The sequence below is a fragment of the Halalkalibacter sp. AB-rgal2 genome, assembly GCF_041821005.1.
Taxonomy (GTDB): domain Bacteria; phylum Bacillota; class Bacilli; order Bacillales; family Bacillaceae_D; genus Halalkalibacter.
Map to the genome: position 1 here is coordinate 1 of NZ_JBGUAV010000007.1, position 115,343 is coordinate 115,343.

Genomic DNA, 115,343 nt, shown 5'->3' on the forward strand with positions numbered 1-115,343 from the left:
ATAGAAAAAAGACGCTCCCTTGTGTTTTTTACAGTATCAGCATGTATAAAAGCCTTTGAAGTTTAATCAAGGAGCACATAGCGGATTCGCGAGTGGCATCGGCTGCACACGTTACACGCATTTTTGAAAAAACTTTCAGAGAAGCTGTAGCCCTTGTAACGGCTACATACGACGCTGTAATAAGAAAATCACTGCGTGTTTTTCTTATTAGATGGTTAGTTTAAGGAGATATCGGGAAAATTGATAGGGAAGGCTATTTTGGAATGAGGGTATGATCATGAGAACTGTTGCACCGCAACCGTTTACGTTTACGGGAGGCGGAGAGCGTGCTGTGTTGTTATTACACGGATTTACGGGAACGACTGCTGATGTGCGAATGCTCGGTCGCTTTTTACAAAAGAAGGGCTACACCTCTCATGCACCATTGTATAGAGGGCATGGTAAGGAGCCGCAGCTGCTTTTACAAGCGAGACCCAGTGAGTGGTGGGAGGATGTCAAAGCGGGGTATCACTATTTACATGAGTTAGGGTATGAGAAAATAGCCGTAGCAGGGTTATCTCTTGGAGGTCTGTTTAGTTTGAAGCTGGCCTATTCCTATCCGGTTGTCGGAGTTATACCGATGTGTACACCGATGAAGCTAAGAGCAGAGCGTGCGATTTATGAAGGACTACGAGATTATGTCAGCCACTATAAAAGAAAAGAGCAAGTCGCAATAGATATCGAACGATTCCGCCGAGAGTCAATGGATATACTAGTCGCATTACAGGAGGAAATGATTCAAGTCAAACAGTCACTTGAAGAGATTCATGCGCCAGCGATGATCATCCAAGCACGGCATGATGAAATGATTGATATCAATAGCGCAACGATCATTCATCAACGTATAGCATCAGAAGAGAAAGAAGTAAAGTGGTATGAAGATTCAACTCATGTCATTACTTTAGGAAAAGAACGAGATCAGCTTCATGAAGATATTGGTCATTTTTTAGATCAGTTACATTGGAGTTGATGGAGAAAAGGAGTGAAGTGTAAATGAATGAACAAAAAATACAACAGCTAACCTCATTGTTTCAAGAAGCGGAAAAGCCGTTATTAATAAACGAGATTGAAGAGTCGTTAGCAGTTAGTGGAAGTGAGCAATTTAAAGACTTAGTAAAAGTGCTAAATGAAATGGAGGAGCGCGGCCTAGTCGTTCGTACGAGAACAAACCGTTACGGCGTTCCAGAGAAAATGAATCTTATGCGCGGAAGAGTTCAAGGCCATGCGAAGGGGTTTGCTTTTATTATCCCTGAGCAAGCCGGTGTAGATGATGTATACGTATCCCATGCCGACTTAAAAAGTGCGATGAATGGTGATACGGTGTTAGTTCGCCTTCATCAACAAACATCTGGTGAACGTCCTGAAGGTCAGATCGTTCGAATATTGGAAAGAGGGGTAAAGACGACAGTAGGAACGTTTGTCGATCAGAAATCATATGGCTTTGTTGTGGCTGATGATAAGCGGATTGCCAATGATATCTTTATTCCGAAAGAAGAAAAAAATGGCGCGATTGATGGTCATAAAGTCGTTGTCGAAATAACGAAATATCCTGAAGGTAGAATGAGTGCAGAAGGGAGCGTTATGAATGTATTGGGTCATAAAAATGACCCAGGGATGGACATCATCTCAATCATCTATAAATATGGTATCCCTATTGACTTTCCGGATGAGGTGCTTGAACAAGCGAATGCCGTTCCTGACGAAATTGATCCAAATGACTTACAAGGGCGACGTGATTTGCGTGATGAAACGATTGTTACGATTGATGGAGCAGACGCAAAGGATTTAGATGATGCGGTTCATGTGAAGCAGCTTGATAATGGTCACTATTTGCTCGGTGTCCATATTGCCGATGTGTCTCACTATGTGAAGGAAGGCTCGCCGATTGATGTTGAAGCGAGTGACCGAGCAACAAGTGTCTACCTAGTAGATCGTGTGATTCCAATGATTCCACATCGCTTATCAAATGGGATTTGTAGTTTAAACCCACAAGTCGATCGTTTAACGTTATCGTGTGAAATGGAAATCAACTCACAAGGACATGTCGTTAAGCATGATATTTTCCAAAGTGTGATTAAGACGACGGAACGAATGACGTATACTGATGTGAATAAAATTTTAGTTGATAAGGATGAGGAAACAAAGTCGCGTTATGAAGAGCTTGTGCCATTCTTTGAATTAATGGAGGAGCTGGCTGCGACTTTACGGAAAAAGCGCTTTGATCGTGGGGCAATCGACTTTGATTTTAATGAAGCGAAGGTGCTCGTTAATGAGGAAGGTGAACCAACAGACGTTGTGCTGCGAACACGTTCTGTTGCAGAAAAATTAATTGAGGAATTCATGCTAGCGGCGAATGAAACTGTTGCGGAGCATTTCCATTGGCTGAAGGTGCCATTTGTGTATCGAATTCACGAAGATCCAGATGCGGAAAAGCTATCAAAGTTTCTCGAATTTATAACGAATTTCGGTTATGTCGTTCGTGGAAATGCGAATACCGTTCATCCACGTGCGTTGCAAATGCTTCTTGAAGAAGTAAGGGGAGAGCCAGAGGAAACGGTCATAAGTACGGTCATGCTACGTTCGATGAAGCAGGCGAAGTATGATGTAAATAGTCTAGGGCACTTTGGCTTATCGACGGAATTTTATACACATTTCACGTCTCCTATTCGCCGTTACCCTGACTTGCTCGTCCACCGTTTAATCCGTGAATATGCGATCAAAGGGAATGTTGATGAACAAACACAGGAGAAAATGCGTGAAATCTTACCGGAGTTGACTAAGCATTCTTCTGAAATGGAGCGTCGTGCTGTTGAGGCAGAGCGTGATACAGATAACGTGAAGAAAGCACAATTTATGAGTAATAAAGTTGGTGAGACATTCACAGGGATTATTAGTGGCGTGACGAATTTCGGTTTATTTGTGGAGCTGGAAAATACAATTGAAGGTCTAGTTCATGTTAGCTACTTAACAGATGACTATTATCGTTTCGATGACCGTCATTATGCGATGATTGGTGAACGCACTGGACAAATATTTCGAATCGGTGATGAAATCGAGGTTCGTGTCGCAAGTGTCAATGTTGATGAGTCATCGATTGATTTTGAAATTGTTGGTATGAAGCCTCGTGCTCGTCGAGAAGGACGAGACCGACCGAAAGTCATTGTCGGTGGAAAGCGTGAAAAGAAGCAAGAATTAAAGCTGAATGGAAAAAGCAATCAAACAAATGGAGATGGCAAAAAAAAGAAGAAAAAATTCTATGAGAATGCCCCTAGCATCAAGCGGAAGAAAGGGAAGAAGCGTCGAAAATAGAACGTTCATCGTGCTTGATTAGGAATAGTATGAGGGCGGAAATCTAAAATCAACGGGTATGCTCTAAGCCTCTTAGAGCATACCCGAACGTAATGAGTGATAGTGCAGTGTTCCTTTAAAGGCATTGAGAGAATGGTGCGCACTCTATGAATGCCGTATGAAACGATTACAGCTTCAAATCAATCGTTCCTCCTAAATGTGGCTGAGCCGCTTGCTGAAGCTTCGCCACATCACCAGAAGACATTAGCTTTTGTAGCGCTTCTCCTTGCTGTTCAGCAGTTCCGAGCGATTTTTTCATCAGCGCTAATGAGACATTTTGATTCACTTGGTTTTGGCTCATTCCCATTGATAATAAGGCAATATCCATCAAATCCCACCTTTCTATTACTTACTGTACACTAGTTTGCAAGTGCATTTCTAGTTATTTAAGTAATAAATAATAATCACCTTGTTGAAGAGGATATGTGATTTAGAATAAAAGAGTTTTTCCAGTATTAATCTACGTTGTCATCTAATAAATTTTTCAAATTCGAGAGTTTACAATTCATTGAAAAGGTAAATGATTTCCTTTTTGGTGAACTTGAAATTGACGTCTATTCATGTGCTTTGCTATCATATAAGCATGTCGCAAGAAAAAGGGTGTTTAATATATGTCAAAGAACGACAGGGACTCAAATCTAATTGCTCAAAATAAACGGGCAAGACATGATTATTTTATAGAAGAAACGTTTGAAGCTGGTGTTGTGTTAAAAGGGACGGAAATCAAGTCGATTCGTGCAGGTCGCATGAATTTGAAGGATTCCTTTGCACGTGTTGCAAACGGAGAAGCGTATTTGCATAATGCTCATATTAGTGAATATGAGCAAGGGAATCGCTACAACCATGATCCTGTAAGAGCACGTAAGCTATTGCTTCATAAAAAGGAGATTAATCAGCTTATCGGTCAAACACAGCAAAAAGGGTATTCCCTAGTGCCGTTAAAGGTTTATTTGAAAAACGGATTCGCGAAAGTACTAATTGGACTTGCCAAAGGGAAAAAGAATTATGATAAGCGAGAGACGCTTAAGCGAAAGGATGCGAAGCGCGAAGTTGACCGTGCGTTAAAGGAACGAATGAATGGATAATAATTACCAGTTGAAACGTAAGCTAGCTATGCTATAATAAGAAGTCCAGGGCGAAATGATGTTCTGGATTCTTCTCATAAAAGGTGCAAGAAGCTTTTATGATATCAAGGGGACGTTTTGGATTCGACAGGGATAGGTCGTGCTTACGTGGCGAGCCGAGGGGGTCGGCCTCGTTAAAACGCCAAAGCCAATTAACTGGCAAAGAAAACAATAATTTCGCAGTAGCTGCCTAATAGCACTCTGCGGTTCCGCCCTCCATCGCCCATGTGGTAGGATACGGGACTCACTCTAAGTGGGCTACGCCGGTTACCCTCCGTCTGAGGGTGAAGGAAGAGAACAATCAGACTAGTCACAAGGAAGCCTGTCATTGGGCTGAATTGTTGGCGAACTGCTAATACAGTGACTACGCTCGTAGAAGCGTAAGTGTCGTTATTTCTGGACGTGGGTTCGATTCCCACCGTCTCCACCAAAATAAATGTAAATTACTTAATTGCTGTTGTGACTTAAAGTATATGCTTTTATATGTTGTAAGAGTTTTTAATCAATATAAAAGACCCATTTTAACTTATTTGTGGAAAAGTTAAAATGGGTCTTTATTTTGGTTCTATTATAAATATTGGGGTATGGAGAAAATTTTGTGCAAAAACACACGCCTAATGTCTTATACTTGAATTTGCTGAAACAAGAAAAAGGATAGGAGCTGTGGCAGGCATCATAACATGATTATCCCAGAATTAGAAGATGTTATTATTACAAATTCAGAAGTTCTCAAAAGCCTTTGAGTGTGCGCTGATATACACGAAAAGACCCGCGCTTCAAAATATCCAAACCATTTTTAAAAATGAACAGGATATATTCCCTGTCGTACTTGAACTATTGCAGTCAAAACATAGAATTTGCCATGTTAATCAACTGTATTTTGATGGGTTTTCATTGATATAAAAACTCTATAACATTAAAGTACCATATTTAACTATATTATTTGAGGTAATAATAAAGGATATTTTGAAAATAAACATTTATGAGAGAAACGAGTATATAAAATGATACAGTTAAAAAGTATATTAAGTAAAAGTAAAAGGCTCATTTCTGATTTTAATTATATTAACTATGGTGCAGACTGGGGTATCCTTTGGCATTCCTTGGCTGAATAAAATACTGATTGACGAAATTTTAATAGAAAATCAGTTTCAGCTAATATTCTTTGTATTGCTGTCTCTCATTAGTATGCCCCTCTATCTAATCATGCCGATGTTTTTAAAGAAAAAGATATAAAACAAGCTGTCAAGAAAGTATCGACAGCTTGAGCCAATACTAAGAATTTGCTGTTTGCACGCAAGTTACTTTTCCGTTTTCCCACCCAGCAACTTTGATGCCAGTTGAGTGCGATTCTTAAGACCAAACTTCGATAGCATTGCATTCACATGCTTCTTAACCGCAGCCTCACTGATGTAAAGGGATGAGGCAATCTCACCATTTGTATATCCTGCTGTAAGTAGCTTAGCCACGTCCTTTTCCCGCTTAGTCAGATCGCTTAGATGCACTTTTTCAGATAGAGGTAGAGCCCTTAATTCATCCTCCACTTCACCGACCATTTTCTTCACATAAGATCTTAGTCTACTGTTTCGGGTATCCAGCCAGTAGGTGTAAGTCGGTTTGGACATCCCGTAGTCATCATGCTCTGCATCCTGTATCTGTTCGAAACCGAGCCCTAACATTGCTTGTTCATAGTAATCCAGTGGAGGAGGGGAAGAGACGATCAGATTGCCCGCTAAAATGTATTCGAATAGATGGGTGACGATATCCGAGCGCAATTGTTCGTTTTCTAGATCCTCTACGTCAGCGCTTAACAAAAACCAAGCCTTTCCCTGATCTGCAGCAACAGACAATTGCTGTCGTCGATCCGGTGTCATTGACTTAAACAATGACCGAGAGATTGGGGCAGAGGCGAGGTATTCCCAAGTCTCTGCGTTTATGGCCAAAACTGTAAATGCTCCGATTACGCGTCCCTCGACGTTCCGCAACAATTGAATGGACCGATTACAGTCTGGAATTTTTAGAACATCTGGCCAGTTCACCGCTGACAATCGAAGGAGGCTTTGTTCCGGTGTGAAAGAGAATCGGAAAATCGCTTGTGATTCCGGGTCTGAACAGAGGACATTCCATGGACAGGGTTGATTTTTTCGTGCTTCAATATAAGCTTCCAGTTCCTGCAAGTTCTCATCGTTCAGCGGTTCGCGATAATTCGGTGAGGAACGCGAATGCCGATAATGGGCCTTAAGAACCGGGCTACCAGCAAAATGTAGTAGTTCAGCAAGCTCCCGCGAAATATCTTTTCTCACTGCATAGCCATTTTCAACTTTTTTCAATGAGTAGAGAACGCCAATACGGCCGTACCGTTCAAACTGTTCCGGCATGCGTTCGCGGAAGGTTTGGCGCATATTTTCCCAAACAATCTTGTGAAGCTGCCACCCGCCTGTCACACGGTTCACAAAGGAGAGCTTGATTAACTGATCAAACGAGGTGGGACTGATCGGGTTTCCGATTAGCTCCTCAAGCATCTCTTGCTGGAAGGTTCGTACGGAAGAAGCGGCAAATAATAGACGGCGTAACTCATCATCCGTCACTTCCTGAAGCCATTTCTCCAACATTGCTTCAATCGATTCTTTCTCGGCAAGAGAAAAGAAATCCTCTTCCTCTTTTATCTCACCGGGGGAAGGAGCAAGCAGGGAAACGGCAAGTGGATGGCCTAGTGTTCGCAACCAAACTGTATCGATTGCTTCCTCGCTTGTAACTCCCCAATGAAGAAGATATTGCCGAATCTCTTCGTAGGTTAATGAGGAGAGAGGCAATTCTACGATTAGTTTCTTCCACAAGGAAAATCTCCAAGGCCCTTCAAGCGGATAACGACCTGACACAACGATTAGGATGTTCGGAGGCAATTGTGGGAAGTAATAGGTGCGCAGCCAGTAGTCCAAGGAGCCAGCTTCCTCATACCCGTCAATTAGGAGGACGACCTTCTTTTCCTTAGGCAAATCGCTCATCTGTTGGAGGCTTCGACTACCTGGTGCTGTTGCGCTGTCATCCTCAACCACTTTGATTCCATTCAGAACGATCTGATCGAATGCTTCGGTATCCCCATTTATTTCCTGCAGGTTGACTTGGATAGGAATGGCTCCCATAGCTTCTGCCATCGAGGCAAAATGGGTTAGCAAATACGTTTTGCCTATCCCAGCTGTTCCGTACACGTTAAGAATTCGTTCCGTCCGTTCGGAAAGATTGTTCATATACTGCTGAAAAAGTCCTGTTTCAAATGACCTTCCAACGAAATGATCGAGCATGAGTTTGCTTAATTTCTGACCGATCGTTTGTCCCATGGTAATCCCTCCCTTTGCCAAATTTTTATCCAAAAGTATACCATAAACGTAATCGAAAGGGTAGCCTCAAATCGTTCATTCTGTAGTACTGTAAAAAAACATTATGACAAGGAGGTTATCACTAATGAGTTTTAAATCAGAACAGAGGTCCACTCCTCTAACACAAAAAGGAGAAATTCTCTCAGGATCTGAGATTCTACTACGTACTTTACTTGCGGAAGGAGTTGAATGTGTGTTCGGATATCCCGGGGGTGCGGTTTTGTACATTTATGATGCGATGCATGACAACCCAGAATTCCGTCATTTGCTTACACGCCACGAGCAGGGGGCAATACACGCGGCGGACGGGTATGCTCGCTCTACAGGCAAGACGGGAGTCGTAATGGCAACGTCCGGACCGGGTGCTGCCAATTTGGTAACCGGTCTTGCAACAGCCTATATGGACTCGGTACCTCTTGTCGCAATAACCGGCAATGTAGCATCCAACCTGATCGGAACTGATTCATTCCAGGAAGTCGATATTGTCAGCATCACCCAACCGATTACGAAGCACAGCTATTTAGTTCGTGAAGTGTCCGATCTAGCCCGAATTGTCAAAGAGGCTTTCCATATTGCCGGAACAGGACGCAAAGGTCCAGTTCTGATTGATATTCCAAAGGACATTAGCGCAGCCGAGACAGAATTCGTTGTGTCTGAACAAGTTTGGATTCCAGGCTATACGGAGGAGATTGAGTCACAAACAAGCGATAAAGAAGCGGTTGAGAGACTATTGTCCGCATTAAAGGAGAGCAAGAGGCCGTTACTTCTAGCGGGAAGAGGTGTCATTCTAGCCGGCGGGAGTGAGGCACTACTAGATTTCGTCAAACGCACGGGAACACCGGTGACGACGACTCTACTTGGCTTGGGAGCGATATCGGCAGATCATGAGCTATGGTTAGGTATGCCTGGCATGCACGGTACTTACGCCGCAAATCAGGCACTGTTACAATGCGACCTCCTGATTGCTGTTGGGGCCCGTTTTGATGATCGTGTCACGATGGAGTTGGACAGTTTTGCACCCCATGCAAAAATTGCTCATATTGACATAGACGCAGCTGAAATTGGCAAATTGGTGTCAGCCTCCATCCCAATTGTAGGGGATGCCAGGGGAATATTGGAAAAACTGAATCGAGGTATTCCAGCCGATTATAAAGAGAAGAAAGAATGGACTGATAAGCTACGAAAGTTGAAATCAGATTATAGGCTCCAGTACAAGTCGTCCGATAAGGAGCTAAAGCCCCAATACGTGATTGAATTAATTTCACGAACAACTGGCGGGGAGGCGATCGTTACAACTGATGTAGGACAGCATCAGATGTGGACGGCACAATATTACCAGTTTCGAAAGCCACGTTCTCTGATTACCTCAGGGGGATTGGGGACCATGGGCTTCGGTTTTCCTTCAGCAATTGGGGCGCAGGTTGGCAATCCGGGTACCACTGTCATATCTGTGAATGGGGACGGGGGAATGCAGATGTGCTCCCAAGAATTGGCGATTTGTGCGATACACAATATTCCCGTGAAAATCGTCGTTCTCAACAATCGTACCCTTGGCATGATTCGGCAATGGCAGGAACTAATTTATGAGGGGCGCTATAGCCATATCGATTTGGCTGACAGTCCAGATTTTGTCAAACTTGCCGAATCTTACGGAGTCAAAGGTCTTAGGGCAGAAACACCAGCTGAAGCTGAAAGGGTGTGGCAGGAGGCGTTGTCAACTCCGGGGCCTGTACTAATCGACTTTGTCGTCTCCAAAAATGAGCTTGTATATCCGATGGTCCCGCAAGGTAAAGGATTAAAAGATATAATCCTAGGTCCGGATATTGGAGGTGGAACAGATGACGAATAGAAGACTAATTTCGGTTACGGTAAATGATACGTCAGGTGTACTTCAGAGAGTGGCGGGCTTATTTTCAAGGAGAAGCTATAACATCGAAAGCATTACCGTTGGGCCATGCGAACAGGAAGGTCTCTCACGCATGATTGTTGTTGCTAGAGGGAACGATGCCCAACTTCAACAGATGTGCAAACAATTAACCAAGTTAATCGACGTCTTACATGTCGTCCAGTTGCAAGATAGACCTTTAGTGAGCCGTGAACTAATGCTAGTAAAACTTAAAATGGAACCTTCCAAACGTTCGGAGATTCAAAGCCTGACAGAAACCTTTCGCTGCTCTGTTATAGATGTGAGTCCAGGTACGATGATTGTACAAATCATCGGAGATCCAGAAAAAAACGATGCATTTCTTCAACTGCTCCGACCGTATGGAATATTGGAGATGACTCGTACGGGCGATATTGCAATGAACAGGGGGTAAACATCGAAACAAGGAATGAATACGCAGTATCACATTATTAGCAATAGATAAAACATATAGGACGATCAACTTTCGGGTGATCGTCTTTCTTAGTTGACACATACTGTGCAGTAAAGGTCTTTATTTTTAAAAGCTCTGTGAAAGAATTGATTAAAGTTAATAAAAAGGGTGAATAGGTCTTCAAAAGGAGTCCAAATTAGGACCGCGATTGCAATTCGTTTATTCAAATAACGCTTCTTTAGTTGAAGGAGGAAATAAATAATTTGTCATTAGCTACCCAAAATAAAAGGATAGCTTTTTGAATGAAAGTATTAATTCACTTCTTGATCTTGAGAAATAAATCCCCACAAAATTGTAGGGAAGTGCTAAATTGATATAAATACTTTGTGTTCAAAATTAACCATGTTATTAGTTTTTTTCGGTGAATCGTCCCATAATAGAGGCAAAGTTCTTTTTTCTTTTCTTTTGTTCTAAATCGCTCTTCGACTTATCTAACTTCTGCAACCTAATTAATTACCACCTTAAAATCCTTTTGGTCAATAAATAAACGAACCTAACCCCCCTGTAGTATTCAGATGCATTTTTACCTACTAACTGATTATTTTCATAACCTTTAAAATTTTATAGTTTGCGTGTTCATTCCTACATATATAAGTGATTTCGGTTAAAGATATTAAAGAAGTAGAATGCTTTGGAGGGAGAGCATAACTTGGATTTACATTTTATATGGAAAGCTATTGTTATTGTTTTTGGTGGGGTTCTTATTTTACGGCTGGTAGAAAGCCATTTCACAGTAGCCTGTTGTCAAGACGGTCATGAGGATTGCCGTTGGTTCATTAATTATTAAGCCGCTAGGGAATCGAAATAGAACCTTTTTACAGAAGTATTACATAAGGAGCATGACAACACCCTCAAAATCATCTGAAATGAGAAAGTAGAAGTGACTTAAATGTATAAAAACCTTTTTTTAACTCTTTTCAAATGGATATTTTTTGGAGTAATTATTGGTTTGATTATTGGCTCTACAACAGCCTTGCTCTTACATACCAATGATTTTCTTGGAGAGACACGGAAAGACAATTCTTGGTTAATTCTTTGTCTACCTATAGCAGGGTTGGTTCTAGGTTACATATATATGAATTTAGGAACGAGCGCTGGAACTGAATTATACAAAGGGAATAATCTTGTAATTGAGGGGGTTCATGGTAAGACTAAGATACTACGGAGGTTGGGACCTATAGTCTATTTAGGAACATTTATGACAGTTTTATTTGGCGGATCGACAGGCAGAGAAGGTGCGGCCATTCAAATGGGAGGAAGTGTAGCCGAAGCTGTAAACAGGTTCTTTAAAGTAAACGTTATGGATACCAAGATTTTATTGATGAGTGGAATTAGCGCTGGGTTCGGCACAGCTTTTGGTACACCAATTACGGGTGCTATTTTTGGAATGGAAATGGTCACTTTAGGAAAGATGAAATACGAAGCACTTGTTCCTTGTCTAGTATCAAGCTTTGTAGGACACTATACGGCCGAGAAAGTTTGGGGTACCCAACATGAAACATTTATTATCCAATCTGTTCCAGAATTATCACTTATGTCATTTGCAAAAGTCATTTTATTAGCCATTCTTTTTAGTCTGGTAAGTGTGTTATATAGCCAATTAAGACACGGAATACAAAAAGTTTCAGAAATATATACCAAGAAAAACCATGCATTACGAGCCTTCATTGGAGGAATGATTATTGTTGCTTTAACATTTATTGTCGGTTCCTATGATTACAATGGGCGTAGTTTAGATATGCTAGAAGAGTCATTTAAACAAGATGTTCCTCCCTATGCCTTTCTGACTAAGCTCGTCTTTACCGCGGTAACTCTAGGGACTGGTTTTGTAGGCGGGGAAGCAATACCGTTATTTTTTATTGGGGCAACGTTAGGTAATACTTTATATCATTTAATTGACTTCCCTATGTCTTTCCTGGCTGCCTTAGGGATGATTGCAACGTTTTGTGGGGGGACCAATACACCGATAGCCGCTTTCCTTTTGGGGATTGAGATGTTTGATGGACAAGGAATTGAATTTTTTTTCGTTGCGTGCTTAACGAGTTATTTATTTTCAGGTCACCATGGACTGTGGCCTTCTCAAATGATATATGAACCGAAGAGTCGTCTTTATAAAATTGCTAATGGAAAAACGATTAAAGATGTTGAACAAAAGAAAAGGAATGGGTGCTAGTGAAGAACAAATTGGAGAGTATGTAAATCGCATATTATCGTAGTGTTGCGCTTATTTAATTAAAGGAACCTTCAGCATAACATGCCAAATAAAAAAAGTCGTTTCTTGAGCGTACAATAATTCGCCTTTTTTTAGGTTGTAATTTGTTTAATGTATTCATCGACTGATGTAATGAAAGTAATATTTCTCCACATCGTGAAGATAACTATCATGAAACTCATATATACTCCCAAAAGGAATAGGTGAAAACCATATGGAGGTTTTAAAAGAATCAGCTATTATATTAGCGAGAATTATAACGATCTTCCCGCTATTTTTATTAATAACACATTATATGGGCAAACGTTCCATTGGAGAAATGCCTATTTTCGATTTTCTCATTATTATGACCTTAGCCAATGTTGTAGGAGCTGACATTGCTGATCCAAAAGTAGATCATGTTTATACTTATTTAGCTATTATATTCATTCCACTGCTTCAAAGATTAACTGCTTATTTATCAATTACGCATCGAAAAATAGGGGGGAAAATAACGTTCGAATCTACGCTAGTCATTCAAGATGGCAAAATCTTAGTGGGAAACTTAAAAAGGATTAGGTATACGATCGATAACGTGTTGCGAATGTTACGACAAAAAAATATTTTTGATATAAGTGATGTTAAGATTGCAATTATCGAATCAGATGGAAAAATAAGTGTGTTAAAAAAAGAAAATAAATTGGAAGTAACGATTGAGGATATAAATGTAAAAAAGAAAAGTAAAAGTTTGTCTTATCCATTAATCGTAGAAGGAAAAATTTACGAAGATATACTAAACTATTTAGGCTTAAATCGTCAATGGTTAGTTGCTGAATTACAAAAAAGACAGATTGCACAAGTAAATCGCGTCTTCTTCGCTTCAATTAATGATGACCGCGAACTTCACGTTTCCCTTAAAAATGAACACCAACAAATGCCACCTATTTACAACTAGCTTTAGGGTTCTTTACATAATCATCATTTATATATAAAAAGATTCTGTTGAGGAAGGCACTGAAAAGTACCACTTAACCTTTTCAGTGCCCTCCTGTTGCGTTTTTCTTGTATAATTCTTTCTTAGCCTATTCACAAACGTTAATCGATCGTTTCGTTATTCTTGTTAGTTTTCACTAAGAAAAAGGCAGTAATCCAAGAGGTAATTGGAATAACTAGTGTTACGCCAATACCAGCACAAAGAATGGTGATCATCTCAGCACTAAATATTTTAGAATTGACAATCTCGCCTAGTGAATAAGATAAATCTTTAAACCAAATAAGCAATGCCAAGTAGCCTCCAAAGAAGGCAAAAAATAACGTATTCGTGCTTGTTCCGAGAATATCTCTCCCAATACTTAATCCGGATGAGAATAAGTCTGTTCGACTAATGGATGGATGATGGTAATGGATCTCACGCATCGGAGAGGAAATAGAGATCGCTGTATCAATGATTGCCCCAATTGTGCTCATAATAATAACAGCAGCTCCAACTTTAACAAAATCGATTCCAATATAAAGGGAAAACATACTTAGTTCTTCAATCTCTTCTCCTCCAAACCCTTGGATCATGGCTTTATTTGTTACAATGATAATGAAAAACAGTAATAGAACGGTAGTGAAAACACTTGAAATGAAAGCTGTTTTGGTTTTAGTGTTCCATCCATTAATATAAAATAGATTTATACAACTTATTACTGTACATGCAACTATTGTTAAGATAATGAGATTCACATTTGGGTCATTCATAATAATGATAAACACGATAAGGACGCCAAAATTGAAGAATATAGCTAAAAAAGATCTTACCCCTTTTCCACCACCAATGATGGCCATTAATAGAAAGAGAATCGCTGATAGTACAAACAAAGTATTCATGCTCTTGCCCTCTTTCTCTGAATGAAAAATATCGTCGTATAAATAGCTATAGGGATGGTTAATACGATACCAATACCACCAGCTAAAGCGCGAGCCAATTCTAAGGAAAGGTTCATGGAAAGGGTAAACCCTAGTGGAGAATGATTTTTAAAATACAAAATAAGCATTGGAATGGAACCACTTATATAGACAAAAAATAAAATATTTGTCATCGTTCCCATAATGTCTTTTCCAATTTCCATTCCTGAAGCTTTTAGTACTTTTGCTGAAATGTTTTTATTTTTTTCATATATCCCGAATATAGAAGAGGACATTGTTATCGCTACGTCCATAACTGCTCCAAGAGAACCGAGGAATAATCCTGCCATAAACACCATTTGATAAGGGCGAGTTATAAACTGCATCCCCTCATACCTAAGTCCGTTTTCTGCCGTTAATTTAATAACAACATACGTAATGAACAGCGAGATGAAAGTAGCAAAAAGGGTAGCAACAATCGCTGAGAATGTTTTTTCATTAAACCCGTTAACGAGTAAGAGAGAAATAACAGTAAATAAAATAATACTGAAACCGCATATAAGGATAAGACTTATATCTGAATGATTTATGTATACATCTAAGGCGAAAGATAACAAGATCGCATTTACGGCCAAACTTAAAATAGAAAAGAGTCCTTGTTTTTTTCCAATAATGATTAAAGTGAAGATGAAAATCCAGGAAACCACTACTAAATATGTATCACGTTTAACATCTTTTATCATCCCTGTTAATGCGGTGTTTTCTTCTTCCATTGTAGTAATCGATACAAAAACGTTTTGCCCTATTTTATATTCGTGATCAAAAGCTTTAGATAAGGAATATTCATTAGTTAGAGTGATTAGCTTTCCTTTGTCTTCACCATTTTTTAATATTGCGTTTATTTCCTGTGTGTAAATACGATCTTCATTTCCGTACATATCCATCGTTTCAGTTGTCTCTTGTAACTCTGTTTCGATAACTTCGGCAATTGGTTGGTCATATAAAGAATAATTGTTGTTAACAAAGACGATGGAAGCCAGAAAAGATAAGGATAATATGATAACTAGAAAGAAATGTTTGGTCGTGATTTTTTTTAATTTTCGTATGACATTCAAAACAAAACCTCCAATTATTCGATGGAATGATCAATTAAGAACAAGCCTTTTTATAATACCATCAAATGTATTTTAGTTAAAAGAGAACAAAAAATTCGAAGCCACTGAAAAAGTTGATTTTTACTTTTTCAGTGGCTTTGATTTGACTAGCAATGGCTTCACTTGTTGCTCGCCTGATACGAGAAACCCACTCGTATCAAGCTTTTCAAAACAGGTAACGGTTACGCACATTGCTTTAAGGACACCGAAAAGTTAAAAACCAAACTTTTTCAGTGCCCTTCAAAAATTCTTCTATATAGATATATCGTTCAAATTTTTTTGTGGTCATTTTTTAGAGCAAGGTTTCAATGAAGGTAGATATCTTTTTTAGGGGAGAATGAATCATGTATAATGCGGTTACTGACACATTACGTAAAGTAGGGCTTTCAAATAAACCTATTTGTCTTCATTCATCATTACGATCATTTGGTTGGGTCGAAGGGAGAGCAGAAACGATCATTAAAGGTTTTTTAGATCTGGGCTGTACAATGCTAGTTCCCGAATTTTCATATGACTTTTCCAATAGAAAGAAAGAAATGGATGATCAGGCTGTAAAAATTATTATTGAGCTTTTGGAAGAGAACTATGGTGATCCTGACCTATGTTTGTATCGGATCTCTGAAGAAGTAGGTTTACCCGAAAAATTTGTTTCTCAACTTTTCAAGCAAAAGTTAGGTCAATATCTTTCAGATTATATTGAAACGTTACGTATGAACAAAGCGTCTGAGCTGCTTAGTACAACGAACAAAACCATTGAAGAGATATCGATAGAGGTTGGTTATAAATTCGTCCCATTCTTTTAGAAGAGCGTTTAAAAGGGTTATACATGTAACACCGAAAGCTTATAGACAAGCTTATAAGGTAGGTTCTTGGGATAATAACACATTAGAACTAGAGGAACGTTCATAAAACAGCTAAATGAAAAGCATAGGAAGATGATATTTGAGCTCTAATGGTGGAGGGGATGTGTCCTCACTGTTAGAGCTTGTTGTATGGACTTGTTTATTACTTAAATGATGAGATTGAAGCTTGTTGTACCTTTACAAATCAATTGTACCTTATGATCTATTCCTTGCTGTATCAAGCTGTACAAAGAAATTTCCTTAACTGTCCCTTTTGATTTTAATTGTACCTATTTAAAAGGTTGAAGGTCGTGGTACATTCAACTCAACATTTTTTGTTAGCGTTTACAAAAAAGTTAGGGGTGGTTCATTTGAAAGTGGGGGTAGACAATCCTTCTACATTTTCGGTAAAGGAACTTGGAGACAAGCAAACGACGTGGAGAAAAGCTAAAAAATCCTTTAACAGGCATTGGCAATTTTATTTATTAATTATTCCTCCGGTTTTATATTTTATCATCTTTAAATATATACCGATGGTTAATTCAATTATTGCTTTTAAAGACTATAATGTTGTCCAAGGGATATGGGGGAGTGACTGGGTAGGATTGAAGCACTTCCAATTGTTTTTTCATAACCCTCAATTTTGGGATCTGATAAGGAATACGTTTGTGCTAAGTGTGTATTCACTTGCAGTCGGTTTTCCTATTCCGATTATTCTAGCATTAGCATTAAATGAAATTAAAAATGGCTTCTTTAAAAAGACGATTCAAATGGTCACGTATGCACCTTATTTTATTTCAACCGTTATTATTGTTTCAATGCTAACATTAATGTTTTCTCCCAGACTTGGAATAGTCAATAAAATTTTAGAATACTTTGGGCTCGAATCAATTAACTTTCTAGGTAGGCCAGATCTTTTTAGAGATATTTATGTATGGTCTGATGTATGGCAGCTAGCTGGTTACTCAGCCATCATTTATTTAGCTGCACTCTCAAGTGTTGACCCGTCTCATTATGAAGCTGCAAAAGTTGATGGAGCAACACGGCTTCAAAAAATTATCTATATTGATTTGCCTAGTATTGTACCTGTTGCGACGATCATTCTTATTTTAAGTGTCGGAAATATAATGGCAATCGGTTTTGAAAAAGTCTTTTTATTACAAAATCCTCTTAACCTACAAACATCTGAGGTTATTGCAACCTATGTTTATAAAGTAGGTTTGTTAAATGCAAATTTTAGCTTTGCAACAGCCGTTGGTTTGTTTAATTCAGTCATTAATCTCATTTTACTTGTAAGTGTCAATGCTTTCGCACGGAAATTTTCAAATAGTAGTTTATGGTAATAGGGGGTTTGAGCAATGGTTGAAGCAAAAAGCAAAATCAAAGAATCTTTTGTTGATCGGATTTTTCTTACGTTTGTGTACGTTTTTCTCATATTGGTCTTGATCACGGTTTTATATCCACTCATTTATATTGTTAGTGCATCTTTAAGTAGTCCAGACGCTGTTTCATCTGGAAGAGTATGGTTATATCCAGTTGAATTATCATTTAAGGGTTATGAAGTTATTTTTAATAATCCTCAAGTTGTAACAGGCTATTTGAATTCACTGTTTTATACATTTTTTGGGACGATTATTAGTGTGACATTGACTGTTTTGATTGCGTATCCATTATCTCGAAAAACATTTTTTGGAAGAAGCTTTCTGATGATTTTTATCGTATTCACCATGCTTTTTTATGGAGGATTAATTCCTACATACCTTGTTGTGCAGTCATTAGGAATGATAGATACGAGGTGGGCTCTGTTAATTCCAAATGCTATTGCTGTTTGGCAAGTGATTATTGCGCGGACATTTTTCCAAACGTCTATACCAGATGAATTGGTGGAGGCTAGTGAAATAGATGGATGTAGTGATATCCGTTTCTTATGGTCAGTCGTCTTGCCGTTAGCTAAGCCTATTATAGCTGTTCTCGTTCTGATGTATGCAGTAGGGCAGTGGAATGCTTACTTCGATGCTTTAATTTACTTGAAAAGTCCAGATCTTCATCCACTTCAATTAGTGCTTCGAAATATTATTATTTTGAATACAGGATCTGCTGAAATGGATGCTTCTGAAATGTTAGAAAGACAGCAGTTAGCTAATTTGATGAAATATTCTTTAATTGTTGCTGCAAGCTTGCCTGTTATGCTCATTTATCCATTTGTTCAGCGTCATTTTGTCAAAGGGATGATGATTGGTTCAGTAAAAGGCTAATAGCTGCTTGGGCTAAATGAGATCATGGAAGGAGTGATGCTAAAACGTATATGAGATATACACGTAGGAGATTTTTAATGGTTCACCATTTAAATGAAAAGGGGATGAATTCAATGAAAAGGACAATGGTGCTTATTTTATCGCTCATAATGGTTATGTGTATCGTTCTAGTTGGCTGTAGTTCAAATGAGACAGATGGGACACAAGAGGAATATGGAGATGAACCGGTTCATATTAACGTTTTTGCCCCACAAAATGCGGAAACCGATTTAGCAACTAATTCTTTTTCAAATTTAGTAGAAGAGAAATTTAATATTGAGTTTGATTGGCAAGTAACGACTTATGATGGGACTTCAGCAAGTGAGGTAAGGAATATAGCACTTTCGAGTGGTGACTATCCCGAGCTTTTTCTTCTTATTCCTTGGGTAGATCAATTTTCTCAGACCGACTTACTTCGTTACGGTAGGCAAGGGGTCGTGCTTCCGTTAAATGAATTAATTGAACAACATGCCCCCAATATTAAACAAGTCATCGACGATCATCCATATTATGAGTCGATGATAACAGCACCAGACGGGAATATTTATGGATTGCCTCATTTGAACGAGTGTTTCCATTGCTCATATGGAAATAAATTTTGGATTAATACAGAATGGCTTGAAACGTTAGATCTCGAAGTGCCGACAACACCAGAAGAACTTAGAGATGTATTAACAGCGTTTAAAACTCAAGACCCTAATGGAAATGGTATTGCAGATGAGGTCCCGTTAAGTGGGTCACCTAGCCTAATTGAATCCTCGATCATTCCGTATTTGATGAATGGATTTATTTATGATGACTCAAGAACGCGGTTGCTATTAAATGGAGGCAGCGTGGAATTTGCAGCCAATAAAGAAGAGTGGAGGGAAGGGTTGGCTTATATCCATTCTTTATATGAAGATGGGTTAATAGACCAAGGGGCGTTCTCTCAAAATATTGAAGCTCATCAACAGTTAGGTAATAATTCGGAAGCTCAAATATTAGGAGCGTCTACAGCGATGCATCCAGGTATGTTTGTGACAAATGAGGAATATTCTAAGCATTATGATGCCATTGCTCCACTAAAAGGCCCAAATTCTGAATATGCTACGTATAATTTCCCAAGTACGCCGGGTGGGGCATTTGTGTTAACAAATAATGCAAGTGAGGAAGTTCAGGTTGCGGCTATCAAGTTAGTTGATTATATGTTTTCAGAGGAAGGGAGAATTCGTAGCTTTTATGGTGAAAAAGAGTTAAGTTGGAGAGAACCTATTGAAGGGGAAGTAGCGATTGAGGAAAATGTTGAACCTATTGTAGCACAAATTCCACTCGAAGATGATGAAAATCCACGAAATGATCGCTGGGAGTCGTTATCACAGTATTATCATTCAAGGGAATTTAGGGACGGACTTGTCCAAGCAACAGATATTTATACAGGAGAAGGATATGAGCGAAGATTACAGGAGGCCACACATTTATATGAAGGAAAAGAACCTGCTGAGGTGTTTCCTCATTGGGCTGTATGGATTGACCCTGATGTTGCTGATGAACTTGCGATGATTCAAACGAATATTCAGGATTATGTCGAACAGAATTCCATACAATTTATTACCGGATCGAAGGATTTAGAGAAAGAATGGGAATCATATGTTCAAGGCTTTGAACAGCTCAATTTAAACCGGTATCTTGAAGTCATGCAGGAAGCTTATGATAACTCTCAATTATAAAAGGTTTAACGCCGGTTCTACCGGCGATTTTTGTCATTGAGTTGTAATTAATAGAGAGGAGGGCATGAATTCAAATAAGTAAAGGCTAATGTTTGTTTGTTAATTTGAATTTTCACTTTGCTTGTTGAACATTATAAAGGTCAAGCTGGAAGCTTTCTTTTATATGAAGATGAAGGTGATGGCTATAATTATGAAAAGGGAGAGTTTGCAACAATACATATTCGTTGGGAAGATGAAACGGGTCAACTTGTCATCACAGAACGTAAAGTTTCGTATTCTAATATGAAAAATGACAAAGTTAGTAGTTTCATTTATCGATGATAATCATAACCGTGTATCTGTGCAGAAAAGGATAGTATACAATGAAAATGAAAGATCTGTTAAACTTTAAATGGAAACTAGTAGTCTAATCTAAAAAATGAGGTGTTTAAATGAGAGAGCAAGGATTTAATCCTTATCTTCCATCATGGGAGTACATTCCTGATGGTGAACCTTATGTATTTGATGACAGAGTGTATGTATATGGGTCGCATGATCAGTTTAATGGACATGCCTATTGTTTAAATGATTACGTATGCTGGTCTGCACCAATTGAGGATTTAGCTGATTGGCGCTATGAAGGGGTCATATATAAAAAAACAGATGATCCCCTAAATCCTGACGGGAGCATGTGTCTTTATGCCCCGGATGTTACTGTAGGAACAGACGGAAGGTATTATTTATACTATGTACTTGATAAAGTGCCGGTTGTATCTGTCGCGGTTTGTGATACACCTGCAGGGAAGTACGAATTTTATGGATATGTACATGATTCAGATGGAGTGCGTCTAGGGGAAAGAGATGGGGATGAGCCGCAATTTGACCCCGGTGTATTGACTGAAGGAGATAAAACATACCTATACACTGGATTTTGTGCAGTAGGTGATAAGTCGAGAGGTGGGGCTATGGCAACGGTTCTTGGTCCAGATATGCTTACGATTTTGGAAGAGCCAGTATTTGTTATACCAAGTGAGCCTTATAGCTCTGGAAGTAGCTTTGAGCAGCATGAATTTTTTGAAGCGCCTTCTATACGAAAGAAGGGAGATACGTATTATCTCATCTATTCCTCTATTGTTATGCATGAATTATGTTACGCCACTAGTAAGCATCCGACGAAAGGCTTTGAGTATCAAGGAGTGATCGTGAGTAATAATGATCTACATATTGATACGTATAAGCCAGCAAATCAACCGATGTTTTATGGAGGAAATAATCACGGTAGTATTATTCCTATTAATGATAAGTGGTTTATTTTCTATCATAGACATACGAATGGATCCAATTTCAGTCGTCAAGGATGTATCGAGCCCATTGAGATTTTAAGTGATGGTACGATTCCTCAAGTAGAAATGACATCCTGTGGTTCTAATTCTGGTCCATTGATCGGTAGAGGAGAATATCCAGCATACATTGCATGTAATCTTTTCTGTCGTGATGAAGAAAAGTATACAGGTGATCTATGGATGGATAGCCAATTTCCAAAAATAACCCAGGATGGAAAAGACGGCGATGAAGAAATTGGGTATATCGCTAATATGACAGATTCTGCAACAGCAGGATTTAAATATTTTGATTGCCAAGGAGTAAATAAAGTCAAGCTCAAGGTAAGAGGCTATTGTAATGGCACATTTGAAGTGAAAACATCATGGAATGGTGAAGTGCTTGGTCGTATACCTGTTCAATTTACAAATGTATGGACTGAATACTCATCTGATATAGCTGTTCCAGACGGGATACAAGCGATATATATTACTTACAGAGGAAGCGGAAGAGCTAGTCTTGCTTCTTTTACACTTGAATGTGAGTGAAGTTGGAGGCGGTTTCATACTTTGGTATGAATGTTGCAGTGATTAGTAAGAAAATAGGTAGTGCACAGATCCAATTTGTTATCGACAATCATAGGGGTACAGTATTTAACAGGGAAGTCCTATTAGACAAGGGCTTTCCTGTTTTGAGTTTTTTTATGTTTCTTTTATTTTAATCGTTTCGTTTTATTATATAGAGGGTAAGAGAAAGTATTGAATGTTATTTCAAATATAAGGAAAAGTCGATATAAATGGTTGCCAGTGATAATAATAAAGAAAGGAAAGGAACAAAAATGAAAAAACATTTTGTTATACCTATGTTCAGTATCCTTTTCATATTAGGGTGTTCTGCAAATGATCAACCAAACATGGAATCGGAAGAGAGTCAGCCAGTCAATGGAGGGGAAACGACAGTAGATGATGTAGAAGAAAGACAAACAGCTAATGGCTATGAAATGATTACAGAGGATTTAGACATACCTTGGGCAATTGAAAAGTATGAAGATACCATTTACTTGTCGGAGAGACCTGGAAATATTGTCAAGGTAGAGGATGGAGAAACAGAAGCACAATCTGTTCAGCTGGAAAAGGAGCTTGCAACGGCTGCCGAAGCTGGGTTGTTAGGAGTTGTATTAGATCCGCAATTCCTGGAAACGCAATTAGCCTACGCTTATTACACATATGAAGATGGGAATGGCCAGTTTAATCGTGTTGTTAGCCTTCGTTTAGAAGAGAATGTATGGCGAGAAGAGAATGTCCTTCTCGATCATATTCCGAGCGGGAATGTTCATCATGGTGGCAGAATTAAAATCGGACCTGATGAAAAGCTCTACGTGGCAACAGGTGATGCAGCCGAGCCTCATATCGCTCAAGATCGTGATTCCTTAGGTGGGAAAATATTAAGAATGAACCTGGATGGCTCAATTCCAGGCGATAATCCTTTCCCAAACTCCTATGTTTATAGCTACGGACATCGCAACCCACAAGGACTAACATGGTCTTCAGATGGATCACTGTATTCGAGTGAGCACGGACAAACAGCAAATGATGAAATCAATGAAATTGAGGCAGGGCAAAATTATGGCTGGCCAATAATTGAAGGACATGAAGAAGAGGAGGGGATGATTTCTCCTCTTTTCACATCAGGAAGTGAAGAAACATGGGCTCCTTCAGGTATGGACTATTATGATGGGAAGCTATATGTTGCGACATTACGAGGGACAGCTTTATTAGAATTTGACCTTGAAACAGGTGAACAGAGAGAAGTGATTAGTAATATTGGTAGGATAAGGGATGTGCTAGTAGACGGTACTTCGCTCTATTTTATAAGCAATAATACGGATGGAAGAGGAGAGCCTGACGAGAATGATGACCGCTTGTATCGTGTTTGGCTGAAGTAGTGTTAGTAAAAATAATCATGTTACATGCTAAAGGGATTGCGTTTTTCATTGAAAAACCATTGATAATACACTCTAGATAAATAAAATGTGCAGGTTAATGAAATGAAAGTATAGTACCAGTTCCAATGTTTGTACTCAATAAGTAATGTGAATTTTTCAAATACTAGTTCGATTACTGTCATTGAAGCTGAGTATAGAACATGATAAATAAACTTTATAGACAAGCTTTTTGTTGTTGGATAGTACAAATTGAAAATGACACAAATACTAGGAAAAATAAAATACTCAAACGTAAAGCTACTAGCGTTTCCCTTTTTAAAAAACCTTTTCGGATATCGTATGAGATTCAGTTCTACAACAATTAATCCTAATAACCACGTTACTAGTTGCTTAAAAAGGAATATAATATTTGCTTGTCTCACTTTATCGCTAGGTACAAATTTAAGTAAACTTATAATGGTTATTAGCCAAACGATCACTAAAAGGGTGTAATTTATGGAATTGGATTGAATTTTTTTCATAGGGACTCCTTTGTTAAATAAAAATCATTTCACTTAAGTATAAGTTGTCCAAAATGAAAAGGAGTATTCTCATTTGTCTGCTAATATAGAGGAATTTAATAAGGAAAACGTTAAACACTTTACTTAAGTGTTAAAATCCCAATCTTGTTTAACGATCTAAATAATGATAACGTTTTAATAGAGTTAAGCAACCAAATACATTGGAGGGATTTTAGCATGACACATGGAGCGAAGTCTGCGCAATTTGATGCTTATTTATTTGTCCATTTTATCCATCAAGATGTAGGAAGCCCAGATTCAGAGCAGGTTTATTTTTCTGTGAGTAAGGATGGTATCACGTGGCAAACGCTGAATGATAGAAAGCCTGTTCTCAGATCTACGTTAGGGGATAAGGGAGTAAGAGATCCGTTTATTATTCGTTCTCCTAAGGAAGGGAAATTCTATTTAATTGGCACTGATTTATCAATGCATGACCAGAAAGATTGGGACGAGGTACAGAGGTCAGGTAGTCAGCATATCGTCGTTTGGGAATCGAGTAATTTAGTAGAGTGGTCGGAGCAACGATTGGTGAACGTCGGGTTAGAGACGGCAGGTTGTGTTTGGGCACCAGAAGCGATTTATGATAAGGAAAATGATGATTTTCTCGTATTTTGGGCATCGAGAGAAGGGTTTGGGGCAGAGAAGCAAAGAATCTATTATGCGAAAACGACCGATTTTAAAAAGTTTACAAAACCTGAAATTTATATTGAACGACAGAACCATGTGATTGATACGACGATTATTGAAGAAAATGGCGTGTATTATCGCTTTTCTAAAGATGAAACGGTTAAGAGTATTACGATGGAAGTTTCTAATTCATTGCTTGGAGAATTTCAAGAAATTGAAACGAACTTAAATCAAGTCGTTGGTGTCGAAGGGCCGGCGTGCTTTAAATTAAAGAACGAGGATAAATGGTGTCTCTTATTAGATCATTACGCAGTTGAGAAAAAGTATTTCCCGTACTACACAAATGATTTGAAAACGGGACAATTCGCAAAAAAGGAAGAAGGACTAGACATCCCTGTGCATTCGAAGCATGGTGGGGTGATGACGGTTACACGTGATGAATATAATGCATTAGTTAAAAAGTATGGTTTGTAAGCAAGGGTCTTAGCTTTTATATTGTTGTTTTTCAATAGTTTTTAGAGCTTTCTTCATTAGACACGATGTATACCGTATGATACCATTTTAATGAATATTACTTTATTAAGCAATGAGATAAAAACGTTGTTATTCTAGTAATCTAAGCTTTGGAATGTTGAAATACGTAGAAAAAAGTAAGCGGATTCATAGTAGTCGGTAGGACATGTCGAGAATGTGTACTCATTCGTTAAGTGAAAAGAGACAAGAACGGAGTGGTGAATATGGCAAATAAGCTCTATCATGGTGCAGCTTATTATCCTGAGCTTTGGGATGAGAAGGTGATAGAAGAGGATATTAAGCTCATGAAGGAAGCAGGCATTAACGTAGCGCGAATGGGAGAGTTCGCTTGGCATACGATGGAGCCTGAGGAAGGGAAGATCGACATTAGTTTTTTCGTTGATATCATTAACAAGCTATATGAGAATGGGATCGAGACAGTGATGTGTACACCTACGCCTACTCCACCGATTTGGTTTACACATAATCATCCAGAGAGAATGTATGTGAACGGTGAGGGGAAAGTGATGGGGCATGGTTCACGTCAGCATGCGTGTACGAATCATCCGTACTTTCGGAAAAAAGCCAATGAGATCACTGAGCATATGGCTAAAGCGATTGGTTCGTTACCGGGAGTTATCGGTTGGCAAATTGATAATGAATTTAAATGCCATGTAAGTGAGTGTATGTGCGAAACGTGCCGGGCGTTATGGCATCAATGGTTAGAGGAGCGCTACGAGACGATTGAACAGCTAAATGAAGCCTGGGGAACGAAAATTTGGAGTGAATATTATCATTCGTTCGATCAAGTGCCTCAGCCCGGGCCAGCTCCATTTCTTCATAACTCTTCGCTAAGTACGATGTACCGTCAGTTTTCTATGGAGAAGATTGCGGAATTCTCAGATAGTCAGGCTGATATCATTCGTCAACATTCAAATGCTCCGATTACGCATAATAGTAATATTCCTTTTTCAGTTGATAATGAAAGGTTATTTGAACATCTTGACTTCGCTTCTTTTGATACATATGCTACACAGGAGAATAGGGCATCGTATTTAATGAATTGTGATTTGTGGAGAAATTTTAAAAAGGGTCGAGACTTTTGGATTATGGAAACGAGCACATCTTATGCCGCGTCACTTGAAAGCTATGCGAGTCCTCATGCGAACGGCTATTTACGTGCAGAGGCTGTGGCGGCCTATGCACTAGGTGGTGGTGCATTTTGTTATTGGTTATGGAGACAGCAGCGTGCGGGCTGTGAGCAGCCACACGGCTCGGTCATTAGTGCTTGGGGGAAACCAACGGTCGGTTTTCAAGGTGTTCAAGAAGTGGAAGAAATGAGAAAGCAAATGGAGCCTTTTATCGTTGCAACCAAACCACAGCAGGCCGACGTTGCTATCACGTATTCAGATCAGGCGAAGGCGTTTTTCCAAACGGAGCCGTTGCAACAAATGGATTTCAGGGCATTGGTGACGAATTTTTACAATCATTTTGTGTCTTTGGGTGTGCATCGTGATGTCATTCCAGAGAAGGCTAGCTTAGAAGGGTATAAACTTCTGTTCACCCCATTTTTGCCACACATTTCAGATGAGTATCGTAAGCAGGCTGTTGAATTCGTGAAAAATGGTGGAACATGGATTATTGGACCGTTAAGTGGAGGACGTACGAAGGAGCATACAATTCATACAGATGACGCACTAGGTAAGCTTGAAAAAATCGCTGATGTGGAAGCGTTGTACACATATCCTATCGATGGAACGGGTTCAATCGGGCACGCCTTTGGTTATCAAGCGCCGTTAGGATTGTGGAGTACGGTGTTTGAGTATGATGAACAAACAGCTGTCGGTACAATAAAAGGTGGAAACTCGAGTGGAAAAGCATTTATCACTGAGTCGAAGGTTGGTAAAGGGAAAATCGTACACCTTGGGTCTTTACCTGTTGGAGAAGAAGGGGACTCTTTATTAAAGACGATCATTGATCATTATGCAACAGATGCGGGAGTCAATGTGCGAACAGATGTGACACACGGAACGGTTGTCGCCCCACGAATTGATGACGAAGGCAAGCACTCGTGGGTGATTGTCAATATGGATGGTCAAGGCGGACATGTCACGCTGCCGAAAGATGCGATTGATGCATTAACGAAAGAGAAGGTGTCAGAAGGCCAGTTAGAAATCGGTGCTTATGAATACCGCGTTCTATCATTCTAAAATGTAAGCAGAAAGGATGAAGAGAGATGACTCGAGATCAGGTCGTTCAACAAATTGATTTACTAATGACGAATTTAACGACCATTCAAGATGATACAGGAGAATTTCTGTTAAACTTTGATGGGTTAGTCGTTGATGATAAGAGCTGGAAGGTGTGGAATTGGCCACAAGGGGTCGGGCTTTACGGGATTTATAAATATTGGCGTTTAACAAAGGATGAAAAGGCATTACGGATTGTAACTGATTGGTTTCATGATCGCTTTGAAGAAGGGGTACCACCGAAAAATGTCAATACAATGGCGCCCCTACTTACATTAGCCTTTCTATATGAAGATACGAATGATAAGGAACTTATTCCTCATCTAGAAGAATGGGCTGAATGGGTGATGAACGATATGCCACGGACAAAGGAAGACGGCTTGCAGCATATGACGTACGGGCCAGAGAACAAAAATCAGCTTTGGGACGATACGTTAATGATGACCGTACTACCATTAGCGAAAATCGGCATGCTTTTTAACCGTCAAGATTATATTGAAGAAGCCAAGAAGCAATTCCTCATTCATATCAAATATTTGAGTGATCGTAAAACAGGTCTTTGGTTTCACGGGTGGACATTTGAAGAGAACCATCACTATGCCGAAGCGTTATGGGCAAGAGGAAACTGCTGGATAACGATTGCAATCCCTGAAATCATTGAAATATTAGAGCTGGAAGAAGGTGACGGCTTCAGAGCATTCCTCATCGATACGTTAAACAGACAAGTCGAAGCGTTAGCGGAGCATCAGCATGAAAGCGGCTTATGGCATACGCTTATTAACGATAACACGTCTTATTTAGAAGCATCAGCAACTGCAGGCTTTGCTTACGGTATTTTGAAATCAGTTCATAAAGGCTACATTGATGCTAAATACAAAGAAGTCGGGTTAAAATCGATTGATGGACTTGTTCATGAAATCAATGAAGAAGGAGCTGTCCAAAAGGTTTCAGTCGGTACAGGAATGGGCGATACACTTGATTTTTACAAAGAAATTAAGATTACTCCAATGCCGTACGGACAATCGCTATCGGTGCTAGCTCTTGCGGAGTATTTGCAGGAGTTTGAATAGAATGATTGATCTGCTCACAAAAAAATGTTTTTTTGTGAGCTTTTTAAAACGGTAAAAGTCTTTTTTGTTTTCCTAAGCCACTTGTGGTGGATGAGAGATTTTACACTATGATTCTTATCTCGCTACACCTTGACAACCATCTAACATCTATGTTAAAAATAAAATAAGATCAATAAAGAAAACGATTACATTTATACAAATGTCATAAGGATTGTTACTGTTCGCCAGGCAAAACCTAAATTTGTATAGAGATCCTAGGGGATTTCTGTATACAAATTTAGGTTTTTTTAATACCCTAACGTCAACTCGAGTGAATAAACGACGGTCGTGCGTTTATAATGAAATGGAGTGGTTGCGATTAAGTAGAGGATATGATGATTGTAATGCGTACAGAATGATAAAGGGCAAGGGGGGGAACATCGTTGGAAATTAAAAAGGTACTTAATAATAATGTTGTTGTCGCGAATAATGAACACAATCAAGAGCTTGTTATTATGGGGAAAGGTCTTGCGTTTCAGAAGAAAGTGGGACAACCAGTTGAGACAGAAAAAATAGAAAAGACCTTTATATTGGAAAGTCAAGGAATATCAGAGAAGCTCGCGACGTTGCTTCGTGATACATCTGAAGTATATTTAAATATTTCTTCCAAAATTTTAGACTATGCGAAATCACAGCTCCCGTACAAATTAGATGACTATTTGTATGTTGCCTTAACCGATCATATTAGCTTCGCCATTAGTCGTCATGAACAAGGAATTGAACTAAAAAACGCCCTCTTATGGGAAATTCGTAAATATTATAAGCTTGAATATGAGGTAGCGCAGCATGCCCTTCATATTATTGAGGAAGAAGTGGGTGTAAAGCTGACCGCTGATGAGGCCGCATCCATTGCGTTGCATTTAGTAAATAGCCAAATTTCTGGTGAAAACATGGACATGGCTGTTCAAGTGACAGAAATGGTCAATAATGTCTTAAATATTGTTAAATATCATTTCAAAATGGAGCTGGATGAATCGACGATTAACTTTGAACGTTTTCTCACTCACCTTCGTTTCTTCGCGATGAGGTTTATTCGGAAGGAGCGAGTAGAGGATACTGGAGATCATTTCTTATATGATCAATTAAATCGGAAATATCCTGAAGCTTTTCAATGTAGTAAAAAGATTAAAACGTATTTAGAGAAAAGCTATAGCTGGTCGATTTCTAAAGATGAACAAACGTATTTGACGGTGCATATTCATCGCGTGACGAAGCGGCATGAATACCAGCAGTCAGAATAAAATCGAAAAACATAAATTTTTGTCGAAGAAAGCGTTGACAAACTATCTCTCTTGAATTATAATAAAATGACAAAGTTAACAAATAATACCTAAGGAATGTTACCTTAAGTGGGCATAACCTGGTCTAGTTTAAGCACATCGTATAAATGTGTTTAAGTTGGCCAGGTTTTTTCTTTGCTCTAATTTACAAATAATAGGAGGTATAAAAATGAAGTATGAACAATTAGCTAAAGACATTATAGAAAAAGTCGGTGGCAAAGAAAATGTGAAAAGTGTTGTCCATTGTATTACACGTCTTCGCTTTAAGCTGAAAGATGAAAGCAAAGCTGATACCGAAGCTTTAAAAAATATGGATGGTGTTGTCACCGTTATGAAGAGTGGAGGACAGTACCAAGTCGTTATCGGCAACCACGTGCCTGATGTTTACAAAGCGGTTACCGAAGTGGGTGGATTCGCAAGTCAAACACAACAGGAAGAGGATGCTGAGGACGAAAAGGCTGGAAGTTTATTTAATCGTTTTATAGATATTATCGCTAGTATATTCACACCTGTGCTCGGTGTTTTAGCAGCAACAGGTATGATAAAAGGTTTTAATGCGCTTTTCTTAGCGACAGGCCTATTAACGGAAGAACAAGGCACGTACATTATTTTAGATATTATTGGTGACTCACTGTTTTATTTTTTCCCAGTGTTCTTAGGTTATACAGCCATTAAGAAGTTTGGAGGGTCTCCATTCATCGGGATTGCGATAGGAGCATCACTCGTTTATCCAGCGATTGAAGGTATTTTAGCAAGTGAACCACAATATGTATTATTTGCTGGTACAGTGTTCGAATCGCCTGTACACATTACATTCTTAGGTATTCCTGTTATTCTAATGAGCTATGCGACATCGGTTATACCGATTATTTTAGCCGCTTACTTTGCATCAAAAGTTGAGAAGTTTTTGAGAAAGATCATTCCTGATGTAGTGAAGATGTTCTTAGTACCATTTTTTACATTGCTTATTGTCGTTCCATTGACATTTATCATCATTGGACCGATTGCAACATGGGCAAGTCAGCTTTTAGGACAAGCAACGATTTTCATCTATGATTTAAGTCCTGTTATTGCTGGAATATTCATCGGGGGTTTATGGCAAATTGTCGTTATATTTGGGTTACACTGGGGGCTTGTGCCGATTGCTATTAATAACTTAACGACAACAGGATCAGATCCAGTATTTGCGATGATGTTCGCAACGACGTTCGCTCAAATTGGAGCAGTGTTAGGGGTTTATTTAAAGACGACGAACCAAAATTTAAAAACATTAAGTATTCCAGCCTTTATTTCAGGAATCTTTGGCGTAACAGAGCCAGCGATTTACGGGGTAACGTTACCGAAGAAAAAGCCGTTTATCTTTAGCTGTATAGCTGCTGGTATTGGTGGCGCGATGATCGGTTTCTTTGGCGCTAGAGGATATATGATTGGTGGGTTAGGTATTTTCCAAATTCCTACTTTCATCGGTCCAAATGGCTTAGATATGACCGTTTGGGGACCTGTTCTTGCGGCTATTCTCGCATTTGTCTTATCACTTGTCGCAACGTACTTATTCGGTGGTGTGAACAAAGGCGAATCACCTATAGAAGAAGGTGATTCAGCTGATCAATCGCCTGAAGAAGTAACGATTGAAGCGGGTACAGTTCTTAGTCCGTTTACTGGGAAAGTGATTTCTTTAGCGGAAGTCGAGGATGAGGCATTTGCTACAGAGGCACTTGGAAAAGGTGTTGCAGTCGTACCGACGGAAGGGAAGCTTATTTCTCCAGTTTCAGGTACGGTATCGGCCTTATTCCCAACGAAGCATGCATTAGGCATCAAGGCTGATAATGGTGCTGAAATTCTGATTCATGTTGGAATGGATACGGTTCAATTGCAGGGTGAGCACTTTACAGCTCATGTGAAGCAAGGAGAGCGTGTTGAAGCAGGACAACTGTTAACGGAATTTGATATTGAAAAAATTAAAGCAGCAGGCTTCTCTATAGCCACACCTATTGTTATTACAAATCCGGACCAATTTGAATTGCTTACGACAGAGGAGGAAGAAGTGAAGCAAGGAGATCGTCTAATTGAATTGAAGAAATAATGATGGATGCTGTTCAAAAAGAGATATAATATATCTTTTTGAACAGTCCACCTATATTAGTTGTGTACGGAAAATAATAGCTCAATTAAATAAAGGAGTGGGGTATGTTGTCAACATTTCAATTTCCAGAAAATTTCTTATGGGGCGGTGCGATTGCTGCCAATCAAACTGAAGGTGCTTATTTAGAAGATGGAAAAGGGTTAACGTCCGTCGACCTGTTACCAACTGGTCAGAAGCGTTGGGACGTGATGCTAGGGAAGCTTGATCAACTAACACCGATAGAAGGTGAGTTCTACCCTTCGCATGAAGCAATTGATTTTTACCATCTCTACAAAGAAGATATCGCTCTCTTTGCGGAAATGGGATTTAAGTCATTACGTGTATCAATTGCGTGGTCGCGAATTTTTCCAAATGGAGATGATGAAACACCAAACGAGGCTGGTTTAGCTTTTTATGATGCGCTTTTTGATGAGCTGTTGAAGCATGGCATTGAACCAGTTGTAACGATTGCTCACTTTGATGTTCCTGTCCATTTAATTAAAAAATACGGAAGCTGGAGAAGTCGTCAGCTCGTTTCCTTTTTTGAAACGTATGCGAAAACAATATTTAAGCGTTATAAGGATAAAGTAACCTATTGGATGACCTTCAATGAGATTAACATGCTGCTTCATTTACCTTATGTTGGTGCGGGTCTTGTGTTTGAAGAAGGGGAGGATCAACAGCAGGTCAAATATCAAGCTGCACATCATCAATTAATAGCGAGTGCATTAGCGGTGAAGGCAGCATGGGAGATTAATCCGAAGTTTAAAGTCGGGTGTATGCTAGCAGCAGGAATGACTTATCCGTATACATGTAATCCAGATGATATCGCTGAAGCGATGAATGTCGATCGAGAATCGTTTTTCTTTATTGATGTACAAGCAAGAGGAGAATACCCAGGATATGCAAAGCGCTTCTTTAAAGAGAAGGGTTTGTCGATTGTGATGGAGCAAGGTGATGAAGAGCTGTTAAGGGAGTATACCGTTGATTATATCGGCTTTAGCTATTATGCAAGTCGGGCAACGAGTACAGACCCGAAAGTGTTGGAAAATCAAACGAGTGGAAATGTCTTTGGTTCCGTATCTAACCCGTATTTAGAGAAATCTGAATGGGGCTGGACGATTGACCCGAAAGGATTTCGTATTACGGCCAATCAATTGTATGACCGTTATCAGAAACCGCTATTTGTCGTTGAAAATGGACTTGGTGCGATTGATAAAATAACGGAAACAGGTGAGATTCAAGACGATTATCGAATCGACTATTTACGTCAGCATATCGAGCAAATGGGTGAAGCGATTGAAGATGGGGTCGATATTATCGGTTATACGAGCTGGGGACCAATCGATATTGTGAGTGCATCAACGGGTGAGATGAAAAAGCGTTATGGCTATATTTATGTTGATAAGGATAATGAAGGGCAAGGAACGTTAAATCGTACACGAAAGAAAAGCTTCTATTGGTATAAGAAAGTCATTGAATCGAATGGACAGGATTTAGAACTATAAAAAAGGAGTGCTATTAATGAGTCAATTAGCTAAGTTTCCAGAGGGATTTTTATGGGGAGGAGCCGTTGCGGCTAATCAGTTAGAAGGAGCCTATCAAGAGGGTGGAAAAGGTCTCTCAACTGCAGATGTATCACCAAATGGGATTATGAGCCCTCCTGATTTTTCGATGAAGGATTTCAATTTGTATCATGAAGGTATTGACTTTTACCATACGTATAAGGAGGATATTGCTCTTTTCGCTGAATTAGGCTTTAAAGCATTCCGATTTTCGATTGCGTGGACGCGTATTTTTCCGAATGGGGATGAGCAAACACCTAATGAACAAGGATTGCAATTTTATGATAACGTCATAGAGGAATTATTAAAGTATAATATTGAACCGGTCATTACGATTTCACATTATGAAATGCCTGTCCACCTTGTGAAGGGATATGGTGGTTGGAAAAATAGAAAAGTTGTAGCGCTTTTTGAGCGATTTGCAAAGGTGCTATTGAAACGTTATCATACGAAGGTCAAGTATTGGATGACTTTTAATGAAATTAATGTGTTGCTACATGCGCCCTTTACAGGTGGAGGGTTACTGTTTGAAGACGGAAAGAAGGATGAACAAGCGATCTACCAAGCCGCACACCATCAATTTGTTGCAAGTGCGCTTGCGGTAAAGGCTGGTCATGAATTAAATGAAGAATTACAGATTGGTTGTATGATCGCTTCAATGGTAACGTACCCGTATTCATCAAAGCCTGAGGATATGTTTGCTGCGTTGTCACAGGATCGCAAGACGTTGTTCTTCTCCGATGTTCAAGCACGTGGTCATTATCCAGCTTATATGAAGAACTACTTCGAGGAAAATGGAATTGCGATTCAAATGGAGGATGGCGACCTAGATGTTTTGCAGCAGCATACTGTTGATTATATTGGCTTTAGCTATTATATGTCGTTTGTTGCGAGTACAGATCCTGAGCATGTGAAGGAACAAACGTCAGGAAATTTGCTTACTGGAATAAAAAATCCTTATTTGGAAGCATCTGAATGGGGCTGGCAAATTGACCCCGTCGGTTTACGTACCGTCTGTAATATGCTCTATGATCGTTATGAAAAGCCACTCTTTATTGTTGAAAATGGCTTAGGGGCAGTTGATACGATTGAAGCGGATGGCTCAATTCAGGATGATTACCGAATCGATTATTTACAAGCTCATATTCGTGAGATGAAAAAGGCAATTGGTGATGGTGTCGATCTCATTGGCTATACGTCATGGGGGCCGATTGACTTAGTAAGTGCGTCAACAGCTGAGCTGAAGAAGCGTTACGGCTATATTTACGTTGATCGTGATAGTGAAGGAAAGGGATCGAATAAACGTATTAAGAAGAAGAGCTTTGATTGGTACAAGCATGTCATTGCGACAAATGGTGAAGAGCTATAGAAGATTGTTAGCTAGCTTAAGGAGTTTCCTTGAGCTGGTTTTTTTGTGTGGCTCCTAATGAGTAACGGTGGCTTCAAATATTGAGCGCTTGACAATGGCAGGCTTTTTAATTTTGCAACGGTTACAGAGCAAGCTGAAGTCCACTGGTGTACATACTGGAGGATGAGTGTTTCTATACTACAAGGTTTATCTTATAGGTCATATTCTCTACATATCCTCATGTCCATACAGTTATTTAGTTCTGTTTTTTACTGTATTATACATTTAATAACTCGTTAAATGTTAATATTAGTAAGTTGATTTAATAGAGATAAGGAGTGAGGAGAAATGGGAAAAGTAATGTGGTTTTTGTTTAGTGTTTCAGTCTTACTACTGGCAGCATGTTCAGATAATGCGAGTGTTGAGGACGTATTTGAATGGGGAATAGAGGCTCATGAGGCGGTTGAGTCCATGCAACTTGAAACGGAAGGGACAACAGAGTCGATTGATATTCAGTGGGTTGCTCAAATGGATTTGAATGAAGGTGTGTATTCGATAGTATATGACGAGTATTTAGAAGTTTATAAAGGTAATGAATTAGTTATCGGGATGATCGATGAGGATGAGCTTGATGAAAATAGTATTGGCTTTCTAATTGAGAAGGTCATTAATGAGTATGAGTATGTGTTAAAACGATTTGATCATTATGTGGAAGATGTGAATGAAGCTTTTGAGCTTGAAGTAGAAGAAGAGCACTATGTGTTGACTTATATCGGTGACGATGAACAACAACAACACTTAGCTGATCAAATGACGAATGATAGTATGGAGAATATTTTTGATGATATTGAGATAGTAGCAGTTGGCATTGAGCAGTTAGAGTTTACTCTTACGATTGATAAAGAAACAAATCTTGTGGATACGTTTGAACAACAAGTAAGTCTCGAAATTCAATTTGATAGCGAATGGCTTTTAGATGACCATTTGGTATTCGATGAGCATTTGACGACAACGTATACACAGTATAATGCAATCGATGAGATTGAAAGACCTGTGCAAGCAGAGTCGGCATCAGCTGGATTAGATGATGATGCTATGTCTGTGTCTGTTGATCTTTCGGAAGAAGAGGTTGAAGTAATTGAAGAAGAAGCAGCTACTTATGTTGATGCTTTAATTCAAGCTACGGTCTTTCAGAACGTTGATGGATTTGGAGAAACGGTTGCTGGCTCAAGGTCAGATGACAAAAAGCAGGCAGATGGTGAATTTCAGAGGGATTCCTTTGTTGAATTTTACCGTCAAAATACTAGAAGAAATATGGGAGATCTTGTACGTGATGAATTGATTGATGAGTTAGCTGATTCTTATATGAATGCACTGTCTCAGACGACTTATGAGGTGGTAGATTCGCAGTTGATGGATGAAGAGCAAATTATCGTTACATTATCGATTACAGGGTTATTCGATTCTCTTATTATGTATGAAATAGAACAAGATCTGACAGAGGCCATTGAACTGGGAGAAGAAGATGTTGATAACTGGTTGGAATACCAAGTGGAATTAATGATTGATGCTTACAATGGACCGTTTGTAGAAGCTGAAACAACAGAAGCAACTGTGCACGTTCTTCGTGAATCGGATGGAGCTTATCATGTGTTAATGCAAGATGAGTATTTGCTTGGTGGATTTGTACAGTGAGTTTACCAGTACCATGTATAGCTCACACTGGTCTGGGAAATCTTGATATCTATCAAAAGCTAGAACGATTGAACGCCTACATGCCCTAGTCTCAAATGATCCAAACTACAAGTAAAGGATAAATGAAAATCACCATCCATCTGAAAGAATTTTATGATGGATGGTGATTTGAACTTTCTTACGATTTAGACGTAGGAAAAAGGTGCTATCTCGGCAAAAATGAAACTAATGCGGTCGGATGGGGTGGTCGACTAGAGTAGGGATAGGGAAAGCTGAAATCAACTGGCGTAGCCAGTTAGTTCAGCGCCCGACTGTATAGCGTGCCCCTCATCCCGGTTACATCGTTTTTTTGGAAGTATTTCAGGATTACAGTGATTGAGCAATATAAAAGTAATGACTTAGTGAAACAATTGTTATACTTAGATGAAGAAAAGAAAGGAGATGTGAAGAAAAATGAAGACACAACTTCAAGCATTTATTGAAACGTTTAATCAAGCTTTTGCGAATGTGGATTTAGACGTTATTGCAAGTAGTGTAACAGATGATGTCGTTTGGAAGATGGTTGGAGATCGAACCGTTACGGGGAAAGAAGAGATGATTCGTTTGTTGAAGGAAATGGATGACGGACAGTCCTATAAACTTACAATTGAACATGTCATTACACATGGGAAAACAGCTGCTGCTAATGGAAAAATGAAAACAATTAGTCCATCTGGAGAAGAGAGAATATATGAATTTTGCGATGTCTATCAGTTAAATAAACATAAAGATGGCAAGATTAAGACATTGACGTCTTACGTGATGGAAGCAGTAGGAAAGTAACATGATTAAGCGTAAAGTTATTTATTCTCAAATGGTCTCGCTTGATGGCTATATCGAAGGACCCCATCATGAAATCGATTGGGGAAAACCAGGCGAAGAATTGTTTCAACATTTCAATGAACAAGAAAAGGACTTTGATACACATCTTTACGGGCGAAAAACATATGAGAATATGAGAGATTATTGGTCAGAACGTGCCGAGGCTCGTGAAGCATCAAAAGACGAAGTGGAATTTGCACGTATGTGGAACAAGATAGAAAAAGTTGTTTTTTCAAACACGCTTGAGAAGGTAGAAGGAAATAGCATACTCGTAAACAATGATATTGAAGCTGTCATCAATCATCGAAAGGAACAATCTGGGAAGCATATGTCACTTGGTGGAGCAACCCTTGCTGAAACGTTTATTAAATTAGGGTTGATTGATGAATACCATCTTTATATCCACCCTATCTTACTAGGGGGAGGACGTCGCTTATTTCCTAGTTTGCAAACGAAAACAAACCTAGAGCTGATTGAATCAAAGGTGTTCGATCAGACGGTGGCGATGCTTCGGTATACTCCAATAATGAAGCATAAAAAAGAGGAAGGTTGAGTTAGAGGTCACTGAAAAAGTACAAATGAATTTTTTCAGCAGCCTCTTTGAGGTTCACCTTCCTCTTTTGAGGGAGTGCCAATCATGAATGTTGCTTAAATGTGTATATTGTTTCGGTAAGAACGTCCATTACATCTTTCAGCTTCGTTCTGTAATCAGACTGCTGAGCTAGCCAAAGGGCAGATTCATTCATCGCCCCAGATAGAATATGAGTAAGAGCTTCTATGGAGGTCGGTTTAAGGTGTCCGTTTTTTTGCATAGTGTGAAGCTGCTCATTTAGTAGCTTCATCGAATATGATGCATCCATTTGTCGCCATGCTTCCCAGCCAAGAACGGCTGGACCATCAATTAGGATGATCTGCCTATTTTCTTCATTTATGGCTGAAAGGATAAACGCTTGACATCCATTTAATAATTGCGCCCACACATCCGTGCTTCCTACGGCCTCAAGCTCAACATTTTTAGCCATTTCGCTTTGTATCCTTTCAAAAACGGTGAGAAACAGACTCTTTTTATTTGTAAAATGGTGATAGAGTGCTCCTCTTGTGACTCCTGCTTCCTTTACAAGCTCCTCAAGAGACGTTTTGTAAAATCCTTGCACTGCAAATTGTTTACGAGCCGTCTCGATTAGTGTTTCAATCGTTGCTTCTGCTTCGGCTTTTGTTTTCTTCATTGTATGGAGACTCCTTTTACATAATATACGCTCTTCTATGGTTTACTCGAGATCATTTAATATGTCAAGTGCTCTTGCGTCTCCTTGTTTCTTTAATGTTCGTAAGCCTTGTTGGATAACACGGCTGTTATAGTCGATGGAGCTTGTGATTTCATTTCGAAGCCAGCTTAACGTTTGTTCGGGGTGGGTTTTCGTTAGATCATTAATATGATTGGCGACTGATTTTCTGACATAAGGCGATGGATCGTTTACTAATGGTTGAAGAAGCTGGAAGTGGTACGTAATATCGCCCTTCAGCACATCAATCTTCTTCGCCCATGGTAGGCGAGGACGTGTTCCTTCACTGACAAGGCGGCGGACGTGAGAGTTTGTATCATTTAGCCAGCTTGTTAAAATTTCTAAGGTTTGCTCTGGATCATGAGCTAAGTATGGACGTAAGGCATATTCAGCAGTATGTCGTTTTGTAATCTGATAAAGAGCCTGCATAGATAAATGATAATGATTAAGACCATATGTTTCAACAAAGTGAGCAATTGGCATGAGAAAGTATCCGTTTGTAAACATCCCTTCCTCTGTTTTGTTTTCCGGACCAAGGATGTTTAACAAAATGGCTAGAGAGTCCGGATAATTATCTGGTAACTGTTCCTTCAGAGCTTGACTAATGACGGCTACCCTAGCTTTTAACTGTAGTGGCAAGACTTGATGTTTAACAGAATCAATAAAGGCTTCGGACTGAAACGAAGGGTAATGTGGAACGATCAGTGTCGAAAGATGATGAGCAAGTTCTTCGCTGAAATAGTCTTTTAAAGCTACTGACTCTGTCATGATTGTTTGTCCCAAATGTTTTCTTTGTAATGCTGATTATAGGTTTCATCTGGTGGTATGATTTTAATAATATCGAGTAATATACCGTTCGGATCACTCGTAATAAAGTGGCGTTGACCAAACGCTTCATCACGAATATCTAAGTGTAATGGTAAATTTTGTTTGCGGATTAATTCCTCGTAAAGCGTGTCAACATCATCAACTTCAATATTGAGAATAAGTCCTTCAGTTTTTTCTCGGAATCCTTCTGGAATTGTCGCGTGAGAATCGTTTAGAAGGGCAAGTTCAAAAGAATTTTTTTGCAGGCTAACGTACCAAACGTCTTCAAATATCGCTTTAAAGCCAAAATGCGTTTGATAAAATTGGCTACTTTCGGTCAATTTGTTTGTTAATAGAACAGGATAAAAGCTTTTCATTATTTTGTACCTCCTAGGAATATGAATATAATAAGATTTTAACATACATTCAGTATGTATGTAAATAGAGCAATTAAAAAGAAATAGGGGAAGCTGTTTCTTGTTATGATGGAGACATCGATGAAAACATAATTCTAAGGAAGGGATGAATGTGGTTGAGGAAGGTTATTTTATCAATGGTTACGTCTTTAGATGGCTTTGTTGAAAAGAAGAATAGAGATATTTCATGGCATGTTTGGGATGAAGAGATGCAAGCTTATATGGATGATTTTTTAGATGGAGTTGATACGTTACTCTATGGTCGTCGATCTTATGAAATGATGATTGAATATTGGCCTGAAGCGGAGAAGAATGAGCGAAACAGCGAAGAACACCGTGCTTTTGCTCGTAAAATGAATACACTCCGTAAAGTTGTTTTTTCTCATACGCTGAATGCTGTAACGTGGAATGCACGCATTGTTAAGGAAAACATTGAAGATGAGATTCTAGCTATGAAGCAGCAAGAAGGGAAGGACATCGTTTTGCTAGCTGGTCCTACTCTTGCTTCGACGTTGATCAGGCATAACGTCATTGACGAGTATCGCGTCATTGTGAATCCAGTTGTATTAGGTGAGGGTCAACCACTGTTTCAAGCAAGACCACGAGCGATTGAGCTAGTAAGTACGAGGACTTTTCACTGTGGAAATGTGTTGCTTGTGTATCAGACAAGCAAAGTCTAGATCTTTTACCGCAAATAGAAGGGGTGTTTTACATGAACTTGCAAAAAACATTTATCGAAGAATATAAAAGGGAAATGGATATGACACGAGAAACATTGAAAAGAATACCGGAGGACAAGTTATCTTGGAAACCTCATGAGAAATCGATGACGTTAGGTCAATTAGGTTTACACATCGCGTTGATACCTGGCCGATTATCAGAGCTGTTCAGTAAGCTAAAACGGGAGGTTCCAACTGTTCCTCTAGGTGAACCTGAATCAATTACACAACTACTAAATGCTTTAGAAGAAAGTGAAATAATCGCGATGAAGCACTTAACGATTTGGAATGAGGAACAGCTTGAAGCAGACTGGTCAATGGTTGATGGCGAACAAATATTAATGACAGAACCACGATGGGTGATGATTCGCTCGTTAATGTTTAATCACCTGTATCATCATCGTGGTCAGTTGACGGTTTATTTGCGACTATTAAATATTTCAGTACCGGCTATTTATGGGGCAAGTGCTGATGAAAATGGATAACGCTAAAAAGTACTTCTTATGGTCATAAAAACTGTAAGAAGTATTTACTTTTGGACAGACATAAATTTTGAAAATGTGCGATATGTTTGGGGTGAGAAGTGAAAGGAGGAATCGTCTAATGAGTTCATTTGAACAAATAGCAGCATTTGAAAATGGGTTTTGGTTACAGGTGCTTGGTGATCATGCACGATTCATTCATGATGCGTTAGCCCCTAGTGAAGAAGAGAAGATTACTGAAGCGTTGTATTATATTGATGCATTTGATCAATTGTTGGAAAATGTTAATAGAGAAGATCCGATTATACTTAGCCAAGTAACAGCGGAAGAGGTAGAGAAGCTGAGGCGCTTCAAGCTTAGTATAATTGAACAGCATTTAGTAGGTGAAATAAAAATTGATTTAGGACCAACGTTTCTTAATCATATGGTTAATGAGCTAGATGAATATTTAATGATTTTGGACTATTTGAAAAAAGGGGAGTCTCCTCCAATGTTCCATGAGCTCCATCATCATTTAGTTTGGCTGTTAGATGCAGCAGGTCATGCTGGGGCCATTACAGATAACATGGATCGGATTGAAAAGAATATTCGCGATAAAAGTGGAGCGTTTACGAAGGAATTTGAAGAGTTTTACTTAAAGGCAGTTGAATTAAAAGGATTTCTCCGAACGAACCTGTCGACTTTTCCTGCGTTAGATCGTTTTAACCATGATGTAGCATTAGAAATGCACCTATTTCAAAGCTTTGTTGATGAAATTGAGGAGCTTGAATTAAGTAAACAAGCGTTAGGAACATTTGCACCATTAATGGCAGATCATATGATGAGAGAGCAATGCTATTATTTAATCAAGCTAGCAGAGTCAACGGATATAGAGGATCCTAATTGTGATCCGACAAAGCCTCGGTTAGAAACGTAATTTATGAGCATTCATCTAGTACGTAAGCTTAATACAAGTTTATTCTTGTATTAGGCTTTTTCAATGTTGTTATCAGGAGAGCTTGTATCATTCATTAAGTAGTCACATTTATTTGGTTTAAGGTTGTCTGATTATGTGAATATAAGGGAGGAAGTGAAATTTAAGATGCGGATGGAGGAAAAGGCCGATGAATGGGCTGTTAGAGCGCTCTAAGCTGTTTTTAATTTTGTTTTTATTATTTATTATTGTTGGTGTTTATACTTTTTTAACTGTGCCACAGCGTGAAATTCCGGAAACAACATTAAATATTGGCACCATTACTACGGTCTATCCGGGTGCGACGGTTGATGCAGTAGAGCGACATGTAACAAACCCCATTGAAGCAAATCTACTAGCGATTGATGGAATTGAAGAAATAAGCTCTGTCTCAGTTGCTGGTGCATCTTCAATCGTTATAACAATAGAAGAAAGAGCAGATAAGTCAGAAGTAATGGGAGAAGTGCGACAATTGGTTGCAAATGCTTCAGTCACATTTCCAGATGAGGTTCAATCACCTACTGTATCAGATGTGCAATCGAATATGCCAATTTCCTCTTATTTGATTACAGCAGATGATCCTGAACAGATGCAAACACTGTATTCAGAAATAAAGAGATGGGAAGATGAGGTTAGTCGAGTTGCTGGTGTTGCGGATGTGATCGTAAAAGGGGTTGAAGAAGAGCAGATTACTCTTACGTTAGATTCGGAAGAACTTGGGGCTAAAGGTTTTGCTTTCCTAGATGTTATCCATGCATTGGAGAATGAGTTTGACTTGCCGCCGCTTGGGAAGCAAGAAGTGGATGGCTCTTTGTATCAATTGAAAATGGAAGAAACAAGAGAAGTTGCTGCGCTAGAGCGTGTGCTAATTGGGCAAAATCTTGCTGGGGATGCTGTTTTTATAGGAGATGTTGGCTCAGTGTCGATTGAGGCAAAACAGCCTAATGATCGAATATCGATTGATGGAACCGCAGCTATTTCATTCACGGTTGTTGTCCAACCAGGTGAGGACATTCCAACTGTACATAATCGAGTAGATGATAAGGTGCAGCAGCTGTCGACTTCGTTATCAGATGAGTTTGAGTTAGTCTCTTATTATTCACAAGCTGATCTTGTGAATGAGATATTTAGAGGGCTCTTTATGTCGCTCGTGATTGCGGTTGTCGCTGTAATTGTTACAAGCTCCTTAGGTTTAACGTTACCTGGTGCGGTTGTTGTTGCACTAGCTGTACCATTATCAGTATTAATGGGGATCATTCCACTTCCGTTTGTAGGAGTAGATCTTAATCAGATTTCAGTCATTGGACTCATTATTGCGTTAGGGATATTAGTGGATGATTCTATTGTCGTTAATGATAACATTCAACGTCGATATGAGTTAGGTGACTCCGCGAAATTAGGAATTATTAACGGAGTGAAGGAAATATGGGTGTCGATCGTGACATCAACATTAGCTATCGTCTTTACTTTTTCACCACTCGTTTTTCTGAGTGGAGCAAACGGTGATTTTATTCGTGCAATGCCGACGATCTTAATTACGACGACCCTTGCTTCGACTGTTGTTGCTTTAGTATTTGTTCCAATCCTGCGCTTTTTGTTTTTTCGAGAAGGGAAAAGAAATAGGAAGAACAGTTCAGCGGGCTTACTTGGAAAATTATTTAAATGGGTACAAGATTTCTATGCAGATAAGCTACTGAAGAATATCGGAGAAAAGCCTGTGACTGTATCAGTGGTGGGCTTACTTGCGACAGCGGCTATTTTTAGTCTCGTTATGCTAACACCATTTGAGTTTTTTCCTGTAGCTGATCGTGAAGAAGTGACAGTTGATGTGACTTTACCTGCGGGGACAACACTTGATGAGACCTACGATAGGTTAGCAGAAATGGCTCTTTATTTTGAAGAAGATGAAGGAGTTTATGAAACGAGTATTTTTGCTGGAAGCGGTCTACCGAATTTATTTAATAGCTCCCTCGATCAAAGCGGTGAATATACTGGTCAGCTTGTTGTAAGAGTAGACCGTCAGAATCAAACTGCACAAGGATTGATCGAACAATGGACAGAGCCTGTTCGCGATCAATTTCCAGAGGCAACGATCTTTTTAGAGACAATCGAACAAGGACCACCAAGTGGAGCCCCAGTTACAGTTACTTTGATAGGAACAAGCATGGAACAGCTAATCGATATCCGTAATGACCTGACACAAGAAATTCAAGCGTTGGGAGCAGAATTGGTCATGGATGATGTCGGGGAATCAGAGCCGACCATTATTTACAGTGTCGATCGTGACCAAATGGAGGATGAAAATATTCGCCTTCGAGATATAAATCAACGGATTGGACTTGCGACTGAAGGTGTACCTGTGCAAGCTTTTGATGATGGGAATGAAACGATGGGAATTGTCATGTTCATGGACCGCATTGAAAGAGGAAGTGAGCTTCAGCTTGATGAGCTTGAGCTAGCTGTTACATCACAAGGAGAGCAAGGGCTACCAAAATTGATTCCATTGTCTGATTTAGTTACAGTTGATTATACGGAGGAACTAAGAGCGATCCCTCATATAAATGGTGAAAGGTCGATTACGATAAGGGCATTCCCTGGAACGGTTGAAGATTTCAAAGCGAAAGTTTCAGTTATCGTTGAGACGTTTCAAATGCAATTAGAGAGTGATCAATATGAAATTGTGTTAGGTGGAGAAAATGAGAATCAAGATAATTTCTTTGCGGAAATTATCGTCTTATTTATCATTGTTCTTGTTCTTGTCTATTTATTAGTGGCTTTTCAATTTAATTCTTTAACGCGACCGTTCTTAATCTTAGTCGCTGTCTATTTAGCGATTGCCGGGGCTATACTTGGATTGTTTGTGACGCAAACACCGATTAGCTTTTTAGCCGTGATGGGAATGGTTTCATTGACAGGAATCGTTGTACGCAATGCGATTGTATTAATTGAATTTATCGAGCAGCGGTTACGTACAGAAATGAAACTGTTAGATGCCGTAAGAGAAGCAGGTCGAGCACGAATTCGACCGATTCTCTTAACAGCGATTACGTCTATTGTTGCCTTGATACCGATTGCATTAAGTGGTGATGCACTTTTTACACCATTAGCGATTACAATTATTTCAGGAATTTTATTTTCAACCTTGTTAACGCTGCTCATTGTACCAGCTTTGTATGTGGTGATGGTTAGGAGAAGATATAATTAGTTTATGAAAACAGCCTCAAAGTCAAAAAGACTTTGAGGCTGTTTTTTTTCAAAGATATGAAAGTTTAAAGTTTATTGGGAGATGAACACAGTGGGGTTATTCGTGATTTTCATGAAAACCGAAAGATGATTCATGTCCTTTCTTAATTTTAGGAAATTTTGAAAACTTAAACAAAACTTAAACTACGATCAGTAGGATAAATGATATGAGTGGTTACATACATGAATTACGATGAAAGGCCTATGTTTTTCAGATGAAACGAGGAGATTGCTATAAAGCCACAGAAATAAGGTTACTTCGTCAAATGGAGAGGAGAAAAGGGAAAAATGAGTAAGCGAAATTATTTCAAGAAGAAAATCGGTTTGGTTAGTCTAGTATTACTGTTAGTATACTCAAGTGTTCTGCCAATCGAAATCGTCATCGCTGAAGATGAAGCGAGTGATGTATTGATTACTGAGGAAGAAGAGGGCTTGTTAGGTGGTGAAGGAAACGTTAAAGAAGAAGATGAAGAATTAGACTTCACTTCTGATATAGATAAAGAGGAAGATATTGAAGAGAATGATGATAAGGATGTAGTAAAGGACCTTGAAATTAAACAAGATGATCATTCATGGCAAACGTCTCAAGTAGGAGAAGCCGAGGATGGGTCTGTCATGGAATTAGCAAGTATAAGTTCAACGATGTATTCTGGTGGTGATGGATCTGCGGGAAATCCGTATGTTATTGAAACGGCTGAGCAGTTGAATGAAGTTAGAAATAATTTAAACGCTCATTATCAGTTAGAGAATGATATTGACTTGGCAGCATACAGCTCTGGACAAGGGTGGGTACCGATTGGGGTCAGCTCTAATCAATTTAATGGAACGCTTGACGGAAATGGTCATGTAATTACAAATTTGACAATTGATCGAAGTAACACCAGACAAGACGATCAAGGACTATTTGGTGTGATTGGTGAGAATGGTGTAGTAAAAAATGTTTCCTTAGAAAATATTGAAATAGGTAGTAATCAAGGTTTTTCTATTGGTGGATTAGTCGGCCTTAATTATGGCGAGATTAGTGGAGTGAGCATCAATAGTACGGTTGAGGGAAGATATTACGTTGGTGGACTAGTTGGTAGAAACTATGGTGATGTTAGCCAAGCATATGCTGAGGGTCTTATTTTTGGTTTTAGTAGAGTTGGTGGATTGATTGGGGAAAACGATGGTAATGTTATTCAATCGTCCGCTGAAGCCTATGTAAACGGTGATGATTTCATTGGTGGTTTAGTTGGATTGAATCTTAGTAATGGAAATGGTATAAGTCAATCTTTCGCAAAATCTACCGTAAAAGGAAATCTAGATGTCGGGGGCTTAGTGGGACAAAATCAAAATACTATAGTTCAATCATATGCTGAGAGTACTGTAGAAGGATATCGAAATATCGGTGGCTTGATAGGAAATCAATCATGGAGCAACAAAAAAGTAAGTGAGTCCTATTCCAATAGTTTAGTAACAGGAAATGAGAGCATTGGTGGTTTAGTAGGGTTAAAGCATGATGTAGCGACTATTGAAGCTTCTTATTGGAATAGGAGTGTCGAGAATGGAGGTTCTTTAGATAATGGATTCGGGGCAGCTTTGACGGAAGAAGAATTAAAACAATTTAGCAAATATGATGATTGGGACACTACGAATACGTGGTATGTCTATCATAGTCAGACGTTTCCCCTTTTACAGTGGGAAAATCCATTGGAAGAAGTTGAAGTAGACATTGATTTTTCTGAGTTGAAGGTTGGGGAGATTGCTCAGCTGACAGTTACAGCAAACCATCAAGAAGGTTCCTTTGATGGAACGATTCATGCTAACTATAAAGTAACAGAAGGGGATCACGTTGTTGAGGTAGATAAAGCTGGTGTTGTAACAGCAAATGAAAGTGGTGAGGCTGTTATTACCGTTACACTTTACGATGAAGTGGCTACAATGAAAGTAACAGTTGAAGAGGCCATGTTTGCAGATGGAGATGGTTCTGCTGGAAATCCTTATATTATTATGAATGCGGAGCAACTAGATGCAGTTAGAGAAGATGTAGTAGCTCATTACAGATTAGGCAATGATATTGATTTAGCAGCCTACCTATCAGGAGAGAGCTGGGAGCCAATCGATCACTTTAATGGTACGTTTGATGGTGCGGGCTATCAAATAAAAGGGTTAAAAATTGATGGAAATAATATTCATAGTATTCACCTAGGGATGTTTGCAAGGTTATATGATTCTGGAGTGATTAAGAATGTCACTTTGGTTGATTTGGATATAAATGGAAGTCGGAATATCGGTGGGTTAGTTGGGGTGGCTTTTACGTTTGCTCGAATTGAAAACTCATCGGTTACAGGATCTTTGTCGGGAAGTAATGAAGTCGGTGGGTTGGTTGGAGTAAATTTTGGGATGATTAGTGGATCAGTTGCTTCGACTACCATTTCAGTGAGCGATTCCAGTGGTGGTGGCCTTGTTGGTCAAAATGGAGGAGAAATTAAAAATTCGTATGCTAGTGGGGAAATATCAGGTGATAGCGGTATTGGTGGCTTGGTTGGAGGACATCCAAGGGATTTTAACAATAGGAAAATAATTAATTCCTATTCAAACAGTATCGTAACTGGGAATAATGATATTGGTGGCTTAGTTGGGTATGTTCATGATCCAACCTTTATAGTGAATTCTTATTGGAATACGAGTGTATATGATGGGGATTATCCAGACAATGGGATCGGTACACCTTTGACGGAAGAACAGTTAAAACAATTCAACACGTACACTAACTGGGATTTTACAAATACGTGGTACGTTTATAATGGTCAAACGTTTCCTTTTTTACAGTGGGAAAACCCATTGGAAGAAGTTGAAGTAGACATTGATTTATCTAAGCTGAAGGTTGGAGAGACTTCTCAACTAACAGTTACAGCAAACCATCAAGATGGTTCATTTGATGGAACGATTCATGCTAACTATGAAGTTACAGAAGGAGATCAATTCGTTGACGTAGATCAAAATGGGATTGTAACTGCAAAAGAAAGTGGTGAGGCTGTTATTACCGTTACACTTTATGGTGAAGTGAACACAATTGATGTAACAGTTGTAGAACCACTATTTACGGAAGGTGACGGAACAGCTGATAATCCTTATATTATTACGACACCAGAGCAATTAGATGGTGTAAGAGAGAATTTGGAGGCTTATTATCAACTAGGAGCTGATATTGACTTAGTAGAGTATCTTTCAGGAGAGAGCTGGGAGCCAATAGGTCGGGCTGGTACTCCATTTATAGGTACATTTGATGGTGACGGTTATGAAATTACAGGATTACAATTCGACAACGAATTTAGGGAAAATTCAGGGTTGTTTAGTGCACTTAAAAACCCTGGAGTGATTAAAAACGTTACATTAGTAGATGTAGATATTAAGGCTACTAGGCACACTGTTGGTGGTTTAGTTGGTATTAATTTAGGAACAGGTAGAATTGAAAACTCTTCTGTAACAGGAACTGTATCAGGGGGTATGAATGTTGGCGGCTTAGTTGGAATAAATAATGGATTGATTAGCGAATCAGTCGCAACTACTACAACTTCAGCACGAAGTTTCAGAAGTGGTGGCCTTGTAGGCTTGAACTCTGGAGAAATTATAAATTCATATGCTAATGGACGAGTTTCTGGTGATGAACGTGTCGGAGGTTTGGTGGGAGAACATGTAAAGAACAATAATATTAGCAAAATTAGTGAGTCCTATTCAAGCAGTATCGTAACAGGTAATAATAATGTTGGCGGTTTAGTCGGATCCAAGGATGATTCAGCATATGTTGAACATTCTTATTGGAATAAAAGTGTATACAATGGAGATTATCCAGACAATGAGATAGGTACTCCATTGACAGAAGCGGAGTTAAAGCAACTGAGCACGTTTAGTAATTGGGATTTTACAAATACATGGTACATCTATAACGATCAAACATTTCCAATTTTACAGTGGGAAAATCCGATTAAAAATATCGAAAGTGAAATAGACTCATCAGAAATCAAAGTCGGTAAAATGGGTCGCATTTCAGTTACGGCGATTCATCTACAGGGTACTTATGATGGAACACAAAATGCAGAGTATAAAGTGACAGAAGGAGACGAGATCGTTGACGTAGATCATAATGGGATTGTAACACCAAAAGAAAGCGGCCATGCGGTTATTACCGTTACACTTTATGGTGAAGTGAGCAATATTGATGTAACTGTTGTAGAACTATTTACTGAAGGTGATGGAACAGTTGATCATCCTTATATCATTACGACAGCAGAACAACTAAATGCTGTAAGAGAAGATTTAGGGGCTCATTATAAGTTAGGACATGATATTGATTTAGCAGCGTATCTTTCAGGAGAGAGCTGGGAGCCGCTAGGTGACGATCAGCTCGCATTTGAAGGTACGTTTAATGGCGAAGGTTATGAAATTAAAGGTTTGAACATTGATGGGAGGTTAGATGTTCAAGGGCTGTTTGGCGGATTAGGTAATACGGGTGTGATTAAAAATGTTAATTTAGTAGATGTAAATATAGAGGGGAATAGCATTATAGGTGGCTTAGTTGCATATAGTTATCCTTCGGCCCATATTGAAAACTCAACTGTAACAGGAACCTTGTCGGGAAGCAGTAATGTGGGCGGTTTGGTTGGAATGAATTATGGGATGATTCATGAGTCAGCTGCTCATACGACCATTCAATTGAGTAATATCAATGGTGGTGGTCTTGTTGGTATAAATTATGGGAGCATTATAAAATCATATGCTATAGGTGAAATTTCTGGTAGAAATAGTATTGGCGGTTTAGTTGGAAGCTATTTTGTGGGAAGAGACAATAGTAAGGTTAGTGAATCCTATTCTAGCAGTATCGTAACTGGTGATGATCATGTTGGTGGTTTAGTCGGTTTATTGACTAATGATTCTGCCATAATTGAACATTCTTATTGGAATAAAAGTGTGTATGGTGGGGATTATCCAGACAATGGATACGGTATTCCTATAACGGAAGCAGAGTTAAAACAACTGAGTACATTTACTAATTGGGATTTTACGAATACGTGGTACGTCTATAATGATCAGGTGTTCCCATTTTTACAATGGGAAAATTCATTGGAGTCAGTAGAAGTGAAACTCGATTCTTCAACGTTACAGATTGGTAACAGCACGCAAATAACCGTCACCGCCCATCACGAAGAAGGGTCATTTGATGGAACAAGTAATGCTGAATATGAAGTTACTATAGGAGATGATCTAATCTCCATAGATGAAGATGGTCAGGTCACAGCCACCGCACCAGGAAATGCAGAAATAACTGTCCAATTATTCGGTGAAGTGAGTACGCATGAAATTGAGGTTCTTTCGTATCAGATTTCAAGGATAGAAGAGTTTCAACCTATTACTGTGGACAATGGAACTGAAATCGATCATGTTGGCTTGCCAACGACGATACAAGTGACGGTAAGTCCAGGAGATGTGTTGCGGGATATTAAGGTGCAATGGACTGATGCAGATGAAGACAATCCGTATGATGCAAATAAAGCGGGAACGTATACATTTATCGGTACATTAGTTGATATTCCAGGTGATGTTAGAAATCCTAATCATTTAACTGCATTGATAGATGTGATTGTCGATGTGCCATTTATAACTGATGTTGAAGCAATAGATAGTATTTCAGTTGAAAACGGAACGAAGCGTGCTGATCTTACATTACCTGACGAAGTTCACGTTACATTAAATAATGGTGAGACCGCGCAAATTGGTGTGAGCTGGGATAACGGAGAACCTTTATACGACGAGTTGAAGGCTGGAACTTATATGTTTACAGGAACCTTTGAATTGTCAGAGGGAGTGATAGAACAAGTAACAACCTTTGTTGCTTCGCTTATAAACAGTGAATTTGACCAGCCTTTAAAGGTGGGAAATCCTGATAACATTACGGCAACAGTTGAAGTTGTAGTTCAAAAACCATTTATAACAGAGGTAGAACAATTAGCAGCGATTCATGTCGCAAATGGGACGGAACTTAGCGAAGTTGGCTTACCAGATCAGGTTAATGTAACGTTAAATAACGGTCATGATCTTGATGTATATGTAGATTGGAATGAAGGCGTTCCAGAATATGCGAAGATGACATCTGGAGTGTATCAATTCAAAGGAGTGTTGAAGCAGCCTGAAGAGATTGAAAATCCTGATCAAAAAGCAGCAGTCGTTGATGTAGTTGTCGGTGAGCCAATCATTACAGAAGTAGGTACAATAAAGGCCATTCATGTGGCAAATGGGACAGAGCATTCAGAATTGAATTTGCCAGAGCAAGTAGAGGTTACAGTTAATAATGGAAGCACGATTCACGTAGGTGTGACATGGGATAAAGGCGAACCAACGTATAATGGAATGCGGGCAGGCACTTATTTATTTGCGGGTAAGCTGGAATTACCAACCGGTGTACTGAATCCGGATAACAAGCAGGCCGAAGTCGAAGTCGAAGTAGATAAACCGTTTATAACAGAGGTAGAATCATTAAGAGTTATTCAGGTTGAAAATGGCACGAAGTTATCTGAAATCGGCTTTGCAGAACAAGTTATGGTGACGTTAAATAATGGCGAGAAAAAGACGATTAATGTGACATGGGATGAAGGAGGCCCGGACTATAACGGATTAAAGGCTGGTACTTATCGTATCACGGGAAGCTTGGAGGCGTTAAGTAGAATCGAAAATCCGAATAATATAAGGGCAGTAGCAGAGGTAAAAGTAGGACGACCGTATATTACGGAAGTGGAGACTTTAGAAATCATTTCAGTAGCAAACGGTACAAATTCTGAGGAAATTGGCTTACCAAAACAAGTCGAGGTGACGTTAAATAATGGTGGTCAAGCAACCGTTGATGTGAAATGGGACGAGGGTGTCCCTAAATATGATGGAAAGAAAGCAGGAGTGTACCAATTTACGGGTACGTTTAATCAGCTAAATGAGATTGAAAATCCCAATTTTAAACAAGCAGCAGTTGAGGTGAAGGTCGATCAACCTACGATTGTAGAAGTAGGTGATTTAGGAGATATAGCTATCATTAGTGTTGCTAACGGAACGAAACGTTCTGATCTTGAATTGCCGGAGAAAGTCGAAGTCATTTTGAATAATGGTGAAACAACAGAAATTGATGTAATGTGGGATGATGGTCAGCCTCCATATGACGAGAAGAAGGCTGGAACGTACACGTTTACAGGGACCTTCGTGTTAACAGAAGGAATGTTTAGCAGTCTTACAACATCAATTGCAACGATTTTTACTAGTGAATGGAATCTGTCAAACGAAATACAGAATCCGGAACAACTAATGGTAACCATTGATGTACAAGTTCATGAACCGTTTATTTCTGAAATCGAACGATTTGAGCGGATTCATGTCGAAAATGGTATTAAACGGAAAGATCTTGATTTACCTCCGTATGTTGAGGTTGTGTTAAACAATGGCGAGAAAATGAATGTTCACGTAAATTGGGATGAAGGTGTGCCAAAGTATAACGAGAAACAGTCTGGAACTTATCTATTCAATGGAACACTTGAACAATTAAGTGGTATCGAGAACCGAAGTGATGAGCAGGTGACTATTGAAGTGATTGTAGGTGATCCGATCGTTATGTCAGTAGAACGCTTTGAGGATATTACTGTCGTGAACGGAACGAAACGGATAGATCTAAATCTACCGAGTTCTATAGAGGTCTTACTAAACAATGGAGAGACAATAGAGGTGAATGTGACGTGGAATGATGGGAAGCCTCAGTATGATGGAATGAGAGCTGGCTCCTATGTGTTCATAGGAACGTTGGATCAGTTGACTGATGTACTGAATCCTTCTAGTATTCATGCAAGCCTAACGGTTTACGTTTCTGAAAAGGATGATCCAGTTACTTATGACCCCCATCCAGAAGATCCTGAAGAGCATCATAATAAAAATGATCATTCTCCAATAGACCAAGGGATGTTAAGAAGAGAACATGAAGAATATAAATCTATGAGTGATGATGAAGAAGAACTATTACCTAAAACAGCAACACCACATTTCAAAATATTACTAATCGGGTTTTTCCTTGTAGTACTAAGCAGAGTTTTGCTATTTTTGAAAAGAAAGCAGCTGAAGTGATAGCCTTTTGCAAGACGAAAGGTACTATTACTGATAAACCTACATTTCATTGAGAAATGCAGGTTTCAGCCTGTCGACAAAGACTCGCAAAAGCGTGACAGTCGACAGGCTTTTTTTGAGTAGTTGCCACAATAAGGCGCTTCGACCTCGCTCCCGGGATGGGAGGTACGCTTTGAATATAGGAAAAATAGAAATTCCCTGGTCTGAAACCTACATTTCATTGAGAAATATAGGTTTTTTATTTTAAAGGTTGTAACTTCTTCATCGTTCATCTTTGAAAAATATATTGACAAAAATACTATTTGTTATTAGAGTATTATCTGTATTACATTATATAATACAGATGATACGATACGATTTAAGAAAAAGGAGTGCTACGATGATCGAGATAAATAATCTATCTTTTTCCTACAAAGTAGGAAAAGGAACTAAAAAACAGGATATTCATGTATTGGAAAGAAACACCTTTACTATTAATGATGGAGAGATGGTTTCAATTGTTGGACGAAGTGGTTCTGGTAAATCAACGTTGTTAAGCTTGTTGGCAGGATTTATGCCTTTAAGTGAAGGAAGTATTCGTTTTGATGGACGTGAAGTAATGACGTTTTCTGAGAAAGAATGGGCTCTATTCCGATTGGAGCATATTGGGTTTGTCTTTCAAAATTTTCAACTGATTTCGAGTGCAACGGTTTTTGATAATGTCGAGTTACCATTGATTTTAAAAGGTGTCAGTATGAAGGAAAGAAAGAAGCGAGTAATTGACATATTACAAGAGGTTGGCTTAAAAGATCATCAAAAACATTTCCCAAACGAGCTTTCAGGTGGTCAGCAGCAGCGAGTAGGGATTGCACGTGCCATTATTACGAACCCAAAATATGTGTTTGCTGATGAACCAACAGGAAGTTTAGATACAAATACAGAGCGGGAAGTTTTAGCTATATTAAAGAAGCTCAATCAAGAACGAAAGATGACGTTTGTGATGATTACTCATGATGAGGAAGTGGCGGCAATTGCAGATCGCACCCTTGTTTTAGAAGATGGTGAGCTTCAATCAGGGGGGGAACAGCATGCAATTTAATGATCAGTTTCAGTATGTAAAACGGAATATGGGGAAAAACCGATTGCGTTTATTTATGACGGTACTAGCTACAACGATGGGATGTGCGTTCTTAATTGTTCTTGCTTCAGTCGGTTTTGGGCTGCAAAATTCGATTGTTGATGAGTTTATGCAGCATCAATTAATGAATGAAATTTCGATTTATGGTAGAGAGGAAGATGAAGATTGGAAGGCAGTAGAGGAGAGTGATATAGAGGAAATTCATCAGCTTGAACATATTAAGGCGATAGTGACTCGAAGTAACGTTCAATATCCGGTGGATGTCTCGATTGATTCTTATTCGGGAGAAATGACTACAAGGTTGACGAATTTCGAAGAAGAAGAGAAATCGGGTTTTTCTTTGGCAGATGGACGCTTTCCTGAACAGGAAAATGAAATCATTGTTGGTTACCATACCCATGAAATGTTATACGATTCAGATGAAAACGAAGAACCTACTTCTTATCAGAGTAGCGTATTAAATGAGACCGTTACAATAACCGTTTACGATTGGGAAGAGGATATTAGATATGAAGAGAAGTTCGTTATTGTAGGTATAGGAGCGGAGCCTGAGCAGGAATGGAGACATGATTCATCAGTATATATATCTGATTCCATATCAGAAAAGGAAATCCTTCTTTCTGAAGAAATAGACGGTGAAGTGTATTCATATGGATTGGACCAGGTAAGTGTATACGCAACTGATGCTCAACAAGTTGAAGGCCTATCTAATTCGTTAAAGGATAAAGGGTTTATAATTGATTCAGTCAGTGAACGTATTAATGGAATGTCGTTATTTTTTACAGCTTTGAAAACGGGATTAATCATTGTAGGGACAGTAGCGGTCGTTATAGCTTCGATTGGAATCTTTAATACGATGACAATGGCGGTAACAGAGCGAACGCAAGAAATTGGGATAATGAAAGCGATTGGAGCTGACCCGACTGTAATTAGGAGATTATTTTTAATGGAAAGTGCGATTATAGGCATATTAGGTGTAGTCATTGGTGTGATTATTTCTTACGCAATTAGCTTTGCTGTTAATTGGATCATTCCAAGAGTACTCGTGGAAGTAACAGAAACCCCTGAATTTATGGATGTGACGTTTTCTGCGATTCCGATTCAGCTTGTTGCCATTGCAGCATTTATTAGTTTGTCGGTAGCCATTGTGTCAGGAATACGTCCAGCTAAGAAAGCAACAAAAATCCATGTGCTATCGGCATTAAGAAGAGAAGCATAGATTAATTTGAGGTGAACTAAAGTAAAGTACTCCTCTAACATGTATGAGTGCACTGAAAAAGTTTGTGCTTTAACTTTTTCAGTGCACTTTTGTGTATGTTCTTTTGCTTAAATTTTTAATTGTGGATACTCACTCATCTAGCAGAAATGGCTTTTAAAGCGCATTTTCGTTGGCGAGGCCCATCAAACTCACAAAAATAGACTCCTTGCCATGTTCCGAGCAGTAATTGCCCATTTGAGACAATAATCGTTTGAGAGTGACCGACCGTACTTGTCTTTAGGTGAGAAGCAGTGTTTCCTTCCATATGACGATCCTTTGGGTGGTTCCATGGGTATACTTCATCTAGTCTCATAAGCATGTCTGTCTTTACATCAGGATCGGCATTTTCATTAACAGTAATTCCTGCTGTTGTATGTAAAGAGTTAACGATAATGATACCATCCTGAAAGTTAATGGACCTGATCCAGTCTTGTATTCTGTGCGTGATTTCAACCATTTGGTCACGAGCTTCTGTTTGAATATGTAGCGTGGTTTCCATTTTCTTCTCTCCTTTCGGTTATACTTAAGTCATATCAAAAGAAAAGCTTGCTTTCAAGTGGGGAATGATATTTCTCGGGAAATATCGACAACGCCAATGTGTGATTATAAAGGGCACTAAAAAAATGTGGCTTATAACCATGTCCTCTGACGTTACCTTCTTATTATTTAGAAAAAGGTCTGTCCAAAGGATCGAATCCTAGGACAGACCTTTCACTTTTTATTGATAAGGGAATTGTGATTGGTATCCCGAAAATTGCTGGTATGCTTCTGAAAGCTTTTGTTGCTCAGCTGGTTCTAACGCATAAAATCCTTTTTTGAACATGATAGTATAAATATCACGTTGACAATTTTGGGTTTCGTTATAAATGGTAGAAATGTCTTGATAAAGCTGATCGTGACTTAATTCATTTAATGCAACCGTATAGGCGTTAGACATATATTTTTCCGTTGCTAATTGATCATTTATAAAGTCGCGTTCAGACATTTGTGGTGTTTTTGGTACTTGCAGTTCAGGATTTTTAATTTTTTGTTGATTCATTTATTGGCCCTCCCTATTATTGAACCGGTATAGATTGCTGTTGATTTTGATTCGCATTCAAGTGAGTTAGTATTTTTTCGTAATGGCGTTGATGCATGGATCCGGCGTTTTCAAGGGCTTGAATAATGTCTTGGTCTTGACATTGCTGAGCGAAGAAATGAGCCTTTTTCATCGCAATTAAATTCCATGAAAGCATGTCTGTTAAATACAATTGATCCTTTGTTGAAATAATCGCTGGTGGTTGCTGCATAATAGCTTGATTTTGCTGGTTTTGTTGGTTTGAGATTTGTGTTTGCTGCATGTTGATCCTCCTTTGGGAATGCTGCATATCATGAAGCGTATCCAGTGGATACACACTTAGTTTTAAGAAAATGGCAATAGTCTATTCTAGTGAGAAGTTGTTAATAATGAAACATATTGGTTGTGGTTTTACATAAATTAAGCAATACTAAGGATGAATAAATGAGAAAGGAATGTTTGTGATGGCAATAACTTTTTATCATTATCCAAAGTGTGGAACTTGTCGAAAAGCTAAAAAATGGTTAGAGGAAAAAGGGATAGAAGTGAATGATGTACATATTGTCGAAAATCCACCGACTAAAGAAGAACTAAAAATCATGGTGGAAAATAGTGGACTAGAAATAAAGAAATTTTTTAATACAAGTGGAAAGAAATATCGTGAACTAAATGTAAAAGAGAAATTACCAACAATGACAGAAGATGAAGCGTTAGAATTGCTTGCTTCTGATGGAATGTTAATTAAGCGCCCGTTAACGACTGATCAAAAGAAAGTGACGGTTGGTTTTAAGGAAGACTTATTTGAACAAAATTGGAAATAAGTTGTTTTTCTTTTCAACAGCATCACGTTATACTAAAGAGCATAGATGAAAAGTAGGAGGTTAACCATGAGTCAATTACCAAAAGAGCTAACGTATTCGAAAGAGCACGTATGGGTGAAGAAAGAGAATGGTCAAGTTCGAATTGGGGTCACTCATTTTGCGCAGGAAGAGTTAGGGGATATTGTATTTGCTGAATTGCCTGAAGTGGGTGATGAACTGACAGCTAATGAGCCATTTGGGAATGTAGAGTCAGTGAAAACGGTTTCGGAGTTGTATGCTCCAATTAGTGGACAAGTCGTTGAAGTAAATGCAAATTTAGATGATTCACCAGAGCTTGTCAATGAATCTCCATACGAAAAAGCATGGATGCTTATTATCAAGCCAAGTAAAGAAGCGGAGCTAGATGAGCTTATGCAAGCGGAACAATATGAGGAAATGATTAGTCAAGAGTAGAAATGAACAATACAGAGGTTTCAAAGGATCTAGGTTAAATCTTTTGGAACCTCTTTTTTATATGAATTCGGAAGCACAGCCGACGTTTTTTAAATGATTTGCTTTTCGTTATGATAAGTTAGCTTACTCTGGGGAAGCTATACGTAACTTTTGTATATATAAGGAGGTGCTTACGTGGAATTGGAATTTGTGAAGATTGATGTGACCAGTCAAGTGAAAGGTAAGTATGAAGATGGGAAGCTTAGCTTATACATGGGGGAAGCCAAGATTGGTCAAGTAATGGAAACAAACCAAGGCCTGCAGCATGAAATGGCTGAAGGTTTTGAATTTGACGCAGATAAAATATACAGATATGAAAATAAAAAGCCTAACGATGTTCAATCCTATGTAGAAAATTGTGATGAGGGCTGGTGCTAATTGTTCGCTTGATACAAGAAACTCACTTCATATCAGGTTTTTTAAAGGAGACAACGGTTTCTCTCATTGTATTTAATAGGCACTGATAAGGTTAAAAACCTTTATTAGTGCCTTCGTAATCCCTTATGGGTCATTAACATGTAAGGCTATTCACAAAATTGGCAAGAAATACTGATCAGCATTCATTGACAGCTGATTTTTTCCTATGCTATTATTCATAGGAGCTAAAAGATTAGTATTTTCATATAGTAAAACTCTTATTGCGAGAGGCGGAGGGACTGGCCCTACGATGCCCAGCAACCGATAAGGTGATAAATCATCTTATTAGGTGCTAAATCCTGCAAAGTGTTTACCACTTTGAAAGATGAGAGGAAGGACGAATGTATCATCCTTTCTGTCACGCACAGGAAGGATTTTTTTATTTTTAATAAATACGGTCTTTATATAAAGTATTATAAGAGGTTGTTCAAAAAGGGTGGCTATACCTTTTGATTGACCTCGAAGGGAAGTGGTTTTCGATGATTTCATTAAAAGGGATCAAGAAACGTTTTAATACGAAAAATGGACCCGTTCAAGCAGTGGACGGTGTCGATTTAACGATAGAGGAAGGTGAAATATTTGGTGTGATTGGCTATAGTGGAGCAGGTAAGAGCACACTGATCCGCATGCTAAATATGTTGGAAAGACCGACAGAAGGTAATGTCATTGTTGGAGAGCGTGATTTGTCCACTCTATCAGCAAAAGAATTGCGAAAGGCGCGTCAAGAAATTGGCATGATCTTTCAGCACTTTAACCTTCTATGGTCACGTACCGTACGAGGAAATATCGCTTTTCCTCTGGAAATTGCAGGTGTCGATAGAGCGCGAAGGAAAGAGCGAGTCGATAAATTAATCGAGCTTGTTGGACTTGAAGGTCGTGGAGATAGTTATCCTTCCCAATTGAGCGGTGGTCAAAAGCAACGTGTCGGCATCGCACGAGCATTAGCCAACAATCCAAGTGTGCTTTTGTGCGATGAAGCCACATCTGCTCTTGATCCGAAAACGACAGACTCGATTTTAGAGCTATTAGTTGATATTAATCAGAAGCTTGGTTTAACCATTATTTTAATTACTCATGAGATGCATGTGATTCGAAAAATTTGTCATCGGGTTGCCGTCATGGAAGAAGGACAAATTGTTGAAATGGGTCCTGTTCTAGACGTTTTTCGAAGACCACAGCAGAAAATGACAAAAGAATTTGTTAAACAAATTACCGAGCCAGAAGAGACCGTTGAGGCTTTAGCTTCCTTGGCGAGTGAACCAAATAGCCGAATGGTTCAATTAACGTTTGTTGGTGATGAAACAGAAAGCCCGCTTATTACGGAATTAATTCGAGCTTTTGATATTGAAGTAAACATTGTACAAGGTAAGATTACAAAGATTCAAAATGGTTCATATGGGACGTTGTTTGTTTCACTTAAAGGGGAAGAGCACATAATCAATGATGCGATTGCCTTCATCAAAGAGAAGAAGGTTGATGTGGAGGTGATCAAGAATGATGAATGATCTTCTTGAGGAAATTAAAGTCGATCAATTATGGGAAGCAACTGTTGAAACAATTTACATGACAACGATCTCCGTTGCCGTTACATTTGTATTGGGAATCATACTTGGTCTTATATTATATGTGACGAGTAAGGGTGGCTTATGGGAGAATGCCATTATCCATTTTGTTTTTAGTACGATTGTCAATGTATTTCGATCAATTCCATTCATAATTTTACTTGTGCTTCTCATTCCATTTACAAGGGCAATGGTTGGGACGATGTTAGGTGCAAATGCAGCTTTGCCTGCGTTAATTATTGGTGCTGCACCTTTTTACGCTCGAATGGTAGAAATTGCTCTTAGGGAAATTGATAAAGGGGTTATTGAGGCTTCACAAGCAATGGGCGCGTCCTCTTTCACGATCGTTCGCAAAGTATTAATTCCAGAGGCGATGCCAGCTTTGATCTCAGGCATAACGGTTACAGCGATTGCTCTCGTTAGTTATACGGCAATGGCAGGTGTTATTGCTGCTGGAGGACTTGGTCACTTGGCTTATTTAGAAGGGTTTCAACGTAATAATAGTATGATTACATTGGTGGCAACAGTAGCCATCCTGATTATTGTCTTTATCATTCAATGGATCGGGGACTACTTTACACATAAAACAGACAAAAGATAAGAGTGGGGGAAAGAAAGATGAAAAAAGTAGCGGGTTTAATTGCAGCATTAGGATTATCAGTTACATTAGCAGCATGTGGAAATGGAGCAGATGAGGATTCGTTAGAAACGTTACGTGTCGGTGCGTCAGCTGTGCCACATACGGAAATATTAGAGGCTGCGGCTCCTATATTGGAGGAGAAAGGGATTGAGCTAGATATTACAACCTTTTCTGATTATATTCTGCCTAATGAAGCGTTACTGGAAAATGAAATTGATGTAAATTATTTTCAAACACCTGGGTATTTAGCTTCGCAAATGGATGAAAATGAGGCATATGATTTTGTTAGTATTGGTGAAATACATTATGAGCCAATTGGTGTGTATTCAAAAGAATATAGTAGTTTAGATGAACTTCCAGATGGTGCAACGATTATTATAAGTGATTCGATTAGTGACCATGGACGTATTTTACCGATTTTTGAGCGCGCTGGTTTAATTGAGCTTAATATTGAAGATGGCGAGCTTGCACGTGTGGAAAACATCGTATCGAATCCGAAAGACTTAAAATTTGATGAATATCAAGTCGAAGCAAGAATGTTAGCACCTTCATTTGAAAATGACGAAGGTGATGCGGTCGTTATCAATACGAACTATGCCCTTGAAGGTGGAGTTGATATTGATGCTTATGGAATTGCTTTCGAGGGTGAGGATGTTCTCCAGCCAAACCTATTAGTTGTTCGTGAAGGTAATGAAGAGGGTGAATTAGTTCAAGCCTTGTATGAAGTGTTAACTTCAGAGGAAATTCGCGAATTTATTTATGAACAATACGATGGAGCGGTTATTCCTGTTCAAAACTAAATCAATAGACACTAGAAATGAAGCCACTGAAAAAGCTAATTTGTACTTTTTCAGTGGCTTTGTAATTCCCACATTTTTTTGAGAAGATCGGACTTTTTCAATGGCCTAGCGGTAGCGGTCTTTTCTTCATTAAGTTGTGCTGCGACTTGATGGAACGTCATTCCGTTATTTCCTTTATACTGACTTTATTCCGGTTATTACGGATCCTCGTTCCGCTATTTGGCCATTTACGCTTCGTTTTGCTCTTCTTTTGGCATATTAGCGGAATGACGTTCCGTTTCTAATGCAAAAGTAGAATATTTGTCTATTTAACGGAATGAGGTTCCGCATGGCACAAGGAAAAGATCGTTTTCTTTTCGAGGGTCCTTTTTCAGAGGCCTTCCACATTCATTTTCTGGTACTTCTTTCGTATATCATACAACCTCCCTGTAAATAATACAGATGTTTAAAAGACTAGGAGGGATGATAAAATGGATCAGCAACAACAGCAGGACCAACAGGATCAAAGTCCAATTCAAATGGCGTTACAAGATTATAAAGAAGGAATAGGTGTATTTACGAAAAAAATGCCTACGATAGCGAAGAAATATAATGCATTTACAGAAGCATGCTTTGAAAAAGGCACGCTCTCGAAGAAGGAAAAACAGTTAATCGCCTTAGGGATTAGTATTTTTTCTCAAGATGAATATTGTATTATTTATCATACAAAAGGATGTTTAGATGAAGGATGCAAAGAGGATGAAATATTAGAAACGGTTGGTGTTTCAGCAGCATTTGGTGGTGGTGCAGCTATGAGCCAAGCAGTCACACTTGTTCAAGAAGCAATGAAAGAGCTAGGAGATAGCCAGCCTGTACAGTAAGAAATAGAAAAATAAGAGGATTCGATTTCGCTTGTGTTTACATTTTATGATAAAATAAAACAGAGTAGTGCCATCGGTGCTACTCTCTTTTCAATGTTTATAATAATAAAAAGATAAGGTGACAAGTTAAGATCAGTTGAGGGTGAATTCTTGAATTTTATCTAGATTTGTTATAAGATTGTAATGAGAATAAATTGAGAATCAATGAACAACAATCAATTACTTTTACTCGCTAACAATAACGAATTAGCGAAATACATTGGAGGTATGAGAATTATGTCAGCACCATTTTTGAAGATTGAAAATTTGCAAGTGTCTATTGAGGGAAAAGAAATCTTAAAAGATTTCAACCTTGAAATTAAAGGTGGCGAAATTCACGCTATCATGGGTCCAAACGGTACAGGTAAATCTACTCTTGCATCGGCTATTATGGGACATCCTAAGTATGAAATTACAAGTGGATCTGTTCATATGAACGGAGAAGATGTGCTAGAGATGGAAGTGGACGAGCGTGCTCAAGCAGGTTTGTTTTTAGCGATGCAATATCCAAGTGAAATTAGTGGGATTACGAATTCTGATTTCTTACGTTCCGCGATTAATTCGAAGCGTGAAGAAGGTGACGAAATTTCTTTAATGAAATTCATTCGTAAACTAGATGAAAAGATGGGTTTACTTGAAATGGATGAATCTTTCTCACACCGTTATTTAAATGAAGGATTTTCTGGTGGGGAGAAGAAGCGTAATGAAATTCTCCAACTGTTAATGCTAGAGCCACAAATTGCGATCCTTGATGAAATTGACTCAGGTTTAGATATTGACGCTTTAAAAGTCGTTTCAAAAGGTGTTAATGATATGCGTGGAGAAGAATTCGGCTGTTTAATTATTACACACTATCAACGTCTACTGAATTACATTAAGCCTGATAAGGTTCACGTGATGATGCAAGGTCGAATTGTCAAGTCTGGTGGATATGAATTAGCTGAACGTTTAGAGGCTGAAGGTTATGACTGGATTAAGACTGAGCTTGGCATTGAAGACGAGCGTGTGAATCAAGAAGCGTAAGAGATTGAAGAAATATACGTAAAAGGTGGGTATATGTATGTCAGTAGAGACGAAAATATTGATCGGAAAAGATCAAGTTCAGGCATTCTCTAAGAAGAGAAAGGAACCTCAATGGCTTGAGGAACTTCGTTTGAAAGGGTTAGAGCTTTCAGAAAAAACAGCTCTACCAAAGCCAGAAAAAACAAATATTAAAAATTGGAGCTTTCAAAAGGCTATATTTGATTTAGCTGAAAAAGAGGTTGTTTCAACCGTTAATGAGCTGCCAGTTACTATAAAAGAACTTATAGATGAGGAAGCGAAGGAGCAAAATCTTCTCGTTCAACAAGATACGACAGCAGTATTTAAAAAGGTTTCGGATGAATTAGCTAATAAGGGTGTCATCTTCACAGACCTTCAAACAGCGGCCCAAGAGCATGCAGATAAATTGAAGCCATATTTCTTCGGTGAAGCTGTGAAGGCGGAAGAGAACCTACTTCTTGCACAACATGTATCGACCGTAAACGGTGGTGTGTTTATTTATGTTCCTCGCAATGTACATGTAGAAGTACCGTTACAAGCGATTTTTTCATTTGAGACAGCTGAGGCTTCATATAACAACCATGTAGTCGTAGTCGCTGAAGAGAACAGTACGGTGACATATGTTGAAAACTATGCTACACAGACAAACAGGGAAATGGTTGCGAATATTGTTGCAGAGGTATATGCAAAGCAAGGAGCGAAGGTAGCATTCGGTGCAGTTGATCATTTAAGCAGCAACGTGACAACCTATGTTGTTCGTAGAGGCCATGTTGAAAAGGATGCACGTATTGATTGGGCGCTAGGTCAAATGAATGATGGTGATACGATTTCTGAAAATACAACTCACCTTGTAGGAGACGGATCATGGACAGATACAAAGACTGTTTCCATTGGTCGTGGAGATCAAAAGCAGAATTTCACCACACAAATTTTCCATCATGGTAAGCATTCTGAAGGGCATATCCTAAAGCATGGTGTTATGCGTGAAGCTGCAACTTCGATCTTTAATGGTATTACGAAGATTGAACACGGTGCAACAAAATCAAATGGTGTTCAAACAGAGCGTGTTTTAATGTTAAGTGAAAAAGCACGTGGAGATGCCAACCCGATTTTATTAATTGATGAGGATGATGTAACAGCAGGCCACGCTGCTTCAGTTGGGCAGGTAGATCCACTCCAAATGTTCTACTTAATGAGTCGTGGTATTTCTCGTCAAGAAGCAGAGCGTCTTGTCATTCATGGCTTCTTAGCACCAGTTGTAGAACAGCTTCCGATTGAATCAGTAAAGCTACGCTTAAGAGAAGCAATTGAAGGGAAAGTTAAATAATGAATGCAAAAGAGATTAAGCAGCTGTTCCCGATACTGAACCAGGAAGTAAACGGCCACCCACTTGTTTACTTAGACAGCGCAGCAACATCTCAGAAGCCTGTTCAAGTCATCGAAGCGCTCGATCGCTATTACCGTGAGTATAACTCAAATGTTCACCGTGGCGTGCACACGCTCGGTACTCATGCAACGGATGGCTATGAAGGTGCACGTGAAAAAGTGCGTTCATTTATTAACGCTTCTTCAACTGCTGAGGTTATATTTACAAGAGGCACGACGACGGCGATTAACATGGTCGCTTCAAGCTATGGCAGGAGTCAATTAACGGAAGGCGATGAAATTGTCATTACCCCGATGGAGCACCATAGCAATATTATTCCATGGCAGCAGGTTGCTAAAGCAACTGGAGCGACGTTGAAATACGTGAAGCTCCATGCTGATGGCACAATTGATTTAAATGATCTTGAGGAAGTTATCACGACGAATACGAAGATCGTTTCTGTTATGCACGTATCGAATGTGTTAGGTGTTGTAAATCCTGTAAAAGAAATAGCTGAAATGGCCCACCGAAAAGATGCTATAATGATTGTAGATGGCGCACAAAGTGCACCACATTTAAATGTCGACGTACAAGATTTAAACTGTGACTTTTTCGCCTTCTCTGCGCATAAAATGTGTGGGCCGACTGGCATAGGAGTTCTTTATGGAAAGAAAGAGCTGCTAGAGAAGATGGAGCCAATTGAATTCGGTGGAGAAATGATTGATTTCGTTGGCCTACAGGATTCGACTTGGAAGGAGCTACCTTGGAAATTTGAAGGAGGCACACCAATAATTGCGGGAGCGATTGGATTAGGTGCAGCCATTGACTTTCTAGAGGAAATTGGTCTTGATGAGATTGCGCGACATGATCATGAGCTAGCTCAATATGCAGCAGAGCGTTTAACAGATATTGAAGGAATGGCCATTTACGGTCCGAAGCAACGTACAGGGCTTGTTACATTTAATATCGATGATGTGCATCCGCATGATGTTGCGACAGTACTAGATACGGAAGGGATTGCGGTTCGTGCAGGTCACCATTGTGCTCAACCATTAATGAAATGGTTAGATGTCACAGCAACAGCACGTGCGAGCTTCTATTTGTATAATACAAAAGAGGACATTGATGCACTTGTAGCAGGCTTAGTGAAAGCAAAGGAGTATTTTGGAGATGTCTTCTAATCTTGATACACTTTATAGACAGGTCATCATGGATCACTATAAAAACCCACGCAACCGTGGTGAATTTGATGGTGAGGCTGTAACAGTTAATATGAATAACCCAACATGTGGAGATCGTATTCAACTTCAGTTATTAATTGAAGACGGTAAGGTGAAAGATGCGAAATTCGAAGGTGAGGGTTGTTCGATTAGTCTCGCTTCTGCTTCGATGATGACACAGGCTGTAAAAGGCTTGGAGACAGAAGAGGCAGTAGCCATGGCTGATCTATTCTCTAACATGATGCTTGGCAATGAATATGATGAAGAGCGTTTTGACCTTGGTGACATTGAGGCACTGCAAGGAGTTACAAAATTCCCAGCACGTATTAAATGTGCAACTCTTGCTTGGAAAGCAATGGAAAAGGGAATAGAAGATAATAAGTAGTGTTTGATTATAAAATAAGGAGGGTTCAACATGGCGAAAAAAATGCCAGAAATCGGGGAATATAAATATGGATTTTCGGATCGTGACGTATCGATTTTTCGTTCAAAACGTGGTTTGACAAAAGAAATTGTTGAAGAAATTTCCCGAATGAAAGACGAACCACAATGGATGTTAGATTTCCGTTTGAAATCGTTAGAAACGTTCTACAGTATGCCAATGCCACAATGGGGCGGCGACTTAGGTGAGCTAAATTTTGATGATATTACGTACTATGTTAAGCCTTCAGAGAAGTCTGAGAAATCATGGGATGAAGTACCAGAGGAAATTAAGAATACTTTTGACAAACTTGGGATTCCAGAAGCGGAGCAAAAGTATTTAGCTGGGGTTTCAGCTCAATACGAATCAGAGGTTGTTTACCATAATATGAAGGAAGATCTTACAGAGCAAGGTATTCTTTTCACAGATACGGATACGGCCCTTAAAGAGCATGAGGACATTTTCAGAGAGCACTTTGGAAAAACAATTCCTCCTTCTGATAATAAGTTTGCGGCTTTAAACTCTGCAGTTTGGTCAGGTGGATCGTTCATTTACGTACCAAAAGGTGTGAAAACAGATACACCATTACAAGCTTACTTCCGAATTAACTCAGAAAACATGGGGCAATTTGAGCGTACGTTAATCATTGCTGATGAAGACAGCTCCGTTCACTATGTAGAAGGGTGTACAGCTCCTGTTTATTCAACAAACTCCCTTCATAGTGCGGTTGTCGAGATTATCGTTAAGAAGGATGCGTATTGCCGCTATACAACGATTCAAAACTGGGCACCAAATATTTACAATCTTGTAACGAAGCGCGCGGTTGCTGATGCAGGTGCAACAATGGAATGGGTTGACGGTAATATCGGTTCGAAGCTAACGATGAAATATCCAGCTGTTATTATGCGCGGTGAGGGAGCAAAAGGTACGATCCTTTCGATTGCGATTGCTGGTAAAGGCCAACATCAAGATGCTGGCGCGAAGGTCCATCATTTAGCACCGAATTGTTCATCGACGATTGTATCGAAGTCGATTTCCAAGCATGGTGGTAAAGTAACATACCGTGGAATTTGTCACTTTGGTCGTAAGTCAGAAGGTTCGAAGGCGAAGATCGAGTGTGACACGCTTATTATGGATAATGAATCAACTTCAGATACCATTCCATATAATGAAATTTTAAATAACAACATCACACTTGAGCATGAAGCGACGGTTTCAAAAGTATCAGAGGATCAATTATTCTATTTAATGAGCCGTGGTATTCCTGAGCAAGAAGCAGTTGAGATGATTGTAATGGGCTTCATTGAGCCATTTACGAAAGAACTTCCGATGGAATATGCGGTTGAGATGAATCGCCTGATTTCATTTGAGATGGAAGGTTCTATTGGATAACTTGTGATCGGTTCGTCACTATTAAAGAAATGCTTGATTAAGGATAATCCCTTATCAAGCATTTTTTTTGATAAAATACATAATGGAGAATGTAATGACAACTTTTTTCAAATAGTGTTATAAAAGATGAAAGGGAAAACCTTATCAAATGCTACAGCATATGCTAATCGTATCAATATGAGATACGGAGCGAAGTCTATGCTTTCAAAAAAACGTTCAAAAAGATATAGGTTTAGAGAGCCCATTCTCGATCATAATGGAGATGTGACAAAGGAAAGTATAAATGAACTTCAAACAAAATTAAATAAGGTTAATAATGGTGAGAAACTTGCACTAAGCTCTGCTGAATCAAAAGTTCTTACGGGGGTTTGGGTGCAATTTGTCGGAACCTTTATTGAAGCAATGGGCACAACGGAAGAACTCCAAGAGTTGAAAGAGGAAGAGGATCAAGAAGCTATTTTGCTTGAGCGTCAAGCGGTAGTAGCTATATGGTTACAAACAATTGGTTCAGGTTTATCGGCTTTTGGCTATAGTCTTGAAGTTTCTAGAGACGAAGAGAAAGAAATTCAAGGGAGAAAACTAGGTATCATTGGTTCGTGGTTTGAAGCGTATGGTTTAGCGGTAGAAGCTATTGTCGAGACAGCCTTATTGAAAGCTGATATTGAAGAGCAAGTCCCGTTTTAATTTGAAGATGTCTAAAGAAAAATATAGGTTTTGTAAAGGTTGAATGTTTAGGTTGTGTAGTCATCATGATGCTGTTATGTTTAATTCTATAGGCATGGCTCTACCTTAGATATGGTTATTGCCTCATATTATGTTAAAAACAAAAAGCAATCAAATAGATATGAGATGAGGCGAATGATGATGAACAATCTTTATAGAATTTGCGTGTTCCTTTTTCTAGTTGTGTTAAGCTATGTTCCATTTGTATTGAATGAAGTTTTGTTTGTAATTGTTGTCATTCTCTTCTTTCCACTTACCCATTATTTAGTTCGCTTAGTAGGTTATGGTGGACTAAATCAGTTAGGACTGCGATTTCACAAGAGGTGGGGTAGGAATCTTGCTTTAGGATTTATAGTAGGTTTATCCTTCAATTTAGTTTTATTTGTAGTGATTTATCTATTCATGGGTAATCGAATTCAGGGAGTAATCTCTGTTAATGAGATGTTGGTCGTGATCGTTTTTGCCCTTGTTACAACTAGTTATACTGCTTTTGCTGAAGAATTATTAATGAGAGGATTTATATATCGGAGCTTACAAGGTCTATTCACAATCAAGTTCATATTGCTATTTTCAATAGTATTGTTTGTTGCGTATCATTTGCCAAACTGGGGCTTACCGCTCCCTTATTGGATTAGGTATGCGTTAATGGGAGCGGTTTTTTTTATCGTCATGTGGAAATCAGGTTCATTATGGATGAGTATAGGTCTTCATTGGGGTGGTAATTTTATGTTTTATCTTCTGCTCACAAGCCATGGATTATTTCCATTATCGACTGTTCTTTTTACTCAGGATAGCTTAAAAGGGTGGCTTGGAGTAGTGGCCGCATTGCTCTTGTTAATTACGATCTTAACACATTTTAAATTATGTAAAAGAGAGAATCGTGTATGTCTCGTTTTGGATGGCCGTACTGAAATGAAGAAATATCAGTGAACGGTGTCTTAAAGCAAGGTTATTTGAGGGCACTGAAAAAGTTTGGTTTTTAACTTTTTTGGCACCCTTTGTTTTGAATAGGAATGGTATGATAGGAGTATTCAATTTTTATGTTAATACAGGAGGAGCATGACAATGATTTATATTGGCCTTGCTGGTTGGGGAGACCACTATTCATTGTATAAAGGTGAAACAGGGGCAAAGCTGCAAACGTATGCAGGGCATTTTCCTATTGTTGAGTTGGATTCAGCTTTTTATGCGATTCAACCGAAGCGAAATATGGATAAGTGGGTGGCCGAAACTCCTGAGCGTTTTCAATTCATCGTCAAGGCTTATCAAGGGATGACAGGACACCAGAAGGGATGCGACCCTTATGAAACAAAAGAAGAAATGTTTGAGGCGTTTCGCTTATCGATTGAACCATTACAGAAAGCTGGTAAGCTAGCGATGGTGCTTTGTCAATTCCCACCTTGGTTTGATTGTAAAAAGGAGCATGTTCAATACTTACGGTATATGAAGCAAGAGCTTCGCGATTTGCCAGCTGCTTTAGAATTTCGTAATCAAACATGGTTTACCGAGGAGATGAAAGAAAGGACATTAGCATTTATGCGTCAAGAGAAGTGGATACATAGTATTTGTGACGAACCACAAGCTGGAATTGGCTCCATCCCAACTGTTGTTGCAAGTACACATAATGAAAAGACGTTAATTCGGATGCATGGTCGTAATGTTCACGGATGGAATGATCCTGGAAATGGGAAGTGGCGCGACGTGCGTTATTTGTATCGCTATCGAACAGAAGAATTAGAAGAGTGGGCTCATTTTACGAAGCAACTCAACTCGAAGGATGTGTATGTTGTATTTAATAATAACTCTGGTGGAGATGCAGCAGATAATGCGGCGCAATTTATAGATATGCTACATATTGAGTACGAAGGGCTAGCACCAAAACAGCTTGATCTCTTTGGTGAGTAATAGGTAAATTGGAGAGGGTAAGATGAAAGAAAAACAAGTACGTCTTTTTCATACGAATGATATACATAGTGGATTTAATTATTGGTCAGGCATAGTTGCTCATATAAAAGCAAATCGCGATTCTAATACATTGTATTTGGATATAGGTGACCATGCAGATCGAAGTCACCCAATTACTGAGGCTACGCTAGGAAAAGGAAATGTGACATTATTAAACGAATCTGGAGTCGATTATGCAACTATTGGAAATAATGAAGGGATCACATTTTCATATGAACAGTTAAATGAGATGTATAACCAGTCTCATTTTCAAGTGTTATTAGCCAATCTAGTTGACCAATCTAACCGAAATCCTAATTGGTGTAAACCTTATGATATTTGTACATTAGAGAATGGTGTGAAGGTTGGTTTTATTGGCGTAACTGCACCATTTGAACTTTTTTATGGACAATTAGGTTGGAAGGTTCTCCCCCCAATTGAAGCTATATTAAAATGGTTGCCTATTTTACAAGAGGAAGCAGATGTAATTGTACTTTTATCTCATTTAGGATTACGATCTGATCGTGAGCTTGCTAAAAGCATTGAAGGACTTGATGTGATTATAGGTGGGCATACACATCATGTGCTAGAAGAAGGAGAAGTCATCAATGAAACATTAATTGCACAAGCAGGAAAGCATGGTGCCTATCTAGGCGAGGTGGACCTTGTCCTTGATTTTGATCAGCATACGATTGTTAGCAAACGCGCGTGCCTTCACCCTGGTCAGAATCTGTTAACAACAGATGATAAGTCTGATGCTTGTCTAGAGAATTTAGCAGAACAGGCACAGCAACAATTAGTACAAGTTGTCACGACTTTGCCGAACAGTTATGAAGTCAATTGGTTTGAGGAAACAGAAATCGTAACGAGACTATGTGAGGCATTAGCCAAATGGTGTGGACAGACGATAGGGATGATTAATGCGGGAGTTATTTTACATTCTTTAAGAAGTGGTAATATTTCTAAGGCAGACATTTTAAGTGCTTGTCCCCACCCCATTAATCCTTGTGTTGTTCAACTGTCAGGAAAGGCACTTAAAGAAGTGATCATACGTGGGGAATCAAATGAAATACAAGAATTAGCGTTAAAGGGCTTTGGTTTTCGGGGAGAAATATTAGGTAAAACCATCTTTACAGGCTTATCGTATGACTGCGAGTTAGGTGAGGTTCATTCAATTGAAGTTCATGGAGAACCGTTAAATGCTCATGACATTTATTCCATTGCAACTTTGGATATGTACACCTTTGGCCATTTGTTCCCAGCGATCTCAGAAGCGAAGGAGAAGGTTTATTTCATGCCAGAAGTCTTAAGAGATGTATTTGAAGTAGCTTTGAAGGAAATTGGGTCTTAGTAATGCTCACATAAGTAGATGATCATTCATACCGTACTATAGAACGTGATATGAATGAAAGGATGTGGGTCTTATGCTAGAGATGACACCCATTCAAATTAATGATCAGACGTTTATTGCTGTGACGCTAAAGCTTCCTAAAACTAATTTCATGGCTGTGACGAATGATGTCGGATATATTATGTGTGGTGCATTAGATGTTGCTTTATTAAATGATAAATTAAAGGATCGAAAAATTGTGGCAGGGCGTGCTGTCGGGGTTCGAACAATTGAACAATTATTGGAAGCTCCACTTGAATCTGTGACATTAGAAGCGGAACAGCTTGGAATTACTACTGGTGAAATAGGGAGAGAAGCCCTATTGAAAATGAAATAAACGTCGAAAAGTGTAAGAGGATGGAATTTTATCGTTATTTCCTTGCGCTTTTCTTTTTTTTTCGTCAAATACTTTCCTAAAACTAAGGACGAGTAGACTAGAAATGATGTAAACTAAAGAATGAATAATGGTAAAATATAAAAGGGGTAGTACATCATGAGACTAGTTTCTACTCAGGCAGTAACAGAAGGGGATATTTTAGCTAAAACGATACATAATGATAATGGACAAGTTCTCCTTCAAGAGGGCATTTCTTTGTCTAGTCGAATGATTGGTCGTTTACATGAACTCGGTATTTCGTTTATATATATAAAGGATGATCGAACGGCTGATATTGAAATTGAAGAGACGATACAACGAGAGACAAAACAAAAAGCAATCAAAACAATAAAAAAAGAATTTCGTGTTGTTTCAGAAAAATCGACATTAAACAAAGCGTTCAGTAGTCCGCAAATGAATAAACATTTTAGCAAAGTTATTGATGAAATATTAAATGATTTAAACAGCCATAAACAAGCATTATCGATTTTATCTGATGTCATCACATATGATAACTATGTTTTTACTCATTCCTTAAATGTAACGGTTTATACGTTGAGGCTTGCTCTTGAATTAGACTATAATGAGAAGCAGCTTAAAGAGATTGGACTTGGAGCGATCCTACATGATGTGGGGAAAATGATGATCCCGATAGAAATATTGAATAAGCCTGGTAAATTAACGGATGAAGAATTTAGTATGATTAAAGCTCATACGAATGAAGGCTTTGAGTATTTGCGTAAGCAACATGATGTGCCTTTGCTTGCTGCTCATTGTGCGTTTCAACATCACGAACGTCTAGATGGATCTGGATATCCACGAGGAATTCAACGTAATGAAATACACGAGTATGCAAAGCTGATTGCTATTGCAGATGTATTTGATGCCATTACATCACAACGAGTCTATCGTCAAGCAATGCTACCAAATGAGGCATTGGAATTATTGTATGCAGGAGCTGGTACTCAGTTTGACCGAAGTTTGGTTGAAGCTTTTAGGAGTGTGGTTGCATTGTATCCAGAAGGGCTTTCTGTTACGCTGAGTGATGGCAGAGAAGGTATTGTCGTTAAGCAAAATCAAAATTTAACGACGCACCCGGTCGTGCGTATTATAAGAGAAAATGGATGTGATCTTCAAGGTTGTTATGATCTGGATTTAGCGAAACGATTAGATGTGACGATTGTGAAGATTGAATCGATATTAGCAAACACTGTTTAGTGAGGGGATCAATCGATGGAGCAATATTTAAATTTATGTAAGCATGTACTGGAAATAGGAAATGAAAAATCAGATCGAACTGGAACTGGAACGATCAGTACATTTGGATACCAAATGAGGTTTGACTTGGAAAAGGGTTTTCCGTTGTTAACGACTAAAAAGCTACACTTGCGTTCCATCATTCACGAATTATTATGGTTTTTAAAGGGCGATACGAATATTGAGTATTTACAGGAGAATGGTGTTCGAATTTGGAATGAATGGGCGGATGAAAAAGGAAACCTAGGTCCAGTCTATGGGAAGCAATGGCGATCATGGCAAGGGGCAAATGGTAAGACTGTAGATCAAATTAGTGAGGCCATTGACCAAATTAAAAATAACCCTGATTCAAGACGGATCATTGTTAATGCTTGGAATGTGGCTGAGATCGATGAAATGGCGTTAGCGCCTTGTCATTGTTTGTTTCAATTTTATGTTAATGATGGGAAGCTATCATGTCAGTTATATCAGCGAAGTGCAGATATTTTCTTAGGTGTACCTTTTAATATTGCCTCATATGCTCTTTTGACGATGATGATGGCTCAAGTTACTGGATTGAAACCTGGTGAATTTGTACATACATTTGGCGATGCACATATTTACTTAAATCATATAGATCAAGTTAAATTGCAATTAACACGTGATACGCGAACATTACCTAGAATGGAGATTAATCCAGAGAGAGAATCCATTTTTGATTTTGAGTTTGATGACTTCAAATTAGTTGGATATGATCCACATCCGCATATTAAAGGAGCTGTTTCGGTATGATTTCCTTTATTTTTGCGATGGATCAAAATCGAGCAATAGGCTATCAAAATGATTTACCGTGGCATCTTCCTAATGATCTAGCCTTCTTTAAACGTGTGACGACAGGACATACAATTGTAATGGGGAGAAAAACATATGAATCCATTGGTCGTCCATTACCTAAACGTCGAAACATCATCATTACTCGTAATGATTCATTTGTAGCTGAAGGTTGTGAAGTGGTTCATACGAAAGAGGAGCTTCAACGGCTGACATCTCAAGAAAATGAAGTGTTTATTATTGGAGGAACAGAAATCTTTAACCTTTTCTGGGATGTTGTTGATCGACTATATGTCACCTATATTGATGATGTATTTAAAGCAGATACATATTTCCCAAATATCAATCCGCAAGAGTGGCACTTGAAATCTACTGAAAAAGGTAAGGTTGATGAAAAAAATAAATATTCACATGAATTTCGATTATATGAGCGCATTCGCAATTAAGTATTCTTTTCGTTAATTGGCTTTGTACCTTATTTTTTTATCAAGCTAGGCCCCCTTTTTGCATATAGATTACGCAAAGGGGGTTTTTGAGCGTGAGAGCACCAAGAACAATACGACCAAGGACACGTAAAGGCCCACTGCCGTTTCGGTATGTCCTTCTTTTGTCTTTTGTTATTTTTATTATATTAACCGTTCAAGGCCTTTGGATTGTAGATCAGGGGATTCGACCAACGCTCATTCATATAGCGACTACGGAAACAAAGGTCATTGCAACTAAAGCCATTAGTGATGCTGTTAATTCACGAATTACAGAAGAATTAAATCAAGAGGACTTATTTATTCAGGAGTATGGAGAGGATGGAACGATTCGATCCATTCAATTTAATACGCAAATTTATAACCAAGTTGTACAAGAATCGCAGCAGCTTGTGCAAAACCACTTAAAAGCGATTGAGAGAGGTGAGGTTTTCTTACCTAGTTATAATGATGAAATAGATGGAGAGGGTGGAATTGTTTACCGTATTCCGTTAGGTCAAGCAACTAAAAATGTGTTATTGGCTCAATTAGGGCCGCAAATTCCTGTGCGGTTCTCAGCTATTGGAGATGTACAAACAGATTTGGATGCTCAAGTCATTAATACAGGAATTAATAATACGACCATTCAAGTGAATTTTCATATAGAAGTCGATGTGAAAATTGTTATTCCATTTGCGACAAACACAGAGGCTGTTAGTACGACGATTCCTATTGGTTTAGTGACAATTCCGGGAGAAGTTCCAGATGTATATTCAAGTGGTGGTGGACTTGTCATTCCATCTGATATTTCTAATTAGTAAGAGAGGGTTAAAGGTTTATTTTGGAGAGCACTGAAAAAGTTAAAAAACTAGAGGTCACTGAAAAAGTCCTTTCTAGTAACTCAAGGAAGAGTAATGGCTCCGCTCGTTGCGCGCCTTGCTATGAGAAACCCACTCATTGCAAGGCTTTCAAAATCGGGCAACGGCTACGCACATTACTTCAAAGCCACTGAAAAAGTTAAAACCAAACTTTTTCAGTGGCCTCAAAAAACTAAACTTTTTCAGTGCTCTTCTATTTTTACCTTTTCCTCCTCGTGCCTTCTTACCGATTACGTCGAGATTCCCTCTCCCAGCTTTTCAATGATGGATAAGGGTCAAACGACCATTCGGTGTAACCGTTGTCTCGATACATACCATAGTGAAGGTGTGGAGGGAATTTTCCTTGGGTACCTGGTTTTCCGTAACCTGAGCTTCCGCAATAACCGATGACATCACCTGGAGCAACGACCTTGCCTTTTGCAATCCCTTTTTCAAAACCGCTTAAATGCGCATAGTAATGATACACATTATTTAAGTCGCGAATTCCAATTCTCCAACCACCGAACTTATTCCAACCTTTTATCTCGACGATACCGTAAGCGGTCGCTAAAATCGGTACGTTGTAATTGGCAAAAATGTCTGTTCCTTCGTGTATTCGCCTTCCTCCCCATCCTCTACGATCTCCCCATGTATTATTATAACTATAATTGTGATGATGGGGCATTGGAAAGGAATGATCATCAAGGTCTAAAGAATTGAATTGTTGGTACACTTTTGCATGACCAAAAGGAATATTAACGGATTGCACACGATTGTATCGCTCCCATAATGCGATTTTGAAATCAGTTTCAGTGACACCGTATCCTTCTAAATAATGCGCAAATGTATAGAGTACGTCCTCATCATCTTCTCGATCCGCTTTCCCATCTCCATTACCATCAAGCCCGACACCATCAAAGAACTGAATAGAAGTAGGATTCGTATCTTGACGATTGGGGTTCGTAGCTCCCGACCATTCTTCCTCTGAAAAATAAATGGCTATAAACCCATCTTCATTAGGACGATCTTTTTGTGACCTTCTCAAGCCTCGCTCAAATGTATCAACAGCTGCTAAGTAGTACCAAGGAACATTTGTAATGGCCTCGGTTTTAACATATAAAGCCATTCGATTTTCATACATGTCCTCAGTGGACAAATCGTTTGTCTCTTTGGCAAGACCAGCTAGAGGGGATGAAACGAGAATAAAGCACGTTATAATGAGAATATATTTTGCAATAGTCATACAATGCTCCTTTCTTGCCACTCTACTAGTCATTAGTGTGTTAAAATAATGAAAAATCATCATAGTGAATCATTGGTAATTAATTCGCATCGTTTGGTCATTTACGAAAAATCATGGTAAAGTATAAGATATGAGAAATATGCAAGCTTGGATGGAGTGAATAGAAATGGCAAAGAAGGAAGAGCATCTTCGAAAGCCGGAATGGCTTAAAATAAAATTAAATACGAATGAATCCTATACAGGCTTGAAGAAAATGATGCGCGAAAAGAAATTACATACCGTTTGTGAAGAAGCGCGTTGTCCAAATATTCATGAATGCTGGGCAGTTCGTAAAACGGCGACATTTATGATCTTAGGAGATATTTGTACTCGTGCTTGTCGTTTTTGCGCAGTGAAAACAGGTTTACCTACAGAGTTAGATTTACAGGAGCCTGAGCGAGTTGCAGAATCAGTTGAACAGATGGGATTAAAGCACGTCGTTATTACGGCGGTTGCACGTGATGATTTAAAAGACGGTGGAGCTGCTGTCTTTGCAGATACAGTACGTGCAATTCGAAAGCGTAATCCATTTTGTACGATTGAAGTATTGCCGTCAGATATGCTTGGAAACCTCGATAGCTTAAGGACTTTAATGGATGCACGGCCGAATATTATGAATCATAATATAGAAACAGTACGTAGGCTAACGCCAAGAGTTCGTGCTCGAGCAACGTATGAGCGAACGTTAGAATTCTTAAAACGTGCAAAGGAAATCCATGAAGATATCCCAACAAAATCAAGCTTAATGATTGGACTTGGTGAAACGAAGGAAGAAATAATCGACACGATGGATGACCTTCGTGCAGTGGATGTTGATATTATGACGATTGGTCAGTATTTACAGCCTACTAAGAAACATTTAAAAGTACAGAAGTACTATCATCCAGATGAATTTGCAGAGTTGAAAGAAATAGCACTTAGCAAAGGGTTCAGTCATTGTGAAGCGGGCCCTCTTGTCAGGTCGTCTTATCATGCTGATGAACAAGTGAATGAAGCACAAGTACGTAAAGAGGCTATGAAGGTTCAAAACTAAAGAGAAAAGAAGGGTTGTCCTGTAGTTGGACAACCCTTCTTTCGTTAGTCAGCCTCTTCGTCGTAGTTGCCTTGAGGAGATTGCTTAAATAATTCAATGGTTTGTTCAATGGAGTCTTGAACGTTTGAATTAGCGCTTAACCCTTGGAATCGTTCAATCTCATCAAAGTGATGTTCATTATCTGAAATGTATACATCATAATAATGAGGAACGATAGAGATAGCTGAACGTTTAACTTGATCTGCGGTAAGTTCTCGGTCCTCTGATGTCGAAGAATAGGCGACGAGAGCGTATTGATCAGTGACAAGAGTTGCAGCTTCTTCAACATCGTTATTAGTTAAAACTAGTCGTGTAATGCTATCTGAAAGCTTTTCACGATTAACATAAATAATCTCTTGCTGCTGACCATTTGGCTCAACATCATGTTTGTTGTAACGAACATAGCTGTAATCGTTAAAGTCGCCAACACTCATGCGGTTATAAGGTTGTGTTCCATGGTTTTGTTGAGTTATTTCACGATCCATTTGAACACGTTGCATCGTTTGCGGATCATCGGCTAAGTGACAGCCTGAGAAGATAAGTAGACACGCTATCAATAGTATGGTTTGCTTCGTTTTCAAAACGATCCCTCCTTTAGTTTCAGAGTGCCCGATAAATGATTTTTTAAACGAAAAGGATGGATGTCTTTCTCAGTGGTAAATGGTGGAAATATTCATTCGATTGATGCGAAAGCTCCGTACGTTAAATGTTGATCAGAAAGAAGCACACTTGTATCATTATCATAACTGCGCAAGATGTCTCTAAGAAAGAAAGTTATGCATGGTTCTTAGCTAAGAAAAGAGCTGGCTGTTGACTTCGCTTTCATATGGTATAATTCAAATCAGAGTGAAGGATTGAGGTGAAAAAAGTATGGTTCGATTGCAGGGGCTACAATTTGAAGTCATTGAAGATGTAAAAAATGGTTGGGATGAAGAGGCCTTTAAGGAACGATACAGTGATGTTTTAAATAAGTATGATTACATAGTTGGTGACTGGGGTTACAGTCAATTAAGGTTACGAGGATTCTTTGAGGACAAGCATAAGAAATCGACATTTGATACAAAGATTAGCACACTTCCTGATTACTTGTATGAATATTGTAATTTCGGATGCGCTTATTTCGTAATTAAACGAGTGAAAGATAAAAGTAAGCCAAAGAAAAATAATGGCGCTGCAATTTCCTCGTAGTTTCGTCTTGCAAAAGGTTGCAACCAAATTTATAACGGAGATAGGTTAAAATAAATTCGTTTCAATTATGAAGGTAGTGATCGTTGAGCGATTTTTCTTGTAGGCTTATAAGTGCTATTTAAAAAGATAACTATGAAATAAGGTTAAGCAAGAAAAGAGAATGTTGGCTTACTCGTGGGTGGCTCCATATGTGAAACGGTAGGATGAAAAACGAGCACGTTCATCCTACCTCCAAACTATTGTTACGTCTCATCACGGCATAATTAAGAAAAGTACGCTGCGCGCTTTTCTTAGCCATCATGTGTTGGATGGGCTCCAGGGTCTTTTCGCGGGTTGTTCTCGTGTAATGATTTATTTTCGTAATTAAAGGCGCTATAAGGACGTTGACCTTTCTTAAAGGGTGTTGTTTTATTGGAAACGGGCTTTTCCTTATTGAAAGGTGATCCATATGGGCCTTCAGGTGTCTGTTCTGGTACGAGAAAATTTCTCATTGCTTCAACATTAGCGAAATCTGAGTAATCTTCCTGTCCTTTGTTGTCTTTCTCCATCGCGAAAGCACCTCCTTATGGTTAGCGTACCCAAAGGAGGTGCTTTTCAAAAGATCATGGTGAGTGAAATAAAGGAAAACGGATTCGCACAATTAGATAGGATAAGTATTCCTATTGTAAAACTAAGTATGGAAAACTCTTTAAACGTTTAATCCAAGTGGTGTAAGTGGGATTCATGGGAGGACGTCGCTTACTCACGACGTAATGAAGAAAAGACGCTACCGCGTTTTTCTTATATGACTTCATATAGAAATGATTTAAGTTCCTTTGCTTCTTCATTATTAAGGTTGAAGATAGTTTCTATATAATTTGGTTCGTCTAAATCGTCTTGACCAAGGATCGCAAAACGGTTTGATTGAATATCAAGGACAAGCTTCTTCCCATAGTAACGACTTGATAGAATAATGGCTAAATCAAAGCGGCTTGCTTCACCCATAAAGCTAACAAAACGAGTCCTCGTTTCTTCGGTATCATCATAAAGAAAAAAACGTTCAGACATCTTATGACCTCCAGTTTGTCATAGTTTCTTATTTACAATAGCTGAAAAGGTGCACGTTTGCAATGAAATGCAAGAGAAGATTGACGGAAAAATAAAACGTAAGGAGATCGAATGTATGTATTTTGTTGATCGAAATCTAATTGAGGTAGCATTAACGTATATGGAGTCATCGATTGAACATTTAGAAAAATTAACGGATATAGAGGAGTCATTTACGGAACAGCTTGCACTTGAAAGAATTGCAATGATTGTGATTGAGTCGATTATTGATGTCGGAAATAGTATGATTGATGGATTTATTATGCGCGATCCAGGAAGCTACGAAGACATTGTTGATATTTTGGAGGATGAGAAGGTTATTGATCACATACAAGCTAACCATTTGAAAAAAATTGTCAGCAAACGAAAAGCTCTTGTACAGCAGTTTCAAAAAATCAATCATCAGAGTTTGCAGGAGCTTTTAAATGGGCATAAAGATGCACTGTTAAGCTTTCCTACTCAAGTAAGACGTTACCTTATTCAAGAGCTAGGCCCTGTATCTGCATTTATTCCCAAGCAAGATCAATAGTCTAAGCTTCCCTTTTTGTGTTACAATTGCTAACAATAAAAAAAGGATGGTGAACGCTGTGAAAAAGGAAACGTCGACTCGTCAATTAATCCTGTCCATACTAAAACGGAACGAGGAGCAAACGATAGCCGACCTTGCTAACAAACTAGGTATTACTGAAATGGCTGTTCGCCGTCATATAAAAGACTTAGAAAAAGAAGAGATCATTGAGTCTTGTTTGAAACGTCAAACAATGGGACGACCAACATATATCTATTCCTTAACTGAAAAAGGAAAAGAGTCATTTCCGCGAAATTATAGTGACTTGTCAATTGGAATATTAAAAGACATTGAACAGCTTAGTGGCAAGGAATTAGTTGATCAAGTATTTGAAAAAAGGCGAGATCGTCTTTTTACGAATTATGCAATAGAGATGGATGGAAGCTTTAAGGAGCGCATTGAAGCGCTGGCTCGTATTCAAAGTGAGAATGGTTACATGGTTGAATATAAGGAAGTAGAGGATGGCTCATTTGAATTCACTGAATATAATTGTCCTATTGCTCAAGTAGCAAAGGAATATCCGGTTGCATGTAAATGCGAGCATGAATTATTTAAGAAGCTTTTACAGACAGATGAGGTTGAACGTACGTCGTGTATTGCGAAGGAAGGTTCTACTTCATGTGTTTATAAAATTAAAGAACAGCGAAAATGAGTGGAGTGGTTAATGGAATGACAAAAGCATACAAAGGCTATTTAATTGACTTAGATGGAACGATGTATCGAGGTAGTGAAAAAATCCCGGAAGCGATTGAATTTGTGAAGGAACTAAAACAGCAAGAGATTCCTTATTTGTTTGTCACGAATAATTCGACAAAGCCTCCTGCAGATGTTGCGAAGCACTTGCGCGAAATGGATGTGCCGGCTGAGGAAGAGCATGTATTTACAACAAGTATGGCAACAGCAACATATATTAGTCAAATCAAAAACAATGCAAAGGTTTGTATGGTTGGAGAAGAAGGGCTTAAATTAGCATTGCTTGAAGAAGGTCATGAACTAGTAGAAGAGGGAGCAGAAATCGTTGTCATGGGGCTTGATCGACAGATTACGTATGAAAAGCTGGCGAAAGCAGCATTGAATATACGTGCTGGAGCAACGTTTATTGCAACCAATGGGGATGTAGCGTTACCGACAGAGAGAGGACTTGTACCAGGAGCCGGGTCACTAATATCGGTGTTGTCAGTTAGTACAGGTGTTACACCAACGTTTATTGGGAAACCAGAAGCAGTCATTGTCGAGCAAGCGTTAGATGTAATGGGTTTAACGCATAAAGAGACGATCATGGTTGGTGATAATTATCATACAGATATTTTAGCCGGTATTCGTACACAAATGGATACATTGCTTGTTTATACAGGTGTTTCAACAAAAGAACATGTTGCAACGTATGACGAGCGGCCTACATTTGAGATCAATTCATTATCTGAGTGGGGTATCGTGAAATCATAATCTCATGAAAAGAACCGCGTGTCCTGTTTAGGATGTGCGGTTCTTTTGTTTAAGTATCGCGCTTTTCTATTCGGTATTGGCTGCACTGTGTGCAAGCCTACTTGATGCTGCTGCTGCTATCGCTCCAACAATATCATCTAAAAATGTATGACACTTCCCTGAGTTTTTATCATTTAGGTGTTCTAAAATACCCGGCTTTTGTTTATCAATATAACCATAGTTTGTAAAGCCTATAGAACCATACACATTTACGATTGATAGAGCGATGATTTCATCAACGCCATATAACCCCTCGTCTCTTCCGATAATATCTTGAAGTGGCTCTTCAAGCTTCTTTTGTTCGGCCAAAATATCAAGCTGAATACCGGTAAGAACGGCATTTTGTACTTCGCGTTTACGTAGAACTCGATCTACATTCTCTTTGCAGTCTGCCATTTTCAAGTCAGGGTGGTATTTTGCTTGTAAGTAATACACGAGTTCAGCGATATCATCTAATGTTACCCCTCGTTCATTAAGTAATTCCCGTGCCTTCTTTTCTACAACGTCCATTTGTCTGTTAGTCATTTGTACACCTCGTTCTCCTTGAAAGTTAAAAAGTAAAAAATCCTAGAAGAGGTTGTTCAAAAAGGAAGATTTCCTTTTGGATGACCTCGAAGCAATGAGAGTAGTCGCTACAAGACGCGTAGCGAACGGAGCCATTGCCACTTTGGTGCTTTTTGAACAGGCTCTAGAAGTTAAAATCATGGGAGGTAAAAGCTTATTCGGTTAGAGCTTTGGTTTCGTTCGTTATACGTTTGGGTGAATAAACCCTAGTGTTTCTACACACCAGTTAAGGAAGGATATAGCAGCCTTCATTGTTCATTGTGACAGAAGAATTATGTTTAGTCTACTGTGCACATACACAATTTATTCACACTAGGCATAGACTGAAAAAGGAATGCCTAGATTAGGAGGGGTGTCGATGTTTGAACGTATGATTTACGATGCTTATGGAATTTATTGCGAAGGACGATTCTCATTAAAAGGCTATGATGGATTTTATACGGGGAATCAATCGTACTTACTTTTTCCGAAAGAAGATTGTTTAATTAGTGAAGAAGAAATGCTCGGATATGCGAATTATGTTCGTTCGCTGGGAGATTATTCTGTTCTTGAGCCATTAATGACAAAGTACAATAAGCGAATTGCATTAGTAGAAGGACAAGAGGTTTATGTTAGTCCGCTGCCCAATGAACGTTCGTCTTCAGTCGTACGAATTCAATCAGAAAAGGAAAGAGGTGCACACTTAGCTCAATTGCATCATTATGGAAAGAGGCTCTCATATTCGAAAAACAATGAATTTTTTGGTCAATGGCCTAAGCTTTGGGAGGCTAGACTAGAACAATTAGAAGGCTGGTACCAACAAATCCTTTACACAGGTCCTCAATCAGAGGTCGATCAGGCATTTTTGTTTACGTATCCTTATTTCATGGGTTTGACTGAAAATGCGATTCAGTATGCTGTTGATGCCACGTTTGATGATCCGAGTCGTGATCATGAAACACCCACTATTGCACACCGTCATTTCTCAGAACGAACATGGTTAACGATATCAAAAGATGGGACGATTGTGAAACGGCCAACGGAGTGGCTATATGATCATCCTTGTCGCGATCTAGCCGAATGGCTACGTGATCAACGACTTCGAAATGAAACGTTCCCATGGGAAAAAGCAAATGAATTTTTATCTGGATATGAGCATGTAGATTTATTATCAAGCTATTCAAGACGATTGTTGTATGCCCGCCTATTATTTCCACTTCACTATTTTGAGGCAGTTGAACGGTTTTATTCGGCTCAGGTGAAAGAAGAACGAATGCAAAGAGGTCAACATCTAATGCAAATCTTAATGAATGAGGGAAGTAATGAACAATTCTTAAAGGATTTTGCAGCATACTACTTACAAACAAGAACAGAGGCAGCGTTAACTATTCCTACTCTTGAATGGTTAGGTTAAAGGATATGAGAAACAAATGATGTGATTTTAGACCACTAAATACTTTAGTGGTCCCAGACCGTAGATAAAACGCCTTTGAGAATCACTTCTCAAAGGCGTTTCTACGTTATTTCGTCTGTTCTTTGTTGGTGACACTGGAGGATGTGTGTTTCTCGAGTGTCAGTTGGCTAATTTTTTTAGGTTCATGGCAGCAAAAACAGGCATTCCTGCATTGAATTTTTTCTAATCCTTTCAGGTTGGTCCAACGCAAACCATGCTTTTGTTTCAGATCTACAAAGACACGTTCGCTATTCATTTACTTGTCATATGGAATCATTTAATATAAAGAAAGCGCATTCTCGTATTTTTTCTAATTTTATCGAATTTGTCTATTGTAGTTCCTTAAAAAGAGGTCTATAATGTCCTTTATAGATAAACATTTGTTCATTTTAGAAATACAATATATAGAGTGGCGAGAAGGAGTGTAACAGAATGGCAGCAGAAGTGCGTGTTGGTTTAATTGGATTAGGTACAGTAGGTTCAGGTGTGGTTTCGATTATTCAAAGGCACCAGGATGAGTTACGTCATCAAGTCGGTTGTCCTGTAACAGTGAAAAAAGTAGCTGTACGTAATCTAAATAAACAAAGGCCTGTCCATATTGACTCAGATATGATGACTGATCAAATTGAAGATGTTTTATTCGATCAAGAAATTGATGTTATTATAGAGGTAATGGGTGGAGTCGATACGACAAGAGAGCATGTGCTTAAGGCGCTGCAAAATGGAAAGCATGTCGTCACCGCTAACAAGGATTTAATGGCCGTACACGGTGCAGAGCTATTACGTGTAGCTTCTGAGAACCATTGTGACCTTTACTATGAAGCGAGTGTAGCGGGTGGTATTCCAATTATTCGTGGTTTGAGTGATGGACTATCGGCTGATCGCATTAAGAAAATTATGGGTATTGTAAATGGAACGACTAATTACATTCTGACGAAAATGTCTCAGGATGGAAGCTCGTATGATGATGTACTAAAAAAGGCTCAGGAGCTTGGATTTGCTGAAAGTGACCCAACAGCAGACGTTGAAGGTCTTGATGCAGCAAGAAAAATGGCCATTTTAGCTACGCTTGGGTTTTCAATGGATGTAAGTCTTGATGATGTTAGTGTAAAAGGAATTTCATCTGTTACAGAAGAAGACCTAGATTACTGTGATCAACTTGGGTATACTATGAAGTTAATAGGCTTAGCGCAGCGTGATGATGGTCGTGTAGAAGTAAGTGTAGAACCGACACTATTGCCGAAGCAGCATCCATTATCCTCCGTGCATAATGAGTACAATGCGGTTTATGTATATGGTGAAGCGGTTGGTGAAACGATGTTTTATGGACCTGGAGCAGGATCATTACCAACAGCGACTGCCGTTGTATCTGATTTAGTCTCTGTAATGAAGAACATGCGCTTAGGTGTTTGTGGTAATTCAATCCAAGAACCGTTGCATAAGCGAACGTTGAAGGAAGACAAGGAAATTGACTCAAAGTATTTCTTACGCTTACGTGTGGTTGATAAAGCGGGGACGTTCCAAGCTGTTACAAGCTTGTTCGCTAGTTATGATGTCAGCTTTGAGAAGCTGCTACAATTGCCAATTGAAGGTGAAGAAGTAGCTGAAGTGATTGTGATCACCCACCATACAAACAAAGAAAATAATTTAAAGCTTTACAAAAAACTATCTGAGCTTGATGTCATTGAATCGATTGAAAGCTGCTATCGTGTTGAGGGAGGAAAATAAATCATGAGTCGTTGGAAGGGATTACTTCAAGAATACAAAGATTTTTTACCAGTAAATGAAGAAACACCATTATTAACATTACAAGAGGGAAATACACCACTTGTACCACTTATCCACTTGTCGAAGGAGTGGGGGGTTGATGTGCATGTGAAATATGAAGGGGCAAACCCAACAGGATCATTTAAAGACCGTGGAATGGTTATGGCGGTTGCTAAGGCAAAGGAAGAAGGTAGCGAAGCGATTATTTGTGCGTCAACAGGAAATACATCAGCTGCAGCTGCTGCATACGGTGCAAGAGCTGGGTTAAGATGTATCGTTGTTATTCCTGAAGGGAAAATTGCATTAGGAAAGCTTGCTCAAGCTGTTATGTACGGAGCGGAAGTCCTTGAAATTCAAGGTAACTTTGATAATGCTCTTGATATTGTTCGTGAAATTAGTAAGACAGAACCTATTACTCTTGTAAATTCAGTCAATCCCTATCGGATTGAAGGGCAAAAGACGGCAGCATTTGAAGTGTGTGATGCGTTAGGAAAAGCGCCGGATGTATTAGCGATTCCTGTTGGAAACGCTGGAAACATCACTGCTTATTGGAAAGGGTTTAAGGAATACCATGAGAAAAAAGGAACAGGCTTACCAGAAATGCGTGGGTTCGAGGCAGAAGGTGCTGCTGCTATCGTACGTAATGAGGTGATCGCAGAGCCAGAAACGGTGGCAACGGCGATTCGTATTGGGAATCCAGCAAGCTGGAATCAGGCTGTCACAGCATCAGAGGAATCTAACGGAAAAATTGATTATGTAACAGATGAAGAAATTCTTGAAGCGTATCAACTGTTAGCGAAGAGTGAGGGTGTATTTGCAGAGCCTGCTTCTTGTGCCTCAATTGCTGGTTTGATCAAACAAATTAAGTCAGGTGAAATTAAAAAAGGTTCAAGTGTTGTATGCGTCCTAACAGGAAATGGATTAAAAGATCCAAATACGGCGATTGATGCGGTTGCGGTTAAGCCAACCTTATTACCAAATGATCGTGAAGCATTCCTTTCCCATCTTAAGGGTGGTGTATCATCATGAGCCAAGAGCCTTTTATGATAAAGGTTCCGGGAAGCTCAGCGAACTTAGGTCCAGGTTTTGATTCGGTAGGACTTGCGGTTAATCGTTATTTAACACTTGAAGTTCAACGAGCGAATTCATGGTTGTTTACATCGTCCTCATCTGGACTTGAAGACGTTCCGAGTGGAGAGGATAACTTAATTTGCGAAGTGGCCTTACATGTTGCAAAGGAATTAGGTGGAGTGTTACCGCCTTGTGAAGTCAATATGATTAGTGATATTCCATTAGCTCGTGGCCTGGGAAGTAGTGCAGCAGCGATTGTAGCCGGAGTTGAGCTAGCTAATCAGTTACTAGGAGAACCGTTAACCTTAGAGGAGAAGGTGCGTTACGCATCTTTGTGGGAGGGACATCCTGATAATGTAGCTGCTTCTGTTTATGGGGGACTTGTCATTGGCACACATACAGAGGAAGCAACGGATGTCATTTATGGGGGGATTCCTGAAGTGGATCTTGTCTTACTCGTGCCTTCAGAGGAATTGAAGACGAAGAAGGCAAGAGGAGTTCTGCCAACTGACCTTACTTATAAAAGCTCTGTGCGAGCGAGCAGTGTAGCGAACGTACTTGTTGCTGCATTACTACAAGGGAATTGGCAACTTGCAGGAAAGATGATGACAGAAGATTTATTTCATCACCCTTATCGACTCGCACTCGTACCTCATATGGAGGAAGTCATACGAGTCGTTCAAGAAGAAACGATTGCCTATGGAGTCGCACTTAGTGGAGCTGGTCCTACAATGCTAAGTTTAGCGCCAATGAATCGTGGAGAAGAGTTAAAAAAACAGCTCCAACGAACATTCCCATCATTAGAAGTACAAGTGATGCAACCAGCAGTTGCTGGTATTGAAGTGCAATGGGAATCCTTACACGCAAGTGAATAATGAATGATTAAAGCGGGCATCCCTATAGAAAAAGGAGGATGCCCGCTTTGTTATCTTTAAATGAACTAGTAGAAGGTCAACAAGTGTATGTTATTTATCAGAACCCACATACCCCTACCGTTTCAATGATACAAGAAGCAACGATTGCAAGAGATCCAGAAAACCCAGAAATGCTTTCATTGTTATTATATGACTTCTATCATCCAATCGAAGAAGATGATGCGATTTTTGCGACGTATGAATCGGCAGAATTACTCTATAATCAATTCATTATGTAAATAAGAAGCAAGGAGAAACGTTAGCCCGATATAAACTAAACTCTTTCCATAAGAAAGAGAAAATTCGATCGCTGCCGGGATTTCATGAAAAAAAGGAGCCAATGCGTGAACATTGGGCTCCTTTTACTCATTAATTGAAGGTAGCATCGCACCATAAAAGACGAAATTGTCTATGATTAGAATACTTGCTCGATTTCTTTTACTCCTGGTACTTCCTCAAGAAGAGCGCGTTCAATACCTGCCTTCAACGTAATGGTTGAACTTGGGCAAGAGCCGCAAGCACCAAGAAGACGTACTTTGACAATGCCATCTTCTACGTCAACAAGCTCAACATCTCCACCATCTCGTAATAAGAATGGACGAAGCTTATCTAATACTTCTTTCACTTGTTCTATCATTTCAGTACTTGTTGCCATATGGAACAACTCCTTTCTATACTCTTTATTATAAAGGTCTAACGAAAAAAAATCCATGAATCTGCTTTTTTTTTGAACAGAAGCTCTTATTAAATTTTTATTATTAGGAGGTAAGAAATTCCTATGAGCCAGAATGATATTTATACATCCATAGAACTCCACTCTTTAAGACACGTGGTACTCGCCCTAGTAATGTGCGCTCTCCCATCAGTCCGAAGCCATGTTTTTTTCCTAAAGAACCTAAAACCCCTTTGAGCTTAATTTTGGGTAACTGTTCAGGTAGTGGTTCATTATTCCATTGTTTCTTTAAAATCGTGACAATTTGCTCTCCCTGTCCTTCAGCGAGCTGCGCGCTCGGAGCATGAGGTAAGCTAGCGCAATCCCCTACAACAAAAACGTCTTCATCTGTCGGAAGAAAATGCTGTGGAGTGAGTACAATTCTATCATGTGCGTCTTTTTCGACATCTAGATTACGAACGACTTCTACAGGCTGAACGCCTGCTGTCCAAATAATTGCATCACTTTTTATTTGCTCATCATGGTTGTATAAACCATCTTCCTCAACTTTTGTAATATTTGATTTATTTATAACTTCAACACCGTGCTCAATAAACCAATCTTGTACATATGTGCTTAATTTCCGTGGAAACATGGAAAGGATAATTTCACCACGATCAAATAATTTAATCGTTAAATCCGGTCTGCTTTCACGTAACTCACTTGCTAATTCTACTCCACTTAAACCTGCGCCGACAATTGAAATGATCCCATTTGGTTGAACGTTATTGATCGCTTCATATGTCTTACGAGTTGCATCCATAGACTGAATACTATGAGTAAATTCCTTTGCACCAGGAACGTTGTGATATTTATCTTCACAGCCAAGGCCGATGACCAGCTTGTCATACGTCAGTACACTTTCGTCTTTGAATTGAATCTGCTTGTTTTGAAGCTGAATAGAAGTGACTGTTCCATAACGAACGGAAACACGTTGGTCATCAGGAAAGGCAACACGTAAGTTGTGGTCAGCCGCTGTACCAGCAGCAAGTGCATAGTATTCAGTCTTAAGACAGTGATAGGGGAGTCGATCAACTAATATAATTTCAATCTTGTCTGGTAAGTCTTGAAGTAAGCGCTGGATAATTCGCATTCCACCATATCCACCACCGAGGATAATTATTTTCTGCATAAGAGTCTCCTTTGACATGAAAGTGAAAGTAAGAGAATTGCAAACGATTAACTATAAATGAGTATCTTTACTTAATGATATTGTCAGTTTGATTATATCAAGTTGAGATAAAATAACAACAAATTGATGAACTTTTTGATTATTATGTGTATTGTGATAAAAGATCATTTAAATTGAAGAGAACTGAAAGAGTACAAATCAATTTTCCAGTGCCTGTGATAGACTAGCAATCTGCACTCGTTGCTCGCTTCATATCAAGCTTTTCAAAATAGGCAATGGTTTCGCTCATTGCTAAAAGGGCACCAAAAAAGTTAAAATATAAACATTTTCAGTGTTCTCCATAATTGACTTCTCTCATGAGCGAGAGTAGCATAAATGGTAGATCAAATGAGGTGAAAGTATGCGACCAATAATTGAATTTTGTTTAAGTAATTTAGCAAGTGGCTCTCAGGAAGCGATGGAAATGCTAGAGAAGGATCCTAACTTGGATATCATTGAATACGGCTGTTTGAATCATTGTGGTCAATGTGCACTTGCTCCTTTTGCACTTGTAAATGGTGAATATATTACAGGAGAAACCAATGAAGAGCTTGTCGATCACATATATGATTATTTAGAAGAGAATCCGATGTTCTAATTAAGTGGAAAGGTGAGGAGAGACGATAAATGGAGTTGATTCCTTTTACTCATACATGGCCTTATGAGATGATGATGGGCGATATTTATTTCCAATCATGTCCATTTTGTCATGAAGAACAAGTGAGAACCAATATGAAGAAAGCAGAGCTTCAACGAGCGAGCGAAGGAATTAAAACAAAGCTGATCATGCCTTGCTGTCATGGAGTTATGACTATATTAGAGGCTGATGAAGATTATTTTTGGACAGACAAGCCATTGCGAAAGGGGTAACAGACATGCAATTTACAAAGATGCATGGACTTGGAAACAGTTATGTTTATGTTGATGTGTTTAAGCAGTCATTAAATGAAGAGGAACTACCAAAGCTTGCGATTGAAGTCGCTGATAAAAATAAGGGAATTGGCTCTGATGGACTTATTTTAGTAGCACCATCAGAGCAAGCACCGGTTAAAATGAGGGTTTTTAATAACGATGGCTCAGAAGCAAAAAATTGTGGAAATGGGTTAAGGTGTGTGGCGAAGTTTGCTTATGAAAACGATTATGTGACAGAGGAGACCTTTACAATTGAGACGCTAGCAGGACTTGTGGAAGCTGAAGTACATGTGGATGCGGGGCGTGTCACAAATGTCACAATTAACATGGGCAAACCAATTTTGCATCGGGAACGTATTCCGATGCTTGGAGGACCTAGTGAACAAGTAGTAGATGAACCATTTTCAGTAGGTGTAGAAACTGTAGCTGTAACGGCTGTTTCAATGGGGAACCCTCATGCAGTTATGTATGTCGATGATATTGATCGAGCTCCTGTTTCGACAATTGGACCATTAATGGAGAAGGATGAACGCTTTCCTGATTGGGTAAATGTTGAATTTGTTGAAGTTGTCTCCGCCCATGAGCTTCACTTTCGAGTTTGGGAAAGAGGATCTGGGATTACACAAGCATGTGGGACTGGAGCGTGTGCAGCTGTTGTCGCTTCTGTACTAAATGGACACTGTCAAAAAGGGGAAGAGGTTGTTGTCCACTTATTAGGGGGCGATTTACGGATTACATGGACTGAGGATGGGGACGTACTTATGACAGGTGGAGCAGAAGTGATTTGTGAAGGGGTATTTAAACGTAAATAATCATAGATGAAAGCCCAAGGGGAGTATACCACTTGGGCCTCTTTAGTAACAGGAATTATAAGTGCTGCGTAATTTTAAGGAGGTAGGTGGATTCAGAGAAGGGCGTCGGCTCAGCTCGTTACCCGCTTTTCTGAAAAAGGCCCAACCCTATATACCGGCTCAGCATGCCGCAAGTAAGAATCCGCTGTGCGGTTTCCTTACTAATACTCTTTAATGACGTTGTAGAATGTATCTCGTTCAACAGGTGTTTTGCCGGCGCTTTTTATAAGATATATGAGTTCCTCACGTGTAATTCCTTGAGAGGTTAGAGCGCCAACAGAGTGAGAGATACGCTCTTCAATTAATGTTCCATGAATATCACTTGAACCGAATGTTAATGCCATTTGTGTTAGTTGAACACCGATGTTAATCCAATATGCTTTAATATGGTCGAAATTATCAAGCATCAGACGACTTATTGCTAGTGTGCGCATGTCATCAAACGCACTAGTGCGGCGTTTTAAACCAGCTTTTACACTGCGTGGCTGCATTGCTAGTGGTATAAAGACCATAAAGCCGTTCGTGCGATCTTGAAGTTGACGCAGACGATCCATATGAATAAGACGCTCTTCCATCGATTCAATTGAACCATAGAGCATAGTAGCATGTGTCTGTAAGCCAAGTCCATGAGCAATTTCGTGAGCTTCCAGCCATTGATCGGTTGATGCCTTCTCCGGACTCATCTTAGCGCGGTAGCGTTCCGTTAAGATTTCTGCACCACCACCAGGGAGTGTGTCAAGTCCAGCTTTCATCAATTCTTCTAAAACTTCCTTCATTGATAATCCTGAAATTCTAGCGAAAAATTCAATTTCAGCACCTGTATATGCCTTTACTGTTACGTGTGGATAATGCTTTTTCAATGTGCGAATGGTGTCTAAATAGTAATCAAAGGGAAGCTCATGGTTATGGCCACCAACGATGTGGAATTCACGAATGTTATCGTTCCAGCGTTGCTCAACATATTCTAATAATGCCGTTTCATCCATCGTATAGGCGCCTTCTTGTCCTGGCTTTCGTTTGAAGCCACAAAAGCCACAGTTCGCTTCGCATACATTTGTTGGGTTAATGTACATATTTTCAATAAAATAAACACTTTGGCCATTTTTCTGTATGTTCACCTGGTTAGCTAGTTGTGCGATACCAAGAAGGTCAGGTGATTCAAATAGGTACAAACCATCTTCCATACTTAAACGAACCTGGTTATGGACTTTCTCAGCAATTGCTTCTAATTTTGTGTCGGTTAACATGATGCTCATATATCGGTTCCCCCATCTCTAGAAATTCATTTTTAGCCTTAAATGTTGTTTCCATATTAAATTAATTTAGAAACTTATGCAGAAAAAGAGGGCTACACCCTCTCAATGTCGAAATAATTAATATATCTTTGACGTGTAGAAAGCTCTTATTTCTATTATACTATTAGTTTGAAGTGAATGAAAGGAAGACATCTATTCCGCATTGTAACATAATCGTTCGTAAAAATATGGAATTGTATTGGTATTTATTGCGTTCCAACTGTTAGTTTTGTAAACTAAAGGTAGCTGATGAAACAGTATTTGGGGAGAGGTGATAGGGATGTGTAATGTAACCCATGAAGCCTATTTTAAGAAAATAGAGGACCTACGTTATAAGATGATTGATGCTGCTAAAGTATATGGAATGAATCACCCTATTGTCCTACAATACAGTCAGAAGTTAGATCATACGCATAATGAATTAATGATGATCAACAATACAACTTCTCAGTTAAACAATCATTGATGCTGTTCCATAAAATGAAGTCGTCTTCCTTGAGAGGCAAGGAGTAAATGACGTATAATAGAAATAGTGTTAGGAGGAGGGATGTTATGATTAAAATAACGGAATCCGCCGTGAGTCAAATCTTAAGTATGAAAGAAGCAGAAGGTGATGACACCCTTATGCTCCGTTTTGGAGTGAAAGGTGGAGGGTGTAGTGGTCTTTCATATGGTATGGGTTTTGACAATCAAAAGACGGAAGATGATGAACAATTTAACATTGATGGATTAGATGTGTTAATTGATAAAGACAGTATTCCTATAGTGAAAGACGTAGTCGTCGATTATAAGCAAAATATGATGGGCGGCGGATTCACAATTGATAATCCGAATGCAATTGCTAATTGTGGTTGTGGTTCATCATTCAGAACAGCAACTAATGCTGGTAAACCAGAGGAATGTTAATACGTAAAAAAACGTGGCTATCCATAGAGGTAGTCACGTTTTTTATATAAGAGTTTAATCAATTTGGGGTTAAGTGGATTCTAGGATAGCTTCTCTCTTTACGTCACACACTTTCAGAAAGAGCTCAAACCACTGTAGCGAGTCCTCATCACACTTTTAAAAAAGACTTGTGCTATGTCCAGGAAAAACTTTTGCAGTTGGATCGATGTATGTTTTGGCGTTGTTAATCGCGGTTGGAGCCTCTCCAAAGCCAGTTGCAATTAACTTAACCTTACCTTCATATGTACAAACATCACCTGCAGCATAAATACCAGGAAGGTTTGTTTCCATTTTTGTATTTACCTTGATAGCATTTCGCTCAATGTCTAGTCCCCATTTTTTGATTGGGCCAAGAGAAGAAACAAAGCCGAAATTAACAATGACAGAATCGACATCTAATGTGTGTGTTTGGCTCCCTTTGATTTCAGCGAGTTTGACTTGATTAATCGCCTCTCCATCACCAATTAACTCTTGGATTTGAAACGGTGTTAAGACCTTCACGTTTGATTTCTTTAACAGGTCTAGGCTGTGCTCATGAGCACGAAATTTGTCACGACGGTGGATAAGAGTAACTTCCTTAGCGATCGGTTCAAGCATTAATGACCAGTCGACTGCGGAATCCCCCCCACCACATACAATTACGTTCTGTCCTGCGAAGGCACTCAAATCTCGAATGAAATAGTGTAAATTCTTTCCTTCGTAATCACTGGCTCCTTCTACTTCTAACCGTCTAGGCTGAAAAGCACCAGCACCTGCTGTAATGATAACAGCTTTGGTAAAGTGAGTATCTTTGTCTGTTTGGATAATATAAGATTCATCTTCTTGTTTAATCAATTCTTGGACAGCCTGCTCCAATACAATCGTTGGCTTAAATTGACTTGCTTGTTCAGCAAGGCGATCAACTAGCTCTTGGGCACGAACCTTTGGAAAACCAGCAACATCGTAAATATACTTTTCAGGATAGAGGGCAGATAGTTGTCCTCCTAACTGTGGCATACTTTCAATTATTTTGACTTTTGCTTGTCTCATTCCTCCATAAAAAGCAGCGAAAAGCCCAGTAGGGCCCCCTCCGATAATCGTTATATCATACATATTTGTTGAATCTGACATGTTAGGTCACCTCCGAGTATTCATATCAATTATTATATGCACAAATAGAAACAAAAAGAAAGAAAGTAAGGAGAACCTCTTATGAATATTCCTCATTGAGTCCGCTTACATTAAGAGTAGGATAAATATAAGAAAATATGTCATGATATTTATTTAAATGTTTAAAAAAGTAGTTGAAATATGTCAAGAAAACACATATTATAGTACTGTGTTGAGTGAATTCTTTGCGAGATTATCTGACAAACTATTTCTTTGTTTTTATTCGTGAAATTATTCACAAAAAAGTTCGTTGCAATTCTCTATGAAAATCTATACAGAAAGCGGAAGTGATTTTGTTGAAGAAGCCCAATATTGTCCTTTTAGGTGCCGGATATGGTGGTATGATTACGGCAGCTCGTTTATCAAAGAAGGTAGGCCATGATGCTAATATTACACTAGTTAATAAGCACGATTACCATTATCAAACGACATGGTTACACGAACCAGCAGCAGGTACATTATCAGCTGATCGTACTCGTATGCCGATTGATAGCGTTCTTGATTTAAATAAGATTAACTTTGTAAAAGATGAAGTTGTAGAAATTAAACGTGAAGAGAAGAAAGTTGTTTTAAAGCAAGGTGAATTAGAATATGATTACCTTGTTGTTGGATTAGGTTCTGAAGCAGAGACATTTGGTGTTCCGGGTGTTCATGAGTATGCTTATTGCAAATGGACAGTAAACGGTGTTCGTGAAGTAAAGGAACATATTGAATATCAATTTGCTAAGTATAACAATTTATCTGAAACGAAGGACGAGCTGCTAACATTTATCGTTGCAGGAGCTGGATTCACAGGTATTGAATTTATTGGTGAACTTTCTGAGCGTGTTCCAGAGCTTTGCAAAACATACGATATTCCTCAAGAAAAAGTGAAAATGTATGTGATTGAGGCAGCACCAACAGCACTTCCTGGCTTTGATCCAGAGCTTGTCGAATATGCAATGAACCTACTGGAGAGTCGAGGAGTTGAATTCAAGATCAACTGTCCAATTAAGGAAGTGACAGAGTCTGGCGTCATTCTTGCTAGTGGTGATGAAATTAAAGCTGAGACAGTCGTTTGGGCTACTGGAGTTCGAGGCAGCTCAATTATTGAAAAATCTGGCTTTGAAGCAATGCGTGGTCGTATAAAAGTCGAGCCAGATTTACGCGCACCGGGTCATGAAGATGTATTTGTCATTGGTGATTGTGCGCTAATCATTAATGAAGAGATTAATCGTCCGTATCCTCCAACTGCTCAAATTGCGATGCAAATGGCTGAAACCTGTGCAAACAATATAAAAGCATTAATGGATGGAGGCTCACTACAATCATTTACTCCAGAGATTAAAGGAACTGTTGCTTCATTAGGTGGGAAAGAAGCAATTGGAGTTGTAGGATCGAAAAAGTTATTTGGATCAACTGCTAATTTTATGAAAAAGATGATTGATAATCGTTATTTATTCTTATTAGGCGGACCGGGACTTGTCCTAAAACGCGGTAAGAACCCAATGTAATAGAATGTGATGAAAATGGCGTAAGAGGTACTCCCTTTTACGCCATTTTTCTAACAATATTCGTACGTGTGAACTTGGCTCTCTGTACGTTACAAAATAAAAATGTATAAATTTTGAGGCGGCAAGTGTGAGAAGAGGCGAAGAAGTTAACGAGAAAATCCAATGAAGGGCGTTGGCATAGCACGCCACGCGTGTCTCTGAAAGAACTTCACTTTCAGAAACACTAAAAACCCGTTGTAACGGCTCCACACAACGTTTATAAGAAAAGACGCTGGCACGTTTACTTAATGTAACAATTTGTTCATAACATATTTTATTGACTGTCATTTTAAATGCTGATTAAATTAGAAAAGGTACTATTGGGGGTGCAATGGGTGAGTATACCACAATTAATTATTTCAATTGTGCTATTCCTAGTTCTCTTTTTTGGGATAGGTTTTTTATTAAATATGATTTTACGCTCAACATGGATTATGGCGATTATTTATCCTCTTATCATTATATGGATTGTAAATGATGCTCGTTTAGTTGAGTATGTTACACAGCCTGCGATGGCGTTTTCGTCTATTGGGGAAAGCGTGTTTTCATTGCAGCCTGTCGATTTGATTATTTTGTTAAGCGGGTTTGCTGGAGCCATCATTTCAGGTGTAGTGATTAAAATGCTTCGTGTTCGTGGCTATCAGATGTTTTAGTAGAAAGGGTATGGTAGAGGAAACTTTGCTGTACTCTTTTTTGTGTTGAAGATTAGCCCGAAATGTAAGCGGAATTCTTTCTGAAAGAAAGAGTAAAGCAGATCACTCTTGAGATGGGAGGCACGCATCTGAAATCGGGCACTGAACTAACTGGCTATACGACAGTGGATTTAAGCTTGCCTAAAGAGTACTTATAAGGGAAAGCACATGTTAATTTTTGTTTTCTACGTATAAATCGTTTTACTTCTGGGGATGATGATTTCATGAGAGGAGTGAAATCGATTGGTACTTATCAAAACGTTAAGTCGAAATTTAGTTGTGTTTGTGCTATTTATGACAGCAGTATTGACGACGTTTGAAACCTTCTCCAATGTGAGTGCGGCTGAGCTGCAACGATGGATTTACGAACAAGTGAAAAATTCTCAAGATGAAGAATTACATACAGCAAGAGACAGTGGTGAAAAACGGTCGTCCTTATCATTAAGATCTTTACCTTTTTTATCAACGAGCGAGAAGGCAATGTCTCAAGAGGTTGTGGAGTCAGATCCTGTTTCTTTGGAAGACGCGATAGACTGGTCACAATACCCTTCAAATCGTGTTGTAGCAACTGGATATACAGCAGGGTATGAATCGACAGGGAAAAACCCCGATCATCCAGGCTATGGCATTACGTATTCTGGCGTACAAGTGAAGAGAGATCTTTATTCAACGATTGCAGCAGATACAAGTATTTATCCGATTGGAACCATTTTGTTCATCCCAGGTTATGGGTATGGAGTTGTAGCAGATACAGGCTCTGCTATAAGAGGAAATAAAATCGATCTTTACTATGAGACTGTTAGCGATGTGTATGATCAGTGGGGAAAGAAGGAAGTGGATGTTTATCTAGTAAAGAAAGGTGAAGGACAGCTGTCAGAAGAAGAGTTAATCGATATGAACGAAGAGGAAACGGTTCAAGTATTTCGTAATCAAATGGAATTTTAAAATAAAAAAGAGGGAGATACGGTATATTATTGCTGTATCTCCCTCTTTTTTTAATATAAGAAAAGTCAGTTCGTTTTTTTTAATGCACGATCGCGTGTAATACGAGTGTGAGGATAATTCCTAGTAATGCTCCGAAAAAAACCTCAATTGGCTGATGTCCTAATAGCTCTTTAAGCTCTTTTCTTTTTTCATTTTCTTCTTTTTTCTGCCACGTTTTTACTTCAGACAATAGTTTATTAAAATCGGTTACGAGCTGATTAATGACAGTGGCGTGGTAGCCAGCGTGTCGTCTAACTCCCGTTGCATCAAACATGACAATAATTCCAAAGACAGCAGCGATCGCAAAGACTGATGAATCAAGACCGAATTCGAGCGCTATCGCTGTTGATAACGATGTAACAGCAGCAGAATGCGAACTTGGCATTCCACCAGTACTCGTTAATAATGACCATTCAATCTTTCGTGTTGCTATGAAATTTAATGGAACTTTCACAAATTGGGCAAACCCAATAGCAAACAGTGAAGCCCACAAAGGGAAGTTTTGGAATATTTCCATAAGTGCATATACGTCCTTTCGCATCTATCTGATAAATTCGGTTCTTAACTTTAATATATGGATATTTCTATTGTTTTACTAAAGAAAAAGATCTTAGAAGCATCAAGAATTCTTTAAGTTTTTATTATAGCACAGTCTTATTTGCCTGTCTTTTCTTGAAAGAAGTCGCATACATATAATAAAGTCGTGTATTTGGGTGTTGAGTCCAAATAGAGGGAAAGAGGGGTTTAAAGCTGGCTATATAGTTGTGTTTTTATGTCGTATCCAAATATTTCAATATGAATAAGGAGTATTTGGGATTATTTAGATGCTGAGAAGAGTATCTTTTTAGCTCAGTTGTATGACTTTGTCTCATACAGCAATATGCAATGTTATCCGATGTTAAGCCAATATTTCGCATTTGAGCGTAGTTTGTGAATTCTGTATCATAATATATATCGTTGCTTTAAACGTTTACACTTATATTAGTGACGTTTGAAGAGAGGGGGAGAAAGTCTTTTGGGAGTTCTTAAAAAGCTTGATCAATGGGTGATTAAGATAGAAGAATGGATCCTTAGCTATGCCATAATAACCATTGCCGTTATGGTTATTGGAAATATGTTAAGTCGAACGATAACAGGATCAAGCTGGGCTTTTTCAATGGAAGTTAGTAATTTTGCTGTTATAATTGCTACTTTTTTAGGGATTAGCTATGCAGCTAGAAAAGGAAGGCACATTAGCATGTCGGCTTTCTATGACTTAGCTCCTTTCCCAATTAGAAAGGCACTAGCCATTTTTATACCAGCTGTAACAGCGTTGACGTTATTGGTATTGGCTTGGTTTAGCTTTAGCTACTTTCAGGCGTTGTACGAGTCTGGTCGAGTAACTACTGCCATGCAATTACCTGCTTATATTTTTGCGCTTTTTGTACCGATAGGTTTCATATTTGGCAGTATTCAGTTTATTCGAAATATGTGGATTAATATTAAAGAAAAAGACGTGTATTTAGCACAGGAACGGAAAGATTATTCTTAATATTCTGAATCTATAAAGACTGTGAGGAACAATATATGCTAGCAACTATGCTAATCGTAATGATCATTTTACTTTTTTTAGGATTTCCGATGATGATTCCTATATTTGTAGCCTCGATCATTGCTGTGTTATTTTTCTTACCTGTAGATCCTTCCTTTTTAGCGCAACAAATGATAAATGGTATTTCCTCGTTTGAGTTACTAGCCGTTCCGTTGTTTATTTTTGCTGCGGATATTATGTCTTCCGGAAAGACATCTAAACGGTTACTTGACTTTGTTGGAGCATTTGTTGGACATATTCGAGGTGGTTATGCGATTACGACAGCGGCTACTTGTACGTTGTTTGGATCTATCTCAGGTTCTACCCAAGCAACAGTTGTAGCAATCGGTAGACCCATGAGGGAAAGGCTATTGAAGGTTGGTTACAAGGATTCAAGTGCTATCGCTTTAATTATAAATGCTAGTGATGTTGCACTATTAATACCGCCAAGTATTGGCATGATTATTTATGCTTTATCTGCACCTCGTGTATCATTAGGGGATTTATTCATCGCCGGGATTGGTCCAGGTATTTTAGTATTATCTTTGTTTGTTATTTACAGTTATATTCACGCAAGAATATTTAATATCCCATTGGGAGAAAAGCTACCTTGGCGAATGAGAGGGAAATTTACTGTAAAAGCTCTATTGCCACTTGGTTTCCCAGTTATTATTATTGGTGGTATTTATTTAGGCTACTTCAGTCCAACTGAAGCAGCTGGGGTCTCGGTTTTATATGCACTTATTCTTGAAGTACTTATTTTTAAAACGATTAAAATACGTGATATCTCAAAAATTGCATTGTCTACTGGATTAGTGACAGCTGCTGTATTTATCTTAGTAGCAGCAGGGCAAGCTTTCGCTTATGTCATCGCAAGAGCACGTATACCGCAAATGTTGTCAGAAACGGTTCTCGGCAATGACCCTTCGGCTTTATATGTATTATTAATTGTCGCGATATTCTTCTTTGTAGGGTGTATGTTTGTCGATCCGATTGTCGTAATCTTAATTTTGACACCGATCTTTTATCCTGCAGCCATTGCGGCTGGTGTCGACCCTATTCATTTAGGGATTGTCATTGTATTCCAGGCGGCATTAGGTTCTGCGACACCTCCATTTGGAGTCGATATATTTACAGCTAGTGCGGTATTTAACAAATCATACTTAGATGTTATTAAAGGAACGCCACCGTATATTATTATGTTGTTAATAGCAGCGGTGTTGATTATATTATTTGAAGAAATATCCCTATTTTTACTCTAGGTGATCGTTTCTTTAAAATAAAACTATATTTTTATAGGGGGAATTAGATGTTTTTCAAGAAAAAAGGTTGGAAAGCTTTTGCAGTAGCAGGTGCTCTTTCAGTTGCATTAGCAGCGTGTGGAGGAGAAGATACGGATAGCGATGTAGGAGAAGATCCAGTAGATCCTGATACGAATGGCGATGAAACTCCTGCTGATGAAGGCTCAGATGGTGCAGCTATTGAAGAATCGTATCATTGGGATTTCGTTACTGAAGAAGTTGACGGCCAAGTTCAATATGAATATGCGCAGCAATTTGCTGATCTATTAGAAGAAAAATCAGACGGACAAATTACAATGGACGTCTGGGAATATGGTGCATTTGGTGGAGCTACAGAGGTTGACCAAGTAGAGTCACTTCAAATGGGAGACGTTGAGTTTGCAATTGTATCACCTGGTTTCACAGGTGGAATGGTTCCCGAGGGTCAAGTGTTTGCTCTTCATTTCCTTTTCCCAGATGATTTAGAGACAACACAAGAAATTTTGAATACGAGTGAAGCATTAAATGTTCACTTAGCAGAAATGTATGAAGCACAAAGCATTAAGCCACTTGCATTCTTTACTGAAGGTGCGATGCAATGGACTGGTAACCGTGAGTTACGTACACCAGATGACTTTAATGGTTTCCAAATGCGTACACAAGAGTCTCCATTAATTATGAGCTCTTATGAAGCGTATGGTGCTGATCCAGCTCCGTTAAGCTGGGGTGAGCTATACTTAGCTCTTGATCGTGGAAATCGTGATGGACAAGAAAACCCTATCTTCTTCATTGAAGATGCTGAATTCCACCGAGTACAAGATCACATGACGATTTCTAACCATAATAATTATGTAGCTATGACAACAGTAAATCCTAATTTTTACAATGAATTACCTGATAACGTCCGTGCGTTAATTGATGAGACTGTTGAAGAGATGCAACCAATTGTATTTGACTTACAAGATGGAATGAATGAAACCTATTTAGACTCAATTATTGATGATACAGAATATCCAACAGAGGTTATTACATTAACGGAAGAAGAGCGTGAAGCTTTCCGTGAATTAGCACTGCCAATTCGTGATGAATTCCGTGACACTGTTGGTGAAGATGGTGCAGCAATGTTAGACCTACTAGAAGAGGAAATTGCTGCATTCGAATAATTCGTTCTTAAAATGAAGAACGTCCTTATCATGAGGGCATTCTTGCCTGTCGATAACGTCTCGCAACATCGAGATAGTCGGCAGGTTTTTTTATGGTCAGAGAGCATGGTCGTCATGAGAAGTCGCTTCGAAGCCGTTTCCGGAATGGGGGGGCACGCACCCTTTTGAGGAAGTAAAACTAACCGTCAGTTATTTTTAAAAATTATGAAACTATATGATTCTTTCATTCGTTTATATAAAGAGAGAAATTAAAGGGATGAATGTAATGAAAAAAGGAAGAGTATGTTTATATCTATTGATCAGCTTAGTATTATTTGGGTGCCAAACAAATTCCATGCAGGAAGAGGTTATCATTAAACAATTTGATCAATTCTTTGAGCAAATAAGAGTCCTTTTTAGCTATCATATTAAGGAAGATGGAGTGTTCCTTAATGAGAATTTCCATACAGAAAATGATATAAATGAGGTATTGGAGCCATTAATGACTGACGAAGGAAAAAACCAGCTTTTAGGAGAATTGTATGAATTTAAAGATGGGAAATATGTGTACAATGATGAGCTCCAGGAATATTTAAATGAGAGAACTCAAGCTGAATACTACCCAACTCTGCGAAGCACTGTATTTAATCCCGGGATTAGAATGATTCTCGAGGAGGATTTGAACATATCAATAGAAGGAAACAAAGCAAGAGTGATAGCGGAGAATGCACCAGTCCTATATTTTGATGAAAATAGTCCATACGGTCAGCACCATTTTGGTATGCTAGGCTACCCTGCAATTGATTACTTAACGGTTCATGTTGATATGGAACGTGAAGGTGAGGAGTATTTCATTTCGTCCTTTTCAATTGAAGCAAGTTCATTATTGAATTAGGAGAACTGAAATCGATCATGAGTTCAGATTAGAATGTGGAAGAAGCGTAAGCATACTGATAAGTAAAAGCTTGGATGAAGGGAAAGCTCTCTTCACCCAAGCTTTTATGCTTATGTAACGTCTTCTTCGTTGCCATGTATCCAATTCAAGGGCTTTAAGCAGCTTTTGATCGACTTGTTGGATTTGATAATTGAACCATATGGTAAACTCGCTTTGCTAATATAGCGGCAAAGCAAGTAAAGATAAAGTCCTTTACAAAGGGGGCTGCCATCCAAGCCCAAACGGTCCCATAGCTGACCGCTTCTCCATCTGCTAACAAATTTAAATTAGCGTACATATAATTTGTTCCAAGTAAATAATTGATTAATAGACCAGCAAAGCACGCGATGAAAAATGTTGCAATTTTCTTCTCTTTGCTCTTCTCGATGATCCATCCAGCTATAAACGCTAAAATAATAAATGATAGCAAAAAACCAAAGGTTGGACTGACAAAGGTAGAAAGTCCACCTCTAAATTGTGCAAACACGGGAAAACCAACTAATCCTACGGCAATGTAAACAATCATGGAAATAGATCCTAGTCGTTTTCCTAGTAATGCTCCTGCCAACATCGCAAAAAACGGTTGCAAAGTAATCGGCACAGAACCTATAACGAGAAAAGATGTGACATTTGCACCGATGGTCATTAATGCAGCGAATAAAGCGATGTATACAATTTGTCTTGTTTGAAATGTCTGTTTGATTATAATCACCTCCTTGTCTGTGCTCTATAGTAGAATAAAATGGAAAAGATCAATTGTCAACCTTATTATTTATTAGGTTGACAATTGATTTTACAAAAATGGTGGCATTCAATTCCATTAATTTGTATAATAAGAACAGTTTGATAATATAGGAGGTTTATAGAATGGCACAAAACCCAGCAGGATTTTGGATTCGCGTAGGTGCGAGTATTCTTGACGGTATCTTTCTTAACATTGTATTTTTCGTTATCTTTTTACTTATACCTTTACCTGGTGCAGATGTGGTGATATTTAATCTTGAGGATATCATTATTTATACTCAAGAACAATCTTTACAAGATACGATTTTAGGAATTGGAAACCTTGCATATATGCTAGTACTTCCAGTCGTTTGGTTTGGTTTTACAGTTGGTAAACGTATTTGTGGTGTTCGTATTGTGAAATTAGATGGCTCGAAATTGGGGATTGGAGCGATGATTTTACGAACAGTCGTTGCTGGAGTTCTTTACGTTGTATCAATTGGGCTGTTATTTATTATTAGTGGTCTAATGGTCGCATTCCGTCAAGATAAGCGTAGTATTCACGACTTTATTGCCGGAACGTACGTGACTCGTGATTTACCTGAACAAATTGCAGAGAATGAATAACAACTAGAAAAGAGGCTGGGACAAAAGTGGTTTAACTAAAAGAAAAGCCGAACAATGATAGATGGAGGACGTAAACCGCTCCTGAAATATACTTCGCTTTCCGCGGGAAGCCGGTGAGCCTCCTCGTGCTTCGCACTGCGGGGTCTCACCCTTGGCTTTTCATCCCGCAGGAGTCTACGTATATTTCATCCGCTACGTTCATCTTTTGTTCGGGTTTCCAGATAGACACTTTAGTTATGTCCCAGCCTCTTTCGTTTACTTAACGGCTTCTTTCAACTGTTTGCCAGCTTTGAAGGCAGGGGTTTTCGTCGCTGAAATGTCAATTTCCTCACCAGTTTGCGGATTACGCCCTTTTCTTGCCGCTCTCTCTCGAACTTCAAAATTACCAAATCCGATTAATTGAACCGTTTCACCTGAAGATAACGTTTCTGAAATGACCTCAAAAACAGAGTTAACTGCGGTGTTTGCATCCTTCTTTGATATTTGTGAACGCTCAGCTACAGCTTGTACGAGTTCAGTTTTATTCATTGTCTTTCATCTCCTTATTTTCAATGCTTATTGCTACTTTCCTGCTACCATCATGACCACTTTCTCTTGTTTTATACGTTTAATATGAAATTTACTAGCTTTTTTGTTAAATTCTCTTTGTTCTGTGCAATTCATATAAGACAGCATTCACTTGCCCGCCCACAACAAGAATGATACCAGATAAAAAGAACCATAGCATAAGAACAATGACTCCACCAAGACTCCCATACGTAGCTGAGAAATTGCCAAATTGACTAATGTAAGTTGAAAATGCAATTGAAATAAACTGCCAGCCAATTGTTGCTACAAAGGATCCTATTAATACTTGCGAAAAAGTTAACTTCACATTTGGTGCTAATCGATAGATGATCATGAGAAGAAAGGACATTAATGAAATTCCAATAATCCAACGTAGCATTTTCAATACCGTTGTCGTTTCATCAGGAAGAAAGAAGAAACGATCCAATGTTGTAATGATCAAGTTTCCGAAAACAGGTAATAACAGAGTGATAACAATAACAAAGATCATCGATATCGTTAAGCCAATAGAAAGTAGGCGAAGCTGTAAGAAATTTCGAGTTTCCTCTACATCATAGGATCTGTTTACTGCTCGAATAAGGGCATTAATTCCATTTGATGCAGACCAAATAGTAGCAAGGATCCCAAATGAAAGCAGACCGCCTTGTGGTTCGCTGACTACTTCAAAAATGGTCGTAAAAAGAATATCAGCCAATTCGTTTGGAACATAGTCGGTAATAAAATGTTGTAAGCCATCTGTGTCAAATTGAAAGTATGGAACAAGTGCAAGAATAAAAATAAGCAATGGAAAGATTGAAAGCATAAAATAGTAAGCCAAAGTTGCAGCCCAATCAAGAATAGGATCTGATTTAAGGCGATGCATGAGTTTCTTCGTAAAATGTGACTTGTTCAAATTCGTTTCTCCTTCCTTACTAATAGTGAATCCGTTTCTGTAAAGATCGTATCTACTACTTAGCATAAAATAGTTGAAAAAGAATGGAAAGTGCTGCCTGTTATATCCCCTTCTTTTCCTTCGCTCAAACTTATGTATAATAGGGAGGTGGGAGGAGTGAAAAAAGTATGTATAAAGCTAAAGAATCACCATTTATTTGGATTGCTTGGATTGTATTAGCATTAATGTATGGCTCTGTTTTAGAAAATGGGTTTCAATATATCGCATATGCTAGTATTATCCTGTTTCTAGCCTTTTTAACAATTTCTTATGAGTTTGAGGTGAAGGAAGACCGCTTATTGTATCGAACGCTCATTATACGAAAGGTTATTGGGACACGGGAGCTTCAAGTAACAGATATCAAGAAAATTTCTTTTATAAAATTTGCAAAGCGTACACTTATCGTCATTCATCCAAAGAAAGGCTTCCGAATTAAATTAAAGCGCTTTGAGCCAGCTGGATTGTCTGAGGAGATGCTCGAATTTTCGAATGAGCATAATATAGACAAAGAAGTATTTGGGAAAATGTCTTAATCATTTTAGAAATAGCGTTGCTATGTTACGATGGTGACAAAGAGGAGGAGGTATTCTCATGCCAACAGTTGAAAGCTTTGAACTTGATCACACAATTGTAAAAGCGCCATTTGTCAGGCCGTGTGGAACGATACCAGTAGGATCTGATGGAGAAGTAAACAAGTTTGACATTCGTTTTTTTCAGCCGAATAAACAAGCGATGAAGCCTGATGTTATTCATACAATGGAGCATTTACTTGCCTTGAATATTCGTCGATTCGCTGAGAAATATGAGCATTTTGAGGTGATTGATTTGTCACCAATGGGCTGTCAGACAGGGTTTTACTTAATTATGAGTGGGAAGCCAACGGTTGATGAGCTCATTGATATTTTGGAAGAAACGATGAACTTTTCACTTGAGCTGACAGAGGTCCCTGCTGCAACGGAAAAGCAGTGTGGACAAGCCAAGCTCCATGATTTAGAAGGGGCAAAACGGTTAATGAATTATTGGTTACAGCATGATAAAGCGTCGCTAAGAGAAGTGTTTGCGTAATAAGTAGTAATAAGGTGAATCCGTCCAGGGATTCACCTTTCTTTATTAGGCTGAAAACTGAAAAGGTAGCAGGTAAACTTAGGTGCCCTTCTCTATTTAGAAGTGTATGAGGATGACCATTGACTAATGTCAGCTTTTAAGACATGTTTCATGAGCTCAAGAGCATGGTCATTTCGACTATTCGTTTGTGAAGCGACTGCATCAGCAGGGATATGCAGGTCATATCCGCGCATATAGCCGTCATTAGCCGTAAATTGAACACACATGTCTGCAGTGACCCCTGTTAGGATAAGTGATTGAATACTTAAGTGATCAAGTAATAAGTGAAGCGGTGTACAAAAGAACCCTGAATATTGTGGTTTCAAAATGAAGTAGTCATCCTGCTCAGGTTGAAGAAGTTTAGCTATTGGTTGTCCTCTTACTGGCTGTTCTGCACAATGAGAAACGATATGACGGAAATCAGACTGCCACCTCCCGTAATTATCATTTACATAAATGATGGGTATTCGTTCGCTCTTAAGTTGTTCCTTCATGGATTTAATCGTATGTGCCGCTCTCATTGCGTATGGGATGAGCTGTTCTCCGTGCTTAAATTCGAAATCATTTATCATATCAATGATCAGTAGTGCTTGTTTCTTTTTACTGTACATAGGCTTTAAACGTTCCCTTCTGTTCTATAATAAGATAAAGAAATTTAGTTATAGGAGGAAAAAGCTATTCGTATCAAAGGGATGATATGTTATGATAAACAAAATACTGAGATACCATACATGTTTTTTGTAAGGAAGGGGCTAGGAAGATGGACATGGACGAGAAACGAATTGAAATATTACAAATAATAGAGAGTAACGGACGCATTCCCGTTGCCATGTTAGCGAAAATGGTAGATATAACAGAAGAGCAAGCAGAGGTCGTTTTAAAGCAGTTGGAAGAAGAGAAGGTCATTCTTAGTTATTCGGCTGTGATTGATTGGAGTAAAATACAAAAGCGCGAAGGCGTAACCGCTGTAATCGATGTGAAGGTTACTCCGCAGCGTGGTGTAGGTTTTGATCAAGTTGCGGAACGTATTTATCGTTTTCCAGAGGTGAAGGCTGTTTATTTAATGTCTGGTGCTTATGATTTATCGGTTGTCATTGAAGGAAATACGATGCAAGAAACGTCCCGTTTCGTTTCAGATAAGCTGTCGACGATTGATTCCGTTATTTCAACAACGACTCATTTCCAATTGAAAAAATATAAACATGACGGTGTTGTTTTTGAACAAGGAGAAGAAGATCGTCGGATTGTGGTGACGCCATGATTCCTTCACATACAAAACAAAACAGTCGTTTGTCTAAGCGTGTTCAAGCGATTAAACCGTCTGGCATTCGTCGATTCTTTGATTTGGCATCAAAGATGGATAATATTATCTCACTTGGTGTTGGGGAGCCTGACTTTATTACACCATGGAATACACGTGAGGCAAGCATTTCATCGTTGGAACGTGGTTTCACTGCTTACTCGGCTAATGCGGGCTTAATGGAATTGAGACAAGAGATCTCATATTATATGGAAGATCGGTTTTCGGTTCAGTATGATCCTGAAACAGAAGTGCTCGTAACTGTAGGAGCAAGTGAAGGAATTGACATTGGAATGCGGGCAATCCTTAATGAGGGAGACGAAGTGATCGTCGTTGAGCCAAGCTTCGTTTCTTATGCACCACTTGTTGAACTAGCAGGAGGAGTACCCATTTCAGTGGGGACGTCGATCGAACATGATTTTAAAGTAACGGCATTAGCAATTGAAGAAGCGATTACCGATAAAACGAAGGCAGTTATGCTCTGTTTTCCGAATAATCCGACGGGTTCAACGTTAAACCGTGAAGAGCTTAACGAGCTTGTTAAAGTGATTGAACGACATGATCTTATTGTGTTTTCTGATGAAATTTATGCGGAACTAACGTATGATCATAAGCATGTTAGCTTTGCAGCCTTACCAGGGATGAAAAATCGAACGATACTCATTCAAGGTTTTTCCAAAGCATTTGCAATGACTGGCTGGCGATTGGGGTTTGTGTTAGCGCCACCTGATTTATTAGCCGCTATGCTGAAGATTCATCAATACAGCTTAATGTGTGCACCTACTATGGCGCAATTTGGTGCTCTAGAAGCGCTTCGACAAGGATTAGATGAAGTGGAACGGATGAAGCAATCGTATAAGCAAAGACGAAATTTTGTCGTGAAATCCTTTGCAGAAATTGGTTTGACCTGTCACCGACCAGAAGGAGCGTTTTATGCATTTCCTTCAATTGAAAAAACAGGTTTGAACTCAGAAGCATTTGCTGAAAAGCTATTAATGGAAGAACGTGTAGCGGTCGTTCCTGGTTCAGTTTTTGGGCAAGGTGGAGAAGGGCATATTCGTTGTTCATATGCGACGTCAATGGACCATTTAGAGCAAGCGATTGAACGAATAGATGTTTTGTTACAACGGTTGAAGTGAGTTAGTAAAAAGGGGGTGTTTTAAAAGGTGCGTATGTGATCTTTTAAGACATCCCTGAAATTATGTTCGGAGAAGAATATTCTTAATTGATTTAGTGAGTTTTCCCTTTTATGGGTGAAAGTGACAAGGATCGGTCATACTAATGATTGGCGTGTTTAGAAAAGAGGGGTAAAATAATGAGCTTTACATTTGAACAATTAAACGAATCGTTTGTTTCTGTTTTAAAGGAATTACATATTACAGAGCCTACTGATATTCAAAAAAAGATGATTCCTGAAGCATTAGAGGGTCAGAGTATTATTGCTCGATCACAAACAGGAACAGGAAAGACGCTTGCTTACTTATTACCAGCTTTGAATAAGATTGATAAGCAAGTACAGCGGTTACAGGTGCTTATTCTAACACCTACTCAAGAACTTGCGATGCAGGTTGTTGATGTGGCCAAAAAAATAACCGAAAAGGATCCGGTACATATTGGTGCTTTTATTGGTGGCGCGAACATAAAAAGGCAAGTTGAAAAATTAAAAAAACAGAAGCCGCAGCTTGCGGTTGGGACCCCAGGTCGACTACTTGACCTTATCCAAATGAAAAAACTAAAAGTAGCTGATTTACAAGTGGTGGTGATTGATGAAGCTGATCGAATGATGGGAGAACAATCGTCTTGGGGAGCTACGATGGAAATTGCCAAGCGTGCTGGTCGCGACATTCAGTACTTGAGTGTATCGGCGACCATTCCAGATGGAATTACGGAGCAGATGAGACAGGTAGCGCCATTTATCGTTGAGCTAGAAGCTGAAGGAGGTTTAGTAGAAGTAGAGAAAGTAGAACATTGTGTGCTGCGTGTCGAGCAACGTGACAAAGTCGATGTGACGAGAAAGCTTGTTCATGCGGAAACCATTAAGAGAGGGATTGTCTTTGTTAACCAATTGGAAAAGCTACATGAAGTAGCTGAAAAGTTAGTCTATAAAGGTTTACGAGTACAGGCACTATCTTCTGATCACAGTAAACAGGAACGAGAACAAGCAATGAGGCAATTGCGAAATGGGGATATTGACCTACTTGTCGCAACAGATATTGCTGCTCGAGGGCTGGACATTGATGATATCACACATATCATTCAGTTTGATGTTGCGGCTACCCCTGATCAATATGTGCATCGTTCTGGGCGAACAGGGAGAATGGGGAAAACAGGGACAGTCATTACTTTGCTTGATCGAAGAGACGAGTATAAGATTGAAAAATATCAAAAACAATTAAAAATTAACTTTTCCGAAGTTGTATTAACGCATGGTCATTTAACAAAAAAGTAGTAGACTATTCCATGAACTGGATGAGAAGTGTGTATAGATCTCCTTTACTTAAATAGTAGTCTTATGTTAATATTAAAAGGTTAAAAATTATTTAGGAGATGTATATGTATGTCAAATTATGAAGTTGGTAGTATCGTTGAGGGAAAGGTAACAGGTATTAAGCCTTTCGGTGCGTTTGTTGCCCTCGATGAAAAGAAGCAAGGGTTAGTTCATATTTCTGAAGTCGCTCATGGATTTGTTAAGGATATTAACGATGTTCTTAAAGTGGGAGATGAGGTTCAAGTTAAAATTATGAATGTTGAGGAGGATTCTGGTAAAATTTCGCTTTCGATCCGCGCTACACAAGAAGCGCCTGAACGTCCAGCAAGTAAGCCTCGTCCACAAAACAATCGTAAACCACAACAGCAGCAAAAAACGCAACAACAAGGCTTCAACACGCTTGAGGATAAGTTAAAAGAGTGGTTAAAGCAGTCAAATGAAATTCAAGCTGATTTAAATAAGCGTGCGAAGAAATAATACAAGAAAAAGAGGCCGGATCTTGTCCCAGCCTCTTTTTTCTTTTTATTAAATGTGTCAGGTGGAAATGAGCGGTCGTTTGATTTTCATGACTCTATCTCACGTACCGCTCATAAGGAAAAATGATAGCAACTCACTATCCTTATTTTTGTGTTTCCGGGACTCGTTCAAGCTCTTCATCGGGCTTGAATAGAATAGAGATACAATATAAGCCAGCTAGTCCGACAATAGCGTAAATGACACGAGAGAAAGCAGCTGCTTGACCGCCAAAGATTGCAGCGACTAAATCGAAACGAAAGAAGCCGATAAGCCCCCAGTTAATTGCCCCGATAATCGCTAGCGTTAATGCTGTACGTTGAATACCGCTCATATTATTCACCTCCATTAATGGGTAAAGTGGACACAACCATTCAGTTATGCCTTACTGTATAGAATGACTAGCTTTTAAGTAAATTATACAAAAGGATAAGACAGAGACCATTGAAAAAGTTGATTTGTACTTTTTCAATGCCTTTGAATTGACTAGAGATGGCTTCACTTGTTGCTCGCTGATTCGAGAAATCCCATTCGTATCAAGCTTTTCAAAATAGGCAACGGTTGCGCTCGGTGCTTAAAGGTTACCAAAAAAGTTAAAAACCAAACTTCTTCAGCACCCTCATAAGTCATTTTCATTTACAAGTCTTATCTTGTTCAGCGATAAGAAGGAATGAGAGGTGGCACGATTTATATTTCATAATCATCCGATGGGATCCACTATCAGTCGATGTTTTGCCTAAAGGTGGATCAAAGTCAAAAGGCACTGAGAAGATGATTGCTACATTGAAACATCAAACCAAAAAATGTCTATGCTTTTGGTGAGGGGTTAAATGATATTGAAATGCTCTCAACTGTTGCACATGGTGTTGCGAAGGGCAACACTCATGAAGAAACGAAAGAAGTAGCTAAATATGTGACATAAACAGTGGATGAAGGTGGCATTGTGCATGGCTTGAAAATGGTAGGGTTGTTGAAATAAAAAACATAGAAAAGCCATTCAGCTCAGACTGAATGGTCTTTTCTTATGAATGAATTCTTCATTTTTACTTATGTGTTTTTTCTTTTCCGAGTGGTTCGGTTGTTTTGCGAACAGCGATGTATTCTGGTCGTTCTCCTGCACCTGTAAATGGTTCAACGAGTTTATTTTCGACACTGTTGTACACCATGAACAAATTATTACGTGGGTACGGGGTCATATTGCTTGTGGATGCGTGCATTGTATTCGATTCAAAAATAGTAATGGTTCCTGCTTTTCCAGTTGCAACAGAAAGGTTACCACCTTGGTCGAATAACCATGTCAAGCTATCATTATCTGGAACACCGACTTTTTGTGCTTTCAGTGATTCTTTGTAATTGTCTTCAGGTGTTGCGCCGACGCAACTCACATAATATTTATGAGAACCTGGTACGAGCATCAGTGGTCCGTTGTGTACATAATTATCTGATAGGGCAATTGACATGCTTAAGGCGCGCATTCTAGGCATCCCATCTTCTGTATGCCACGTCTCAAAATCCGAATGCCAATTAAACTCCTTACCTGAAAATCCTGGCTTATAATTTATTCGGGATTGATGGACATAGACGTCACTTCCAAGGAGATGATTGACAATATCAAGCAAGCGCTGATCAGCCGCAATTTTCTTGAAGTATTCGCTATCTTGATCCACTGCGAAAATTGATCGAATTTCATTGCTATTAGGCTCTCGAATCACTTTCTCGGACTGTACGCCACTCTTTGATTCCTGTAATTCGAAGATCCCTTTTTGCATAGTCGCCATTTCCTCATCCGAGAAGAGGTTTTTAATTTGTAAAAAACCATTCTCCTCATAGAAATCAAGTTGATCTTTCGTGAGTGGAGCCTCGTCATCATTCTTTCGGTCGGTATGAATTACAGGATCTTTACGCTTCTTGATTTGCGGTTTCTCGCTTATTCTTGAAGGGTAAAAGTCTTCCATTCTTCAAACACTCCCATTATCTAGATCTCAGATATCTCCTTCATTAGCTATATCTGGCTCATTCACTCTCATACCACTCTAATTTTCTGAATAAACACGAATATTTTTAAAAGTGAATAAAATAAGCCTACCCTTTTATTTATTCTGTCTGCCATTGCGATAAAATTGAACCTTTCCAACTCAGTGCCGGCAACAGCAGGGACGGTTTAATCTTCTAGGATATGGGGTAAAATTATTCGAGGAGTTTTGCATCAAGGAGGTATTTATGAAGAATAAGATCGCAAAGATTAAGAATGATGAAGAGTATTTGGACGTGAAGATGGGCCGGGTACGAATTTATTTTGATAAGAGATACAGAGTTATTTCTACGATTAACGATTTATTAATTGGAGTTTTGTTTGTTATTGGGAGTATTCTTAATTTTTTTGATAAGATGGAAAAGATCGGCCTCATTTTTTATCTCGCTGGGAGTACTTTTTTAGTTGTTAGACCCGTTTTGAGGCTTATGCATAGTGCTAGTCTAAGAAAGGAAATTCGGGACAAAGACACGTATACTCCGGATAATAAGTAATGTCCTCTTTAAAATAATTGATAAAAAGCGCCCTCAGGGCATTTTTTTGATGGACTGGGAAGTGCCACTCTGCAAGATATATTTTTGCTTAAAGTAATCAAAAGCTTTTCAGTATTGAGAAATTGGTCAAGCCACGACGAGCGTTTACATCACGAATTAACTGCGTATCTTAAAGCATCACGAAATTGGGGTGTAGGTAGAAGAAGAGAGACTACAAAGCTTGGAAAGGATAAGGCGAAAGAGCAATTATTCAACTTCGACCGTAGAAATGACGAGATTAATTCATTCAAGCAAGTCGGTTCTTACGTTAAAATGATGGTGATTTTGTCCGGAGTATCATTTGTGAAAGTAGTGATGTGGTTCAGCGCGTGATGTGTCCATAGCGGATAAGATAAAGATAGCTCTTTTTTATTCAGCCGGTTTACGACATTCTTTCCAATTCCGATAAATAAACTCAACTTTCATCGGGAAATAGTAGAAATGTTCTTGATTCTTTTCGAACGTTCCGCTAAAGTGAATAGTGATTGAAACTATTAAGGAGGCTTATTAATGGCTAAAATACAGTTTGACTATTCTAAAGCTTTGACGTTTTTTAATCAGCATGAAGTTGACTATTTACAAGGTGCAGTAAAAGCAGCACATGAAGCCTTACATAATGGGACAGGTGCAGGAAACGATTACTTAGGTTGGATTAACCTACCAACAGAATACGATAAGGAAGAGTTTGCTCGTATTCAAAAGGCAGCAGAGAAAATTAAACAAGATTCAGACGTTCTACTTGTTATCGGGATTGGTGGCTCTTATTTAGGAGCTCGTGCAGCGATAGAAGCGTTGCAACATTCGTTCTACAACATTCAAACGAAGGAAGAGCGTCAGACGCCACAAGTATTCTTTGTCGGTCAAAATATTAGCTCCACATATATGAAGGACCTATTAGCACTTATTGAGGGCAAAGATGTATCTGTCAATGTGATCTCAAAGTCAGGGACGACAACGGAGCCTGCTATTGCGTTCCGTATTTTCCGTGATTACTTAGAAAAGAAATATGGAGTAGAAGAAGCTCGTAAGCGTATTTATGCAACGACAGACAGCGA

112 protein-coding genes, 1 other RNA gene, 1 pseudogene and 1 riboswitch (1 of these 115 running past the window's edge) are annotated in these 115,343 nt (G+C 38.9%); of the genes and pseudogenes, 86 read left to right on the plus strand and 28 right to left on the minus strand.

Features of this window, described 5'->3' with window-relative positions:
- Window positions 1-274 precede the first annotated feature (274 nt).
- Together ACERJO_RS07520 and rnr are read left to right on the plus strand one after the other, a co-directional pair.
- On the plus strand, window positions 275-1,009 hold the full coding sequence (locus ACERJO_RS07520; RefSeq protein ID WP_373647197.1) for an alpha/beta hydrolase: 735 nt from the start codon (window positions 275-277) through the stop codon (window positions 1,007-1,009).
- 23 nt (window positions 1,010-1,032) lie between these two features.
- On the plus strand, window positions 1,033-3,348 hold the full coding sequence (rnr, locus tag ACERJO_RS07525) for a ribonuclease R (RefSeq protein ID WP_373647100.1): 2,316 nt from the start codon (window positions 1,033-1,035) through the stop codon (window positions 3,346-3,348).
- A 166-nt stretch (window positions 3,349-3,514) separates the two neighbouring features.
- Here the strand turns inward: rnr and ACERJO_RS07530 are convergent, their stop codons facing one another.
- On the minus strand, window positions 3,515-3,715 hold the full coding sequence (locus ACERJO_RS07530) for a YjfB family protein (protein ID WP_247106630.1): 201 nt from the start codon (window positions 3,713-3,715) through the stop codon (window positions 3,515-3,517).
- Window positions 3,716-3,998: 283 nt separating this feature from the next.
- Between ACERJO_RS07530 and smpB the strand changes: the two genes are divergently transcribed.
- Together smpB and ssrA are read left to right on the plus strand one after the other, a co-directional pair.
- Window positions 3,999-4,472: an SsrA-binding protein SmpB gene (smpB, locus tag ACERJO_RS07535; RefSeq protein WP_247106631.1), complete on the plus strand. Its 474-nt coding sequence runs from the start codon at window positions 3,999-4,001 to the stop codon at window positions 4,470-4,472.
- A 108-nt stretch (window positions 4,473-4,580) separates the two neighbouring features.
- Window positions 4,581-4,941, plus strand: a transfer-messenger RNA (tmRNA) gene (ssrA, locus tag ACERJO_RS07540).
- A gap of 871 nt (window positions 4,942-5,812) precedes the next feature.
- On the opposite strand, the gene ACERJO_RS07545 is transcribed toward ssrA, so the two are convergent.
- Complete coding sequence (locus ACERJO_RS07545) at window positions 5,813-7,849, minus strand: LuxR C-terminal-related transcriptional regulator (RefSeq protein ID WP_373647101.1); 2,037 nt, start codon at window positions 7,847-7,849, stop codon at window positions 5,813-5,815.
- A 124-nt stretch (window positions 7,850-7,973) separates the two neighbouring features.
- Between ACERJO_RS07545 and ilvB the strand changes: the two genes are divergently transcribed.
- The 4 genes from ilvB to ACERJO_RS07565 all read left to right on the plus strand — a co-directional run bounded on the left by ilvB (window position 7,974) and on the right by ACERJO_RS07565 (window position 13,412).
- Window positions 7,974-9,737, plus strand: a complete 1,764-nt coding sequence (ilvB, locus tag ACERJO_RS07550) for a biosynthetic-type acetolactate synthase large subunit (protein WP_373647102.1) — start codon at window positions 7,974-7,976, stop codon at window positions 9,735-9,737.
- Window positions 9,727-10,206, plus strand: a complete 480-nt coding sequence (ilvN, locus tag ACERJO_RS07555) for an acetolactate synthase small subunit (protein ID WP_247106296.1) — start codon at window positions 9,727-9,729, stop codon at window positions 10,204-10,206. The genes ilvB and ilvN overlap by 11 nt, the downstream gene beginning before the upstream one ends.
- A 949-nt stretch (window positions 10,207-11,155) precedes the next feature.
- Window positions 11,156-12,439 carry a voltage-gated chloride channel family protein gene (locus tag ACERJO_RS07560; RefSeq protein ID WP_373647103.1) on the plus strand — a complete coding sequence of 428 codons (1,284 nt, stop codon included), beginning with the start codon at window positions 11,156-11,158 and terminating at the stop codon, window positions 12,437-12,439.
- A 253-nt stretch (window positions 12,440-12,692) separates the two neighbouring features.
- A complete protein-coding gene (locus ACERJO_RS07565; protein ID WP_373647104.1) occupies window positions 12,693-13,412 on the plus strand; it encodes a DUF421 domain-containing protein in 720 nt (239 codons plus the stop codon).
- Between the two features lie 140 nt (window positions 13,413-13,552).
- Here the strand turns inward: ACERJO_RS07565 and ACERJO_RS07570 are convergent, their stop codons facing one another.
- Entirely contained in the window at window positions 13,553-14,329 is a 777-nt protein-coding gene (locus tag ACERJO_RS07570) for a YibE/F family protein (RefSeq protein ID WP_373647105.1), read from the minus strand.
- Complete coding sequence (locus tag ACERJO_RS07575; RefSeq protein ID WP_373647106.1) at window positions 14,326-15,462, minus strand: YibE/F family protein; 1,137 nt, start codon at window positions 15,460-15,462, stop codon at window positions 14,326-14,328. Before ACERJO_RS07575 ends, ACERJO_RS07570 begins: the two co-directional genes overlap by 4 nt.
- 383 nt (window positions 15,463-15,845) lie before the next feature.
- Between ACERJO_RS07575 and ACERJO_RS07580 the strand changes: the two genes are divergently transcribed.
- The 7 genes from ACERJO_RS07580 to ACERJO_RS07610 all read left to right on the plus strand — a co-directional run bounded on the left by ACERJO_RS07580 (window position 15,846) and on the right by ACERJO_RS07610 (window position 23,587).
- Entirely contained in the window at window positions 15,846-16,304 is a 459-nt protein-coding gene (locus ACERJO_RS07580; RefSeq protein WP_373647107.1) for a helix-turn-helix domain-containing protein, read from the plus strand.
- Window positions 16,305-16,720: 416 nt separating this feature from the next.
- Window positions 16,721-17,686: an ABC transporter permease gene (locus ACERJO_RS07585; RefSeq protein ID WP_373647198.1), complete on the plus strand. Its 966-nt coding sequence runs from the start codon at window positions 16,721-16,723 to the stop codon at window positions 17,684-17,686.
- A gap of 15 nt (window positions 17,687-17,701) precedes the next feature.
- Window positions 17,702-18,598 (plus strand): carbohydrate ABC transporter permease, encoded by an 897-nt coding sequence (locus tag ACERJO_RS07590; RefSeq protein ID WP_373647108.1) that lies wholly within the window; start codon window positions 17,702-17,704, stop codon window positions 18,596-18,598.
- Between the two features lie 113 nt (window positions 18,599-18,711).
- Complete coding sequence (locus tag ACERJO_RS07595) at window positions 18,712-20,343, plus strand: extracellular solute-binding protein (RefSeq protein WP_373647109.1); 1,632 nt, start codon at window positions 18,712-18,714, stop codon at window positions 20,341-20,343.
- 117 nt (window positions 20,344-20,460) lie between these two features.
- Complete coding sequence (locus ACERJO_RS07600) at window positions 20,461-20,664, plus strand: DUF5110 domain-containing protein (RefSeq protein WP_373647110.1); 204 nt, start codon at window positions 20,461-20,463, stop codon at window positions 20,662-20,664.
- A gap of 110 nt (window positions 20,665-20,774) precedes the next feature.
- Window positions 20,775-22,190 carry a family 43 glycosylhydrolase gene (locus tag ACERJO_RS07605; RefSeq protein ID WP_373647111.1) on the plus strand — a complete coding sequence of 472 codons (1,416 nt, stop codon included), beginning with the start codon at window positions 20,775-20,777 and terminating at the stop codon, window positions 22,188-22,190.
- Window positions 22,191-22,480: 290 nt separating this feature from the next.
- Entirely contained in the window at window positions 22,481-23,587 is a 1,107-nt protein-coding gene (locus ACERJO_RS07610) for a PQQ-dependent sugar dehydrogenase (protein ID WP_373647112.1), read from the plus strand.
- Between the two features lie 20 nt (window positions 23,588-23,607).
- Here ACERJO_RS07610 and ACERJO_RS07615 read toward each other — a convergent pair whose 3' ends face one another.
- Window positions 23,608-24,108, minus strand: coding sequence for a CBO0543 family protein (locus ACERJO_RS07615; RefSeq protein WP_373647113.1), 501 nt, complete (start codon window positions 24,106-24,108; stop codon window positions 23,608-23,610).
- 216 nt (window positions 24,109-24,324) lie between these two features.
- Between ACERJO_RS07615 and ACERJO_RS07620 the strand changes: the two genes are divergently transcribed.
- From ACERJO_RS07620 to ACERJO_RS07665, 10 genes are all read left to right on the plus strand, one after another.
- The gene (locus tag ACERJO_RS07620; RefSeq protein WP_247106284.1) at window positions 24,325-25,248 is read left to right on the plus strand and encodes a glycoside hydrolase family 43 protein; all 924 of its coding nucleotides are present in this window, start codon (window positions 24,325-24,327) and stop codon (window positions 25,246-25,248) included.
- Between the two features lie 263 nt (window positions 25,249-25,511).
- Window positions 25,512-27,497 carry a beta-galactosidase gene (locus tag ACERJO_RS07625; protein WP_373647114.1) on the plus strand — a complete coding sequence of 662 codons (1,986 nt, stop codon included), beginning with the start codon at window positions 25,512-25,514 and terminating at the stop codon, window positions 27,495-27,497.
- Window positions 27,498-27,523: 26 nt separating this feature from the next.
- A complete protein-coding gene (bglB, locus tag ACERJO_RS07630) occupies window positions 27,524-28,606 on the plus strand; it encodes a beta-galactosidase BglB (protein WP_373647115.1) in 1,083 nt (360 codons plus the stop codon).
- Window positions 28,607-29,028: 422 nt separating this feature from the next.
- Complete coding sequence (gene licT / locus ACERJO_RS07635) at window positions 29,029-29,886, plus strand: BglG family transcription antiterminator LicT (protein WP_373647116.1); 858 nt, start codon at window positions 29,029-29,031, stop codon at window positions 29,884-29,886.
- A gap of 208 nt (window positions 29,887-30,094) precedes the next feature.
- Window positions 30,095-32,008, plus strand: coding sequence for a beta-glucoside-specific PTS transporter subunit IIABC (locus ACERJO_RS07640; protein WP_373647117.1), 1,914 nt, complete (start codon window positions 30,095-30,097; stop codon window positions 32,006-32,008).
- A gap of 104 nt (window positions 32,009-32,112) precedes the next feature.
- Window positions 32,113-33,555, plus strand: a complete 1,443-nt coding sequence (gene ascB / locus ACERJO_RS07645) for a 6-phospho-beta-glucosidase (RefSeq protein ID WP_247106267.1) — start codon at window positions 32,113-32,115, stop codon at window positions 33,553-33,555.
- A 16-nt stretch (window positions 33,556-33,571) separates the two neighbouring features.
- A complete protein-coding gene (bglH, locus tag ACERJO_RS07650; protein WP_373647118.1) occupies window positions 33,572-34,981 on the plus strand; it encodes an aryl-phospho-beta-d-glucosidase in 1,410 nt (469 codons plus the stop codon).
- A gap of 327 nt (window positions 34,982-35,308) precedes the next feature.
- Entirely contained in the window at window positions 35,309-36,655 is a 1,347-nt protein-coding gene (locus ACERJO_RS07655; RefSeq protein ID WP_373647119.1) for a DUF6612 family protein, read from the plus strand.
- Window positions 36,656-37,108: 453 nt separating this feature from the next.
- A complete protein-coding gene (locus tag ACERJO_RS07660) occupies window positions 37,109-37,477 on the plus strand; it encodes a nuclear transport factor 2 family protein (protein WP_247106264.1) in 369 nt (122 codons plus the stop codon).
- Window position 37,478: 1 nt separating this feature from the next.
- Window positions 37,479-38,069 (plus strand): dihydrofolate reductase family protein, encoded by a 591-nt coding sequence (locus ACERJO_RS07665; protein WP_247106263.1) that lies wholly within the window; start codon window positions 37,479-37,481, stop codon window positions 38,067-38,069.
- Window positions 38,070-38,151: 82 nt separating this feature from the next.
- On the opposite strand, the gene ACERJO_RS07670 is transcribed toward ACERJO_RS07665, so the two are convergent.
- The 3 genes from ACERJO_RS07670 to ACERJO_RS07680 are packed head-to-tail and all read right to left on the minus strand — an operon-like array spanning window position 38,152 to window position 39,983.
- Window positions 38,152-38,742 (minus strand): TetR/AcrR family transcriptional regulator, encoded by a 591-nt coding sequence (locus tag ACERJO_RS07670; RefSeq protein ID WP_373647120.1) that lies wholly within the window; start codon window positions 38,740-38,742, stop codon window positions 38,152-38,154.
- A gap of 42 nt (window positions 38,743-38,784) precedes the next feature.
- Window positions 38,785-39,567: a DNA alkylation repair protein gene (locus tag ACERJO_RS07675; protein ID WP_247106261.1), complete on the minus strand. Its 783-nt coding sequence runs from the start codon at window positions 39,565-39,567 to the stop codon at window positions 38,785-38,787.
- Complete coding sequence (locus ACERJO_RS07680; protein ID WP_373647121.1) at window positions 39,564-39,983, minus strand: VOC family protein; 420 nt, start codon at window positions 39,981-39,983, stop codon at window positions 39,564-39,566. The genes ACERJO_RS07675 and ACERJO_RS07680 overlap by 4 nt, the downstream gene beginning before the upstream one ends.
- A gap of 149 nt (window positions 39,984-40,132) precedes the next feature.
- On the opposite strand from ACERJO_RS07680, the gene ACERJO_RS07685 reads away from it, so the two are divergent.
- The 7 genes from ACERJO_RS07685 to ACERJO_RS07715 all read left to right on the plus strand — a co-directional run bounded on the left by ACERJO_RS07685 (window position 40,133) and on the right by ACERJO_RS07715 (window position 55,887).
- Window positions 40,133-40,702, plus strand: coding sequence for a dihydrofolate reductase family protein (locus ACERJO_RS07685; RefSeq protein WP_373647122.1), 570 nt, complete (start codon window positions 40,133-40,135; stop codon window positions 40,700-40,702).
- Window positions 40,703-40,734: 32 nt separating this feature from the next.
- Window positions 40,735-41,226: a DinB family protein gene (locus ACERJO_RS07690; RefSeq protein WP_373647123.1), complete on the plus strand. Its 492-nt coding sequence runs from the start codon at window positions 40,735-40,737 to the stop codon at window positions 41,224-41,226.
- A 118-nt stretch (window positions 41,227-41,344) separates the two neighbouring features.
- Complete coding sequence (locus ACERJO_RS07695; protein ID WP_247106257.1) at window positions 41,345-42,139, plus strand: DUF2935 domain-containing protein; 795 nt, start codon at window positions 41,345-41,347, stop codon at window positions 42,137-42,139.
- Between the two features lie 187 nt (window positions 42,140-42,326).
- The gene (locus tag ACERJO_RS07700; protein WP_373647124.1) at window positions 42,327-45,380 is read left to right on the plus strand and encodes an efflux RND transporter permease subunit; all 3,054 of its coding nucleotides are present in this window, start codon (window positions 42,327-42,329) and stop codon (window positions 45,378-45,380) included.
- 326 nt (window positions 45,381-45,706) lie between these two features.
- Window positions 45,707-53,551 (plus strand): Ig-like domain-containing protein, encoded by a 7,845-nt coding sequence (locus ACERJO_RS07705; RefSeq protein ID WP_373647125.1) that lies wholly within the window; start codon window positions 45,707-45,709, stop codon window positions 53,549-53,551.
- Between the two features lie 379 nt (window positions 53,552-53,930).
- A complete protein-coding gene (locus tag ACERJO_RS07710; RefSeq protein ID WP_373647126.1) occupies window positions 53,931-54,629 on the plus strand; it encodes an ABC transporter ATP-binding protein in 699 nt (232 codons plus the stop codon).
- A complete protein-coding gene (locus ACERJO_RS07715; RefSeq protein WP_373647127.1) occupies window positions 54,619-55,887 on the plus strand; it encodes an ABC transporter permease in 1,269 nt (422 codons plus the stop codon). The genes ACERJO_RS07710 and ACERJO_RS07715 overlap by 11 nt, the downstream gene beginning before the upstream one ends.
- A gap of 133 nt (window positions 55,888-56,020) precedes the next feature.
- On the opposite strand, the gene ACERJO_RS07720 is transcribed toward ACERJO_RS07715, so the two are convergent.
- The 3 genes from ACERJO_RS07720 to ACERJO_RS07730 form a co-directional block, all read right to left on the minus strand.
- Complete coding sequence (locus ACERJO_RS07720; protein WP_247106252.1) at window positions 56,021-56,425, minus strand: secondary thiamine-phosphate synthase enzyme YjbQ; 405 nt, start codon at window positions 56,423-56,425, stop codon at window positions 56,021-56,023.
- Between the two features lie 219 nt (window positions 56,426-56,644).
- Window positions 56,645-56,965 carry a spore coat protein gene (locus ACERJO_RS07725; RefSeq protein ID WP_373647128.1) on the minus strand — a complete coding sequence of 107 codons (321 nt, stop codon included), beginning with the start codon at window positions 56,963-56,965 and terminating at the stop codon, window positions 56,645-56,647.
- Between the two features lie 16 nt (window positions 56,966-56,981).
- Entirely contained in the window at window positions 56,982-57,266 is a 285-nt protein-coding gene (locus ACERJO_RS07730; protein WP_373647129.1) for a hypothetical protein, read from the minus strand.
- Between the two features lie 181 nt (window positions 57,267-57,447).
- Between ACERJO_RS07730 and ACERJO_RS07735 the strand changes: the two genes are divergently transcribed.
- From ACERJO_RS07735 to yunB, 21 genes are all read left to right on the plus strand, one after another.
- Complete coding sequence (locus tag ACERJO_RS07735; protein WP_247106249.1) at window positions 57,448-57,804, plus strand: arsenate reductase family protein; 357 nt, start codon at window positions 57,448-57,450, stop codon at window positions 57,802-57,804.
- 66 nt (window positions 57,805-57,870) lie between these two features.
- Complete coding sequence (gene gcvH / locus ACERJO_RS07740) at window positions 57,871-58,257, plus strand: glycine cleavage system protein GcvH (protein WP_247106248.1); 387 nt, start codon at window positions 57,871-57,873, stop codon at window positions 58,255-58,257.
- Between the two features lie 174 nt (window positions 58,258-58,431).
- Window positions 58,432-58,674 (plus strand): YusG family protein, encoded by a 243-nt coding sequence (locus ACERJO_RS07745; RefSeq protein ID WP_247106247.1) that lies wholly within the window; start codon window positions 58,432-58,434, stop codon window positions 58,672-58,674.
- Window positions 58,675-58,928: 254 nt separating this feature from the next.
- A riboswitch (SAM riboswitch) is annotated at window positions 58,929-59,045 on the plus strand.
- A 147-nt stretch (window positions 59,046-59,192) separates the two neighbouring features.
- Window positions 59,193-60,218 carry a methionine ABC transporter ATP-binding protein gene (locus tag ACERJO_RS07750; protein WP_373647199.1) on the plus strand — a complete coding sequence of 342 codons (1,026 nt, stop codon included), beginning with the start codon at window positions 59,193-59,195 and terminating at the stop codon, window positions 60,216-60,218.
- Window positions 60,211-60,876: a methionine ABC transporter permease gene (locus ACERJO_RS07755; RefSeq protein WP_373647200.1), complete on the plus strand. Its 666-nt coding sequence runs from the start codon at window positions 60,211-60,213 to the stop codon at window positions 60,874-60,876. The genes ACERJO_RS07750 and ACERJO_RS07755 overlap by 8 nt, the downstream gene beginning before the upstream one ends.
- A 17-nt stretch (window positions 60,877-60,893) precedes the next feature.
- Window positions 60,894-61,715 (plus strand): MetQ/NlpA family ABC transporter substrate-binding protein, encoded by an 822-nt coding sequence (locus ACERJO_RS07760; protein WP_247106245.1) that lies wholly within the window; start codon window positions 60,894-60,896, stop codon window positions 61,713-61,715.
- A gap of 470 nt (window positions 61,716-62,185) precedes the next feature.
- On the plus strand, window positions 62,186-62,575 hold the full coding sequence (locus tag ACERJO_RS07765; protein ID WP_274169710.1) for a carboxymuconolactone decarboxylase family protein: 390 nt from the start codon (window positions 62,186-62,188) through the stop codon (window positions 62,573-62,575).
- Window positions 62,576-62,851: 276 nt separating this feature from the next.
- Window positions 62,852-63,637 carry a Fe-S cluster assembly ATPase SufC gene (gene sufC, locus ACERJO_RS07770; protein ID WP_247106304.1) on the plus strand — a complete coding sequence of 262 codons (786 nt, stop codon included), beginning with the start codon at window positions 62,852-62,854 and terminating at the stop codon, window positions 63,635-63,637.
- Between the two features lie 37 nt (window positions 63,638-63,674).
- Window positions 63,675-64,982 (plus strand): Fe-S cluster assembly protein SufD, encoded by a 1,308-nt coding sequence (gene sufD / locus ACERJO_RS07775; RefSeq protein WP_373647130.1) that lies wholly within the window; start codon window positions 63,675-63,677, stop codon window positions 64,980-64,982.
- Window positions 64,982-66,202 carry a cysteine desulfurase gene (locus ACERJO_RS07780; RefSeq protein ID WP_373647131.1) on the plus strand — a complete coding sequence of 407 codons (1,221 nt, stop codon included), beginning with the start codon at window positions 64,982-64,984 and terminating at the stop codon, window positions 66,200-66,202. The genes sufD and ACERJO_RS07780 overlap by 1 nt, the downstream gene beginning before the upstream one ends.
- Window positions 66,192-66,626, plus strand: coding sequence for a Fe-S cluster assembly sulfur transfer protein SufU (gene sufU / locus ACERJO_RS07785; RefSeq protein ID WP_247106242.1), 435 nt, complete (start codon window positions 66,192-66,194; stop codon window positions 66,624-66,626). The genes ACERJO_RS07780 and sufU overlap by 11 nt, the downstream gene beginning before the upstream one ends.
- 30 nt (window positions 66,627-66,656) lie before the next feature.
- On the plus strand, window positions 66,657-68,054 hold the full coding sequence (gene sufB / locus ACERJO_RS07790; protein WP_247106241.1) for a Fe-S cluster assembly protein SufB: 1,398 nt from the start codon (window positions 66,657-66,659) through the stop codon (window positions 68,052-68,054).
- A gap of 198 nt (window positions 68,055-68,252) precedes the next feature.
- The gene (locus ACERJO_RS07795; protein WP_373647132.1) at window positions 68,253-68,738 is read left to right on the plus strand and encodes a hypothetical protein; all 486 of its coding nucleotides are present in this window, start codon (window positions 68,253-68,255) and stop codon (window positions 68,736-68,738) included.
- A gap of 180 nt (window positions 68,739-68,918) precedes the next feature.
- Window positions 68,919-69,707 (plus strand): CPBP family intramembrane glutamic endopeptidase, encoded by a 789-nt coding sequence (locus ACERJO_RS07800; RefSeq protein ID WP_373647133.1) that lies wholly within the window; start codon window positions 68,919-68,921, stop codon window positions 69,705-69,707.
- A gap of 135 nt (window positions 69,708-69,842) precedes the next feature.
- Window positions 69,843-70,682, plus strand: a complete 840-nt coding sequence (locus ACERJO_RS07805; protein WP_373647134.1) for a DUF72 domain-containing protein — start codon at window positions 69,843-69,845, stop codon at window positions 70,680-70,682.
- 22 nt (window positions 70,683-70,704) lie between these two features.
- Window positions 70,705-72,072, plus strand: coding sequence for a bifunctional metallophosphatase/5'-nucleotidase (locus ACERJO_RS07810; protein ID WP_373647135.1), 1,368 nt, complete (start codon window positions 70,705-70,707; stop codon window positions 72,070-72,072).
- A 73-nt stretch (window positions 72,073-72,145) separates the two neighbouring features.
- Window positions 72,146-72,448 (plus strand): YunC family protein, encoded by a 303-nt coding sequence (locus ACERJO_RS07815; RefSeq protein WP_247106233.1) that lies wholly within the window; start codon window positions 72,146-72,148, stop codon window positions 72,446-72,448.
- 156 nt (window positions 72,449-72,604) lie between these two features.
- Complete coding sequence (locus ACERJO_RS07820; RefSeq protein WP_247106232.1) at window positions 72,605-73,705, plus strand: HD-GYP domain-containing protein; 1,101 nt, start codon at window positions 72,605-72,607, stop codon at window positions 73,703-73,705.
- A 15-nt stretch (window positions 73,706-73,720) separates the two neighbouring features.
- Window positions 73,721-74,515, plus strand: a complete 795-nt coding sequence (locus ACERJO_RS07825; protein ID WP_373647136.1) for a thymidylate synthase — start codon at window positions 73,721-73,723, stop codon at window positions 74,513-74,515.
- Window positions 74,512-75,000, plus strand: coding sequence for a dihydrofolate reductase (locus ACERJO_RS07830; protein WP_373647137.1), 489 nt, complete (start codon window positions 74,512-74,514; stop codon window positions 74,998-75,000). The genes ACERJO_RS07825 and ACERJO_RS07830 overlap by 4 nt, the downstream gene beginning before the upstream one ends.
- A gap of 92 nt (window positions 75,001-75,092) precedes the next feature.
- Window positions 75,093-75,833, plus strand: coding sequence for a sporulation protein YunB (gene yunB, locus ACERJO_RS07835; RefSeq protein WP_247106229.1), 741 nt, complete (start codon window positions 75,093-75,095; stop codon window positions 75,831-75,833).
- A gap of 283 nt (window positions 75,834-76,116) precedes the next feature.
- Here the strand turns inward: yunB and ACERJO_RS07840 are convergent, their stop codons facing one another.
- Window positions 76,117-77,115: a M23 family metallopeptidase gene (locus tag ACERJO_RS07840; protein WP_373647138.1), complete on the minus strand. Its 999-nt coding sequence runs from the start codon at window positions 77,113-77,115 to the stop codon at window positions 76,117-76,119.
- A 166-nt stretch (window positions 77,116-77,281) separates the two neighbouring features.
- Between ACERJO_RS07840 and lipA the strand changes: the two genes are divergently transcribed.
- Window positions 77,282-78,187: a lipoyl synthase gene (lipA, locus tag ACERJO_RS07845; protein WP_247106227.1), complete on the plus strand. Its 906-nt coding sequence runs from the start codon at window positions 77,282-77,284 to the stop codon at window positions 78,185-78,187.
- A gap of 44 nt (window positions 78,188-78,231) precedes the next feature.
- Here lipA and ACERJO_RS07850 read toward each other — a convergent pair whose 3' ends face one another.
- Complete coding sequence (locus ACERJO_RS07850) at window positions 78,232-78,807, minus strand: YhcN/YlaJ family sporulation lipoprotein (RefSeq protein ID WP_373647139.1); 576 nt, start codon at window positions 78,805-78,807, stop codon at window positions 78,232-78,234.
- 289 nt (window positions 78,808-79,096) lie between these two features.
- Here ACERJO_RS07850 and ACERJO_RS07855 point away from each other — a divergent pair, with 289 nt between their 5' ends.
- Entirely contained in the window at window positions 79,097-79,414 is a 318-nt protein-coding gene (locus ACERJO_RS07855; RefSeq protein WP_247106225.1) for a YutD family protein, read from the plus strand.
- A gap of 290 nt (window positions 79,415-79,704) precedes the next feature.
- Here ACERJO_RS07855 and ACERJO_RS07860 read toward each other — a convergent pair whose 3' ends face one another.
- Both ACERJO_RS07860 and ACERJO_RS07865 read right to left on the minus strand, forming a co-directional pair.
- Window positions 79,705-79,962, minus strand: coding sequence for a cytosolic protein (locus tag ACERJO_RS07860; RefSeq protein WP_247106224.1), 258 nt, complete (start codon window positions 79,960-79,962; stop codon window positions 79,705-79,707).
- A 232-nt stretch (window positions 79,963-80,194) separates the two neighbouring features.
- Entirely contained in the window at window positions 80,195-80,461 is a 267-nt protein-coding gene (locus ACERJO_RS07865; RefSeq protein ID WP_247106223.1) for a DUF3055 domain-containing protein, read from the minus strand.
- Between the two features lie 115 nt (window positions 80,462-80,576).
- Here ACERJO_RS07865 and ACERJO_RS07870 point away from each other — a divergent pair, with 115 nt between their 5' ends.
- From ACERJO_RS07870 to ACERJO_RS07880, 3 genes are read left to right on the plus strand one after another with little or no spacing between them, the layout of a single operon-like run.
- Window positions 80,577-81,029, plus strand: a complete 453-nt coding sequence (locus ACERJO_RS07870; RefSeq protein ID WP_373647140.1) for a DUF86 domain-containing protein — start codon at window positions 80,577-80,579, stop codon at window positions 81,027-81,029.
- A 58-nt stretch (window positions 81,030-81,087) separates the two neighbouring features.
- Window positions 81,088-81,720, plus strand: a complete 633-nt coding sequence (locus tag ACERJO_RS07875; protein WP_247106222.1) for a helix-turn-helix transcriptional regulator — start codon at window positions 81,088-81,090, stop codon at window positions 81,718-81,720.
- 17 nt (window positions 81,721-81,737) lie between these two features.
- Window positions 81,738-82,514, plus strand: coding sequence for a TIGR01457 family HAD-type hydrolase (locus ACERJO_RS07880; RefSeq protein ID WP_373647141.1), 777 nt, complete (start codon window positions 81,738-81,740; stop codon window positions 82,512-82,514).
- Window positions 82,515-82,580: 66 nt separating this feature from the next.
- Here ACERJO_RS07880 and ACERJO_RS07885 read toward each other — a convergent pair whose 3' ends face one another.
- Window positions 82,581-83,078 (minus strand): phosphatidylglycerophosphatase A family protein, encoded by a 498-nt coding sequence (locus ACERJO_RS07885; protein WP_247106220.1) that lies wholly within the window; start codon window positions 83,076-83,078, stop codon window positions 82,581-82,583.
- Window positions 83,079-83,154: 76 nt separating this feature from the next.
- Between ACERJO_RS07885 and ACERJO_RS07890 the strand changes: the two genes are divergently transcribed.
- Window positions 83,155-83,283, plus strand: a complete 129-nt coding sequence (locus tag ACERJO_RS07890; RefSeq protein WP_260505919.1) for a hypothetical protein — start codon at window positions 83,155-83,157, stop codon at window positions 83,281-83,283.
- A 192-nt stretch (window positions 83,284-83,475) separates the two neighbouring features.
- Entirely contained in the window at window positions 83,476-84,510 is a 1,035-nt protein-coding gene (yutH, locus tag ACERJO_RS07895; RefSeq protein ID WP_247106219.1) for a spore coat putative kinase YutH, read from the plus strand.
- On the opposite strand, the pseudogene ACERJO_RS07900 reads toward yutH, so the two are convergent.
- Window positions 84,488-84,796 (minus strand): annotated as a pseudogene (locus tag ACERJO_RS07900) (transposase); the annotation flags it as partial. The gene yutH and the pseudogene ACERJO_RS07900 overlap by 23 nt on opposite strands.
- Before the next feature lie 185 nt (window positions 84,797-84,981).
- On the opposite strand from ACERJO_RS07900, the gene ACERJO_RS07905 reads away from it, so the two are divergent.
- The 4 genes from ACERJO_RS07905 to ACERJO_RS07920 are packed head-to-tail and all read left to right on the plus strand — an operon-like array spanning window position 84,982 to window position 88,540.
- Window positions 84,982-86,277, plus strand: a complete 1,296-nt coding sequence (locus ACERJO_RS07905; RefSeq protein ID WP_247106218.1) for a homoserine dehydrogenase — start codon at window positions 84,982-84,984, stop codon at window positions 86,275-86,277.
- A 3-nt stretch (window positions 86,278-86,280) separates the two neighbouring features.
- Entirely contained in the window at window positions 86,281-87,345 is a 1,065-nt protein-coding gene (thrC, locus tag ACERJO_RS07910; RefSeq protein ID WP_373647142.1) for a threonine synthase, read from the plus strand.
- Window positions 87,342-88,262: a homoserine kinase gene (gene thrB, locus ACERJO_RS07915; protein WP_373647143.1), complete on the plus strand. Its 921-nt coding sequence runs from the start codon at window positions 87,342-87,344 to the stop codon at window positions 88,260-88,262. Before thrC ends, thrB begins: the two co-directional genes overlap by 4 nt.
- A gap of 38 nt (window positions 88,263-88,300) precedes the next feature.
- Entirely contained in the window at window positions 88,301-88,540 is a 240-nt protein-coding gene (locus ACERJO_RS07920; RefSeq protein ID WP_373647144.1) for a transcriptional regulator SplA domain-containing protein, read from the plus strand.
- A gap of 176 nt (window positions 88,541-88,716) precedes the next feature.
- Here the strand turns inward: ACERJO_RS07920 and ACERJO_RS07925 are convergent, their stop codons facing one another.
- Complete coding sequence (locus tag ACERJO_RS07925; RefSeq protein ID WP_247106214.1) at window positions 88,717-88,956, minus strand: NifU family protein; 240 nt, start codon at window positions 88,954-88,956, stop codon at window positions 88,717-88,719.
- Between the two features lie 121 nt (window positions 88,957-89,077).
- Window positions 89,078-90,145, minus strand: a complete 1,068-nt coding sequence (locus tag ACERJO_RS07930) for an NAD(P)/FAD-dependent oxidoreductase (RefSeq protein WP_373647145.1) — start codon at window positions 90,143-90,145, stop codon at window positions 89,078-89,080.
- Window positions 90,146-90,545: 400 nt separating this feature from the next.
- Here ACERJO_RS07930 and ACERJO_RS07935 point away from each other — a divergent pair, with 400 nt between their 5' ends.
- Genes ACERJO_RS07935 through dapF form a run of 3 tightly spaced genes read left to right on the plus strand, consistent with a single transcriptional unit; the run spans window position 90,546 to window position 91,908 of the window.
- Window positions 90,546-90,782, plus strand: coding sequence for a YuzB family protein (locus ACERJO_RS07935; protein ID WP_247106212.1), 237 nt, complete (start codon window positions 90,546-90,548; stop codon window positions 90,780-90,782).
- A gap of 29 nt (window positions 90,783-90,811) precedes the next feature.
- Window positions 90,812-91,054 (plus strand): hypothetical protein, encoded by a 243-nt coding sequence (locus tag ACERJO_RS07940; protein WP_247106211.1) that lies wholly within the window; start codon window positions 90,812-90,814, stop codon window positions 91,052-91,054.
- A gap of 5 nt (window positions 91,055-91,059) precedes the next feature.
- A complete protein-coding gene (dapF, locus tag ACERJO_RS07945) occupies window positions 91,060-91,908 on the plus strand; it encodes a diaminopimelate epimerase (RefSeq protein ID WP_373647146.1) in 849 nt (282 codons plus the stop codon).
- A 200-nt stretch (window positions 91,909-92,108) separates the two neighbouring features.
- Here dapF and mqnE read toward each other — a convergent pair whose 3' ends face one another.
- Window positions 92,109-93,203, minus strand: coding sequence for an aminofutalosine synthase MqnE (mqnE, locus tag ACERJO_RS07950; RefSeq protein ID WP_247106209.1), 1,095 nt, complete (start codon window positions 93,201-93,203; stop codon window positions 92,109-92,111).
- A 319-nt stretch (window positions 93,204-93,522) separates the two neighbouring features.
- Here mqnE and ACERJO_RS07955 point away from each other — a divergent pair, with 319 nt between their 5' ends.
- Together ACERJO_RS07955 and ACERJO_RS07960 are read left to right on the plus strand one after the other, a co-directional pair.
- Window positions 93,523-93,708, plus strand: a complete 186-nt coding sequence (locus ACERJO_RS07955) for an aspartyl-phosphate phosphatase Spo0E family protein (RefSeq protein WP_247106208.1) — start codon at window positions 93,523-93,525, stop codon at window positions 93,706-93,708.
- A gap of 86 nt (window positions 93,709-93,794) precedes the next feature.
- Complete coding sequence (locus ACERJO_RS07960; protein WP_247106207.1) at window positions 93,795-94,148, plus strand: HesB/IscA family protein; 354 nt, start codon at window positions 93,795-93,797, stop codon at window positions 94,146-94,148.
- Window positions 94,149-94,304: 156 nt separating this feature from the next.
- On the opposite strand, the gene ACERJO_RS07965 is transcribed toward ACERJO_RS07960, so the two are convergent.
- Window positions 94,305-95,297 (minus strand): NAD(P)/FAD-dependent oxidoreductase, encoded by a 993-nt coding sequence (locus ACERJO_RS07965; protein ID WP_373647147.1) that lies wholly within the window; start codon window positions 95,295-95,297, stop codon window positions 94,305-94,307.
- A gap of 335 nt (window positions 95,298-95,632) precedes the next feature.
- Between ACERJO_RS07965 and ACERJO_RS07970 the strand changes: the two genes are divergently transcribed.
- The 3 genes from ACERJO_RS07970 to ACERJO_RS07980 all read left to right on the plus strand — a co-directional run bounded on the left by ACERJO_RS07970 (window position 95,633) and on the right by ACERJO_RS07980 (window position 98,505).
- Entirely contained in the window at window positions 95,633-96,829 is a 1,197-nt protein-coding gene (locus tag ACERJO_RS07970) for an NAD(P)/FAD-dependent oxidoreductase (protein WP_373647148.1), read from the plus strand.
- A gap of 332 nt (window positions 96,830-97,161) precedes the next feature.
- A complete protein-coding gene (locus ACERJO_RS07975) occupies window positions 97,162-97,521 on the plus strand; it encodes a YuiB family protein (protein WP_247106204.1) in 360 nt (119 codons plus the stop codon).
- A 282-nt stretch (window positions 97,522-97,803) separates the two neighbouring features.
- Window positions 97,804-98,505: a 3D domain-containing protein gene (locus tag ACERJO_RS07980; RefSeq protein ID WP_274169709.1), complete on the plus strand. Its 702-nt coding sequence runs from the start codon at window positions 97,804-97,806 to the stop codon at window positions 98,503-98,505.
- Between the two features lie 79 nt (window positions 98,506-98,584).
- Here ACERJO_RS07980 and ACERJO_RS07985 read toward each other — a convergent pair whose 3' ends face one another.
- Window positions 98,585-99,061, minus strand: a complete 477-nt coding sequence (locus ACERJO_RS07985; RefSeq protein ID WP_247106299.1) for a divergent PAP2 family protein — start codon at window positions 99,059-99,061, stop codon at window positions 98,585-98,587.
- Between the two features lie 498 nt (window positions 99,062-99,559).
- On the opposite strand from ACERJO_RS07985, the gene ACERJO_RS07990 reads away from it, so the two are divergent.
- The 4 genes from ACERJO_RS07990 (at window position 99,560) to ACERJO_RS08005 (ending at window position 103,431) form a co-directional block, all read left to right on the plus strand.
- Window positions 99,560-100,075, plus strand: coding sequence for a TRAP transporter small permease (locus ACERJO_RS07990; protein WP_247106203.1), 516 nt, complete (start codon window positions 99,560-99,562; stop codon window positions 100,073-100,075).
- Window positions 100,076-100,110: 35 nt separating this feature from the next.
- Entirely contained in the window at window positions 100,111-101,376 is a 1,266-nt protein-coding gene (locus ACERJO_RS07995; RefSeq protein ID WP_035342863.1) for a TRAP transporter large permease, read from the plus strand.
- A 47-nt stretch (window positions 101,377-101,423) separates the two neighbouring features.
- Window positions 101,424-102,557: a TRAP transporter substrate-binding protein DctP gene (dctP, locus tag ACERJO_RS08000; RefSeq protein ID WP_247106202.1), complete on the plus strand. Its 1,134-nt coding sequence runs from the start codon at window positions 101,424-101,426 to the stop codon at window positions 102,555-102,557.
- Window positions 102,558-102,822: 265 nt separating this feature from the next.
- Window positions 102,823-103,431 (plus strand): hypothetical protein, encoded by a 609-nt coding sequence (locus ACERJO_RS08005; RefSeq protein WP_373647149.1) that lies wholly within the window; start codon window positions 102,823-102,825, stop codon window positions 103,429-103,431.
- A 154-nt stretch (window positions 103,432-103,585) separates the two neighbouring features.
- Here the strand turns inward: ACERJO_RS08005 and ACERJO_RS08010 are convergent, their stop codons facing one another.
- A complete protein-coding gene (locus ACERJO_RS08010) occupies window positions 103,586-104,176 on the minus strand; it encodes a biotin transporter BioY (RefSeq protein ID WP_373647201.1) in 591 nt (196 codons plus the stop codon).
- Between the two features lie 161 nt (window positions 104,177-104,337).
- Between ACERJO_RS08010 and ACERJO_RS08015 the strand changes: the two genes are divergently transcribed.
- Window positions 104,338-104,820 (plus strand): RDD family protein, encoded by a 483-nt coding sequence (locus ACERJO_RS08015; RefSeq protein WP_373647150.1) that lies wholly within the window; start codon window positions 104,338-104,340, stop codon window positions 104,818-104,820.
- A 255-nt stretch (window positions 104,821-105,075) separates the two neighbouring features.
- Here ACERJO_RS08015 and ACERJO_RS08020 read toward each other — a convergent pair whose 3' ends face one another.
- Together ACERJO_RS08020 and ACERJO_RS08025 are read right to left on the minus strand one after the other, a co-directional pair.
- Window positions 105,076-105,348, minus strand: a complete 273-nt coding sequence (locus tag ACERJO_RS08020; protein ID WP_247106198.1) for an HU family DNA-binding protein — start codon at window positions 105,346-105,348, stop codon at window positions 105,076-105,078.
- 106 nt (window positions 105,349-105,454) lie between these two features.
- Window positions 105,455-106,279: a YihY/virulence factor BrkB family protein gene (locus ACERJO_RS08025; protein WP_247106197.1), complete on the minus strand. Its 825-nt coding sequence runs from the start codon at window positions 106,277-106,279 to the stop codon at window positions 105,455-105,457.
- 167 nt (window positions 106,280-106,446) lie between these two features.
- On the opposite strand from ACERJO_RS08025, the gene ACERJO_RS08030 reads away from it, so the two are divergent.
- Both ACERJO_RS08030 and ACERJO_RS08035 read left to right on the plus strand, forming a co-directional pair.
- Complete coding sequence (locus ACERJO_RS08030) at window positions 106,447-106,851, plus strand: hypothetical protein (RefSeq protein ID WP_373647151.1); 405 nt, start codon at window positions 106,447-106,449, stop codon at window positions 106,849-106,851.
- 58 nt (window positions 106,852-106,909) lie between these two features.
- Window positions 106,910-107,383, plus strand: a complete 474-nt coding sequence (locus ACERJO_RS08035; RefSeq protein WP_373647152.1) for an S-ribosylhomocysteine lyase — start codon at window positions 106,910-106,912, stop codon at window positions 107,381-107,383.
- Window positions 107,384-107,475: 92 nt separating this feature from the next.
- Here the strand turns inward: ACERJO_RS08035 and ACERJO_RS08040 are convergent, their stop codons facing one another.
- Window positions 107,476-108,033, minus strand: a complete 558-nt coding sequence (locus tag ACERJO_RS08040; RefSeq protein WP_373647153.1) for a cysteine hydrolase family protein — start codon at window positions 108,031-108,033, stop codon at window positions 107,476-107,478.
- A 149-nt stretch (window positions 108,034-108,182) separates the two neighbouring features.
- Here ACERJO_RS08040 and ACERJO_RS08045 point away from each other — a divergent pair, with 149 nt between their 5' ends.
- From ACERJO_RS08045 to yugI, 4 genes are all read left to right on the plus strand, one after another.
- Window positions 108,183-108,683 carry an Lrp/AsnC family transcriptional regulator gene (locus ACERJO_RS08045; protein ID WP_247106193.1) on the plus strand — a complete coding sequence of 167 codons (501 nt, stop codon included), beginning with the start codon at window positions 108,183-108,185 and terminating at the stop codon, window positions 108,681-108,683.
- Window positions 108,683-109,861 (plus strand): aminotransferase, encoded by a 1,179-nt coding sequence (locus ACERJO_RS08050; protein WP_373647202.1) that lies wholly within the window; start codon window positions 108,683-108,685, stop codon window positions 109,859-109,861. The genes ACERJO_RS08045 and ACERJO_RS08050 overlap by 1 nt, the downstream gene beginning before the upstream one ends.
- Window positions 109,862-110,037: 176 nt before the next feature.
- Window positions 110,038-111,171 (plus strand): DEAD/DEAH box helicase, encoded by a 1,134-nt coding sequence (locus ACERJO_RS08055; RefSeq protein WP_247106191.1) that lies wholly within the window; start codon window positions 110,038-110,040, stop codon window positions 111,169-111,171.
- Window positions 111,172-111,279: 108 nt separating this feature from the next.
- Window positions 111,280-111,687: a S1 domain-containing post-transcriptional regulator GSP13 gene (gene yugI, locus ACERJO_RS08060; RefSeq protein ID WP_035342889.1), complete on the plus strand. Its 408-nt coding sequence runs from the start codon at window positions 111,280-111,282 to the stop codon at window positions 111,685-111,687.
- 142 nt (window positions 111,688-111,829) lie between these two features.
- On the opposite strand, the gene ACERJO_RS08065 is transcribed toward yugI, so the two are convergent.
- On the minus strand, window positions 111,830-112,057 hold the full coding sequence (locus tag ACERJO_RS08065; protein ID WP_035342891.1) for a DUF378 domain-containing protein: 228 nt from the start codon (window positions 112,055-112,057) through the stop codon (window positions 111,830-111,832).
- Between the two features lie 507 nt (window positions 112,058-112,564).
- On the opposite strand from ACERJO_RS08065, the gene ACERJO_RS08070 reads away from it, so the two are divergent.
- The gene (locus ACERJO_RS08070; protein WP_373647203.1) at window positions 112,565-112,645 is read left to right on the plus strand and encodes a hypothetical protein; all 81 of its coding nucleotides are present in this window, start codon (window positions 112,565-112,567) and stop codon (window positions 112,643-112,645) included.
- Window positions 112,646-112,766: 121 nt separating this feature from the next.
- On the opposite strand, the gene thpD is transcribed toward ACERJO_RS08070, so the two are convergent.
- Window positions 112,767-113,678 carry an ectoine hydroxylase gene (thpD, locus tag ACERJO_RS08075; protein WP_373647154.1) on the minus strand — a complete coding sequence of 304 codons (912 nt, stop codon included), beginning with the start codon at window positions 113,676-113,678 and terminating at the stop codon, window positions 112,767-112,769.
- A gap of 265 nt (window positions 113,679-113,943) precedes the next feature.
- Between thpD and ACERJO_RS08080 the strand changes: the two genes are divergently transcribed.
- Both ACERJO_RS08080 and ACERJO_RS08085 read left to right on the plus strand, forming a co-directional pair.
- Window positions 113,944-114,249: a YrhK family protein gene (locus ACERJO_RS08080; protein ID WP_373647155.1), complete on the plus strand. Its 306-nt coding sequence runs from the start codon at window positions 113,944-113,946 to the stop codon at window positions 114,247-114,249.
- A 549-nt stretch (window positions 114,250-114,798) separates the two neighbouring features.
- On the plus strand, window positions 114,799-115,343 hold the beginning of the coding sequence (locus ACERJO_RS08085) for a glucose-6-phosphate isomerase (protein WP_373647156.1). The gene runs 805 nt beyond the window's last position; 545 of the gene's 1,350 nt are visible here — the first part of the coding sequence; it begins with the start codon at window positions 114,799-114,801; its stop codon lies beyond the right edge, outside the window.

Coding starts and splice junctions, on each gene's coding strand:
- bglH (WP_373647118.1), top strand. CDS start 33,572: ATGAGTCAATTAGCTAAGTTTCCAGAGGGATTTTTATGGGGAGGAGCC.
- ACERJO_RS07815 (WP_247106233.1), top strand. CDS start 72,146: ATGCTAGAGATGACACCCATTCAAATTAATGATCAGACGTTTATTGCT.
- ACERJO_RS08035 (WP_373647152.1), top strand. CDS start 106,910: ATGCCAACAGTTGAAAGCTTTGAACTTGATCACACAATTGTAAAAGCG.
- smpB (WP_247106631.1), top strand. CDS start 3,999: ATGTCAAAGAACGACAGGGACTCAAATCTAATTGCTCAAAATAAACGG.
- ACERJO_RS08055 (WP_247106191.1), top strand. CDS start 110,038: ATGAGCTTTACATTTGAACAATTAAACGAATCGTTTGTTTCTGTTTTA.
- ACERJO_RS08070 (WP_373647203.1), top strand. CDS start 112,565: ATGCTCTCAACTGTTGCACATGGTGTTGCGAAGGGCAACACTCATGAA.
- ACERJO_RS07720 (WP_247106252.1), bottom strand. CDS start 56,425: ATGGAAACCACGCTACATATTCAAACAGAAGCTCGTGACCAAATGGTT.
- ACERJO_RS07620 (WP_247106284.1), top strand. CDS start 24,325: ATGACACATGGAGCGAAGTCTGCGCAATTTGATGCTTATTTATTTGTC.
- ACERJO_RS07960 (WP_247106207.1), top strand. CDS start 93,795: ATGATTAAAATAACGGAATCCGCCGTGAGTCAAATCTTAAGTATGAAA.
- ACERJO_RS07670 (WP_373647120.1), bottom strand. CDS start 38,742: ATGAAGAAAACAAAAGCCGAAGCAGAAGCAACGATTGAAACACTAATC.
- dctP (WP_247106202.1), top strand. CDS start 101,424: ATGTTTTTCAAGAAAAAAGGTTGGAAAGCTTTTGCAGTAGCAGGTGCT.
- ACERJO_RS07755 (WP_373647200.1), top strand. CDS start 60,211: ATGAATGATCTTCTTGAGGAAATTAAAGTCGATCAATTATGGGAAGCA.
- ACERJO_RS07810 (WP_373647135.1), top strand. CDS start 70,705: ATGAAAGAAAAACAAGTACGTCTTTTTCATACGAATGATATACATAGT.
- ACERJO_RS08005 (WP_373647149.1), top strand. CDS start 102,823: ATGAAAAAAGGAAGAGTATGTTTATATCTATTGATCAGCTTAGTATTA.
- ACERJO_RS07955 (WP_247106208.1), top strand. CDS start 93,523: ATGTGTAATGTAACCCATGAAGCCTATTTTAAGAAAATAGAGGACCTA.
- sufB (WP_247106241.1), top strand. CDS start 66,657: ATGGCGAAAAAAATGCCAGAAATCGGGGAATATAAATATGGATTTTCG.
- ACERJO_RS07925 (WP_247106214.1), bottom strand. CDS start 88,956: ATGGCAACAAGTACTGAAATGATAGAACAAGTGAAAGAAGTATTAGAT.
- sufD (WP_373647130.1), top strand. CDS start 63,675: ATGTCAGTAGAGACGAAAATATTGATCGGAAAAGATCAAGTTCAGGCA.
- ACERJO_RS07920 (WP_373647144.1), top strand. CDS start 88,301: ATGCCCGCTTTGTTATCTTTAAATGAACTAGTAGAAGGTCAACAAGTG.
- ACERJO_RS07820 (WP_247106232.1), top strand. CDS start 72,605: ATGAGACTAGTTTCTACTCAGGCAGTAACAGAAGGGGATATTTTAGCT.
- ACERJO_RS07940 (WP_247106211.1), top strand. CDS start 90,812: ATGGAGTTGATTCCTTTTACTCATACATGGCCTTATGAGATGATGATG.
- ACERJO_RS07675 (WP_247106261.1), bottom strand. CDS start 39,567: ATGACAGAGTCAGTAGCTTTAAAAGACTATTTCAGCGAAGAACTTGCT.
- thrB (WP_373647143.1), top strand. CDS start 87,342: ATGAGCCAAGAGCCTTTTATGATAAAGGTTCCGGGAAGCTCAGCGAAC.
- ACERJO_RS07700 (WP_373647124.1), top strand. CDS start 42,327: ATGAATGGGCTGTTAGAGCGCTCTAAGCTGTTTTTAATTTTGTTTTTA.
- ACERJO_RS07615 (WP_373647113.1), bottom strand. CDS start 24,108: ATGAAAAAAATTCAATCCAATTCCATAAATTACACCCTTTTAGTGATC.
- ACERJO_RS07680 (WP_373647121.1), bottom strand. CDS start 39,983: ATGAAAAGCTTTTATCCTGTTCTATTAACAAACAAATTGACCGAAAGT.
- ACERJO_RS07710 (WP_373647126.1), top strand. CDS start 53,931: ATGATCGAGATAAATAATCTATCTTTTTCCTACAAAGTAGGAAAAGGA.
- thpD (WP_373647154.1), bottom strand. CDS start 113,678: ATGGAAGACTTTTACCCTTCAAGAATAAGCGAGAAACCGCAAATCAAG.
- lipA (WP_247106227.1), top strand. CDS start 77,282: ATGGCAAAGAAGGAAGAGCATCTTCGAAAGCCGGAATGGCTTAAAATA.
- ilvN (WP_247106296.1), top strand. CDS start 9,727: ATGACGAATAGAAGACTAATTTCGGTTACGGTAAATGATACGTCAGGT.
- ACERJO_RS07975 (WP_247106204.1), top strand. CDS start 97,162: ATGCTGATTAAATTAGAAAAGGTACTATTGGGGGTGCAATGGGTGAGT.
- ACERJO_RS07830 (WP_373647137.1), top strand. CDS start 74,512: ATGATTTCCTTTATTTTTGCGATGGATCAAAATCGAGCAATAGGCTAT.
- ACERJO_RS07985 (WP_247106299.1), bottom strand. CDS start 99,061: ATGGAAATATTCCAAAACTTCCCTTTGTGGGCTTCACTGTTTGCTATT.
- ACERJO_RS07795 (WP_373647132.1), top strand. CDS start 68,253: ATGCTTTCAAAAAAACGTTCAAAAAGATATAGGTTTAGAGAGCCCATT.
- ACERJO_RS07780 (WP_373647131.1), top strand. CDS start 64,982: ATGAATGCAAAAGAGATTAAGCAGCTGTTCCCGATACTGAACCAGGAA.
- yutH (WP_247106219.1), top strand. CDS start 83,476: ATGTTTGAACGTATGATTTACGATGCTTATGGAATTTATTGCGAAGGA.
- ACERJO_RS07665 (WP_247106263.1), top strand. CDS start 37,479: ATGATTAAGCGTAAAGTTATTTATTCTCAAATGGTCTCGCTTGATGGC.
- ACERJO_RS07530 (WP_247106630.1), bottom strand. CDS start 3,715: ATGGATATTGCCTTATTATCAATGGGAATGAGCCAAAACCAAGTGAAT.
- ACERJO_RS07730 (WP_373647129.1), bottom strand. CDS start 57,266: ATGCAGCAAACACAAATCTCAAACCAACAAAACCAGCAAAATCAAGCT.
- ACERJO_RS07800 (WP_373647133.1), top strand. CDS start 68,919: ATGAACAATCTTTATAGAATTTGCGTGTTCCTTTTTCTAGTTGTGTTA.
- sufC (WP_247106304.1), top strand. CDS start 62,852: ATGTCAGCACCATTTTTGAAGATTGAAAATTTGCAAGTGTCTATTGAG.
- ACERJO_RS08020 (WP_247106198.1), bottom strand. CDS start 105,348: ATGAATAAAACTGAACTCGTACAAGCTGTAGCTGAGCGTTCACAAATA.
- ACERJO_RS07865 (WP_247106223.1), bottom strand. CDS start 80,461: ATGTCTGAACGTTTTTTTCTTTATGATGATACCGAAGAAACGAGGACT.
- ACERJO_RS07765 (WP_274169710.1), top strand. CDS start 62,186: ATGGATCAGCAACAACAGCAGGACCAACAGGATCAAAGTCCAATTCAA.
- ACERJO_RS08065 (WP_035342891.1), bottom strand. CDS start 112,057: ATGAGCGGTATTCAACGTACAGCATTAACGCTAGCGATTATCGGGGCA.
- ACERJO_RS07760 (WP_247106245.1), top strand. CDS start 60,894: ATGAAAAAAGTAGCGGGTTTAATTGCAGCATTAGGATTATCAGTTACA.
- ACERJO_RS07930 (WP_373647145.1), bottom strand. CDS start 90,145: ATGCAGAAAATAATTATCCTCGGTGGTGGATATGGTGGAATGCGAATT.
- ACERJO_RS07640 (WP_373647117.1), top strand. CDS start 30,095: ATGAAGTATGAACAATTAGCTAAAGACATTATAGAAAAAGTCGGTGGC.
- ACERJO_RS07660 (WP_247106264.1), top strand. CDS start 37,109: ATGAAGACACAACTTCAAGCATTTATTGAAACGTTTAATCAAGCTTTT.
- sufU (WP_247106242.1), top strand. CDS start 66,192: ATGTCTTCTAATCTTGATACACTTTATAGACAGGTCATCATGGATCAC.
- gcvH (WP_247106248.1), top strand. CDS start 57,871: ATGAGTCAATTACCAAAAGAGCTAACGTATTCGAAAGAGCACGTATGG.
- ACERJO_RS07705 (WP_373647125.1), top strand. CDS start 45,707: ATGAGTAAGCGAAATTATTTCAAGAAGAAAATCGGTTTGGTTAGTCTA.
- ACERJO_RS07965 (WP_373647147.1), bottom strand. CDS start 95,297: ATGTCAGATTCAACAAATATGTATGATATAACGATTATCGGAGGGGGC.
- ACERJO_RS07860 (WP_247106224.1), bottom strand. CDS start 79,962: ATGGAGAAAGACAACAAAGGACAGGAAGATTACTCAGATTTCGCTAAT.
- ACERJO_RS07685 (WP_373647122.1), top strand. CDS start 40,133: ATGTGGTTGAGGAAGGTTATTTTATCAATGGTTACGTCTTTAGATGGC.
- ACERJO_RS08030 (WP_373647151.1), top strand. CDS start 106,447: ATGTATAAAGCTAAAGAATCACCATTTATTTGGATTGCTTGGATTGTA.
- ACERJO_RS07725 (WP_373647128.1), bottom strand. CDS start 56,965: ATGAATCAACAAAAAATTAAAAATCCTGAACTGCAAGTACCAAAAACA.
- ACERJO_RS07590 (WP_373647108.1), top strand. CDS start 17,702: ATGGTTGAAGCAAAAAGCAAAATCAAAGAATCTTTTGTTGATCGGATT.
- bglB (WP_373647115.1), top strand. CDS start 27,524: ATGACTCGAGATCAGGTCGTTCAACAAATTGATTTACTAATGACGAAT.
- thrC (WP_373647142.1), top strand. CDS start 86,281: ATGAGTCGTTGGAAGGGATTACTTCAAGAATACAAAGATTTTTTACCA.
- ACERJO_RS07870 (WP_373647140.1), top strand. CDS start 80,577: ATGTATTTTGTTGATCGAAATCTAATTGAGGTAGCATTAACGTATATG.
- ACERJO_RS07715 (WP_373647127.1), top strand. CDS start 54,619: ATGCAATTTAATGATCAGTTTCAGTATGTAAAACGGAATATGGGGAAA.
- ACERJO_RS07855 (WP_247106225.1), top strand. CDS start 79,097: ATGGTTCGATTGCAGGGGCTACAATTTGAAGTCATTGAAGATGTAAAA.
- ascB (WP_247106267.1), top strand. CDS start 32,113: ATGTTGTCAACATTTCAATTTCCAGAAAATTTCTTATGGGGCGGTGCG.
- ACERJO_RS07825 (WP_373647136.1), top strand. CDS start 73,721: ATGGAGCAATATTTAAATTTATGTAAGCATGTACTGGAAATAGGAAAT.
- mqnE (WP_247106209.1), bottom strand. CDS start 93,203: ATGAGCATCATGTTAACCGACACAAAATTAGAAGCAATTGCTGAGAAA.
- ACERJO_RS07610 (WP_373647112.1), top strand. CDS start 22,481: ATGAAAAAACATTTTGTTATACCTATGTTCAGTATCCTTTTCATATTA.
- ACERJO_RS07570 (WP_373647105.1), bottom strand. CDS start 14,329: ATGAATACTTTGTTTGTACTATCAGCGATTCTCTTTCTATTAATGGCC.
- ACERJO_RS07805 (WP_373647134.1), top strand. CDS start 69,843: ATGATTTATATTGGCCTTGCTGGTTGGGGAGACCACTATTCATTGTAT.
- ACERJO_RS07885 (WP_247106220.1), bottom strand. CDS start 83,078: ATGACTAACAGACAAATGGACGTTGTAGAAAAGAAGGCACGGGAATTA.
- ACERJO_RS07840 (WP_373647138.1), bottom strand. CDS start 77,115: ATGACTATTGCAAAATATATTCTCATTATAACGTGCTTTATTCTCGTT.
- ACERJO_RS07880 (WP_373647141.1), top strand. CDS start 81,738: ATGACAAAAGCATACAAAGGCTATTTAATTGACTTAGATGGAACGATG.
- ACERJO_RS07545 (WP_373647101.1), bottom strand. CDS start 7,849: ATGGGACAAACGATCGGTCAGAAATTAAGCAAACTCATGCTCGATCAT.
- ACERJO_RS08040 (WP_373647153.1), bottom strand. CDS start 108,033: ATGTACAGTAAAAAGAAACAAGCACTACTGATCATTGATATGATAAAT.
- ACERJO_RS07605 (WP_373647111.1), top strand. CDS start 20,775: ATGAGAGAGCAAGGATTTAATCCTTATCTTCCATCATGGGAGTACATT.
- rnr (WP_373647100.1), top strand. CDS start 1,033: ATGAATGAACAAAAAATACAACAGCTAACCTCATTGTTTCAAGAAGCG.
- ACERJO_RS08080 (WP_373647155.1), top strand. CDS start 113,944: ATGAAGAATAAGATCGCAAAGATTAAGAATGATGAAGAGTATTTGGAC.
- ACERJO_RS07655 (WP_373647119.1), top strand. CDS start 35,309: ATGGGAAAAGTAATGTGGTTTTTGTTTAGTGTTTCAGTCTTACTACTG.
- dapF (WP_373647146.1), top strand. CDS start 91,060: ATGCAATTTACAAAGATGCATGGACTTGGAAACAGTTATGTTTATGTT.
- ACERJO_RS07935 (WP_247106212.1), top strand. CDS start 90,546: ATGCGACCAATAATTGAATTTTGTTTAAGTAATTTAGCAAGTGGCTCT.
- ACERJO_RS08045 (WP_247106193.1), top strand. CDS start 108,183: ATGGACATGGACGAGAAACGAATTGAAATATTACAAATAATAGAGAGT.
- ACERJO_RS07565 (WP_373647104.1), top strand. CDS start 12,693: ATGGAGGTTTTAAAAGAATCAGCTATTATATTAGCGAGAATTATAACG.
- ACERJO_RS07625 (WP_373647114.1), top strand. CDS start 25,512: ATGGCAAATAAGCTCTATCATGGTGCAGCTTATTATCCTGAGCTTTGG.
- ACERJO_RS07995 (WP_035342863.1), top strand. CDS start 100,111: ATGCTAGCAACTATGCTAATCGTAATGATCATTTTACTTTTTTTAGGA.
- ACERJO_RS07735 (WP_247106249.1), top strand. CDS start 57,448: ATGGCAATAACTTTTTATCATTATCCAAAGTGTGGAACTTGTCGAAAA.
- ACERJO_RS07560 (WP_373647103.1), top strand. CDS start 11,156: ATGTATAAAAACCTTTTTTTAACTCTTTTCAAATGGATATTTTTTGGA.
- ilvB (WP_373647102.1), top strand. CDS start 7,974: ATGAGTTTTAAATCAGAACAGAGGTCCACTCCTCTAACACAAAAAGGA.
- ACERJO_RS07580 (WP_373647107.1), top strand. CDS start 15,846: ATGTATAATGCGGTTACTGACACATTACGTAAAGTAGGGCTTTCAAAT.
- ACERJO_RS08015 (WP_373647150.1), top strand. CDS start 104,338: ATGGCACAAAACCCAGCAGGATTTTGGATTCGCGTAGGTGCGAGTATT.
- ACERJO_RS07695 (WP_247106257.1), top strand. CDS start 41,345: ATGAGTTCATTTGAACAAATAGCAGCATTTGAAAATGGGTTTTGGTTA.
- ACERJO_RS07750 (WP_373647199.1), top strand. CDS start 59,193: ATGATTTCATTAAAAGGGATCAAGAAACGTTTTAATACGAAAAATGGA.
- yugI (WP_035342889.1), top strand. CDS start 111,280: ATGTCAAATTATGAAGTTGGTAGTATCGTTGAGGGAAAGGTAACAGGT.
- ACERJO_RS07595 (WP_373647109.1), top strand. CDS start 18,712: ATGAAAAGGACAATGGTGCTTATTTTATCGCTCATAATGGTTATGTGT.
- ACERJO_RS07690 (WP_373647123.1), top strand. CDS start 40,735: ATGAACTTGCAAAAAACATTTATCGAAGAATATAAAAGGGAAATGGAT.
- ACERJO_RS07905 (WP_247106218.1), top strand. CDS start 84,982: ATGGCAGCAGAAGTGCGTGTTGGTTTAATTGGATTAGGTACAGTAGGT.